Annotated in this window: 107 protein-coding genes and 2 pseudogenes (1 of these 109 running past the window's edge); 41 read left to right on the forward strand and 68 right to left on the reverse strand. The window is 60.8% G+C overall.

Features of this window, described 5'->3' with window-relative positions; translation table 11 throughout:
* Positions 1–119 precede the first annotated feature (119 nt).
* Together FEF26_RS00690 and FEF26_RS00695 are read right to left on the reverse strand one after the other, a co-directional pair.
* On the reverse strand, positions 120–737 hold the full coding sequence (locus FEF26_RS00690; protein ID WP_138251617.1) for a hypothetical protein: 618 nt from the start codon (positions 735–737) through the stop codon (positions 120–122).
* A gap of 78 nt (positions 738–815) precedes the next feature.
* Positions 816–2,033, reverse strand: a complete 1,218-nt coding sequence (locus tag FEF26_RS00695; protein ID WP_138251618.1) for an alpha/beta hydrolase — start codon at positions 2,031–2,033, stop codon at positions 816–818.
* 48 nt (positions 2,034–2,081) lie between these two features.
* Between FEF26_RS00695 and FEF26_RS00700 the strand changes: the two genes are divergently transcribed.
* On the forward strand, positions 2,082–2,852 hold the full coding sequence (locus tag FEF26_RS00700; RefSeq protein ID WP_166432854.1) for a class I SAM-dependent methyltransferase: 771 nt from the start codon (positions 2,082–2,084) through the stop codon (positions 2,850–2,852).
* A 325-nt stretch (positions 2,853–3,177) separates the two neighbouring features.
* Here the strand turns inward: FEF26_RS00700 and FEF26_RS00705 are convergent, their stop codons facing one another.
* The gene (locus tag FEF26_RS00705; protein ID WP_138251620.1) at positions 3,178–3,378 is read right to left on the reverse strand and encodes a hypothetical protein; all 201 of its coding nucleotides are present in this window, start codon (positions 3,376–3,378) and stop codon (positions 3,178–3,180) included.
* A gap of 611 nt (positions 3,379–3,989) precedes the next feature.
* On the opposite strand from FEF26_RS00705, the gene FEF26_RS00710 reads away from it, so the two are divergent.
* The 3 genes from FEF26_RS00710 (at position 3,990) to FEF26_RS00720 (ending at position 6,400) form a co-directional block, all read left to right on the forward strand.
* Complete coding sequence (locus FEF26_RS00710; RefSeq protein WP_208012815.1) at positions 3,990–4,277, forward strand: hypothetical protein; 288 nt, start codon at positions 3,990–3,992, stop codon at positions 4,275–4,277.
* A 23-nt stretch (positions 4,278–4,300) separates the two neighbouring features.
* Positions 4,301–5,389 carry an IS630 family transposase gene (locus FEF26_RS00715; RefSeq protein ID WP_138251621.1) on the forward strand — a complete coding sequence of 363 codons (1,089 nt, stop codon included), beginning with the start codon at positions 4,301–4,303 and terminating at the stop codon, positions 5,387–5,389.
* Between the two features lie 261 nt (positions 5,390–5,650).
* Positions 5,651–6,400, forward strand: a complete 750-nt coding sequence (locus FEF26_RS00720; RefSeq protein WP_138251622.1) for a MerR family transcriptional regulator — start codon at positions 5,651–5,653, stop codon at positions 6,398–6,400.
* A gap of 259 nt (positions 6,401–6,659) precedes the next feature.
* On the opposite strand, the gene FEF26_RS00725 is transcribed toward FEF26_RS00720, so the two are convergent.
* Positions 6,660–7,358, reverse strand: a complete 699-nt coding sequence (locus tag FEF26_RS00725) for a hypothetical protein (RefSeq protein ID WP_138251623.1) — start codon at positions 7,356–7,358, stop codon at positions 6,660–6,662.
* A 106-nt stretch (positions 7,359–7,464) separates the two neighbouring features.
* On the reverse strand, positions 7,465–7,914 hold the full coding sequence (locus FEF26_RS00730; protein WP_138251624.1) for a hypothetical protein: 450 nt from the start codon (positions 7,912–7,914) through the stop codon (positions 7,465–7,467).
* Positions 7,915–8,323: 409 nt separating this feature from the next.
* On the opposite strand from FEF26_RS00730, the gene FEF26_RS00735 reads away from it, so the two are divergent.
* Together FEF26_RS00735 and FEF26_RS00740 are read left to right on the forward strand one after the other, a co-directional pair.
* Complete coding sequence (locus FEF26_RS00735) at positions 8,324–9,958, forward strand: AbgT family transporter (RefSeq protein ID WP_243730331.1); 1,635 nt, start codon at positions 8,324–8,326, stop codon at positions 9,956–9,958.
* A gap of 2 nt (positions 9,959–9,960) precedes the next feature.
* Complete coding sequence (locus tag FEF26_RS00740) at positions 9,961–11,169, forward strand: M20 metallopeptidase family protein (RefSeq protein ID WP_138251626.1); 1,209 nt, start codon at positions 9,961–9,963, stop codon at positions 11,167–11,169.
* A 62-nt stretch (positions 11,170–11,231) separates the two neighbouring features.
* Here FEF26_RS00740 and FEF26_RS16230 read toward each other — a convergent pair.
* Positions 11,232–11,342 (reverse strand): annotated as a pseudogene (locus FEF26_RS16230) (zinc finger domain-containing protein); the annotation flags it as partial.
* Positions 11,343–11,441: 99 nt separating this feature from the next.
* On the opposite strand from FEF26_RS16230, the gene FEF26_RS00750 reads away from it, so the two are divergent.
* The 3 genes from FEF26_RS00750 to FEF26_RS00760 all read left to right on the forward strand — a co-directional run bounded on the left by FEF26_RS00750 (position 11,442) and on the right by FEF26_RS00760 (position 12,827).
* Positions 11,442–12,077 (forward strand): hypothetical protein, encoded by a 636-nt coding sequence (locus FEF26_RS00750; RefSeq protein ID WP_138251627.1) that lies wholly within the window; start codon positions 11,442–11,444, stop codon positions 12,075–12,077.
* A 100-nt stretch (positions 12,078–12,177) separates the two neighbouring features.
* Positions 12,178–12,411, forward strand: a complete 234-nt coding sequence (locus FEF26_RS00755) for a FitA-like ribbon-helix-helix domain-containing protein (protein WP_138251628.1) — start codon at positions 12,178–12,180, stop codon at positions 12,409–12,411.
* Positions 12,408–12,827, forward strand: coding sequence for a type II toxin-antitoxin system VapC family toxin (locus FEF26_RS00760; RefSeq protein ID WP_138251629.1), 420 nt, complete (start codon positions 12,408–12,410; stop codon positions 12,825–12,827). Before FEF26_RS00755 ends, FEF26_RS00760 begins: the two co-directional genes overlap by 4 nt.
* Before the next feature lie 91 nt (positions 12,828–12,918).
* On the opposite strand, the gene mutM is transcribed toward FEF26_RS00760, so the two are convergent.
* Both mutM and FEF26_RS00770 read right to left on the reverse strand, forming a co-directional pair.
* Complete coding sequence (gene mutM / locus FEF26_RS00765; RefSeq protein ID WP_138251630.1) at positions 12,919–13,869, reverse strand: bifunctional DNA-formamidopyrimidine glycosylase/DNA-(apurinic or apyrimidinic site) lyase; 951 nt, start codon at positions 13,867–13,869, stop codon at positions 12,919–12,921.
* A 38-nt stretch (positions 13,870–13,907) separates the two neighbouring features.
* Entirely contained in the window at positions 13,908–14,780 is an 873-nt protein-coding gene (locus FEF26_RS00770) for an oxidoreductase (protein ID WP_138251631.1), read from the reverse strand.
* Between the two features lie 110 nt (positions 14,781–14,890).
* Here FEF26_RS00770 and FEF26_RS00775 point away from each other — a divergent pair, with 110 nt between their 5' ends.
* The gene (locus tag FEF26_RS00775; RefSeq protein ID WP_138251632.1) at positions 14,891–15,313 is read left to right on the forward strand and encodes a winged helix-turn-helix transcriptional regulator; all 423 of its coding nucleotides are present in this window, start codon (positions 14,891–14,893) and stop codon (positions 15,311–15,313) included.
* 9 nt (positions 15,314–15,322) lie between these two features.
* On the opposite strand, the gene FEF26_RS00780 is transcribed toward FEF26_RS00775, so the two are convergent.
* Together FEF26_RS00780 and FEF26_RS00785 are read right to left on the reverse strand one after the other, a co-directional pair.
* A complete protein-coding gene (locus FEF26_RS00780) occupies positions 15,323–15,841 on the reverse strand; it encodes a GNAT family N-acetyltransferase (RefSeq protein WP_138251633.1) in 519 nt (172 codons plus the stop codon).
* A complete protein-coding gene (locus tag FEF26_RS00785) occupies positions 15,838–16,365 on the reverse strand; it encodes a GNAT family N-acetyltransferase (protein ID WP_138251634.1) in 528 nt (175 codons plus the stop codon). Before FEF26_RS00785 ends, FEF26_RS00780 begins: the two co-directional genes overlap by 4 nt.
* Positions 16,366–16,466: 101 nt before the next feature.
* On the opposite strand from FEF26_RS00785, the gene FEF26_RS00790 reads away from it, so the two are divergent.
* Positions 16,467–17,363 (forward strand): hypothetical protein, encoded by an 897-nt coding sequence (locus FEF26_RS00790; RefSeq protein WP_138251635.1) that lies wholly within the window; start codon positions 16,467–16,469, stop codon positions 17,361–17,363.
* Between the two features lie 51 nt (positions 17,364–17,414).
* Here the strand turns inward: FEF26_RS00790 and FEF26_RS00795 are convergent, their stop codons facing one another.
* The 10 genes from FEF26_RS00795 to FEF26_RS00840 all read right to left on the reverse strand — a co-directional run bounded on the left by FEF26_RS00795 (position 17,415) and on the right by FEF26_RS00840 (position 29,764).
* Positions 17,415–19,145 carry a DUF5635 domain-containing protein gene (locus tag FEF26_RS00795; protein ID WP_138251636.1) on the reverse strand — a complete coding sequence of 577 codons (1,731 nt, stop codon included), beginning with the start codon at positions 19,143–19,145 and terminating at the stop codon, positions 17,415–17,417.
* A gap of 291 nt (positions 19,146–19,436) precedes the next feature.
* The gene (locus tag FEF26_RS00800) at positions 19,437–20,540 is read right to left on the reverse strand and encodes an ABC transporter permease (protein WP_166432855.1); all 1,104 of its coding nucleotides are present in this window, start codon (positions 20,538–20,540) and stop codon (positions 19,437–19,439) included.
* Positions 20,541–20,578: 38 nt separating this feature from the next.
* A complete protein-coding gene (locus FEF26_RS00805; RefSeq protein ID WP_138251638.1) occupies positions 20,579–22,120 on the reverse strand; it encodes an ABC transporter permease in 1,542 nt (513 codons plus the stop codon).
* Positions 22,120–22,932, reverse strand: a complete 813-nt coding sequence (locus tag FEF26_RS00810) for an ABC transporter ATP-binding protein (RefSeq protein WP_138251639.1) — start codon at positions 22,930–22,932, stop codon at positions 22,120–22,122. Before FEF26_RS00810 ends, FEF26_RS00805 begins: the two co-directional genes overlap by 1 nt.
* A 230-nt stretch (positions 22,933–23,162) precedes the next feature.
* The gene (locus FEF26_RS00815; RefSeq protein WP_424991713.1) at positions 23,163–23,708 is read right to left on the reverse strand and encodes a YceI family protein; all 546 of its coding nucleotides are present in this window, start codon (positions 23,706–23,708) and stop codon (positions 23,163–23,165) included.
* 347 nt (positions 23,709–24,055) lie between these two features.
* Positions 24,056–25,060, reverse strand: coding sequence for a LacI family DNA-binding transcriptional regulator (locus FEF26_RS00820; protein WP_243730332.1), 1,005 nt, complete (start codon positions 25,058–25,060; stop codon positions 24,056–24,058).
* A gap of 77 nt (positions 25,061–25,137) precedes the next feature.
* Positions 25,138–26,583: a GH1 family beta-glucosidase gene (locus FEF26_RS00825; RefSeq protein ID WP_138251642.1), complete on the reverse strand. Its 1,446-nt coding sequence runs from the start codon at positions 26,581–26,583 to the stop codon at positions 25,138–25,140.
* Positions 26,580–27,488: a carbohydrate ABC transporter permease gene (locus FEF26_RS00830; RefSeq protein ID WP_138251643.1), complete on the reverse strand. Its 909-nt coding sequence runs from the start codon at positions 27,486–27,488 to the stop codon at positions 26,580–26,582. The genes FEF26_RS00825 and FEF26_RS00830 overlap by 4 nt, the downstream gene beginning before the upstream one ends.
* On the reverse strand, positions 27,485–28,450 hold the full coding sequence (locus FEF26_RS00835) for a carbohydrate ABC transporter permease (RefSeq protein WP_138251644.1): 966 nt from the start codon (positions 28,448–28,450) through the stop codon (positions 27,485–27,487). Before FEF26_RS00835 ends, FEF26_RS00830 begins: the two co-directional genes overlap by 4 nt.
* Before the next feature lie 3 nt (positions 28,451–28,453).
* Entirely contained in the window at positions 28,454–29,764 is a 1,311-nt protein-coding gene (locus tag FEF26_RS00840) for an ABC transporter substrate-binding protein (RefSeq protein ID WP_243730333.1), read from the reverse strand.
* A gap of 452 nt (positions 29,765–30,216) precedes the next feature.
* Here FEF26_RS00840 and FEF26_RS00845 point away from each other — a divergent pair, with 452 nt between their 5' ends.
* The 9 genes from FEF26_RS00845 to FEF26_RS00885 are packed head-to-tail and all read left to right on the forward strand — an operon-like array spanning position 30,217 to position 42,102.
* The gene (locus FEF26_RS00845; RefSeq protein ID WP_138251645.1) at positions 30,217–30,996 is read left to right on the forward strand and encodes an FhaA domain-containing protein; all 780 of its coding nucleotides are present in this window, start codon (positions 30,217–30,219) and stop codon (positions 30,994–30,996) included.
* A 15-nt stretch (positions 30,997–31,011) separates the two neighbouring features.
* On the forward strand, positions 31,012–31,512 hold the full coding sequence (locus FEF26_RS00850; protein ID WP_138251646.1) for an FHA domain-containing protein FhaB/FipA: 501 nt from the start codon (positions 31,012–31,014) through the stop codon (positions 31,510–31,512).
* Between the two features lie 7 nt (positions 31,513–31,519).
* Positions 31,520–33,082 (forward strand): PP2C family protein-serine/threonine phosphatase, encoded by a 1,563-nt coding sequence (locus FEF26_RS00855; protein WP_138251647.1) that lies wholly within the window; start codon positions 31,520–31,522, stop codon positions 33,080–33,082.
* A complete protein-coding gene (locus FEF26_RS00860; RefSeq protein ID WP_138251648.1) occupies positions 33,079–34,548 on the forward strand; it encodes an FtsW/RodA/SpoVE family cell cycle protein in 1,470 nt (489 codons plus the stop codon). Before FEF26_RS00855 ends, FEF26_RS00860 begins: the two co-directional genes overlap by 4 nt.
* A complete protein-coding gene (locus FEF26_RS00865) occupies positions 34,549–36,009 on the forward strand; it encodes a peptidoglycan D,D-transpeptidase FtsI family protein (protein ID WP_138251649.1) in 1,461 nt (486 codons plus the stop codon). It abuts the gene before it with no gap.
* Positions 36,006–37,850 carry a protein kinase domain-containing protein gene (locus FEF26_RS00870; protein ID WP_138251650.1) on the forward strand — a complete coding sequence of 615 codons (1,845 nt, stop codon included), beginning with the start codon at positions 36,006–36,008 and terminating at the stop codon, positions 37,848–37,850. The genes FEF26_RS00865 and FEF26_RS00870 overlap by 4 nt, the downstream gene beginning before the upstream one ends.
* Complete coding sequence (locus tag FEF26_RS00875; RefSeq protein ID WP_138251651.1) at positions 37,847–40,024, forward strand: protein kinase domain-containing protein; 2,178 nt, start codon at positions 37,847–37,849, stop codon at positions 40,022–40,024. The genes FEF26_RS00870 and FEF26_RS00875 overlap by 4 nt, the downstream gene beginning before the upstream one ends.
* A 9-nt stretch (positions 40,025–40,033) precedes the next feature.
* On the forward strand, positions 40,034–41,326 hold the full coding sequence (locus FEF26_RS00880; RefSeq protein WP_138251652.1) for a Mur ligase family protein: 1,293 nt from the start codon (positions 40,034–40,036) through the stop codon (positions 41,324–41,326).
* Positions 41,326–42,102 (forward strand): type 1 glutamine amidotransferase, encoded by a 777-nt coding sequence (locus FEF26_RS00885; RefSeq protein ID WP_138251653.1) that lies wholly within the window; start codon positions 41,326–41,328, stop codon positions 42,100–42,102. The genes FEF26_RS00880 and FEF26_RS00885 overlap by 1 nt, the downstream gene beginning before the upstream one ends.
* Position 42,103: 1 nt before the next feature.
* Here FEF26_RS00885 and FEF26_RS00890 read toward each other — a convergent pair whose 3' ends face one another.
* Genes FEF26_RS00890 through FEF26_RS00895 form a run of 3 tightly spaced genes read right to left on the reverse strand, consistent with a single transcriptional unit; the run spans position 42,104 to position 43,779 of the window.
* Complete coding sequence (locus FEF26_RS00890) at positions 42,104–42,733, reverse strand: anthranilate synthase component II (RefSeq protein WP_138251654.1); 630 nt, start codon at positions 42,731–42,733, stop codon at positions 42,104–42,106.
* 9 nt (positions 42,734–42,742) lie between these two features.
* Positions 42,743–42,907 carry a hypothetical protein gene (locus FEF26_RS15630; protein WP_166432856.1) on the reverse strand — a complete coding sequence of 55 codons (165 nt, stop codon included), beginning with the start codon at positions 42,905–42,907 and terminating at the stop codon, positions 42,743–42,745.
* On the reverse strand, positions 42,907–43,779 hold the full coding sequence (locus tag FEF26_RS00895; RefSeq protein WP_166432857.1) for a class E sortase: 873 nt from the start codon (positions 43,777–43,779) through the stop codon (positions 42,907–42,909). The genes FEF26_RS15630 and FEF26_RS00895 overlap by 1 nt, the downstream gene beginning before the upstream one ends.
* Before the next feature lie 81 nt (positions 43,780–43,860).
* Here FEF26_RS00895 and FEF26_RS00900 point away from each other — a divergent pair, with 81 nt between their 5' ends.
* Entirely contained in the window at positions 43,861–44,160 is a 300-nt protein-coding gene (locus tag FEF26_RS00900) for a cell division protein CrgA (protein ID WP_243730334.1), read from the forward strand.
* Positions 44,161–44,163: 3 nt separating this feature from the next.
* On the opposite strand, the gene FEF26_RS00905 is transcribed toward FEF26_RS00900, so the two are convergent.
* From FEF26_RS00905 to FEF26_RS00915, 3 genes are all read right to left on the reverse strand, one after another.
* Positions 44,164–47,433, reverse strand: a complete 3,270-nt coding sequence (locus FEF26_RS00905; RefSeq protein WP_138251657.1) for a S41 family peptidase — start codon at positions 47,431–47,433, stop codon at positions 44,164–44,166.
* A 140-nt stretch (positions 47,434–47,573) separates the two neighbouring features.
* Positions 47,574–48,674: a hypothetical protein gene (locus tag FEF26_RS00910; RefSeq protein ID WP_138251658.1), complete on the reverse strand. Its 1,101-nt coding sequence runs from the start codon at positions 48,672–48,674 to the stop codon at positions 47,574–47,576.
* 261 nt (positions 48,675–48,935) lie between these two features.
* The gene (locus FEF26_RS00915) at positions 48,936–49,709 is read right to left on the reverse strand and encodes a hypothetical protein (RefSeq protein ID WP_138251659.1); all 774 of its coding nucleotides are present in this window, start codon (positions 49,707–49,709) and stop codon (positions 48,936–48,938) included.
* A 59-nt stretch (positions 49,710–49,768) separates the two neighbouring features.
* On the opposite strand from FEF26_RS00915, the gene FEF26_RS00920 reads away from it, so the two are divergent.
* The 3 genes from FEF26_RS00920 to FEF26_RS00930 all read left to right on the forward strand — a co-directional run bounded on the left by FEF26_RS00920 (position 49,769) and on the right by FEF26_RS00930 (position 52,260).
* Positions 49,769–50,314: a peptidylprolyl isomerase gene (locus FEF26_RS00920; protein WP_138251660.1), complete on the forward strand. Its 546-nt coding sequence runs from the start codon at positions 49,769–49,771 to the stop codon at positions 50,312–50,314.
* Positions 50,315–50,391: 77 nt separating this feature from the next.
* The gene (locus FEF26_RS00925; protein WP_138251737.1) at positions 50,392–51,180 is read left to right on the forward strand and encodes a rhomboid family intramembrane serine protease; all 789 of its coding nucleotides are present in this window, start codon (positions 50,392–50,394) and stop codon (positions 51,178–51,180) included.
* Positions 51,181–51,396: 216 nt separating this feature from the next.
* A complete protein-coding gene (locus FEF26_RS00930; RefSeq protein WP_138251661.1) occupies positions 51,397–52,260 on the forward strand; it encodes an NAD(P)H-binding protein in 864 nt (287 codons plus the stop codon).
* Positions 52,261–52,280: 20 nt separating this feature from the next.
* Here the strand turns inward: FEF26_RS00930 and FEF26_RS00935 are convergent, their stop codons facing one another.
* Both FEF26_RS00935 and FEF26_RS00940 read right to left on the reverse strand, forming a co-directional pair.
* On the reverse strand, positions 52,281–53,675 hold the full coding sequence (locus tag FEF26_RS00935) for a cryptochrome/photolyase family protein (protein WP_138251662.1): 1,395 nt from the start codon (positions 53,673–53,675) through the stop codon (positions 52,281–52,283).
* Positions 53,672–55,249 carry an SDR family oxidoreductase gene (locus FEF26_RS00940; protein ID WP_138251663.1) on the reverse strand — a complete coding sequence of 526 codons (1,578 nt, stop codon included), beginning with the start codon at positions 55,247–55,249 and terminating at the stop codon, positions 53,672–53,674. Before FEF26_RS00940 ends, FEF26_RS00935 begins: the two co-directional genes overlap by 4 nt.
* A gap of 237 nt (positions 55,250–55,486) precedes the next feature.
* Here FEF26_RS00940 and FEF26_RS00945 point away from each other — a divergent pair, with 237 nt between their 5' ends.
* Positions 55,487–55,804, forward strand: coding sequence for a hypothetical protein (locus FEF26_RS00945; RefSeq protein ID WP_138251664.1), 318 nt, complete (start codon positions 55,487–55,489; stop codon positions 55,802–55,804).
* Between the two features lie 7 nt (positions 55,805–55,811).
* On the forward strand, positions 55,812–56,753 hold the full coding sequence (locus FEF26_RS00950; RefSeq protein WP_243730335.1) for an amidohydrolase family protein: 942 nt from the start codon (positions 55,812–55,814) through the stop codon (positions 56,751–56,753).
* A gap of 24 nt (positions 56,754–56,777) precedes the next feature.
* Here FEF26_RS00950 and FEF26_RS00955 read toward each other — a convergent pair whose 3' ends face one another.
* Both FEF26_RS00955 and FEF26_RS00960 read right to left on the reverse strand, forming a co-directional pair.
* The gene (locus tag FEF26_RS00955) at positions 56,778–58,178 is read right to left on the reverse strand and encodes an SPFH domain-containing protein (RefSeq protein ID WP_138251666.1); all 1,401 of its coding nucleotides are present in this window, start codon (positions 58,176–58,178) and stop codon (positions 56,778–56,780) included.
* Positions 58,179–58,486: 308 nt separating this feature from the next.
* Positions 58,487–59,032: a flavin reductase family protein gene (locus tag FEF26_RS00960; protein WP_138251667.1), complete on the reverse strand. Its 546-nt coding sequence runs from the start codon at positions 59,030–59,032 to the stop codon at positions 58,487–58,489.
* 222 nt (positions 59,033–59,254) lie between these two features.
* Here FEF26_RS00960 and FEF26_RS00965 point away from each other — a divergent pair, with 222 nt between their 5' ends.
* Positions 59,255–60,046, forward strand: coding sequence for a FadR/GntR family transcriptional regulator (locus FEF26_RS00965; RefSeq protein WP_138251668.1), 792 nt, complete (start codon positions 59,255–59,257; stop codon positions 60,044–60,046).
* 10 nt (positions 60,047–60,056) lie between these two features.
* On the opposite strand, the gene FEF26_RS00970 is transcribed toward FEF26_RS00965, so the two are convergent.
* The 3 genes from FEF26_RS00970 to FEF26_RS00980 are packed head-to-tail and all read right to left on the reverse strand — an operon-like array spanning position 60,057 to position 64,132.
* The gene (locus FEF26_RS00970) at positions 60,057–61,493 is read right to left on the reverse strand and encodes an amidohydrolase family protein (protein ID WP_138251669.1); all 1,437 of its coding nucleotides are present in this window, start codon (positions 61,491–61,493) and stop codon (positions 60,057–60,059) included.
* Between the two features lie 7 nt (positions 61,494–61,500).
* Positions 61,501–62,823 carry an amidase gene (locus FEF26_RS00975; RefSeq protein ID WP_138251670.1) on the reverse strand — a complete coding sequence of 441 codons (1,323 nt, stop codon included), beginning with the start codon at positions 62,821–62,823 and terminating at the stop codon, positions 61,501–61,503.
* Positions 62,810–64,132 (reverse strand): NtaA/DmoA family FMN-dependent monooxygenase, encoded by a 1,323-nt coding sequence (locus tag FEF26_RS00980; protein WP_138251671.1) that lies wholly within the window; start codon positions 64,130–64,132, stop codon positions 62,810–62,812. Before FEF26_RS00980 ends, FEF26_RS00975 begins: the two co-directional genes overlap by 14 nt.
* A gap of 271 nt (positions 64,133–64,403) precedes the next feature.
* On the opposite strand from FEF26_RS00980, the gene FEF26_RS00985 reads away from it, so the two are divergent.
* Entirely contained in the window at positions 64,404–65,843 is a 1,440-nt protein-coding gene (locus tag FEF26_RS00985) for an amidohydrolase family protein (protein ID WP_138251672.1), read from the forward strand.
* 58 nt (positions 65,844–65,901) lie between these two features.
* On the opposite strand, the gene FEF26_RS00990 is transcribed toward FEF26_RS00985, so the two are convergent.
* The 8 genes from FEF26_RS00990 to FEF26_RS01025 form a co-directional block, all read right to left on the reverse strand.
* Positions 65,902–66,708 carry an ABC transporter ATP-binding protein gene (locus tag FEF26_RS00990; protein WP_138251673.1) on the reverse strand — a complete coding sequence of 269 codons (807 nt, stop codon included), beginning with the start codon at positions 66,706–66,708 and terminating at the stop codon, positions 65,902–65,904.
* Positions 66,705–68,438 (reverse strand): dipeptide/oligopeptide/nickel ABC transporter permease/ATP-binding protein, encoded by a 1,734-nt coding sequence (locus tag FEF26_RS00995; RefSeq protein WP_138251674.1) that lies wholly within the window; start codon positions 68,436–68,438, stop codon positions 66,705–66,707. Before FEF26_RS00995 ends, FEF26_RS00990 begins: the two co-directional genes overlap by 4 nt.
* Positions 68,439–68,440: 2 nt before the next feature.
* On the reverse strand, positions 68,441–69,424 hold the full coding sequence (locus FEF26_RS01000; protein WP_243730336.1) for an ABC transporter permease: 984 nt from the start codon (positions 69,422–69,424) through the stop codon (positions 68,441–68,443).
* Between the two features lie 80 nt (positions 69,425–69,504).
* The gene (locus FEF26_RS01005) at positions 69,505–71,097 is read right to left on the reverse strand and encodes an ABC transporter substrate-binding protein (RefSeq protein ID WP_138251675.1); all 1,593 of its coding nucleotides are present in this window, start codon (positions 71,095–71,097) and stop codon (positions 69,505–69,507) included.
* Between the two features lie 355 nt (positions 71,098–71,452).
* Positions 71,453–72,346, reverse strand: a complete 894-nt coding sequence (locus tag FEF26_RS01010; protein ID WP_138251676.1) for an ABC transporter permease — start codon at positions 72,344–72,346, stop codon at positions 71,453–71,455.
* Between the two features lie 49 nt (positions 72,347–72,395).
* Entirely contained in the window at positions 72,396–73,355 is a 960-nt protein-coding gene (locus FEF26_RS01015) for an ABC transporter permease (RefSeq protein WP_138251677.1), read from the reverse strand.
* The gene (locus FEF26_RS01020; protein WP_166432859.1) at positions 73,352–74,179 is read right to left on the reverse strand and encodes an ABC transporter ATP-binding protein; all 828 of its coding nucleotides are present in this window, start codon (positions 74,177–74,179) and stop codon (positions 73,352–73,354) included. Before FEF26_RS01020 ends, FEF26_RS01015 begins: the two co-directional genes overlap by 4 nt.
* A 91-nt stretch (positions 74,180–74,270) precedes the next feature.
* Complete coding sequence (locus FEF26_RS01025) at positions 74,271–75,620, reverse strand: substrate-binding domain-containing protein (protein WP_138251679.1); 1,350 nt, start codon at positions 75,618–75,620, stop codon at positions 74,271–74,273.
* A gap of 165 nt (positions 75,621–75,785) precedes the next feature.
* On the opposite strand from FEF26_RS01025, the gene FEF26_RS01030 reads away from it, so the two are divergent.
* Positions 75,786–76,367, forward strand: coding sequence for an NADPH-dependent FMN reductase (locus FEF26_RS01030; RefSeq protein WP_166432860.1), 582 nt, complete (start codon positions 75,786–75,788; stop codon positions 76,365–76,367).
* A 538-nt stretch (positions 76,368–76,905) separates the two neighbouring features.
* Complete coding sequence (locus FEF26_RS01035) at positions 76,906–77,754, forward strand: polysaccharide deacetylase family protein (RefSeq protein ID WP_138251681.1); 849 nt, start codon at positions 76,906–76,908, stop codon at positions 77,752–77,754.
* Between the two features lie 72 nt (positions 77,755–77,826).
* Here the strand turns inward: FEF26_RS01035 and FEF26_RS01040 are convergent, their stop codons facing one another.
* The 5 genes from FEF26_RS01040 to FEF26_RS01060 all read right to left on the reverse strand — a co-directional run bounded on the left by FEF26_RS01040 (position 77,827) and on the right by FEF26_RS01060 (position 82,845).
* Positions 77,827–78,906 carry an ABC transporter ATP-binding protein gene (locus FEF26_RS01040; RefSeq protein ID WP_138251682.1) on the reverse strand — a complete coding sequence of 360 codons (1,080 nt, stop codon included), beginning with the start codon at positions 78,904–78,906 and terminating at the stop codon, positions 77,827–77,829.
* Positions 78,907–78,909: 3 nt separating this feature from the next.
* On the reverse strand, positions 78,910–79,716 hold the full coding sequence (locus FEF26_RS01045) for an ABC transporter permease (RefSeq protein WP_138251683.1): 807 nt from the start codon (positions 79,714–79,716) through the stop codon (positions 78,910–78,912).
* Positions 79,717–79,720: 4 nt separating this feature from the next.
* A complete protein-coding gene (locus FEF26_RS01050; RefSeq protein ID WP_138251684.1) occupies positions 79,721–80,554 on the reverse strand; it encodes an ABC transporter permease in 834 nt (277 codons plus the stop codon).
* A gap of 54 nt (positions 80,555–80,608) precedes the next feature.
* Positions 80,609–81,604 carry a dimethylarginine dimethylaminohydrolase family protein gene (locus tag FEF26_RS01055; RefSeq protein ID WP_138251685.1) on the reverse strand — a complete coding sequence of 332 codons (996 nt, stop codon included), beginning with the start codon at positions 81,602–81,604 and terminating at the stop codon, positions 80,609–80,611.
* A gap of 113 nt (positions 81,605–81,717) precedes the next feature.
* Entirely contained in the window at positions 81,718–82,845 is a 1,128-nt protein-coding gene (locus FEF26_RS01060; RefSeq protein WP_166432861.1) for an ABC transporter substrate-binding protein, read from the reverse strand.
* Between the two features lie 647 nt (positions 82,846–83,492).
* Here FEF26_RS01060 and FEF26_RS01065 point away from each other — a divergent pair.
* Positions 83,493–84,029, forward strand: a complete 537-nt coding sequence (locus tag FEF26_RS01065; RefSeq protein ID WP_166432862.1) for an IS110 family transposase — start codon at positions 83,493–83,495, stop codon at positions 84,027–84,029.
* 103 nt (positions 84,030–84,132) lie between these two features.
* Positions 84,133–84,258 (forward strand): annotated as a pseudogene (locus FEF26_RS01070) (transposase); the annotation flags it as partial.
* Here the strand turns inward: FEF26_RS01070 and FEF26_RS01075 are convergent.
* The 11 genes from FEF26_RS01075 to FEF26_RS01125 all read right to left on the reverse strand — a co-directional run bounded on the left by FEF26_RS01075 (position 84,257) and on the right by FEF26_RS01125 (position 95,888).
* Complete coding sequence (locus FEF26_RS01075) at positions 84,257–85,240, reverse strand: ornithine cyclodeaminase family protein (protein ID WP_138251688.1); 984 nt, start codon at positions 85,238–85,240, stop codon at positions 84,257–84,259. The pseudogene FEF26_RS01070 and the gene FEF26_RS01075 sit on opposite strands and share 2 nt — an antisense overlap.
* A gap of 155 nt (positions 85,241–85,395) precedes the next feature.
* Positions 85,396–86,142, reverse strand: coding sequence for an SDR family NAD(P)-dependent oxidoreductase (locus tag FEF26_RS01080; RefSeq protein ID WP_138251689.1), 747 nt, complete (start codon positions 86,140–86,142; stop codon positions 85,396–85,398).
* Between the two features lies 1 nt (position 86,143).
* Entirely contained in the window at positions 86,144–86,995 is an 852-nt protein-coding gene (locus FEF26_RS01085) for a fumarylacetoacetate hydrolase family protein (protein ID WP_138251690.1), read from the reverse strand.
* A gap of 63 nt (positions 86,996–87,058) precedes the next feature.
* Positions 87,059–88,396: an enolase C-terminal domain-like protein gene (locus FEF26_RS01090; protein ID WP_138251691.1), complete on the reverse strand. Its 1,338-nt coding sequence runs from the start codon at positions 88,394–88,396 to the stop codon at positions 87,059–87,061.
* A 42-nt stretch (positions 88,397–88,438) separates the two neighbouring features.
* Positions 88,439–89,713, reverse strand: coding sequence for a TRAP transporter large permease (locus FEF26_RS01095; protein WP_138251692.1), 1,275 nt, complete (start codon positions 89,711–89,713; stop codon positions 88,439–88,441).
* 1 nt (position 89,714) lies between these two features.
* Positions 89,715–90,263 (reverse strand): TRAP transporter small permease, encoded by a 549-nt coding sequence (locus FEF26_RS01100; RefSeq protein WP_138251693.1) that lies wholly within the window; start codon positions 90,261–90,263, stop codon positions 89,715–89,717.
* Positions 90,263–91,273 (reverse strand): DctP family TRAP transporter solute-binding subunit, encoded by a 1,011-nt coding sequence (locus tag FEF26_RS01105; protein ID WP_138251694.1) that lies wholly within the window; start codon positions 91,271–91,273, stop codon positions 90,263–90,265. Before FEF26_RS01105 ends, FEF26_RS01100 begins: the two co-directional genes overlap by 1 nt.
* Positions 91,274–91,359: 86 nt before the next feature.
* Positions 91,360–92,415, reverse strand: a complete 1,056-nt coding sequence (locus tag FEF26_RS01110) for an Ldh family oxidoreductase (RefSeq protein ID WP_138251695.1) — start codon at positions 92,413–92,415, stop codon at positions 91,360–91,362.
* A complete protein-coding gene (locus tag FEF26_RS01115; protein WP_138251696.1) occupies positions 92,408–93,262 on the reverse strand; it encodes a GntR family transcriptional regulator in 855 nt (284 codons plus the stop codon). The genes FEF26_RS01110 and FEF26_RS01115 overlap by 8 nt, the downstream gene beginning before the upstream one ends.
* Positions 93,259–94,437, reverse strand: coding sequence for a fumarylacetoacetate hydrolase family protein (locus FEF26_RS01120; RefSeq protein ID WP_341805129.1), 1,179 nt, complete (start codon positions 94,435–94,437; stop codon positions 93,259–93,261). Before FEF26_RS01120 ends, FEF26_RS01115 begins: the two co-directional genes overlap by 4 nt.
* Before the next feature lie 11 nt (positions 94,438–94,448).
* The gene (locus tag FEF26_RS01125; protein ID WP_138251697.1) at positions 94,449–95,888 is read right to left on the reverse strand and encodes an aldehyde dehydrogenase (NADP(+)); all 1,440 of its coding nucleotides are present in this window, start codon (positions 95,886–95,888) and stop codon (positions 94,449–94,451) included.
* 200 nt (positions 95,889–96,088) lie between these two features.
* On the opposite strand from FEF26_RS01125, the gene FEF26_RS16235 reads away from it, so the two are divergent.
* The 3 genes from FEF26_RS16235 (at position 96,089) to FEF26_RS01135 (ending at position 97,551) form a co-directional block, all read left to right on the forward strand.
* Positions 96,089–96,214: a hypothetical protein gene (locus tag FEF26_RS16235; protein WP_279536466.1), complete on the forward strand. Its 126-nt coding sequence runs from the start codon at positions 96,089–96,091 to the stop codon at positions 96,212–96,214.
* Between the two features lie 99 nt (positions 96,215–96,313).
* Complete coding sequence (gene fabG, locus FEF26_RS01130) at positions 96,314–97,075, forward strand: 3-oxoacyl-ACP reductase FabG (protein WP_138251698.1); 762 nt, start codon at positions 96,314–96,316, stop codon at positions 97,073–97,075.
* Positions 97,072–97,551 carry a MaoC family dehydratase gene (locus FEF26_RS01135; RefSeq protein ID WP_138251699.1) on the forward strand — a complete coding sequence of 160 codons (480 nt, stop codon included), beginning with the start codon at positions 97,072–97,074 and terminating at the stop codon, positions 97,549–97,551. Before fabG ends, FEF26_RS01135 begins: the two co-directional genes overlap by 4 nt.
* 70 nt (positions 97,552–97,621) lie before the next feature.
* Here FEF26_RS01135 and FEF26_RS01140 read toward each other — a convergent pair whose 3' ends face one another.
* Positions 97,622–98,839: an acetyl-CoA C-acetyltransferase gene (locus FEF26_RS01140; RefSeq protein ID WP_138251700.1), complete on the reverse strand. Its 1,218-nt coding sequence runs from the start codon at positions 98,837–98,839 to the stop codon at positions 97,622–97,624.
* 8 nt (positions 98,840–98,847) lie between these two features.
* Positions 98,848–100,071 carry an acyl-CoA dehydrogenase family protein gene (locus FEF26_RS01145; protein WP_424991712.1) on the reverse strand — a complete coding sequence of 408 codons (1,224 nt, stop codon included), beginning with the start codon at positions 100,069–100,071 and terminating at the stop codon, positions 98,848–98,850.
* A gap of 87 nt (positions 100,072–100,158) precedes the next feature.
* On the opposite strand from FEF26_RS01145, the gene FEF26_RS01150 reads away from it, so the two are divergent.
* The 5 genes from FEF26_RS01150 (at position 100,159) to FEF26_RS01170 (ending at position 105,214) form a co-directional block, all read left to right on the forward strand.
* Positions 100,159–100,779: a QsdR family transcriptional regulator gene (locus FEF26_RS01150; protein WP_138251701.1), complete on the forward strand. Its 621-nt coding sequence runs from the start codon at positions 100,159–100,161 to the stop codon at positions 100,777–100,779.
* A 25-nt stretch (positions 100,780–100,804) separates the two neighbouring features.
* Positions 100,805–101,206: an acyl-CoA thioesterase gene (locus FEF26_RS01155; RefSeq protein ID WP_243730337.1), complete on the forward strand. Its 402-nt coding sequence runs from the start codon at positions 100,805–100,807 to the stop codon at positions 101,204–101,206.
* A 93-nt stretch (positions 101,207–101,299) separates the two neighbouring features.
* On the forward strand, positions 101,300–102,346 hold the full coding sequence (locus FEF26_RS01160; RefSeq protein ID WP_138251702.1) for a phosphotransferase family protein: 1,047 nt from the start codon (positions 101,300–101,302) through the stop codon (positions 102,344–102,346).
* Positions 102,347–102,349: 3 nt separating this feature from the next.
* Positions 102,350–103,552 (forward strand): acyl-CoA dehydrogenase family protein, encoded by a 1,203-nt coding sequence (locus FEF26_RS01165; RefSeq protein ID WP_138251703.1) that lies wholly within the window; start codon positions 102,350–102,352, stop codon positions 103,550–103,552.
* A 72-nt stretch (positions 103,553–103,624) separates the two neighbouring features.
* On the forward strand, positions 103,625–105,214 hold the full coding sequence (locus FEF26_RS01170; RefSeq protein WP_138251704.1) for a long-chain-fatty-acid--CoA ligase: 1,590 nt from the start codon (positions 103,625–103,627) through the stop codon (positions 105,212–105,214).
* An 82-nt stretch (positions 105,215–105,296) separates the two neighbouring features.
* On the opposite strand, the gene FEF26_RS01175 is transcribed toward FEF26_RS01170, so the two are convergent.
* The 9 genes from FEF26_RS01175 to FEF26_RS01215 form a co-directional block, all read right to left on the reverse strand.
* Complete coding sequence (locus tag FEF26_RS01175) at positions 105,297–106,574, reverse strand: ABC transporter substrate-binding protein (RefSeq protein ID WP_138251705.1); 1,278 nt, start codon at positions 106,572–106,574, stop codon at positions 105,297–105,299.
* 33 nt (positions 106,575–106,607) lie between these two features.
* Positions 106,608–107,654: a branched-chain amino acid ABC transporter permease gene (locus tag FEF26_RS01180; RefSeq protein WP_138251706.1), complete on the reverse strand. Its 1,047-nt coding sequence runs from the start codon at positions 107,652–107,654 to the stop codon at positions 106,608–106,610.
* Complete coding sequence (locus FEF26_RS01185; protein WP_138251707.1) at positions 107,651–108,529, reverse strand: branched-chain amino acid ABC transporter permease; 879 nt, start codon at positions 108,527–108,529, stop codon at positions 107,651–107,653. Before FEF26_RS01185 ends, FEF26_RS01180 begins: the two co-directional genes overlap by 4 nt.
* The gene (locus FEF26_RS01190; protein ID WP_243730338.1) at positions 108,529–109,287 is read right to left on the reverse strand and encodes an ABC transporter ATP-binding protein; all 759 of its coding nucleotides are present in this window, start codon (positions 109,285–109,287) and stop codon (positions 108,529–108,531) included. Before FEF26_RS01190 ends, FEF26_RS01185 begins: the two co-directional genes overlap by 1 nt.
* Positions 109,287–110,015, reverse strand: coding sequence for an ABC transporter ATP-binding protein (locus tag FEF26_RS01195; protein ID WP_138251708.1), 729 nt, complete (start codon positions 110,013–110,015; stop codon positions 109,287–109,289). Before FEF26_RS01195 ends, FEF26_RS01190 begins: the two co-directional genes overlap by 1 nt.
* Before the next feature lie 111 nt (positions 110,016–110,126).
* Positions 110,127–110,876: a glucose 1-dehydrogenase gene (locus FEF26_RS01200; RefSeq protein WP_138251709.1), complete on the reverse strand. Its 750-nt coding sequence runs from the start codon at positions 110,874–110,876 to the stop codon at positions 110,127–110,129.
* Between the two features lie 13 nt (positions 110,877–110,889).
* Entirely contained in the window at positions 110,890–111,903 is a 1,014-nt protein-coding gene (locus tag FEF26_RS01205) for an NADPH:quinone oxidoreductase family protein (protein ID WP_243730339.1), read from the reverse strand.
* Positions 111,900–112,484, reverse strand: a complete 585-nt coding sequence (locus FEF26_RS01210; RefSeq protein WP_138251710.1) for a TetR/AcrR family transcriptional regulator — start codon at positions 112,482–112,484, stop codon at positions 111,900–111,902. Before FEF26_RS01210 ends, FEF26_RS01205 begins: the two co-directional genes overlap by 4 nt.
* A 5-nt stretch (positions 112,485–112,489) precedes the next feature.
* Positions 112,490–113,236, reverse strand: coding sequence for an SDR family oxidoreductase (locus FEF26_RS01215; RefSeq protein ID WP_138251711.1), 747 nt, complete (start codon positions 113,234–113,236; stop codon positions 112,490–112,492).
* A 151-nt stretch (positions 113,237–113,387) separates the two neighbouring features.
* Between FEF26_RS01215 and FEF26_RS01220 the strand changes: the two genes are divergently transcribed.
* Positions 113,388–113,681, forward strand: partial view of an alcohol dehydrogenase catalytic domain-containing protein gene (locus FEF26_RS01220; protein WP_138251712.1) — the start only. The gene runs 843 nt beyond the window's last position; 294 of the gene's 1,137 nt are visible here — the first part of the coding sequence; it begins with the start codon at positions 113,388–113,390; its stop codon lies beyond the right edge, outside the window.

The raw sequence follows: 113,681 nt of genomic DNA on the forward strand, positions 1-113,681 counted from the left end.
CCACCTTCCACGCACCTGCTGTTCAGGATTTCAGCAGCACTTCAGAGGCCGCGTCGGTGGATCGAGGCTAAAGCACGGCTGCAGCTGCCAGGGGCCGACAAAAGAGCGTGAGGGCGGGTTCAGTCCTCCCAGTTCGCCTCGTGAGCCTCATGCATGCTTGGGTGATCAGAATGACGGGTCGAAAAGCTAGCTGCAATTTCCGCATCAGGATTCGACTGCTCAATCCTGAAAATACGCCCGCTGTCGTCCGCCCCACCAGTCACATCGAGAGGAGTACGCCGATCAGGATCATATGTGGTGGGCTGTTCTCCATTCGGTGTCAACCCGATCTCCTCTAACACCGCCAGCGCCTTCTCTTGGGTCTCCTGATTCGCTTCCACACCAGAGAAATCGAAATCGACTTCATAGTAGTAATGACCAGACGCCCGATGACTGGGATACGGATACCCCTTTAAACCCGCGAATCCCTCCAAGGTCCAGTTCTCAGCGCGCATAATATCTTCACCGAAATGCTCCTGCATCACCGAGACCACAAACTCAATTTCAGCCAACTGCTCTTCCTGAGTCAACCCTTCATCCCAGTCCACCACTGCTTCATCGCCACCTTCCTGCTGAGCCTGATCACTCTGTTGTTGTGTCTCACCACCGGAACCTTCATCAGTTACAGACTCCGACCCTGCGTCAGAGCAGGCCGCCAACAACCCAACCGTCAACACCAGAGTCGCCGCCCTGGCCAAGCAGGTATACGACCGAGTGGTAAACTTCTGCGCCTTACTGCCCACTTGAACGCCTATGGGGATTACGCAGCATCTCGCTCATCGATTCAGACCCTCCGCGTACTCTTCTGTGGTCAACACTCTCTCGTAATCGCCGACCCCAATGTGAAGCAAGTTCCTGTAGTGAACCGTCCCCGGGTCCAGGTAGCCAGCTTCATCCGGCTTGTCCCCTTCTCTGTAGTGTCCGGTCACATCAGCCAAGTTGGTGGCATCGCCATCGTGGGGGTGGCCGGAATAGTGTTCATGGGCTCCGAACTCCTCAGCAGTGGGATCTGTCCGGCTGCCGCCCCACACGAAAGCCGTCCTACCCTTCCCTGCTGTGCTGTCCTGGTCGCTTTCCGATGCGAACAGCATCGGCTTACCCTCATCATCGGTAGCAATCTTGTCAAAGTCACCGGCGTGCTCAACCACACTCTCGGGTATACCGGAAGATCCATACCACGCCACAGCATCTATCTCATGCTCCACCCGGGTCAAGGCGTGCGCACTCATGTTCGTCCCATAGGAGTGAGCAAAGACATTGACCGTGAAGTTGCTGCGATTATTTCCTTCTGCCATCCGGGTCTCCTGGAATCCGTCCAACGCGTAGGCGAAATCCCAACCGCCAGTGCTTGCACGATCGTTTCTCAACACTGACGTTGGGTTATCAAAAAGAGACAATTCGGGAGGCGGATCGTAGCCCAACCAGGACACCACAGCATGCGAACCGTCATCCCTGCGTTCAAGGTCGCGGTGTAACCGTTCCGAAGTTCTGACCTCATTTTGCATTTGGTGTGTTCCGCTCGACATACCTGAAACGCCAAACGTGGTGGTATCAGCGGTATCTGGATCACCAACAGAGATCGCTGCCAACGGTTGGCGATCCCAACCACCTGAACTTGACGCTGCTCCCGGCCCGAACCCGCTCGAATCCTCACGCTTGCCGATATCTAAAGATAACAACATCCTCGGAGGCTCATCGGATTCAGCATTGCCACCGTCCATGTCTTCCTCCGACTCGCCTTTCAACGACCTCTCTATCTCGGTGAGGTTTTTATCCCACCCTTGGTACTCGTCGTTATTTTTCAGCCTAGTAAGCGCGTCCCGATTGGCGGCGTCGCGTACGTAATTCGGCAGTCCCGCGACGTTTCCAACCAGCAACGGCAAAGACTCCGCCACGGTGTCTTGGAGACCGCGATCTTCCAGGTCAGACCACCATTTGTGCCCGTCCGTGCCGGAGGGCCACGCCTCGTATTCCTCTTCATTGCGCAGGCCCATGTCCGTCCCACCACATCACGCGGCACGGGGGTAACTAGACTCGAGCGCGTGACGAAGAGCGGATACGACAAGCCACATGTTGCCCAGGTCTATGACGCCGAGAACAGCGGGCGCTGGGACCTCGACTTCTACCTCGCTCTTGCCGAGGAACTGAGCCAGGGGATTGACGACTTCGCAGTGCTCGACATCGGCTGTGGCACCGGGGCGCTCGGGGTCGAACTCGCCCAGGCCGGATATCAAGTGATCGGGGTCGACCCGGCTGAAGCGATGCTTGAGACCGCCCAGACTCGTCCGGGAGGTCACCTGGCAACCTGGATCCACGGATACGCCAACGATGTCCCCGATGCCATCGCCGACCTGGTGATCATGACCGGGCACGTTGCCCAGTACTTCATCACCGATGACGCATGGGATGAAGTTCTACAAAACGCTCACCGGGCACTTCGCCCCGGTGGCCGGATCGCTTTCGAGAGCCGCAACCCGGGCAACCGCGCCTGGGAGCGCTGGACTCACGACAACACCTTAGGCACATACCCCCACCCCGACGGTGGTGAGTTCACCAGCTGGGTCGAGTCGCTTCAGGTCAACGAAGAGGCACCTGAAGGTGTCATCGAGACACACCGTGGCATCACCGTGTACCCCGACGGCACCCGCTCCGGCGACGACACCTCCGAGACACTCATCTTCCGCCCAATCGATCGCCTGACCAGCAGCCTTGAGGGCGCCGGCTTCACGATCGAGCACGCTTACGGCGACTGGTCACGCGGTCCTGTCACTGAGACTGGTGTCGAGCACATCCTCATCGCCCGGCGCGACTAGCCCAAAGGAACAACTCACCTCAGCCCGGATCCGTGCAGATCGAGGCTGAGGATGACTGAGCGTTCACCATGTCGGACCGCTCAGGAGACTTGGTTGACATCAATAACTCCGTGAGAGGGCAGCAGAGAACAATGCGCCGCGCGTAGCCGCTCCAGTGTCATGACGGTAGGTCTGCCACCGCTCCTCATGTTCTGCTCCGTACCCATTTCCGGTGGTGTCACAAGCGGTTCGCGTGACCTCGTGACACGCCCCTGGGTTCGAAACAGGTTTTGACTACGGCCACGTCGGCGTTTTGGCGGCAGTTATTGCGCCAGGCTCAGCTTGTTCAAAAGCGACCGATGATGACGATGGCCAATGTGTAGGAAGAGAAGACTGCGATGAGCATGATCGCTGTCCCTGCTTTGGATATCTGCCACATAGCTGAGAAATCACCTGCAGGTGCTCCTCTTCGTCGGGTAAGGAACACATCGCCGAGCACATACACCAACGTTATGGCCGCACTCGTTCCGACGAGAATCAGCGCCATTATCACTAGACCGAAAGCCACAAGCACCGCAGCGGCAACAACTACCAATAACAATCCCCCTACAGTGCCAGCGGCGACATACGCCCAAGCCCACCCCACTCGCGGCTGGTACCCACAGAAAGTATCGACATAGCGCCTGTGATCAGGGCTCAACCATTCCTGACCGTCATGCAAAGCCACATGAGGCGGATGGGGACGCATCCGCACTCGAATGCACTGCGAAGGCACCCCGGCCAATCGACCCGCTACATAGTGACTCCATTCGTGAGTCACCAACGAATACCAGGAAGAGCCCAAGACAGCCATAACACTTGCGACAACACCCGATATGACCCCCATAACACTCCACACTATTACCCGCCAACGCTGAAGCTGTCCGCACCGCGACTCGGAGCATGGTCGAATAGTCTCAGCTCGCAGCGCCCTCAAGACCTAGATACAGGGAAGGGACGCACGCGGAATGGAACCCACTTTGAAGATGGCATTCGAGAGAAGTCTTCTGACAAAAGTCATTAACCACCGATTTCGGGACTATGTGGATTTCAGTGATCTGCATCTACTGGACGCCACCGCTTGACTCTGCCGTAACGTCAACCGGAATGCTTGAGAACATGACAAAGAAGACAACACCGGCCATTGACCGGTCGATCTACCCAATGCCCATGTTCATCAACCTCGTCGTCAATGACCTTGCCGCTGCGGAGGCGCTCTACGCCAAGGCCGGGTTCGTGACTCTCGCAACGATCCCCGGACCCGACGGTCTTCCCTCGCTGGTCCACCTTCGACGAGAGAAATATCAGGACATATTGATGATGAAAGGAACCCCGGAACGCGGCACAGCCTCGGCGTCATTCGCCGCTGGCGACGTCGATCTAGTGGTGTGTCTCGCAAATAAGTGAGTACTTTGGTTGTAGAATGAGGTATGGCTCGTTCTGCTGCTGAACCATTGTCAATTGATCCTGGGAATTGGGAGGTCTTGGAGAAGATCGCCCGGTCTTCTGCTGCTGCTCATCGTCAGGTCCAGCGGGCCAAAGTGCTCCTGGCTGCTGCTGAGGGAGTAGCGAATACGGTCAATGCCGATCGGCATCAGGTCAGTGTGAACACGGTGCGCGCCTGGCGGGCTGAGTACGAGCACCGGGGCCTGGAGGGTTTCGGGAAGGTCAAACCTGGCCGGGGCCGTAAGCCCTCGATCCCGGAAGAGAAGATCGCGGAGATCATCCACCGGACCAACAACACCAAGCCTGAAGGCAAGACGCACTGGAGCTGCCGGGAGATGGCCCAAGAGATCGGGGTCTCACACTCCACAGTCCAGCGGGTCTGGGACGAGGTGGGGATCAAGCCTCACCGGGTAGAAACGTTCAAGGTCAGCAACGACCCGGACTTTGAGCAGAAGCTCATCGATGTGGTGGGCCTGTATCTGAACCCGCCCCAGAAGGCGATGGTGCTGTGCATGGATGAGAAATCCTCCATCCAGGCACTGGACCGCACTCAGGCTTCACTGCCGATGGTCCCTGGCCGGGGTGAGACGATGACTCATGACTATAAGCGCAACGGCACCACCACGCTATTCGCAGCCCTGGATGTGCTCACCGGCAAGGTCATTGGCCAATGCCTGCCCAAGCACCGGCATACCGAGTTCTTGAAGTTTCTGAAGACCATCGACACCGAGGTGCCCCAGGGTCTGGATGTGCATCTGATCCTGGATAACTACTCCACCCACAAGCACGCTGAGGTGAAGAAATGGCTCAAGCGCAATCCGCGGTTCCATCTGCATTTCACTCCGACCTCAGCCTCCTGGCTCAACCAGGTCGAACGTTGGTTCCGGGACCTGACCGATAAAAACCTGCGCCGCGGAGTCTTCACCAGCGTCGATGAGCTGATCACCAGTATCGAGGACTACCTCGCCGCCCACAACCAGGACCCCAAGCCCTACACCTGGACCGCCACCGCAGAATCCATCCTGGCCAAAACCCGCCGAGCACGAGCGAAACTCAACGAAGTAACAAGCTAAATCAGAGACGCACCACTAGGGCAAGTTGCCGATAACCTCCGGTCGGCGGCTGTTGACGTCATCGGCCCCACCGACACACCCTGGTTCTCGACCGACGTTTCTTTCTCGGACGCGGACGGCAACACAATCACTCTGACCAAACCTCGTAGAGCTGAACAGGCGCAGGCCCGGACCTGGGTGAACGACAACGTTTCTGGAAACTTCGATACTTCGGCTACGACATCGCTCGCCCGAAAACCCCGGTAACAGCAAGGAGCTGCCATGCAGGATTGGCCGATCAAGGAGGTCGCCCGGGCGACTGGCCTCACTAGTCGGACACTCAGACACTACGAGCAGATCGGATTGCTTCACCCGTCAAGAGTGGCGAACAACGGATACCGATTCTACGGAGAAGCAGAGTTGTCGAGGCTCTACAGAATTCTGTCCCTACGGGCATTAGAACTACCACTCTCCACGATCCAAATCGCCCTCAATGATGACAGGTCGCTAGCGGAAGCCATGCAGTCACACCTGGCGCTCCTGGAGGAGCGAAGAGACCAGACTAATCAGCAGATCACCCGCGTGAGGCAAACACTGGACGCGGTAAAGGAAGGACAGAAGTTGAGCATCGAACAGATCTTCGCTGACTTTGATCACGGTCAACACGAAATCGAAGTGCGGCAACGCTGGGGAGACACCGCCTGGGAGCACAGCCTGCAACGCCGCAACCAGATGACTGGTCATGAGCGCGAAGCTGACACCAACCTCGCATTGGACGTCAATGCTGCCCTTCGCCAAGCTGCGGAAGCGAACACGGACCCCACGTCAGAAGAATTCCAGAATCTCATCACGAGCCACTACGAATGGGTTGCGAAGCACTGGAATGAGAAAAAGCCCGATAGGAACGCATACTCGGGCCTTTCACACCTGTACGCTACCGACCCACGCTTCGCTGCAGCATACGGTGGCCAGGCCAACGCCGAAGTTATCCGCAGCGCGATCCAGGTCTGGATCCAAGCGAACCTCCCCTAAAGCATCTTTGGACACTGTGATGAAGCAAGGGGCGCGCTGATGCCAGACCCGGCTCTGATAATGAGACTTTGGAGACGGCTTCTGACTACTGTCTGAAACCACCGTATCCGAGCACGCTTCGTCAAACTGCTTGTCGTGCCCAGATATCCATTACCCAACGTGTGCCACATAGCATCCCGACGGTGGACACGCTGGTCAGAAAAAAGCGGCCTGGTAAAGAGTCGAGGGAATCGCGCGGATCCAACCGTCACTGCGCCACTCAGCGAAGGCAGTCGAGGACCTCGACCAACAGCGCCTCATCATAACGGGACTCGACGATCTCTTTCGGGGCCCCCGCTTCGCGCAACGCCTGCATCAGGGCCGCTGCGATGCGACGTCGACCTTCAAGCGTCTTTAAACCTGCGTAACCGACGTAGCCCATTGCCTTGGCTAGCGAGTACAGCGTTGCCATCCGTGTTTGCTTAGTTCTGGGACCCTGACTGTGGTTCTTAGCCGTCATCTGCTTCTCGAATGTTCCAGCACTGACGTTCGATCGTTTCGGAATTGCCAGCAGACGGACGTGTGATAGTCCACCAAGCACGGCCGGTTCTTTCGGAAATAAATGGTCGACGTGGTGAGGCGCGTCGTCGATGTTGCTTCCTGGCCAATAGCCCTCTATGAACCGTGCGTACACGGAGCGATAGTCGCGACGAGTGGGCGAAATCCACAGTTCGGGTGCCCATGAAGTCTTCTCAGGCTTCCAGACAAACACCTCGTTTTCGGGATCATCCCCCAGAAGAGCGACCTGACCGTCCCGCCGTAGCGTCCGCGTTCCGTTCCGGCCGAGAATGTTGTCCACGCTAGCGACGCCAATCCACGCCGAGTTCGCAGGCTGATCAACCAATTGCTCCATGAAGGTACGGTGTTGGTCTTTCATCCACGTGGGCCAGGAAGAGAACGGCAGTGCATCGTCGGGCATGCACGAACATTAGTTGAAGGAGACAGTCGGTACCGGCAAATGCGCCGTACTCGTCGCGCATGGTTCGTCACGGGCTCTCTGGGCGCCTTCCTCGCCGGAGCCATGGCTAATCTTCCGGATCAGGCACTGTGGCGCTGCACTCCACGCCCTCACCAGGAGCACTTGATTCCGATTCCGCCAACGTCTGGTCATCAACAACAACCACGCAACGCAGCACGGCGTCGGGAACCCCGGCAATAGAGACCGACACTTCATCATCGACTCGACCGAGCGTCTCAAACCGTGCTGGACCAGAGCCGTTCGTCACCGTGGATCCCTCTGTCTCCTGCCCACTCAGTCCGGATTCACGTCCCAGGTACTCAACACGTAAGTTTTCCGCATCGGCACCGTCGGATAATGCCTCGACCTCGTAGGTCACAGCGCGTGATTCCTCAAAAAATCCACACCCACTGAGGCCCAGCCCGAGTGCCAATCCAACCGCGCTGAGCGACATCGCGCGATGGGCTTTCCTGGGGGTTTCCTGACCGCGCTTCCCGTGGACATTTACCTCAGTCATCTCATTCTCCTTAACTCCCGTTCAGGGGCCTTACGAACACTTACCGCATCGAGAATATGAGGCGCACAACTGCGTAGGAACAGTCCTCAGTAGGAGTTTTTTCGGAGATTCTCAGGTGACTGAGTCTTCAGAGGTAGACCTTCTCCTACTGGAGTAGGAGATCGACGCCCGATTCAAGGACGCGCTCTATACGAGAACCCAGACCGCTGGTACCTGGCTGGCCTCATACCTCCCTGACGTGCGTCTTCTTCGGGTTAAGGCTGTTCATCCTCCGGTGGAAATGTCTAAACTTGCTCGAGGCAACAAGTTTGAGGTGGGTTTCAGGCGCGATCGTGACACACACGGTTGCTCGGTAGGCGGACGAGCGGGAGGAACGGGTATCTCACAGGAGAGGGCATCCACGGAGCAGGTGCCAGGCGAAGCTGAGGAGCACAACGGTGTCTTTGTGCGATTTCTCAGAGGGGTTGAGAAGGTAGGGAATCTCCTGCCGCACCCCTTCTGGCTCTTCGTCATCCTGGGGGTCATCATCGTGGGGCTCTCCGCGGTACTCGAACTCTTTGGCGTGGAATCAGAGAATCCGGCCGACGGCGAGCTGGTAGAAGTCCAGAGTCTTATGACGCCGGAGGGCTTCCAGCGGATGGTGACAGATGCCGTTGATAACTTTGTGAACTTTCCCCCATTGGGGCTGATCATCATTGTGATGCTCGGTGTTGCCGTGGCCGAGGGATCCGGCATGATCGGCGCCACGATCCGGATCGTGGTGTCGCGGGTTTCGCGCCGGTGGCTGACTTTCACCATTGCGCTGGCCGGTGTCACCGGCTCAGTGGCCTCCGATGCCATCTACGTCATCTTGATTCCGTTGGCGGCAGCTGCGTTCAAGGCAGCAGGGCGTTCCGCCGTCCTCGGGGCGATCGTGGCTTTCGGTGCGGCTTCCGCGGGCTACAACGCCTCACTGGTCATCACTGCCTCGGACCCGCTGTTCGCCGGCATCTCCACCGCCGCAGCGCAGCTGATAGACGAGGACTATGTGGTGTCCCCGATTGCTAACTACTTCTTCGCCGCAGCCTCGGCAGTGGTGCTCGCATTGATGATCACCCTCGTGACTGAGCTTCTGCTGGTGAAAATGACGGACCCCATGCGGCGCGCTGAGGACAGGGAAGGCGGCGCTGCGGCCGCGGCCCTGTCCGTGGGACGCAACAACGGCAGTTCAGAGCAAACCCACGGAACAGACGACGAGGCCGGGGCCAGTGGGTCTGAGCTGACTGACGGTGACGAATTGCTGAGCTACTCACCTAAAGAGGTGCGTGCGCTGCTATTGAGCCTCGTGTCCTTGGCGGGGTTCCTGGCGATCTACTTCGGTTTGCTGTTCACCCCCGGTTCACCGTTCCAGGGTGAGGACGGCTCTGCTCTGGAGTCTGCGCTGGTCACCGATGTGGCAGTGCCGATCGCGTTGGCATTCATTGTGGTGGGCGTGACATACGGTGTCATCGCGGGAACCATCACCAGCCCGAGCGACCTCCCGGAGATGATGGCGCGCTCCATCAAGGAACTCTCCGGAGTCATTGTCATCTTCTTCGCCGCAGCCCAATTCATCGCGTACTTCGACTGGTCGAACATCGGTACAGTGCTAGCCATCGAAGGGGCTCGAACCCTGGAGCAGTGGGACTTGCCGGTGTTCGTGCTGTTCGGCGGTGTGGTGCTCCTGGTGGCACTGTTCAACTTCTTCATCACCTCCGGATCCGCTCAGTACACTCTCATGGCTCCGGTGCTGGTGCCGATGCTGATGTTGGTGGGCATCAGCCCTGAGGTCACCCAGATGCTCTTCCGGATGGGTGACTCACCGACGAACATCATCTCGCCGATGAGCCCGTACTTTGCGCTGGCATTGGGTTACCTCCAGCGGTACTACCCTCGCGCCGGCGTCGGAACCCTACTGTCCCTGACGCTGCCGATCTCTATCACGCTGCTGATCAGCTGGTTCCTGTTCTTCATGCTCTGGTACCTGATCGGTATTCCGCTAGGCCCCGGAGTTCCGGTGAACTGACCGTGAGTCTGCCAACCATTACCGAGGCTCGAGACCTCCTTCCCCAGCTGCGCGATCTGCGCAGGAGCCTCCACCAGAACCCGGAGACCGGGCTCGATCTCACCTGGACTCAGGCCAGAGTTGAACAAGCCATCGAAGACCTGGATGTTGAGGTCACGCGGGGCGCTGCTCTGCGTTCCCTCGCGGTGGTGCTACGCGGCGGCCGACGCCCCCACGCAGGCGCTCAGGCTGTGCTTCTGCGTGCCGATATGGATGCGCTGCCGGTAGCGGAGGCCACGGGATTCGAGTTTGCTGCCACCAACGGGAAGATGCACGCCTGCGGTCACGATCTCCACACGGCTGGCCTGGTCGGGGCGCTGCGCCTGCTGCACCCGCACCGGGAGCAGCTCGCCGGCGACGTCGTCTTCATGTTCCAGCCGGGTGAGGAACAGGGCAACGGCGCGGAGCTTATGCTCAACGAAGGTGTGCTTGAGATCGCAGGTTCGGAGGTGATCGCCGCCTACGGTGTGCATGTGTCGCCGGATCAGGAGCTGGGCCACCTCTACTCCAAACCGGGGTCCTATATGGCATCCTTCGGCCGAATGTTAATCAGCGTACGCGGCAAGGGCGGCCATGCGTCGCGTCCCCACACGGCGCGGGATCCGATTCAGGTTGGCGCTGCTATGGTCGGCCACCTTCAGGAATACGTGACGCGGCGATTCGACATCTTTGACCCCGTTGTGGTGACGGTGGGCCAGTTCAACGCTGGCACCGCCCCGAACGTGATTCCTGACCGCGCGGAGTTGGCGGTGGGGGTGCGTACCTTCTCCGAGCCCACAGCGGCACGGGTGGAGAAAGAGCTGCCTGAGCTGGTCAGAGGTATCGCAGCAGCGCACGGGCTCACCGCCGAGGTCAGGTATGAGACGCTGCTGCCGCCCACAGTGAACGACGACGCCGAGAATGACTTCTACCGAGAGACCTTCAGTGATCTCTTCGGTGAAGACCGGGTGTCCCTCGTCCTGAATCCAAAGGCTGGATCCGAGGATTTCGCGCATGTGCTGCGTGCGGTGCCCGGGTCGTACGGACATCTCGGTGTCGCGATGCCGGATACCGTGCCGGAGGAGCAGGAGTCGAATCACTCACCCCGCGCTCGGCACAATGACGACGCTCTCGCCGACCATGCGCTGTTCCTGGCGCACCTGGCAGCCAGGCGTCTGGAGAAGGCGCAGTAGTCCGCGATCACTCTGTGAGGCGTCCGCCACCGGGGTGGCTGAGGCGGTGGTGTGTGACCCGTCTACCACCGGCCGTTGCGGGGGCGGGGTTGGCAGACCGGGCACCAGTAGGAGGAACGGCCCATGAACTTCGCCCGCTGGATCACTCCGGCGCTGCGGCCAGCCACCGCACAGGGGCCATTGCGCCAGCTTGTAGGGTGACCAGCAGGTGACCTTCGCGAGGACTTCAACTTCGCAAGACCTCGCGTCTCATGTGATGTAAGGGGAGCAAGGTGCAATTCGGAAAGCGGACGATCGTCGTCATGCTGGCTGCCGGCCTTGGTGTCGGGGCCGCGGCTGGGTGTGCGGAGTCGGAACCCGGCACCGGTGCTGAGCCGACTGCTGATGCCGACCCTTCTGATTCTGAGAGCCCTGCAGCCGATGGGGTACAGCCGTTGGCCAAGGTCGAAGGATGGCGCAGCGACGCCGACATGCAACAGATGCCCTTCGCGGTGGTGGAGGTCGCAGCCGATGCAGACACCGCAGAACAAGCATGGCAGGAAAACGTGCCCGAGGACCTGGGCGAAGGTGACAGCGACGTGGGCGAGCCCGGTGTCTATGGGTCCCCGGACGACGTCGATTTCGACGATCAGGTAGTCGTCGTCTGGCACTCAGGCGAATCAGGCTCCTGCCCAACGTGGTTGGCGGACATCGATACTGTTGACGGCTCAGTCACCATCGAACGCGACCAATACTCACCAGACGATGTCTGCACTGATGACTACAACCCCTACCGGATGGTGCTCGCCGTGGACCAAGACAGGCTGCCTGAGCTGGACCAGTTGCCCACCGAGGACATCAGCATCGACGAGGCGATCATCGACCAGGGGCGCGTGGTCACCTACCCGGATGCGGTCCTAGACGGCTGAGTGGGTGGATTCCTTTCCCAATTACCGACGTGACGATGGGAATAACCAGGCCCCAACGCATTTGATATCATTGGTGATATCAAACTAGGAGGTGGCTTCAATGGCATCGCTCGTCGTACGCGGACTCGAAAAATCCGTCAAGGAGCAACTCGCCGCTCAGGCTAAGGAACACGGGCGTTCCATGGAGGCTGAGGTCCGCCACATCCTCACCCAGGCCACGCACCGCCCGCATGTCGGACTGGCCCTGATGCGCGCAGCACAGGAAGCCGGTGGAGTCGAAGATCTCCCGGTGCCGCAGCGTGCTGATCCTGCCCGATCGGCAGACTTCGGGTGATTGTTCTCGACACGAATGTGGTCTCGGAAGTGTTCCGTCCGCGGCCAAACCCTGGCGTAGTCACCTGGTTGGAGAGCCTTACGGGGCATGTAGCGATCACTGCCGTGACGCTTGCAGAACTGCGCGCTGGCATTGAGCGCCTGGCTGACGGCAAGCGCAAATCCGCACTCACCACTGCACTCAACGCAGTCCTGGAACAGTACCGTGCGACGCAGGCGATCCTGCCGTTCGATGACGCTGCGGCCGAAGAGTACGCAGCAGTCCTTCTCGTCCGTGAGCGTGCAGGGAAGCCCATCCACACCGCCGATGCCCAGATCGCCGCGATCTGCCGAGCCCACCGGGCCACTTGCGCGACACGGAACATCAACGACTTTGTCGACACCGGGATAGAGCTGGTCGACCCCTGGAACGCATGAACACACTCCCAGTTGAGAGAGCAACTCGACTATGCACGTGGGAACGGACGTGCCGAGTAGTCATAACCTCGCGATTTTTGTCCATCTGGTCCTACCACCGGCCGTTGCGGGGGCGGGGTTGGCAGACCGGGCACCAATAGGAGGAACGGCCCATGAACCTCGCCCGCTGGATCACCCCGGCGCTGCGGCCAGCCACAGCGCAGCGGGAACATTCCCTGCCAGCCTGCCCATAGGCCTGCAGAGACCGGTCAAAGTAGCCGGACGCCCCATTGACGTTGACGTAGAGCGCATCGAAGCTCGTACCCCCAGCCTCCAATGCCGCGGCCATCACCTCTTGGAGTGCGGTCAGCAGCCGGGCCGCCTCCGCACGGGTGACAGTCTCCGCCCTGCGCGCGTAATGCATGCGCGCCCGCCACAAAGCCTCATCGGCATAGATATTGCCCACCCCGGAGATCACCGTCTGATCCAACAGCGCGCGCTTAATCCCAGTACGACGACGCCGCAGCGCGGTGAACATCCACTCTCCGGTGACAGCCGGCTCCAGTGGGTCCGGAGCAATATGCGTTGCCGACTGTGGGATCAGCCGCTGGGAGGTGCGGGTCACTACGTCCGGGATCAGCGGAGAAAGGTGCATGCCGCCGAAGATGCGCTGGTCCACAAAGCGCAACTGGTTCGGTGGGGCGTGTCCCTGTTCAGCGGCCTCGGCCTGCGGCTTGTCCCCCAGTGCCAGGGTGATTTTGAGGTGTTTCTCTGCCGGGGCGTCGTCGTTCTCCACGAGTACCTGCCCACTCATGCCCAAGTGAATCACCAACGCGGTGGGCTGCGGCGTGTGTTCGCTGGCGAGCGGGATCCACAGGAACTTCCCGCGCCGCTGCGGAGCCCCTAGTGTCCGGCCGGTCAGCTGGTCACGGAAAGCTGCGGGGCCTTCTGCGTAGCGGCGGAGGCTGCGTTCGTCATGGACGGTGACCTCCTCCACGGTCCGGTGCGCCGCCCACCGGTCCACCCCGCGGCGGACCACCTCAACCTCTGGCAACTCAGGCATAGCACCTCAGTGTGCCAGAACCATCTCAGGCCTGGGTGTCAGCCGGAGATGGCGTTCAACTCCTCCAGGTCAGCATCGGAGAGTTCGAGTCCGGCGCCGGTGATGTTCTCCCGCAGGTGTGCAGCAGAGGACGTGCCCGCGATGAGAAGGATGTTCGGGGATCGGCGCAGCAACCATGCCAAGGCGACTGCCATGGGTGTCGACTTCTGCCGTGCCGCGACCGATGACAACGCGGCGGACTGCAACGGGGGGAACCCGCCGAGGGGGAAGAACGGGATGTAAGCCACCTCCTCAGCTGCGAGTTGGTCGATCAGCTCGTCATCCTGGCGGATGGCGAGGTTGTACATGTTCTGCACCGAGACGATCGGCGCGATCGATTGGGCTTCCCTGACCTGTTCGGCAGTAGCGTTGCTGACGCCGAGGTGCCGAATCACACCCTGTTCCTGCAGATCCACCAGCGTCTGGAAGGCCTCACCGATGCGTTCCGGAACAGGCCCGCTCGCGTCGCCAAGGCGCAGGTGCACCAGGTCCAGGACATCTACTCCGAGGGTTTCCAGGTTGTCGTCAATCTGCTGGCGGAGTTCATCGGAATTCCGGGCACTGGGCCAGCCGCCTTCAGCGTCCCGACGGCCGCCGGCCTTGGTGGCAATGAGGAGCTTCTCCCCATAGGGGTGCAGGGCCTCACGGATTAAGTCATTGACTACCCGAGGCCCATACGTTTCAGCAGTGTCGATATGGTTGATGCCCTGGGCGGCCGCCTCTCTGAGGACTGCGAGCGCAGCGTCACGATCAGCGGGTTCTCCGAGAACCCACGGGCCGGTGAGCTGCATGGCCCCGTACCCGAACCGAGAGACAGTGGCGTCACCGAGTGTCCAGGTGCCGCCCGGAAGAGTGAGTGTTGGGGTTTTCATAGGTACCTTCCGGTGGTTTGAGTGACATGTTGTCCTGCACCACTCTGAATGCTGCGCTACCTTTAAGGAAGTAATTACCCGAAAGTGCGTTGATACCCGAAAGGTGGAAGATGGCGACGATGACCGCGGCCCAGAAGCGGGCTGAAGCGAAGACGCAGTACAACGCGTTCCTGGCGGCATGCCCGAGCCAGCAGCTCCTTGCACGGGTCTCAGGCAAGTGGGTGACCCTTGTGTTGTCGGCACTGGGCAGCGGACCGGACTGCACGGGCGAGCCCCGCCCCATGCGGTACTCCGAGCTCGCCCGAGTCCTGGCAGGCATCAGCCCAAAGATGCTCTCCCAGACCCTAAAATCACTGGAAAGAGACGGTCTCATCTCGCGGACGGCGATGCCCACCGTGCCGGTGACGGTCTCCTACGAGCTCACCGGTCTGGGCCTTTCCCTGCACCAGACCGTGCGTCAGATCAAGCTCTGGTCGGAAGCACACCGGGATGAAGTCACCGAGAACCAGGCCCGGTTCGACGGCGCAGGTTGAGCTCGGAGCTTACTGCGGGCCTCGGACCATGCGGATTTCCACGATTCCTTTGAGCGCGCCGGAGCCTTGATCCTCGCCGAGGTCGATTTCCTCACCGTCTGGTTCGAATCCGTGTTTGCGGTAGAAGGCCTGCGCGCGGGGGTTGTCTTTGAGTACCCACAGGGAAGCAGCTTTGTTGTTGAGGAGCTCCTCCAGCATGGCGGAGGAGGCACCGCTGCCCTGGTGGTCCTCAAGGAGGTAAATCATGTAGAGCTCATGGTCGACGTCAATATCCTCTTCCCGCGGAGGGCCGATCTGCGCGATCCCTACCACCGAGCCGTCAACCTCCGTCACCCGGGTGCGGGCCCGGTGTGCTTGGTCGGCGAGCATCTGCCGCCAGGAGTTCACCCGGCGCTTATAGGACTCCTCATTCCAGAACTGATCCGGCAGGACCCCTGCGTAGGCTTCTTCCCATGAGGCGATGTGCACACTGGCTATACTTTCGGCCTCGTGTAACTGGGGGTGCCGGATGGTGAAGTCCGCGCTCATATTGTGCTCACTTTCGGGGTCCAGACCATGCGGATTTTGGGGAGGTTAGCGATGTCGGTCAGGTGCTGTACGGCGCCGTCGGGTTGGTACCCGCGTTTGCGGTAGTAGGCGATCGCCCGGGTGTTCTCCTCCATCACCCAGAGGTAGTGGTCGGTATTTTCCGGGATTAGCTCGGCCAGCAGCCGGTCGGAAAGCCCAGTGCCATAGGCAGCAGAAAGCACATACAGCCGGTGCAGTTCCAGCGGCAGCGGGGCGTCGTGGTCCCGGGCAGTACCGAAGATCCCGAAACCAACCACCTGCTCACCGACTTCAGCAATCAGCATCCCGCGCTGATGACCCTCAGGGAGGGGTTCGGCGAGCAGTTCGGTCCACTGTTCGGTGCGCCGGGCAGGAGTGTTGCGCTGAAGCATCCAATCGTGCGGAAAGTAGTGCCCGTAGGCCTCATCTGCGGCGATGGAGTGGGCTAACCCAATCCTGGCGGCGTCGCGCAGCTCCGGCTCCCTGATCAGAATCTGTTCCAACACTCACTTAGGATAAGTGGTCCCGCGTAGTGGTGTCTCAGGCCTGTCGCCGAGGGAACATCCAGGTTAGCGGCGGCGCAGCGGCCCCCGTATAGTCGGCGACTGTGAACGCGTTTCATGAAGATGCCGGAGGTGGCGAGAAGGAACCTCGCCGCCACGCCCCCGAACCTGCTCCGGAGAAGCCTCCACGCCCTTCGGTGCCGCAGACCCTGGCGGGGATGCTGACGGCGATCACCGTGACCTACCTGATGTCCTTCCTTGGGGTCGCTGGCACGGTGATAGGCGTGGGACTGGTGAGTGTCCTCACCGTGTTGGGCAACTTCATGTACTCCTCTGCGATCTTCAGCGCTAAGGAAAAGGTGAAGAAGGTTCAGCCAATGAAGCGGGGCCGACCCAAGGCGAAGACCCGATCACAACGTTCGGAGTCGCTGGATGAGAATGTGACCGAATTCGGCTACTCCGCTGCGGCTCACACCGGGCCCGGCGCAGATACCTCTGAGTCCTTTGGCTCTGAGTTCCTGGGCTCAGATTCGCGTGAGCAAGAGACAGTTGATGCAGGGCGGGATGAACAGACCCTTGCCACTGCCGAAAGCGAGGCCGAGTCATCCCCAGGCCGGTTGCGCCAGGCCTGGAAAGTGACCATGGAACGCTACGGGCCCAAGAGAATCTTCGGATCGATCGCGCTGGTGTTTGTGCTTCTGGCAGGAACAGTGACGGTGATTGAGCTCTCCGCAGGTCAGCCTCTGTCTGGCATTGTGCGCAATGAGGACAGCAGCGGCACCTCCTTCTTTGGGGGTTCACGAGGCACCAGCGGTCCGGGCGACGAAGGGGAGGACACGGAGATCGAAGAAGACGACACCGGTGAGCTTCCCCCGCCTGAACAGGAGGACATCCAGGAGGAGCCCCCGGCACCCGAGGCTCCCCAGGAAGAAGAAGCCCCAGTTGAGGAACCCCAGCAGGAACAGCAGCCAGCGCCTAAGGAAGGCGCTCCCGAGGAGTAACCACCGGGCTTGATTCTGCCGCTCGGGGAAAATGTTCCGGGGTAGGGACCCTCAGAGTTCCCCAGTGATCTTCTTGTAGGCGGTCGATCGTCCTGAGCCGACTCGTTCCACTGAGAGGCCCTCGAGCTCATTCAGTACCTTTTGGGCAGTATTGCGGGAAACTCCGCCCAATTCGGCGAGGTCTTTGGTGCTCATGCTCGAATGAGAGGCCAACCATTCGTCCACAGTCTTTCGCAGATCTTGCGGATCCGTGGAGCCGTACCGAAAGAACTTTCGTATCGGGTCGACCATTTTGAGATGAGCGACTAACTCACGCGCAGTAGGACTGAGCACCCAGACATCGTCGTAGGGAACCAGAAGAGAAGCCCCATTGACACTTGTCTGAGTTGCTACACGCAAGGCTACCTCGGCACCTTGAGGATCTCTGTGCAGAATTCGGCCAGCCCTAGGCACGTCTATGAAAGCGTGGTGAAAAAGATGGTCCAGGATCCACGCAAGTCTGGGGTCCCGCTGCCGTTCTGTGGGCCGGATAGCATCAACGAATTCCACGACGCTGCGGACCGGTTCGCCACCAACCAAAGTGGTCTCCACGTGTGGTCCGGCGGTCTCCACGATGTGAGGAATTCGGTGACCCAGGACAATCATGGCCTGGTACATGCGGTCTACCCCTAGCCCCTCTTTTTCCACCAAGCCCAACGCGCGGAAGGCGTCAGCCAGAGCGGGATAGCGTGCGTGGCGTTCGGCCAAGATGTTCTCTGACGTCACTCCCCCCGTAAAGGCACCTGGGCTTCGCACCTCGAGCATGCTGTCCAGATCGAACCATCGAACCTCGGTGGGCTCTTGACTGTCCCAATCACGGTGGATCAAGCCATTGAGGATGGCTTCTCTAGCGGCGCTGCGCGGGACCCTGCGGATACTGCGATGCGTGAAGCCTTGCTCCAAAGTCATGTGATCGTTAGCGATATCCAAGGCGGTTTGTATGGTCTCCAGCTGATCCAGCAGACTCTGGTCGGCGTCCGGCAGCAGCCGGTTAGTGACCTGTCCGCCTGGAAGGTCGAAAGTGGTCAGCTCCACCAATGTTCTTCCTGCCGGAGTCAGCAGCAGCTCTCCGGCGATAGAGAGGTACTCTCCACGCAATACTCCGAGGCGTTGCAGCGCCTGACGCTCGTCAAGAGGTTCACCGTCTTTGGCGAACTGGTCCTTAAGAATCTTCCACGAGCCGGAGGTAATCGCCGATGGCATAGTTGAAGACTCGGCTGCCATGACATCCACGTTGAGTGCTTCCTGCCGATGAATCCACCATTCTGAGCGGTCTACCGGAACGCAGCGATCGGCTACTCGCCATCGAATCCGATCGCTGGTGTCTTCAACGACAGTAGGAGACTCAGCCACATAGATCGCCAGCACTCGTTGACCACCGACAGTGTGTGCGGCAATAGAAGGTGCGACGTCCACCGCCTTATGAACAGCCTGTCTAAGCCATTCCTCATCAAGTGCTGTTCCCAATATGCGGCCCGTTTTGTCCTCCACTCCGAGAATCAGCACTCCTCCGCCCTTGGTGTTGGCGAAACAAGCGACTTCATCAGCAAGCTTCGTAGCTGCTACTTGATTCTGCGACTGCCCGGGTTCCAGTTGTCCACGGATCCGACGACCTGCTTCTTCCTTGAAATCGAGGCCCTCCTTCTCTTGGATCTGAGGTAGGTAGCCGTCTTGTTCCGCTGCGAGCAGTCCCCTCACCATGTCTTGCAATTCGCGTCGACGTTGCAGTCCGCTGGCTGGCATAGTGCATCTCGTTTCTCTCACAGAACTCACCCAAAGTGGAGGCCTTGCGAGAAAGGGTACCCCTTTTCTCGCAAGAATGGCGCCTTTTGAGAGAAACGTGAGAGAGAACGGTGTGCTTTTCTCTCACTGAAGCCTCAGTTGGGCGCGAACGTGAGAGAAAAAGTCCACATGTGCCCTACTGGGGCTTCACGCACACAGAGAACCCCCAGTGGATATCTCATACACCAGGGGTTCTCTTCATACCTGCCTACTCAAGGTGAGCAGGCGGCGTCGTACTCCTCTTGAATGTTCCTACTGGGCGGAGAGCCCCGCCGCAGGTGGGGTGCGGGACAAGGCGCGTGCCGGGAGGAACGAGGCCAGGGCAGCAGCCACAAGAGTCGCTGCCCAGATCAAGCCCATGCGGTCCCACGGGACACTCAGCGTCATAGTGATGCCCTCCGCAGCCACCAGGGAACTGACACCGCCCCAGGCAAAGAACGCCCCCAGACCACTGCCCAGCACCAGCGCAACGCCCGCCATCAGCAGCGCCTCCAGAGTGACCAGTGCGCCGACGGATCCGCGCGTCATCCCCATGGCACGCAGCAGGGCGGCCTCACGGCGACGTTCCAGAACGGACAGGGCCAGGGTGTTGCTCACACCCACCACCGACACCAGGACTGAGGCGGCAAGCAGCACCAGCACGATCACCAAGACAGTGTCGATGACCTGGGCGTACACCGCTCGCTCCGTGGCAGCGTCCAGAGAGACCTCCCCGGCGAACGCTTCCGCCTCACTGCCCAACCGGTTGATGTCGCCCATGCTGGCCGACTCGGCGGTACGCATCACTGTGATGCCCGCACTGTCTTCGAAGGCCCAGGATTCACCGGCTTCAACCATGGCCTCAGGCAGCACCACGGTATCCGCCGGAACCCACGACGCCGGGACAGCCCGCACCGTGGTGCCCGCCTCCGATGATCCGTTCGCAGCATTGCCACCGGGTGTGAGCGTGACCTCCGCGGACTCCACCATCCGGTCCTGGATCAGGTCAGTGGCGATCAGTGCGAAAGTTTCTCCGCTGTTTTGGTCCTGGAACACCGACTCGCTCCGGGCGACCTCACTGATCACCGAATCTTCCGCGAAGACGACCCGACCCTCCACAGAATTTCCATCCAGCTCTGCCGCGTCAATGCTCGCTTCCGCACCGGGAAGCACCTGGTGCCTCTCCACGATGGATGAGTCCTCCGCCATCTGCTCCACCGATTCAGATGCGACGTCCAGACTCGCGTCGATAGGGTTCCGCTCCGCCAGTTCCTCGCTCAGTGAATGCTGAGCGGTCATCGCGCCCATGGTCATCGTGGACACCAGAGTGACCCCGATCAACAATGCGGAGGTGGTGACCGCGGTACGGCCTGGCATGGCGCGCGCATTCTGACCGGCCAAGCGGCCCGGTACCTTCAGACCCGGCACTCGGGAAGCGAGCTGCCCCAGGAGGGCAACGGCACGTGGAACCAGGAACCGGCCCATGAGCAGAACCCCAGTGAATCCGATGAGGGCACCTGCGGCACCCAACAACGGCTATGGATGAGCGCCGAAAGTAGCACCCCACCGAGACCACCCGCGGCAAGAAGCACACCCAAAACGGTGCGCACCCAGGGGATCCGTTTGGGACCAGCGGAGATCTCAACCGGTCGTAGAGCCTCCATGGGGGATGTCCGCCCGGCCTTCAGCGCCGGCATTACCGCCGCCAGCACGGTCACCGCAACACCCAGTAGCAGTCCGGTGACGACGGCGAGCACACTGAGTTGCGCTGAGGAGAAGCTCTCCAGCCAGAATCGCTGCGCGACAGTGGCGATGCCCACCGCGGCCGACCATCCCAGCAGGACGCCGAGCACGCCACCGCCCACACCAAGCAGCGCACCTTCGGCCACAGTGGCTCGGCGGAGCTGACCCGCCGTGGCCCCCACAGCCCTCAGCAGCGCCATCGTCCGGGAGCGAGAAGCGACCAGCACCTGGAACGTATTGGAGATGACGAGACTGGCGACGAACACTGCGATCGCGCCGAAACCCAGTCCAATACTCAGCAGCGCCGTCGACTGTCCTGTCAGATCAGCGACCCAGGCGTCAATGATCTGCTGCTGGGTGCGGATGTCAACCCCAGCGACGACGAGGCTGCCGTCGGGCTGTGTGAAAATCTGGGCGGCGTCGTCATCACTGCCGGTATCAGTGGGGAGTTCCCCGTTGTCGATCATGGCTGCGACGACGTCAGCGATCTGCTGCTGCAGCTCCTCCTGTGCTTGCGTATCGCCGTGATCCTCCCCTGTCATCGCGACCCGGAGGGAGGTCGGGGTCTGGTCGGCATCCAGAGACTCAAGACCTTCGGAGCTCACGTAGCCACTGACTGTCCGGTGGTAGCCGGACGCGAGGCCCGAGACCGTGAGCTCTGCGGAGCCCTCTTCCACATTGCCTGATTCTGCGTTGAAACGCTCAGTGGCGACCTGCATGGTGTCACCGACGCCGAGATTGTTCGCCTCGGCGAAGTCTGTGACCAGGAGGATCTGGTCATCCTGCTCGGGTAGGGACCCTTCGGCGACGTCCATAGTGCGCGTTTCCGGCAGATCCCCCGCGAGCAGCATGCTGTCCACGCCTGAGCTTTCGCCCTGGAGGAACACAAAGCTGAGCGCCTCCGCCTCAGCGACGGCATCAAGCTCGCTGATGGCATCAGCCAGCTGCTGGTCAGGACGGTCACCAGATGAGGTCTCTGATGTTCCCGCTTCCTCGGCCGCGTTCTGCGCCCAGGTGAGCGCCTCAGCGTTGACCACCAGGTCCGCACCCTCGGCATCGGCCACAGCCTGAGCCTCCATAGTGCGGTTAAAGGAGCCGAGCAGAATCAAGGCCGTGACGACGAACGCCACGGAGATCACGACGGCGGCACCGGCGGCCCACAGCCGCTTCCCGCCTGAGCGCAGATTGGTGCGCAGTACTGGGCTGCCGATCATCAGGAGACACCCCCGTCGGTGGCCTGCCCTGCAGCTGGTGCGCCAACAACAGATCCGGCGTGGAGCATAGCCGCGGCGAGCTCTTCAGCTGAGGGTTCTTCCCGTGTCTGCACTACGCGACCATCGGCCAGCAGCACGGTGCTGTCGGCAACTGCGGCCGCGGCGGCGTCGTGCGTGACCATAATGACTGTCTGCCCGAACTCATCCACCGCAGTGCGCAGCAGATCCAACACCTCCGCCCCGGAGGCCTGGTCCAAGTTTCCGGTGGGCTCATCTGCAAAGACCACGCTGGGCCGGGCGACCAGCGCCCGCGCCACAGCAACCCGCTGCTGCTGACCCCCTGAGAGTTCAAAGGGCCGGTGGTGCAACCGATCTGTGAGCCCCAAACGGTCCACCACGTGGCGGAAGAACGTCTTGTCGACTTGGGCACGGCCACCCAGGGAGGACGGAAGAACAATATTCTCCTCAGCCGTCATGGCGGGGATGAGGTTATAGGCCTGGAAGATGAACCCGATGCTGTCGCGCCGGACCCTGGTGAGTTGTTTTTCCGTCAGGCCAGTCAAGCTGATGGGCCCACGGTCAGTGGCCAGGGTGATATCCCCGCCATCCGGTGTGTCCAACCCCGCCAACACGTGCATCAGTGTGGACTTACCTGACCCGGAAGGCCCCATGACCGCTGTGAAACGGCCAGCGGGGAAGCTGACGGTGAGGTTCTGCAGGGGCCGGACCGCGGCATTGCCTGCCCCGTAAGTCTTGGTGAGAGCCTCGGCGCGCACTGCTGCCTGGACTGTTGTTTTCGCTAGTGTGGTCATGGTCTCCACGCTACGAACGCGGGCCGTGCCAGACATCGGATCAGAGGATGGTTCTCATCTCATCCTGAGGTAGGAGCTCATGGACGTGGGCAGCCTGGACTCTCGAGTACCGCGAGTAGCCTAGGCCCTCTGAGCAGCAGAAGACCCCGGCGCGAAACCTGCTGCACCGGGGTCTTCTTGGAAGCCGCCAGCCAAGGGGAAAGCTGGCGGCGGCGTCGTGCTCTAGGGAATTACTCGCCCTGGTGGACGAAGGCAACATCAAGGTCGAGCTTGACCTTGTCACTGACCAGGACACCGCCGGCCTCGAGGGCTGCGTTCCAGGTCAGGCCGAACTCCTTGCGGGAGATGGTGGTGGTGGCGGAGAAACCGGCGCGCGTCATGCCGAAGGGGTCCACAGCCTGGCCGCCGAACTCGACCTCAAAGGTCACGGTCTTGGACACGCCGCGGATGGTCAGCTCGCCGGTGAGGTCGAATACCTCGCCGGAAGGCTTCACGCTGGTGGCCACGAACGTCAGCTCGGGGTACTTCTCGGCGTGCAGGAAGTCCTCACCCTTGACGTGGCCGTCGCGGTTTTCGTCCTTGGAGTTGAAGGAGTCAGCGCGGACCACGGCGTTGACGTCGGCTGAGCCGTCTTCGCTGACCTGCAGAGTGCCGGTGGACTCTTCGAAAATGGCGCGCACACGGGAGATGCCGGCGTGGCGGACGCTGAGGCCGATCTCAGAGTGGGAACCGTCCAGGGTCCAGGTGCCAGGGGTCAGAGTGATTGCCATGGTGATGATCTCCTTCTTTTGGGTTTTGGGGTGACTACTGCTCGCGCGGAGCTGCCCGCAGGTGTTCCGCGGTTCGTTGGGTGACAACTCACCCCAAGCCGATTTTATTTCAAAATTGAAAAAGTTTACGTGGAGTTCACGATCTGGTTGCCATGCGGGGTCGGGCTCTTGCGGCGCCCCTGGCGCGGAATAGCGTCTCTAGATATGGGAAACTAGGCGCGTTTTCGGCGTCGTTTCCCACATCCCGAGACATTCTGTGGGGTGGCGGCCCCAGGCGGCGGGCCGAGCGGCCAGCGCGGTGCCGGGCCGGGCCGGGCCGGGCCGGGCCGGGCCGGGCCGGGCCGGGCGGGAGGTTACGCGGAGTCGCGCGGGATGAGTTCCGTGGGGAGGATGACGTGCTCCACCTGCTGGCCCTTCAGCAGCGTCAGCAGCATCTCCACCGCCGTGCTGGCCATGCCGGAAGTGGTGCTGAGCACCGTAGTCAGCGGAGGTCTGGTCAGTTTGGCCATCTGGGAATCGTCGAAACCCACCACCGCCACATCTTCCGGCACCGAAATGCCGCGCCCTTGCAGTTCCTGAATGACGGAGACCGCCATGAGGTCACTGGCGGCGAAGACACCATCGAGGTTGGGTTCGCGCTCTAACAACCGCAGCATCTTCTCACCACCGCTGGCGGCCGTGAAGTCTCCGTACTCCACCAGATCATCTGCAAGACCGGCGTGGGTCATCGCGCGGCGCCACCCGGTGAGTCGGTCATAACCGGAAGCCATGTCCTGCGGGCCAGCTACGGTGCCGATCCGGCGCCGGCCACCGTCGATCAACCGCTGGGCGGCGAGCATCCCTCCAGTCACATTGTCCACATCCACATAGGGCAGGCCCACGTCCCCGGCGTGGGGCCGGCCGATGTAGACCGCCGGAAGCTGGATCTCACGTAGGACATCAGTGATGCCGTCATCACGGTGGTGCGAAACCACAATGGCCCCATCGGTGTACCCACCGCGGAGGTACCGGTCAATCTTGTCTCGCTTGCCTGGCGGCGCCACGGCCAGCAGCACCTGGACGGGAGAATCAGCCAGCTTGGTGTAGATCGCACCCAAAATGGCTGAGAAGAACGGATCGGAGAACACCCTCTCCTCCGCCTCCGGGACGACGACGGCAATGGAGTCAGCATCCGGGCGCACCAATGACCGGGCCGCACGGTTGGGCCGGTAGCCAAGGTCCCGGATGGAGGCCTGGACTGCCTCGCGGGCGGCCTGCCCCACACGGGGGTCCGCATTGACGACCCGGGACGCCGTGGCGCGTGAGACTCCGGCGCGGGCGGCAACATCCTCCAAAGTGGGCAGGCGCTTAGCGGGCACAGTTTCCTTTCCGGCAGCGCGCACGTGCCGCGCTCGCCTCTGAGGCCGGCTAGCGCCGACCTTCACACCTTAGGGCCCTAGTCCACCACACCGGTTCGCGCTATGTGCGCATACCAATGAGCGGAGGCTTTGGGTGTCCGCTCCAGGGTTTGGTAGTCCACCCGCACAATGCCGAACCGCTTCGCGTAACCGAAGGCCCACTCAAAGTTGTCTAAGAGGGACCACACAAAGTATCCGCGCACATCGGCCCCGGAATCCATAGCCTCATGCACCGCGTGCAGGTGCTGGCGGATGTAGTCCTGGCGCTCGGTGTCCCGGATCGACCCGTCAGGTTCGACGACGTCGTCATAGGCTGCGCCGTTTTCTGTCACGTAGAGCGCCACCTGAGCTTCAGAGGTGTAGTCGGTGTGCAGCCGGAGCAGGAGGTCGCGCAGCGCCTGCGGGTAGACCTCCCAGCCCATTGCCGTCTGCGGAAGGCCGCGGCGGACTGAGGAGACGTGTTCTGAGCCCACGTTCGGGTTCGGCTCTCCCTCGGCCCGGGCGGTGGCCGCGGCGTCAGAAGCCTCAGCTGGATCCGCCCCGGTGAGCAGCTCGCCGGTGTAGAAGTTCACCCCGAGGACATTAATGGGAGTGGAAATGGCCTCCAAGTCACCGTCACGCACCAGATCCTCAGGCCAGAGCCCGGCCTGATCCTCCAGCACATCCTGAGGGTAGGCCCCGCGGAAGATCGGGTCTGCGAAGAACCGGTTGAAGGACCCGTCCAGACGGCGTGCGGCGTCCACATCCCCGGGAGAGGACGGATCTGCTGGCCGGTAGTCGGTGAAGTTCAGGGTCAGGCCCAGCTCCAGCTCCGGGTCACGTTCGCGCAGACTACGCACCGCGAGCCCATGGCCCAGCAACAAGTGGTGAGCGGCGGCCAATGCGGCGGAGGGCTCGGTGCGTCCGGGGGCGTGGTGACCGTTGGCGTAGCCCAGAAACGCTGAGCACCACGGCTCGTTCAGCGTGGTCCACTGCCGAACCTTGCCACCGAGTGCCTCATGGAGCACCACCGCGTAGTTTTCAAACGCATAGGCCGTTTCCCGATTGGCCCAACCGCCGGCATCTTCCAGCACCTGGGGCAGGTCCCAGTGGTACTGCGTCAGCCAAGGGATGATCCCGGCGGCCAGGAGTTCATCCACCAGTTCGGTGTAGAACCGCAGTCCCTCAGGGTTCACATTGACGCCATCGGGCATGACCCGTGACCAGCTCACCGAGAACCGGTAGACCTTCAGGTTGAGCCGTTTCATCAGCGCAACGTCTTCGCGGAAGCGGTGATAGTGATCGCAGGCCACATCCCCGGTGTCCCCGGCGTGGACCTTGCCGGGGGTCTTGGAAAAGGTGTCCCAGATGCTGGGAGTCCTTCCGGCGGAATCGAATCCGCCCTCCACCTGGTAGGCCGCAGTGGCGGAGCCCCAGAGGAAAGACGAGGGAAAAGTTACCGAAGTGCCGGTGGAGACAGCTTCGGACGGCGTCACGATGGTCATGCTTTAACAGCTCCTTGCATAATTCCGGACACCAGTTGGCGTCCGGCGAAGACGAAGAGGATCAACAGCGGCACAGTGGCCAGGGTGGCCCCGGTGAGCACCAGCGAGTAGTCCACGAAGTGGGCAGCTTGGAGCTGCTGCAGAGCCACTGGAAGTGTGGGGTTCTGCGGACCGAGCACAATGAACGGCCAGAAGAAGTTCGTCCAATTCAGAACGAACGTGAACAGGAACAGCATGGCCGCCGCGGGGCGCGCCGCTGGCAGGCACACGTGATAGAAGGTGCGGATCATGGAGCATCCGTCCATGGTGGCCGCCTCGATCAGCTCATCCGGAATGGCCTGGCGCAGGTATTGGGTCATCCAGAACACGCCGAAGGCCGTCACCAGGGCAGGGACGATGACCGCAGTCAGCTCACCGGTCCAGCCCAGGGCAGCCATGACTTGGTAGAGCGGCACGACGCCGAGCTGAGTGGGCACTGCCATGGTGGCAATGACGAACACCAGCAGTGGACCTGAGCCCTTAAACCGCAGCTTGGCGAAGGCATAGCCGGCCAACGTGGAGAAGAAGACCACAGAGACCGCCGTGGTGGTGGAGACGATGATGGAGTTCATCGTCGCCCGCCAGAACGGCACCGTATCCATGACTGTGGCGGCATTGGCGAGGAAGTTCCCACCTGGCCACCACGGGAAACTGGTCCGGGAAAGAATCGTCGAGTCGTGGGATCCGATCAGGAAGCTCCACCACAGGGGGAACATCCCGCCCACCACGACCGCAACCAGGCAGCCGTACACAATGAACCCCGGTCTGCGGTTCTGGCCTCCCGGTGCGGAACGACGACGCCGGCCCAGAGTCCGGCCCGATTTGGCTTCCGGATCAACAGGTGCCAATGGTGCGCTGGTTGTCATGACCTGGCTCCCTTCTTAAGGCGACGCTGCTGTGTGGTGCTCTTGCGCCCCTCACCGTTGGCTATGCGCCGAGTGATGGTGAAGTTGATGATGCCGATCGCCACGATCAGCAGGAACAGCAGCACTGCCACTGCTGAGGCCAAACCGAAGTCCGAGCGTGTCCAGCCGAGTTCGTAGAGGTAGATGGTCATGGTCTGCCACTGACCATCTGTGCCGCCGCGGCCGTACTGGTCGTAGAGCCGGGGCTCATCGAAAATCTGCAGGCCACCGATAGTGGAGGTGATGACCACGAAGATGATGGTGGGCCGCAGCATGGGCACGGTGACTGAGATGAATTGGCGGACTTTGCCAGCGCCGTCGATCTCAGCCTGTTCATAGAGGTCCCGCGGCACCGCTTGCATGGCTGCCAGGAAGATCAGGGCGTTGTAGCCGGTCCAGCGGAAGTTGACCATGGAGGCGATAGCCAGGTGGCTGGGTAGGACGTCAGACTGCCAGCCGATGGCGTCGATACCGATGGTGTCCAGCACCGAGTTCACCAGGCCGAAGCGCTGGGAGAAGAAGTTGGAGAAGATCAGCGCCACGGCCACTGGGGTGACCACATAGGGCAGCAGCACACCCATTCGCCAGAAGGTTCTGGCGCGCAGGTGGCTGTCGAGCATGTAGGCGATGATGATCGCGGCGACCACCTGAGGTCCTGTGGAGAGGATGAAAATGCTCAGCGTGTTCCGCAGAGCGATCCAGAAGGCCCTCTGGCCCACCACATGAGCGAAGTTGTCGAGTCCAACGAACTCTCCCTGCCCCATGATGAGGTCCCAGTCGTGGGCGGCCACCCAGATGGTGTAGACCAGCGGGAAGAGCCCCACGATGGCGAAGAGAATGAAGAACGGGCTGATGTAAAGGTAGGGCGAATACTTCCGGTCCCAGGCCGAAGCCCGGGACCGGAGGTGTTTGCGTGGAGCCATGGGTTACTTCATAGCCTCTACGTCATTGACGAACTTGTCCCAGGACTCATCGGCGTCGTCGATACCGTCGACATCAACACGGTTGAGTGCGTCTTGGATGGCGACGTTGATCAGCAGGTAGTTCGGGCCCTTGAAGGGCTGAACCTCGATAGCTTCGGCGCGGTTGGCGAGGATTTCACCGACTGGAGCGTCGTTGAAGAACTCGTCGGTGGCCGACTGGATCTCCTCTGACTCCAGAGCCTCCACAGTGGAGGGGAAAGCACCGATGGCCTCGAACGCCTTGATCTGCTGTTCGGGAGCGGTCAGCCAGGCTGCCAAATCCTTGGCAGCTTCGACGTTCTCACCCTGGGTGGGAACCGTCAGGTAGGAACCGCCCCAGTTGCCGCCGCCCCCTGGGAAGACGTCAGCGACGTCCCAGCCGTCCACGCCGTCAGCGTTGCCTTCAACGACTCCCAGCATCCACCCTGGGCAGAGCATGGTGGCGAAGCCATCCCGCTGGAAGGCGTCGGACCAGTCACCGGACCACTGGGAGAGGCCTGCGGAGAGTTCATCCTCCACGCTGGCCTCGAGCAGCTCATCGTAGAGATCCTTCACATCGGGGTTGGTGTCGGCAATGATCTCGCCGTCTTCGGATTCGAAGGGCACCTCAACCTGGTTGATCATTCCCTGCCAGACGTTGTCTGAACCTGAGTACCAGGCGGACTCCGACTCGGCCACGAACTCGCGTCCGGTGTCGAAGTAGTTGCCCCAGTCGCCGTCCAGGAGTTCAGCGACCTCCTCGCGGTCAGTAGGCAGACCGGCTTCTTCGAACAGATCAGCCCGGTAGCACAAGGCTTGAGGGCCGATGTCGGTTCCGTAGCCGATCTGGCGTCCTTCTTCGTCGACGGCGTCCTCATACTTCCAGTCGAGCCAGCGGCCTTCGACCTCCGGGTCCGCGAGGTCCTCAAAACGGTCGGAGTACTGCATGAACTCCACAAGCCAGTCCAGCTCCACGGCTTCAATGTCTGAAGCACCGGAGCCGGCTCCGAGGCTGTTGCGCAGCGAGTCGCGAGCGTTTTCTGCGGTGTCGACCTTGTTGTGCTCGATGCTGATGCCGGTCTGCTCTTCATATTCTTCGAAGAGCTCCTCGTAACCGAACTCGTTGAAGGTGGTCACGCTGAGGCTATCGGGTGCTTCGGCTTCGCTGTCGCCATTTTCGGAGTCAGCGCCAGCGTCTCCTCCACAGGCGGAGAGAGCCAGGGTCGCTGCAGCGCCCAGGGCTACGGCCTGGGACAGTCGGCGACGCCGGGGGTGTGTGAAATCTGTAGTGCTCACAATTCCTCCTCAAGGTGTCTGATGCGAGCAGTGGAGTTGTGGTTCCACTACATGTCGCAGATGCTCTCTCGTCTGTGAGAGCGCTCTCACGATGTGATGACAGTAACACCATGCCGCCCAATGTGACAAGACTCACGGTCCAATTGCTTTCGCGGATACCCCTGTCAGCCCCATCTGGTCTTGACAACAGGCCCTTGCGAGCGCTGACCACTCGATAACGTCCACAGAAACTGGACATCATGCGGAACGCATCACAGCGCGGAATTCACCGCGTTGAAGCTGAACAGTACAGCAGCAAATATGACAAGGATCACCCACTTTCTCTATGGGCTTGAGGGTTTGGGTGCGATTCCTCAAGGGTGAGACAGTAGACTCTGCGCCAGACTGCCCACCGTGTGTCCGCCTGCCAAACAGAGGACACACCCAAGACCAAAACCCTGTAGGAGGTGCCCATGGGACTGCTCGACACCTTAGAACGCAGTATCGAGAAAGTCGTCCGTGGCGCCTTCTCCGGACGCGGAGGGAGCGTCGGCCCCGTGGAGATTGCTACAGCAGTACGCCGCCACATGGATCGCGAGACGTCCACGCCCCAACGTGGGGTCGCGCTGGTACCCAACCTCTACAAGATCCGGCTCTCAGAGCACGACTTCACTGAGGCCAAGAAATACGGCACCGCCCTGGCTGAGGAACTGTGCGAGGAGATCATCCGGCACGCAGACTCCCAGGGCTACACGCTTCAGGGCCCGGTGAAGGCCACCTTCGTGAAGAACACAGAACTCCGGCGCGGACAGATGAGCATTGAGACTCAGACTGACCCGACTGTGAGCTCATCCCCGGCGGCCGCTCAGTCAGGAGTCCCGCGCCCACCACATGCTCCAGCCGCCGGGCCAGCAGCCACCGCCGCGCTTCCAGCACGAATGCACCGCAACACCGCCGCACCGGCTCGCAAAACTGTGGGAACGCTGGAGCACGACGGCCGGTCCTACCAGCTGGAAGACCGTTCCACCGTGATCGGGCGGTCCTCCTCAGCGGATATCACCATCTCCGACACCGGAGTCTCCCGCAAGCACTTAGAAGTGGCGCAGTCAGGTTCCCGCTGGATCGCTCGCGATCTGGGATCCACCAACGGTGCTTATGTGGACGGTCAGGAGCTGCGCAGCACCGAGGCCGAACTCTATGACGGCGCCGTCATCACCCTGGGCAATGCGCGAATGCGCTTCCGGCTCGGCTAAAGGCGGCTCCTACATATGAGCGAACTCGCGATCACAGTCCTCCAATTCGGCCTGCTGCTGCTGCTGTGGATCCTGATTCTCTCCATCATTGCCGCCCAGGGGCGCGACATGATGGTCTCCAAGCGGGCCCGCACCCGCGCCCCCCGGAATGATGCCCCCGCTTCCGCCCCCGAGGCTGAGAGCACACCGGCTACGGTTCACCATTCCGGTAAGACCCCCCGCCCCCGCCCCAGGCGTCTGGTGATCTCGGAAGGCCCCCTGGTGGGCACTGAGATCGAACTGGGGTCCATCCCGATCATGCTGGGCCGGGCCCAGGAGTGCACTGTGGTGCTCGATGACGACTACTCCTCCGGAAAGCACGCCCGGCTCTTCCCCCAGGGGTCGCGCTGGTTCCTGGAGGATCTCGGGTCCACCAACGGAACGTGGTTGGGCGATGAACAGCTCACCCGCGCCTCCACCGTGGAGCCCGGAGACCGTATCCGCATCGGCAAGACCGTCCTGGAACTGAGGACCTGAGACTGCGATGAGCCTGGTCTTCCGCTTCGCAGCCCGCTCCGACGCCGGCACCGTTCGCAGTAAGAACGATGACTCCGGTTACGCCGGGCGGTACTTTGCCGTGGTCGCTGACGGTATGGGCGGTCACGCCGGCGGCGATGTGGCCTCGGCCTCCACTGTTCTGGACCTGGCACACCTGGACACCCGGGGCTTCGCCGAGCCGGACACTGTGCTGCCTGATGAGATTCAGACGGCGAATGCCTTCCTCAACAAGCTGGTGAAGACCAATCCCAAGCTTGCGGGAATGGGCACCACGATCACCGCCTGCCTGGTCACCGAGGACAAGCTGCAGTTCGCCCATATTGGCGACTCCCGCGCATACCGGTTGAAGAAGCGCCGATTCCGTCAGGTCAGCCACGATCACACCTTCGTTCAACGTCTGGTCGATGAGGGCCGGTTGGACCCCGCGGCCGCCGAGTACCACCCCCACAAGAACGTCCTGATGCGCGTGCTCGGTGATGTGGACGCCTCCCCAGAGCTCGACATCACAAGCTTCCCCCTGGAGGCCGGCGAGCGCTGGCTCCTCTGCTCCGACGGACTCAACGCCGTGGTCTCGGACCGCCTCATCGAACAGAAGATGCGCAGCTCTGACTCTTTGGAGAAGATCGTTGACGATCTCGTCAACCTCACCCTGGAGGGTGGGGCCCCGGATAATGTCACCGTCATCGCCCTCGATGTGGTCAAGGCCGAGGAAGAGCACCTGGCCAGTTCCGACTCCGTTCCCCTGAGCGCGCAGGCGGTGGCCTCCGCCGGGCAGTTCGGCGACGACGGCCACCACACTATGGAGCTCGACGTCATCCCCGTGGTCAACCGTGACGCCCTGGAGGGTCTCTCCCCCAAGGAGGGCGAACTCTCACCACTCTCTGCGGCCATGGTGGAACGCACCCTGGGGGTCCGACCGCACACGCTGGTCGGGGCTGCAGTTGCGGCTGCTGAGACCGGCACGATCCCTGTGGTGCCGCGCAATGTCGATGAACACCCCATGGCCGCACTCCTGACGGGTCAGCCGCTGAAGCCAGTGCGCCACACGTATTCGGAGATGCTGGGCGAAGCCCCCGCAGAGCAGCCGCCTGAGAACGACGCCGCCGCGGCAGAGATCACCGAACCAGCCACTGAGCCATCCACCGATCACAGCCCAGAGATCGACGAGGAGGATGAGGACGAATACGTCCTCGACGACGAGGAGATTGCCGCCGTCCAGGCGACCCGACGGCGTCGTCGTTGGTTCCTGCCCACCTTTGTGGCGCTTCTGGTGGTGCTTATCGGAATTGTCACGTTCCTCGGATACGTCTGGACTCAGACCCAGTACTTTGTGGGTGAGGATGATGGTGAGGTGGCCATCTTCACGGGAGTCTCACAGTCCCTGGGGCCGATCACGCTCGCCGAAGTGGATGAGCACATGGGGATCAGCGTGGAGAATCTGCCGCGTTATGACCGCAACCGGGTGGAATCGGGAATCTTCGCCGAAAACCGCACCCATGCCGAACAGATTGTGGAGAACCTGGAGCAGAGCACCGGGGGTGAGCAGTGAAGTCGCAAGATCACGAGGCGCATCCTAAGCCGCGGCGCAATGTTGAGCTGCTGCTGCTGCTGATCGCGCTCACCATAGGGATCGGTGCTCAGGTCCTGGTGGGCCTGAACCTCGAGGACACGATCGACCAGCGCTACTGGACAGAGGGCGGCGTGCAGGTTGGATTGGCGCTGGCGTTCCACATTGCGCTGCGCCTCAGAGCAAAATACGCCGACCCCTTCATCCTTCCGATTGTGGTGACCCTCAACGGGCTGGGCATCGCCATGATCCACCGCCTTGACTTCACGAACCAGTACGACGGCGTCGCCGACCGTCAGCTGATGTGGACCGCTGTGTCTATGGTGGCGGCAATCGCTCTGCTGGTCCTGCTGCGGGACCACCGCCGCCTGCGCCAGTTCTCATACATCTCACTGGCGGTCAGCGTTCTGTTGCTATTCCTGCCGATCGTTCCGGGGCTGGGGCAGGACATCCAAGGTGCCCAGGTATGGGTCAGCATCGGCGGCATGAGCTTCCAGCCGGGCGAACTGGCCAAGATCACCCTGGCCATATTCTTCGCAGGTTTCCTGGCCAACAACCGTGACCTCATCCTTCTTGCCGGCAGGAAAGTGGGGCCCCTGACTTTCCCCCGACTTCAGGATCTGGGGCCGCTCTTCTTGGCCTGGCTGATAGCTCTGGGTGTGCTCATCGTCCAGAACGACCTCGGCAACGCGCTGATGTTCTTCGGTCTGTTCGTCGCCGTGATCTACGTGGCGACCTCCCGCATCTCCTGGGTCGCCATCGGTGTCGCGTTCGTCGCCGTCGGCGCTGTCCTGGCGTACCAGTTCGTCTGGCACGCCAGAAACCGCTTTGATATCTGGCTCAACCCTTTCGACCCCGAAATCTATGACCAGGCCTTCGGCTCCCACCAGTTGGTTCAAGGGCTCTTCGGCCTCGCCCACGGCGGACTCACCGGAACAGGACTCGGCTCGGGCTCACCCCAGGTCGTGGCACTGGCCAATTCGGACATGATCATTGTGGCCTTCGGTGAGGAACTCGGATTCCTGGGTCTCTCAGCCATGCTTGTGCTATACCTGATCCTTTTCTCACGCTATATGCGTGCCGGCCTCGGCACACGGGACCACTTCGGCAAGCTGCTGGCAGTAGGCCTGGCCATGGTGCTTGTCCTGCAGGTGTTCGTAGTCGTCGGCGGCATCACCCGAGTGATCCCCATGTCCGGCCTGGTCAGCCCGTTCCTGGCTGCTGGAGGCTCCGCACTGCTGGCCAATTGGCTGATCGTCGCCATTGTGCTGCTGATCAGTCACGCCGCTCGCCGGCCCATCGTGGTCGGTCCCATGCTCAACACCACTGGCAAAGGGGCCTCCGGCACCGAGGACCCGCTGCGTGGTCGCAACACCGGCGAGCAGCAGCCCGTGAGCGAGTCCCAGGGCTCGGCGACGGCACCGGCGCTGAAGGAAGGAGACTCCTAGGTGAACAACGCCATCCGTCACACCTGGGTCGTCTCCGTGGCCCTGTTCGTCTCACTCTTCGCCGCCCTGTCTCTGATCCAGGTGGTCTTCTCCGACGACCTTAACTCCGACTCACGGAATTCACGCCAGACCATCGCTGACGCTGGTGCCCCCCGCGGGCCCATCACAGTTGACGGAACGCCCATTGCAGAATCGGTGCCCAGCGACACGACCCAGTATGACTATCAGCGGGTCTACAACGAACCGGAACTCTACAGCCACCTCACCGGCTACTTCTCCGTGGTTCAAGGCCGCGCTTCCGAGGCGGGAATTGAGGGGGCTCTCAATGAGGAGATCTCCGGGCACTCCGACTCCCAATTCTTTGACCGGATCACTGCCCTCTTCACCGGAGAAACGGTCATGGGGGCGCAGGTGGAACTGACCATCGACCCTGAGCTGCAGCGGCTTGCCTATGACCAGATTCCCAATGATCAGCGCGGGACCATCATTGTCACCGACCTCCGCAATGGGGAGATCAAGGCCATGATGTCCAAGCCCAGCTATGACACCAATGAGCTCGCCGTTCATTCCAGTACCGAGTACCAGGAGAACATGGAGCGGCTCGATGAGCAGGAAGGCCTCCACGTAAACTACAACGTGGCCGTAGGGCGCCCCATCTTCCCCGGGTCGTCGTTCAAGCTGATCACTGCCCTGGCCATGCTGGAATCCGGTGACTATGAGCTGGACACGGAACTGGACAACCCCTCCAGCATCGATCTGCCGCAGTCTGACCGAACACTTCCGAACTTCGCTGGCGGCAACTGTGCCCAACGCAGTCAGGCCGAACTGAACTGGATCTTCGCTCAGTCCTGCAACACGCCCTTCGCTGAGGCCGCAATGGAACTTGGTGAGGAATCCATCCAGGAGGCGGCGGAGGCCTATGGCTGGAATGAGGCGATGCGCATTCCTGTCTACGTCCAGCCGTCCCGCTTCCCCGAAACAACATCCGACGCCGAACTGGCGCTTTCCTCGATCGGTCAAGCGAGCGTGACAGCCACCCCGCTGCAGATGAATATGGCAGCAGCAGCAATCGGCAACGGCGGCACCCTGATGAAACCTCAGCTAGTGGACACTGTTCGGGGCTCTGACCTTCAGATCCTCTCCAACCCTGAACCAGAAGTGCTCAATGATGTGATGGATGAGTCCACCGCCGGTGAGCTCAACGAGATGATGGTCGGCGTCGTCGAAGAGGGAACCGGCTGGCGCGCCGACTCCGGGCGTTTCCAGGTCGCTGCCAAGACCGGAACAGCCGAGCGCGGCGACGATACCGGGACCTACAACTCATGGATCACTGGCTTCGCACCGGCTGATGACCCCCAGTACGCCGTGACCGTCGTCTACGAGGGCATCGACCTCGGCACGGGTACTGATCTCACCGGACGCCAGATGCTTACTATGCTGGAGGCGGTGATTGACGAATGAGACCCGCGGTCGGACTCACGATGGGTGACCGCTATAAACTCACCGAACGTATCGCCATCGGCGGTATGGGTGAGGTGTGGAAGGCCGACGACATAGTCCTCGGCCGCACAGTCGCGATCAAAATCCTCAAAGAGGAGTACACCGGCGATGAGGCATTCCTCCGCCGTTTCCGAGCCGAGGCCCGCCACACCGCCCTGCTGAACCACCCAGGCATCGCCGACATCTACGACTACGGCGAACAGGCCGGTTCCGGCTACCTGGTGATGGAGCTGGTACCAGGCAGGCCACTGAGCGTGATCTTGGAACGAGACAAGACGCTCCCGTGGGAGAAAGTGCTCTCCATCATGGCTCAGACCGGACGGGCTCTCCAGGTCGCCCATGATCAGGGTCTGGTGCACCGTGATGTGAAGCCGGGAAACCTGCTGGTCACACCCACCCGCCGGGTGAAGATCACGGACTTCGGCATCGCGCGGCTCGCCGATCAGGTGCCGCTGACAGCGACCGGTCAGGTGATGGGCACTGTCCAGTACCTCTCCCCTGAACAGGCCACCGGCCAGCACGCCACTGGCTCTTCGGATATCTACGCCCTCGGGGTCATCGGCTACGAGGCGCTGGTGGGCCACCGGCCCTTCACGGGTGAGTCGCAGATCGCGATTGCGCTGAAGCAGGTCAATGATCCACCTCCGCCGCTGCCCGATGACGTCCCGGCCCAGGTCCGTGCGCTCATCATGTGCATGCTGGCCAAGGACTCAGATCAGCGCCCACCCAACGCCAGCAAAATGGCAGACGCCGCAGAGGCTCTTCTGCGTCACGACACCGCTGCAGCCTTGGCGGCAGTTCCTGCGATGAGGAACCACCTGCGTGGCACCGGGGACGACGACGATACCCAGCTGCTGCCCACCGCGGACGCCGCTGGCAGTGGTCAGCCTGTTGGGGAGGATGTCACGGCCGCACTCTCCGCCACGACCCCTGAACAGCCCGTGCCAGCACAGACCTCCCTGCCGGCCACCGCGCAGGCCCAGGCTGCCGGGCTGCCGAGCCCGGACACTCAGCAGAGCCCGGCGGCGGAACAGAAGGAGTCCACCATCGGGTCCCGGTGGCGCTGGCCCACCATCACGCTGATCGTTCTGGTGCTCCTTGCCGTCTTCGGCGCCTGGGTTCTGCCTTTGATGGCGGCCAACGATCACTCTGAGGACGATTCCGACGCAGCCCCGACGCAGTATGTGACTGAATACGCCACTGAAACCGCGACGGCGGAGCCCGAGCTGGTCGCAGTCGATGAGGACGAGTTGCTCGGCCGCAATGTCGACGAGGTCCAGGTTCTTCTCGAGGAAGAAGGCCTCCAGGTGGAAGCCGAAGAGGTGACCTCCACTCAGGAAGCCAGAACCGTCACTGGGGTCACTCCCGCAGGCAGCCTTCCGCTCGGTGCGACCGTCACACTGTTCTACTCGGCCGGTCCTCCCCCACCACCGGCGACTACCCAGGAACCACCACCACCGCCACCGGCAACCACGGAGGCACCGCCTCCACCGCCGCCGAGCCCCACTCCGACTGAGGCTGAAACCACCGAACCGGAACCGGAACCTGAGCCAGAACCGGAACCCGAACCCACGCCGAGTCCTGAGCCGGAACCGGAGCCAGAACCGGAGCCAGAACCCACAGACACTGAGACCGATGCGGCCGGGACGCCGGGCACCCCCAGCAGTATTCCCACATCGACCAGTACCGAATCCAGCTCAACCAGCATCACGCTGGTCGGGAACTCCCCGGCCACTACCCCGCAGTCCAGCGCGGGCGGGCCGTCGCAATACAACTACTTCGCCTCAGGAGGTGACCGATGACCGAGCGAGTGCTCAACGGCCGCTACCGGATCGAGGCGCTAATCGGCCGCGGTGGCATGGCAGATGTCTACCGCAGCTACGATTTGTCCCTGGAGCGAGACGTCGCAGTGAAGATGCTGCGGCCCGACTTGGCCCGTGACCCCATGTTCCAGACCCGGTTCAAACGGGAGGCGCAGTCCTCGGCCTCGTTAAACCATCCCAATGTTGTGGGGGTCTACGACACTGGTTCCACCCAGGTCAGCGAAAACGGTGGGGACACCAAGACGCCCTACATCGTCATGGAGTTCGTCCGGGGGGTCACCCTGCGGCACATCTTGCACGGCAGCCGCGGGGAAGCATCACAGGAGGGCACTGACTCCCCTCCGCTGCCACCTCAGCCGGCAGAATCCACGGGAGGAGCCGCCCGCACCGACTCTGATGTCCTCGGTGTCACCGACCCTGACGCCACACAGGTCGTCTCACAGGTGACCCAGCCGCTGGACAAGAAGATTGACACTGCTCTGAACAGGCCCCTGAGCGATCAGGAGGCCGCCCGGTACATGTCCGGGATCCTGGCCGCGTTGAGCTACTCCCACACCCGTGGCATCGTGCACCGGGACATCAAGCCCTCCAATGTGATGGTGTCCCAAAGCGGGGATGTGAAGGTCATGGACTTCGGCATTGCCCGAGCTCTGGCCGACTCCGCGCAGACCATGACCCAGACCTCTGCTGTGGTCGGCACCGCCCAGTATCTTTCCCCGGAGCAGGCCCGCGGCGAGGTGGTCGATCACCGCAGCGATCTCTACTCCGCAGGCTGTGTGCTGTTCGAGCTGCTGACCAATCGTCCGCCGTTCACTGGGGAGTCCCCGGTGTCGGTGGCCTATCAGCATGTGCGTGAGCAGCCCCCGGCCGTCTCAGACTTCAACCCTCATGTCTCCCCTGCCATGGAATCAGTGGTGACGAAGGCGCTGATCAAGGATCCGGCTCTGCGCTTCCAGACGGCAGACGAGTTTGAGGCCGCTTTGGCAGACGCCCTGCACGGCATCCCTGTGGACGAGGGCGCCACCACGCAGCTCGCCGCGGTGGGCGCCACCGGTTTCGACGACGTGGTCTCACCTGCTGGGGCCGTCCCTATGTCAGCCCGCACCCCTGAAGATCCGGACTACAACGACTACCAGGAGTACGGCCAGCCCAGACGCCGACCCAACCGCACCGGGCTCTATATCCTGCTGGTGATTTTGGCGCTGGCTCTGCTGGCCGGCACCACTTTTGTGCTCTCGCAGATGCTCGGTGACTCAGACGGCGTCGAGGCAGAGATGGTCGAGGTTCCTGCTGTGGCCGGCATGCCGGAGGACGAGGCCGTCCAGGAACTCACCGACGCCGGACTCAGCCCTGAGACCGTCACCGAGACCAGCTCGGAGGTGGAGGCTGATTTTGCGATCCGCACTGACCCTGACTCAGGGACTGAGGTGGAAAGCGGAAGCGATATCACTCTCTACATCTCCGAAGGCGATGGCGAGGTCGAAATCCCTGAGGGCCTAGTGGGTCAGCCGGAGGACACGGTCCGCGGGATCTTGGAAGAAGCTGGGCTCGAGGTCGGAACGGTCACCGAAGAGGACGATCCGGATGCCCCCGAGGGTGAGGTCATCAGCACCGACCCTGAATCCGGTACCTCTGTAGAATCCGGCTCAGAGGTCAACCTGGTCATTTCTACCGGAGAAGTCCAGCTGCCATCCGGTCTCGAAGGATACGTCGGCCAGCACCGCAGCTTCGGTGAGGAGTTCCTGGTCTCAGAAGGGTTCCAACTGACACCTCAGCCGCGGTGGGTGGAGACATCCGATATCGACGGCAGCGGGGAACTTCTCGGCTACGAGGTCAACGGCCAGGCGGTATCCAGTGGCGACTCCGTTCCGAACGACGCCGTCATCCAGATCGTCGCGGGAACCCTCCCTCAAACCCAGGAGGACGACTCTCCGTCTGAGGATGAGGACGACGATGAGGAGGAAGAGGACTCCCCCGGCAATAACGAAGATGAAGACGACAATGGGGACGAGGAGGACTCCGGCAACGACGAGGAAGAAGAGGAAGAGGGCGACTCCCCCGGGAACGGCAACAACGGCAATGGCAATGGCAACGGAAACAACGGCAACGGGAATGGCAACCAGGACGAGAACGAGGAAGAGGACGAGGAGTAGTCTTTGGCGATGATCCGTCTGCGCCCACCCCGACCGGCGACCATTGTTCTGGGCAAGGCAGCCCGTGCGCTGACCAGACTGCGCGGCGGTTCAGGTTCAGCATTCCCCGGGCTTGTTGTTGAGCGACTCGACCCCAGTTTTCTTGCTGGGGTGCTCGCCCAGTTGCCCCGCGGCGTCGTCGTAGTTTCAGGGACCAATGGCAAGACCACCACCACCAAGATGGTGGTGGAGCTGTTGCGCGGCCAAGGACTCCGGGTTTTCACGAACCGTTCGGGCTCCAACTTCACCCGCGGAGTGGTCGCGTCCATGCTCGGCGAGATTGGCCCCACCGGCAGACTCAACGCAGATATTGCTGTTCTGGAGCTCGATGAGGCTCATGCGGTGCACTTTGTGCGGGCCGTGAATCCGCAGTACTCCCTGTTGTTGAACGTGATGCGCGATCAGCTCGACCGGTTCGGCGAAATCGACACCACCGCCGGACTGCTGCGGACCATCGCCGAACACACCACTGAGGGTGTGGTGCTCAACCGCGAAGACTCCCGGGTCGCTGCGATCGCCGACTCGCTCAGCACGCAGCAGGTCAAGTACTTTGGGCTGGCCCCGGAGCTGCGTTCCCATTTTCCTTCCGACGATGAGCTCCACGGGGCAGGTTCCGGGGTAGTGAGTCAGCAGCCTGAGGCTGATGTGCTGCTGACCGGGCTGGGCACCCAACAGGGAACCTTCCGGATGGGTGCCGAAGAGATCAGCAGCGAGCTGACCGTCAACGGGGCGTACAACATTTACAACGCTGCCGCCGCGCTGGCTCTGGTCCGGCTGGTGCTCGGCGATGACACTGACCGTGGTGCACTCCTGGCGTCACTGCGCAGAGCGTCACCGGCCTTTGGGCGTGGAGAGTCCCTCACCGTGGGGGGCCAGCCCGTAGACCTGGTGCTGGTGAAGAACCCGTCAGGTTTCCGGCTGGGGCTTTCGAGCTTCCCAGCTGAGGGGGTGGCGACCATGATCGCCATCAATGACAACTACGCCGACGGGCGCGATATGAGCTGGCTATGGGATGTCGGCTTCGAATCCTTGGCCCACAAAGGTGTCGCGATGGTCTCCGGGGTCCGCACCTATGACATGGCGCTGCGGCTGAGCTATGACGGAGTGAGCATCGCTGCCCACGAACCCGATCTTGGGAAGGCCCTGGACGATTTTTTGGCAGCTCACCCGGACGTCCCCAAGCGCATCTTCTGCACCTACACCGCAATGCTTGCCCTGCGTAAACGCCTGGGCACCTACACCGAGGTGGAGGCCTTCAACTGATGACTGTGCCCGTTCCCTCTGAGCCCACAGCTTCCGATCAGCAGATTCGTGTCCTTCAGCTGTATCCGCGGGATATGAATATTTACGGTGACTACGGCAACGCCCTGGTGCTGATGCGGCGTATCCAGTGGTACGGCTTCACTCCGGTGATGCTCTCCTACAACCCAGGGGACGAGTTCCCTGAGGATGTGGACATGCTCATCGGAGGAGGGGGCCAGGACTCCGGGCAGGACCGGATACAGCAGGACCTTCTGGGCATCGGCGACCGGCTGCGCGGCTTGGCCGAACAGGACACTCCGATGCTCATGATCTGTGGGCTCTACCAACTGTTCGGGCACTTCTTCGAAACACGCGACGGTTCACGCATCTCAGGGGTCGGTGTCCTGGATGTCGAGACCTACGGCACGGACAATCGGCTGATCGGCAACGTGGTTTCAGAATCCGCGGATTTCGGTCAGATCATCGGTTATGAGAACCACTCCGGGCAGACATACTTGGGGCCCACAGCTGAACCGTTGGCGCAGGTCGTTGTCGGCGAAGGAAACAACCAGCGGGACCCCCACGAGGGCGCCAGGTACCGCAATGTGCTCGGCAGCTACCTCCACGGGGCCCTTCTGCCCAAGAACCCTGCGATCGCGGACTTCCTGATCGGCACCGCCGTGCGGCAGAAGTTTGAGCAGGAACTTCCTGCGTTTGAGGCACCACAGTCAGCTCCGGTGAGCTTACAAACTCTTACCGAACACGCCAGGGAAGCTGCTGCCGCCAGACCCCGCTGATTCAGCGGATGGGGTTGAGGTCGGCAGCCTTCACAGCTGCCCCTTCCATCCCGAGGGACTCCAACCAGTTGCCCAGCATCCGGTAACCTCCCTCAGTCAGCACGGACTCTGGGTGGTACTGCAACCCCCACAGGGGGGCGCTGCGATGCGCCAGCGCCATGATCACTCCATCGGCGGTGGTGGCGGTGACCTCAAGGACATCCGGGACCGTGTTCGGCTGCACAGCAAGCGAGTGGTAGCGCGTAGCCTCGAATGTCTCTGGAAGTCCAGCGAAGGACTCGTGCCCGGTGTGCGTCACCGGTGATGTCTTGCCGTGCATCAGCTGGTCAGCGTGCGTCACGGTGGCACCGAATGCCTCACCGAGGCCCTGATGGCCCAAACAGACTCCCAGCATCGGGGACCGAGCTTCTGCGCACCAGCGGATCAAGTCCACGGAGATTCCTGCGTTCGCGGGAGTTCCTGGGCCCGGGGAGATCAGCACACCATCGTGTTCCGCGGCGAGCTCGGTGACTTCTTCCAGGCTCAGGTCATCATTGCGGATCACTGTGGTCTCAGCGCCGAGCTCACGCAGGTACCCCACCAGCGTGTAGACAAAACTGTCATAGTTGTCGACGACGAGAATACGAGTCATAGCGGTCAATTATCCGTCATCAAGGGTCACATCACCCAATGGGCTGTATTCGCTCAGCCAGGGGAAGACAAATTCCATGAGGCCGTAGACCGCTGCCGCCAGCAAAACCAGTGTGGTGAGGATCCGAATCCACAGCGGACCAGGTAGGACATCGTTGAAGAACCAGGCGTACATCAGTCGGCACCTCTGGCGTAAAACATCTCAGAGATCGGCTCATGGTGCACCAGCTCTTCCGGCGCCTCACCACCCAGCGGCACAAAGTCCACAATCTCAGCGTGGTGGATCAGCCGTTCCCGGTTGGAGTACAACGGGTGGCAGGTGGTGAAGGTCAACACGCCGAACTCGGCCTCTGCCTCCGGGTCACTCGGCACTGCTGAGAGCACTTCGGCCTGGCTGGGAAGAACAACCTGACGCTCTTGGACCTCGTAGATGTAGATCCCGTCATAGGAGACCACATAGATCGGGTCGCCTATCTGCAGGTTGTCCTGATTGCCGAGCATGGACGCATTGGTGTTGCGGTGACCGGCCAGGGCAAAGTTTCCCGGCTCATCCGGCCACTGTGTCTCTGTGTAGTGCCCCACGCCTCCGCGGTCGATCTGCGCCGCGCTGGTGCCGTGTCTGATCGGTGCCGCCCACTGATCACCCAGTCGCGGGGCGTAGACCGTACCCATGATGTCCTCCGACCCGGTCTGACTGCGCATGTGGTCCGCGCACCCGATCTCAGTGCCGTCCTCCAGGGTGTAGCAGACGTCGAAATCGACCGGGGACGGTCCCCCGTCGTCGCCGTCTCCGGCCGGCTCAGCCCGGTCCGGCATTCCGGCGTAGAACTCATTGAGCGAGTCCTGCCTATCCGACTCAGCCTCAATTCCGGTCCACCACAGTTCCCAAACCACAAAAAGCAGCCCCAGCACACCGAGCGTGATGAGGATTTCTCCGAACCAGCCGACCATCCGAGAACCGAACGAACGGCGACGCCGCCGTGGTGGTGAAGTTACTCGAGCCGCCCGCTGTGCCGGGTCTGCGTGTCGAGGTGGTGCTAGCGTCATCGTAGTCAGTGGCTCGCTTTGCGTAGAATGGCGCGGAAGAAGTCCGACGACCATAGAATACCCAATATTCAGGAGTCACCCGTGCCAGAATCCCGACGCCGGAAGAACCGCAATGCCGGCGATCAGCAGCAGAATGATCCGAAATCCCCGCTGAGCGGCGCTGAACAGTTCAGCATGGACGGCCTGGACGGGGAGGACGAGTCGCTGCCCACGTGGTACCGGGTGACCATGTTCGGGCTGATGATCATCGGTCTGCTCTGGCTGATCACCTGGTATGTCACCTCCGGGGCACTACCGATCAGCACCCTCGGAGGCTGGAACATCATTGTCGGGTTCTCCATCGCGATGGTCGGCTTCTTTATGACCATGCGCTGGAAATAGGGTTCAGAGCTTCACTTTCGGATCGGGAAGGCCCGGAGGTGAAGCCGCTGGAGTCTCCTCCAACCGCGCGTAGGCCTCATCGATAGCCCGATCCAGTTGAGGATCATCTGACCGGAACAGCTGGCCCGGCTGATGCACTACCTCAATGTCTGGGTCCACTCCGTAGTTCTCTACTCCCCAGTCTTTGCCTTCAATCCAGAAGGCGTACTTGGGTTGAGTGACGGTGGTGCCGTCGATCAGATCGAACCGACCGTCGATGCCGATGACCCCTCCCCAGGTGCGAGTACCAATCACAGGACCGACTTTTAGGGCCTGCGCCACGGCGTTGACGATATCGCCGTCGGAACCGGAGTTTTCGTTGGCCACGAGCACCACGGGACCGCGCGGGGCACCGTCAGGGTACGGCATAGGTTCCACCTCATGCCGGGCTGTCGCCCAGGCGACCACCCGCTGAGCCAGTCGAGCGATCACCAGCTGAGAGGTGTGCCCACCGCCGTTGTAACGCACATCTGCGATGAGCCCTTCGGCCTGTGTTGCCAACCGGAGGTCTCGGTGCAGCTGAGCCCACCCCGTGGCGACCATATCCGGCACGTGCAGGTAACCGAGCTTTCCTTGAGTCTTCTCCGCGACGTACTCGCGGCGGGAGCGCACCCAGTCCTGATACCGCAGCTCTGCCTCATCTGCGAGGGGAAGCACGACCACTCGCCGGCTGCTGTCACCGCGTGTCAGGGTCAGCTCCACGGGCTTATTCGCCGATCCGGTGAGGTGTTTGGCCGGGCCGATGATGGGGTCCACCGGCTGGCCGTCGACTGCTGTGATGAGGTCACCGGGTTGGGCGTCGACACCAGCGGCATGAAGCGGCGAGCGCGCCTGGGGCTCAGAGGATTCGTTCGGCAGGATCCGGTCGATCCGCCAGCCATGCTCAGCCGGGGAAAGGTCGGCACCCAGCAGACCAAGCTTTTGGTCTTGTCCTGGGGCTGATCCCTGATCCATCACATAGGCATGCGAGGTGTTGAGCTCACCGACGGTCTCCCAGAGGATGTCGATCACATCGTCTTTGCTGCGTGCTGTTTGCACCAGGGGGCGGTAGCGTTCGACCACCGCATCCCAGTGGACACCATCCATATCCGAGCGCCAGAACTGCTGGGACATCAGACGGCAGGTCTCGTCGAACATCTGTGTCCATTCGGCCTGCTGGTCGACCTGGAAGCGGAGGCGAGTGAGGTCAACGGTGACTTTATCGGCGTCGTCGTCTTCAACCTTCTTGGTGGAGGGCTGAACCGTGACCGTGTCCTGGTGACGGACCACAATCCGTTCACCGTCTCCGGAGACCGCATAGTCGGTGAGCTTATCCACAATGACTGTGGTCTTCCGCTGCTGGAAGTCCCAGCGGACCAACTGTTCGGCCGGCTTGTCCCCGGGAACTCCTGCGCGGCGGGCGCCGAGCTCGCCGGTGTCCTGGGGGACGGTGACCCATAGCAGGGCACCCTTGGCCGCGTGCAGCCTGCGGTACTCGGCGGAGGGGACGGGGAACGCCACAATCCGCTCTTCGGCGCGTGCGATGTCCACATCTGGGCTGTCGGGGGCCTTCTTGGCCGCCGAGGCCTCGGAAGCCTCACCATTGGAGTCGTTTTCAGCTGGTGAGAGCCTCCACCCTTCTGCGCTTGGCCCGAACGGCGGCGGTTCCGACGCGGAGAGCGGGATCAGCCATGGCCGGGTTGCTCCGGAGAAAGACAGGGCGAATTCGTAGGTGTCGTAGTGCGGGTCAAACGTCCGGTTCGATAAGAAAGCAATGTACTTGCCGTCGCTTGTGAACGTGGGGGAGAAATCGTGGAACCTGTTGTCGGTCAGCGCCTCAGGCTCATGGTCTCCGTGGGTGTCCAGCAGCATCAGCTGGTGGATCTGGCTCTCTCCGGTGGTCGGGTGCGACCAGAGCATGTAGCGTCCGTCTGGGGAGAAGGAAGGCGATTTCGGCTCCCCGCAGGTCGACCGCATGATGTCGCGCACTTTCGGTGCCGGTGCACGCAGCTTCCGCTTGGAGTCAAGGGTGATCAGGCGGATCCACCCATCGTGGGAGAGAACGGCGAGCCGTTCCCCGGCAGGGTCTGCGGCCACGTGCAGAATCCGGCCCAGCTCGCCGGTCAGGAGTCGCTCCGGAGCCGCTGATCCGTCGAGGGTGTGGATTTCGAGGCTGTCTTCGCCCTCAGCGTCAGTGACCAGCGCGGCTCGGCCTGTGGTGCCCAGCAAGACCGGTTCGCGGGTGCGGACACCTGACTCTGCCGCGAGCGCCCGGCTTGGGCCCTCTCGGTGCGTGAGCCAGAACGTTTTGCCCCGCCAGGAGACCAGGCTGGCATCTGCACCCTGATCGGGGACCATGAGGTCCAGGTTGTCGGTGGGCTTCAGCGTCAACGGCGCCGGAGTCGTCCCGGGCAGCGTGACTTCGAGTCTCCGGGCCGCGGAACTCACACTGTCCTTGATCCAAATGGTGCCGCGGCTGTGCCAGGTGATTCGGGCGCCGTCGCTGGTGGCATCACGGACGTATCCGGTGGTCTCATCCTGGAAGGTGAGCTGCTTGAGACTCTTGTGCTTATTGGCGGCAGGTTTCTCCCAGATCCACAGGTTGGCCTGCTCGTTTGCCTTCTTGGGGAAGCTGGCTGAGCGGTCGGAGACGAAGAGCAGGGCGTCATCGATCCACATGGGGTCCACGATTGCCGCGGTCTCGTCGGCGAGAAGCTGGGTCCAGCTGCCCTTGCCCTTGGCGTCCAACCACAGTTTGGGGGCTGTACCGCCGCGATACCGCTTCCAGTGCGCAGGGGTGCGGTACTCCGGTGTGGTCAGAGCTGCAGCGCCGGAGGCTGAGACGGCCAGGCCGGTGGCCGATCCGTAGTGCAGACGCTCCCACTGTCCGTCGAGCGACAGTGCCCGGACCACCTGGTCGCGGTGCACTTCCTGCGCGTTGGTGGACACCAGGAGGCGGCCATCCTGGGCCCACCCCAGGATGGTGGTGCGCCGATTGCCCCACCAGGTGAGGCGACGCACCTCGCCGGAATCGATGCCCACCGCGTAGACCTCATGGTCGCCATCATGTGTGGAGATAAACGCCACCTCGGTGCCGTCTGGGGATATGCGCGGGTGCTTGACGCCGGCAGCGTCGCGAGTCAGCCGCCATGCCCTGCCCCCAGCGGCAGGTGCGAGCCAGACCTCGTCAGCGGCAGTGAATGTGATGTGGTCACCATGCAGATGTGGGTATCGCAGATACGCTCCGGAGCTCATCCACTCACCCTACACAGCGTCAGCTCGGAGAATCCTGGGCACTGCCGTGCACCTCGCCCTACACCCGGAAATCAGGCTCCTGTTGGGTTGTCAGATGCCTATAGGACACTGACAACCCAACATGCGCCTGAAGCTCCAGTTCAGAGTAGCCCTACGTGGCTGAGCCTTGCGCGGAGCATCCGGGGGTCCCGGAACTCGTCCTTCCCCCAGCGGACAACGCGCCAACCCTGTCCTTCCAGGGCTTCACGGCGTTGCTTCTCCCGGTAATGCAGCTCCGCGGGGTCTATTCCATGGGTGTACTGCTGGTGGAAGTACTTCACCTTTCCATCCACCTCTCCCACCACTCGCTCACGTTCCCAACAGAAGTCTGTCCGGAAGGCCCCCGCTGGGGTTCTGATGACTTTCTGCAGTGTCGGGGCGGGGCACTTGATCTGGTCGATCAGCACTCGCGATTCTGACTCCAGGGCTGACTCAGCTCGCCCATCCGCGAAGTCCCAGGCCCGCTGCCAGCGTTCTCGCTGGCGTTGGGATCGTAGATACTGCAACCACTTGTCCACATCGACGTCGTTCCTGGCTTTGACCGCGTCCAAAACCACCACCGCCTCAGTGAAGGACATACGGCTGACAGTATCGATCACCGCCAGGCTCAGCGGTTCACTGCGATACCCGGCTTTGGGTCCTACAACTGCCTGGAGAGCGCCGGCATCACGTCGGACCTCAGGGGACCGATACGTGCCGGCACGGACACACTGACGCAGCTCAGAGCGTGAGGTCCCGGCTGGGCATGCGGCTTCCAAGAGCTTGACGGAGATACCGCTCAGCCTCGCCTGATGCAGCGCCCCGTCAGCGTAGGTGGCGTCATAGCGGCGCCGGAACTGTTGCGGCGGCACTTTGCCGGTCAAGGGAGGGGGCGCGAACTGCTTGGCCGATCCTGGGTCGGAGGTTCGCCCATACACAGCAGGTGGAGTCTTCAGCAACGGAAGGCCATGCAGCAGGAGAGTCGTCTCCCGGCAGAACAGGGGCGCCCTGCTGATGGCTACAGCGGCGACGGTGATCTCATACTGCGTCCAGGGCGGGGCCTCGACCCATGCTTGGGCTGGGACATAGATCCCGCGGCGGACACGGAGCACCTCGCCTCGACGGAGCATTTCGGTCAGTCTTTCGCTGGTGTGAGAACCATCTGCTTGGCGTTCCGCTTTCAGCAGCTCAACAGGCGTGGTGCCCTCTAGTGTGCTCCGCATGCCAATAGCCTGGCGTAGGAGTCTAACGCCCCGCTAGGCGCAGCGCTCACCTGTGGAAAAGCGGCGTGTCACCGCCTCCCGCCTGCTCCCCCACCCCCATATCAGGGAGTTGTTGAGAGTTCAGGCTCCTACAGGATGCTGAACTCTCAACAACTGCCTGAAATCCCGGGCCAGACTGGGACAAGCACCCCCACACACACGAAAGAGGGTCCCACACCGTTCGGTGCAGGACCCTCCAACAGAGGTGAACTCTGTAAAGCCTTAGGCGGCGGGCTTAGGTGATGGAACCTCAGCGCCTGCGGGCTTCGCATCCGTGTTGGTCTCCGCCTGAGCCGCCGGCTTGGGCGAATCAGCTGGAACCTTGGATGAGGAGACCGGCTCTGGCTTCTTCCAGGGGTCTTCCACCGGCTTGGACGCCCTCCAGGCGGCCACCCCGGCAGTCACGCCTGCGGCGACCACACCGAAGACGAGGAGGCCCTTCTTCCGGGACTTCGCCTTCTGCTGCTTCTTCAACTCTTTGGCCGCAGCTTTGGCGGCCTTCTCAGAGTTCTTCCGCAGCTTCTTGACGATCTTCTTATCCCCGGTGGCCTTGATCAGCGCCGATTCCACCCGTGGGTCGAGCTCAGCCTTGTGGATCAGCTTGGCGGTCTGATCCGCATAGCCTCCCAGTTTGGCTGAAGCCGCGGGCAGGGTGTTCTTGGTGAAGTCAGTCTTGGCGTCGTCGTACTTGGCGACGACCCTTTGGATCTCTTTCTTGGCCTTTGGCGGCAGCTTGTCATACTGAGCAGCTATGCCGTCACCAGCCTGGGATGAAAATTCCTTAATTTTGGAACCAGCCACAGCCGCACCGTCATTCACCGCGTGAAGAGCTTTTGCCGAGGCATCCTGTACCTTCGGAGCACTCTTGCGGTAGGTGTCTTCTGCCCAGTCAGCAGCCGTACCAACTTTTGGTGCGGCCCATTCCTGAGCAGTTTCGAGTCCGGCGAGCACAGTGTGCCCCCAGGTGTGGCTCGGTTTCTTTTTCTTACCGAACATGCATGTCCTCCGAATCAGGATCGGTTGCTCTACTTAGCCTACATGGAACAATAGCCCTTATGACTGCAATAGCTACCCATAAAGCGACCATCAAGACCAACGCCGGCAACATTGTTGTCGAACTCTTCGGTCACCACGCTCCGGTGACTGTGGAGAACTTCGTGGGGCTGGCCACCGGTGATAAGCCGTGGAAGCACCCAGAGACCGGTGAAGACAAGACGGGCACCCCGCTCTACGACGGTACGGTATTCCACCGGATCATCAAAGACTTTATGATCCAGGGCGGCGACCCGCTGGGCCTGGGTGTGGGCGGACCGGGTTACCAGTTCGACGACGAGATCCACCCAGAGCTGGACTTCACCGAGCCGTACAAACTGGCTATGGCTAACGCCGGTACCCAGAACGGCAAAGGCACCAACGGCTCCCAGTTCTTCATCACCTCAGTGGCCACCACCTGGCTGCAGGGCAAGCACAGCATCTTTGGCGAAGTCCGTGACGCGGAAAGCCGGAAGATTGTGGATGACCTCAACGCCGTGTCCACCGATATGCGCGACCGTCCCAAAGAGGACGTCGTGATCGAGTCCATCGAAGTAGACAAACTCTGAACACCTGTTTTCAGCATCAGGGCAAAGAGGCCTATGTGGCGTGCCAGCGCTGCGATAGGCCTCTTTGTTCTGCGTGCATGGTGGAGGCCCCGGTGGGTTTTCAGTGCCCAGTCTGTATTGATGAGGCACGACGCCGCCTGCCCACCCAGAGAACCGCGTTCGGGGCTCGTGCCGGGTCGGGGAGACCAACTGTCACCTACTCGGTGATCGCCATCTGTGTGGTGGTCTACATCATCCAGATCCTGCCGGTCTCTGCCGGTCAGCTGCTCAGTCCGCTCCCCGATCTGACCGAGCTGTGGGCCTACGCGCCAGCGTACACCTCAGCCTGGTACCCGGTGTTCGAGCCCTGGCGGATGCTGACCTCCGCGGTTTTGCATCATCCCGGCAACGCCATGCATATCGCGTTCAATATGCTCGCCCTGTGGTTCGTGGGCCGATCGATGGAACCTGAGATTGGCCGGTCACGTTTCATTGCGCTGCTGGTGCTCTCCGCCTGGGGTGGTTCCCTGGCGATCCTGCTCAGCTCCGTCGTCGGGCTGTCCAGTCCCTTCGGTCCAACAGTAGGAGCCTCAGGGGCAGTATTCGGTCTGTTTGGTGCGCTGTTCATCCTGATGCGATCCTCGGGTTCCGAGACCGGAGGAATCGTCGCGTTGGTAGTGATCAACATGGCGGTCAGCTTCCTGGTGCCGAACATCTCGTGGCAGGGCCACCTGGGTGGACTCATCACCGGTGTGCTGGTGGCACTGATTATTGCTAAGTCACCGCGCCGCAATAGGGTGCTTTGGACCTCAGTGGGCTTCTCGGGACTCATCCTGGGGCTTTTGGGACTCACCCTTGCCGGTATCCAGCTGGTGCCTCTGCCCTAACCCGGCCTCACTCTGTCCGGCGGCGGGCGGTCTCATTCCCCAGATTCCACAAGATCCTGTGGATAACCTCTGTTAAATGCTGCTCAAGACCGCTGTGTCCTGTCGTAGGGCGAATGTTTGGGTGCGCAACGCAAGGAGTTACACGTGTGTAGTTTATCCACACTGTGGATAACTGCTGTGGATAACTCGTTCAGCGTGACGGTCTAGTCTTGATCCATGTCTTCGGCTCCTTCTCCGCACCGTTCCTCATCCACCTCAGGCCCCCACCACGTGCTGCTGGCAGGGTGTGGTGATTTAGGCTCCCATGTGGGACAACTGCTGCATCGCTCCGGCCATCAAGTCACCGGAGTCCGCCGGAACGCTGAGGCCGCTGAGGTTCCGTTCCCGGTGGTCAGCATGGATTTAGCAGACCCTGGAACAGTGCAGTTACCTGAGGCGGACGCAGTGGTCATCGCGCTGACTGCCGATAGCTATGATGCTGCCGGTTATGAGCGGGCCTACCGCAGCACACTTCGCGGGCTGGCCAAAGCTCTACCCACGGTGCCGCAGCGCGTAGTACTGGTGTCCTCCACCGGCGCGCTTGGCGATCATGAGGGTGAGGTCATCACGGAGGACTCCGAACCACTCCCAGACAGGGAGACCGGCAAGGTGCTTCTCGCCTCGGAGCAGGATGCGCAGGAGCTCTTCGACTCAGTGACGATTCTGCGGGCGGCTGGGATCTATGGACCAGGCCGGACTCGGACGATCGACCAGGTGCTGCGCGGCAATCCAATGGACCATGGACGCATCACCAACCGTATTCACCGCGATGACTTATCCGCTGCCATCGCGCGGCTGGTTGCCGTTAACAACCCTCCCGCGCTGCTCCATGGGGTGGACAGAGAACCGGCGCCACTTGGCCGGGTGGTGGAGTTCGTTGCTGGTCTGCTGAATGTGCCCGTACCGGAGGATTCTGGTTCCGGCCGACCGCACGGCAAGACCCTGGACGGCACCGCTCTGCACCGGTTCATGGGTGAGTCCGGACTGCAATATCCAACATTCCGTGAGGGGTACAGCGCCTTAGTGGAAGCTCGCGCTTAAACCATCCACTGCTGGTGGCCTCAGGTGTTCTTCCCAGTAATAGTGTCGTAATCAGCGAGCGCATTGCGCCGAGTTTCTTTCAGGTCAACTAGAGGATCAGGGTATTTCTCGGTGCCGTATTCGGGGACCCAGGTTCTGACGTATCTCATGTCGGGATCGAACCGGTCCTGCTGGCGCTCGGGGTTGAATATTCTGAAATAGGGTGCGGCGTCTGCTCCGGAGCCGGCAACCCACTGCCAGTTCACAGGGTTAGACGCGGCGTCGGCGTCGACTAGTGTGTCCCAAAACCAGGCTTCCCCCTCACGCCAGTCAATGCCCAGGTTCTTGACCAGCAGACTTGCGGTGACCATACGGACCCGGTTGTGCATATGCCCGGTGCCCCAGAGTTCGCGCATCCCGGCATCCACCAAGCCGAACCCAGTGAGTCCGGCTGTCCATGCCTGGAAGGTGTCTGGGTCTTCTTGCGCTGACTTCCATGGGTAGTTGTCGAATTCGGAGCGCATGTTCACGTCGGGAATCTGCGGGAAGTGGTAGAGCAGGTGCCAGGCAAAATCGCGCCACCCAAGTTCGGTGCGGAACCGAGTCTTGCTTTGGCTATCTTTGATGCTTCCGGCGGCTTCCCAGACCTGGTGGGGACTGATTTGGCCGAAACGGAGAAACGGAGAGAGGCGCGACGTCGCCTCGGCGGCGGGCTCTTGCCCATGGGAGTGATAGCGGTCGGCGTCGTCGTCAATAAATGTTCTCAGCTGCTGGTGACCACCGGATTCCGTCGGATCCCAGATCTCATGCCATCCTTTGGCCCAGTTCGGCGATCGTGGCAGAAGGTCGAGGCCCTCAAGGCTCCCGAGCTCGATTCCTGATCCGGTGAGACGTGCGGTGGCGTTGCTGATATCCCCTAGGGGCGCCGGTGCCGGTTCTGGCATGGCGATGTCCCGGGCACTGAGCGCTTTCCAGAATGGGGTGAAGACCTTGTATGGCCCGCCAGTGGTGGTTTGTAGTTTCCAGGGTTCTTCCAGCATGGTGGCTGCGAAGCTTTCTACCGTGACGCCTTTATCCGGCAAATCAGCTTTGATCGCGGCGTCGAGCTCCCTTTCTGGGCCGCCATAGCGGCGCGACCAGTGCACCCTGTCAGCACCGCTCGCCTCGGCAAGTTCGAGGAGTATCCGTTGGGGGTCTCCGGCTCGGATCAGCAGGGGGATGCCGAGCTGTTGAAGGTCTTTATGCAGGGATTCCAGCGCGTGATGTAACCACCATTTGGCCGCGCCACCGAGAGGACGGATACCGGGGGTGTGCTCATCGAGAACGTAGAGCCCGACGACGTCGCCAGGCGCTTCGGCATGTTCGCACGCGGCTATCAGGCCGGGGTTGTCCTCTACCCGGAGGTCATCTCGGTACCAGTGGATCGTCCTGCTCATCGAGCTCCCTCTGCCTCTGCGGAGGTTTCGCGGTGTTCGTTGAGGCGGGCCGTTTCGATGATGTTCTCCAGCATGGTGGGGAAGATGGATCGGTGGAAGGGTGCCATGGACATCCAGTAAAGGGTTCCACGGATGCTCTTTGCATAGAACAGCGCCCGCTGCTTGAGTTGGACGGTCCCGCCTTCAAGTTCGTCGATGCTGAACTCCAGCCAGGCATAGCCGGAGACTTTCATCTCAGCTCGGAGCAGCAGCCGGTGTCCGGGTTCCATTCTCTCCACTCGCCACCAGTCCACGGGGTCTCCGACCCTGAGGCTGTCTGGCAGACGGCGCCCACGGTTCAAACCGGCGCCGCCGACGAGTTTGTCCCAGAGGCCGCGAACTTTCCAGGCCAGCGGCCAGGAGTGCCATCCGTTGCTTCCCCCGATGCCTTCAATGACTTTCCATACGGCATCGCTGCTGACATTATCGGCTTCTATAGTGCGCACATCTTCGTAGCGGCGCAGACCAGCCCAGTCTGGGTCGGAGGGCAGCGCACCAGCTGAGTGTTCCAGGGGACCGATATCAGCATCCCAGGTGGTGTCGATCGAACCTTCTTCTTCGCGCCGTAGGGCCAGGGAGACGGCTTCGCTGTAGTTCAGCAGTCCTGCTGCCGGTGGTGGGAAGTAATCATCTACGTCTCTGTTGTTGGTCACGGCGTCGTTCTGCAAAGACCTAACCAGAGGAATGGTGAGTGTCATGGGCAACGGTGTCACCATGCCCACCCAGATTCCGGACAGGGTGGCGGCTGGCAGGGGCAGTGGGAGCACTTTGCGGGGCTTGAGTCCCGCCATGGAGGAGAACTCCTCCATGACTTTGGAGTAGGACTTGACCTCCCCTGAGCCGATGTCGAGGATGCGGTTGATCTGTCCGGAGTACTCTGTGGCCGCCAGCAGGTAATGCAGCACGTCGCGGATGGCGATCGGTTCGACGTTGTTCTTCACCCAGTCTGGTGCTGGCATGAGACGAAGTTTGAGGGCCAGGTGGCGAATCATCTCGAAGGATGCTGAGCCTGAGCCAATGATGATTCCTGCTTGGAACGCGACAGTGTTCACCGGGCTTTCCAGGAGGATTCGGGCGACCTCTGCGCGGGAGCGCATATGAGGGGAAAGCTTCACACCTTCGGGGTGGAGTCCACCGAGGTAGACGATGCGTGAGACGCCTTCACGTTCAGCGGTGGCCGCGATCCGGCGGGCGGATTCGGCTTCGCGTTCTTCGAAGTCACCCCCGCCACCCATGGCGTGGACGAGGAGGTAGACCACGTCGACGCCGCGCATGGCTTCATCCAGGCCCTCGTGGTCCTCGAGGTCCACGTGGTGAATCTCCACCTGGTCTCGCCAGGGCGCGTTCTCCAGTTTCGTCACCGAACGTGCTGCGGCGCGAACTTCGTGCCCAGCTTGCAGAAGGCGCGGAACCAGCCGTCCGCCGATGTATCCGGTCGCTCCCAGGACTAGGACCTTCTGTGGGTGTTCGCTGGGTGTGATCTTCTCTCTGCCCAGTCGATCCTCAGATGTGTGGTCTTGTGATGAATCGTCCACTGCGAGCCTCCAACACGTTTGTGCCCGTAGGCGCAAGCGCCACCAGATGAGTGTTGCTGTGAGTCAGTTCAGAGAACATTTTCAGCCTACGGAACGGTCTGCTTATGGTCTCATAGCAGGCTGAACAGTCAGCGGCTGCGGATAGCACTGTGGAATTAATGCCCGCTGCCCGCCCTGCGGTCGGAAGTCAGGCCAGGAGATGTTCCGGTGTGGTGCGGAGTTTGGCAGACTGAAGCGATGAAACCACTTCATGCCCAGCTCACGCCGGATCTGGCTCGGGCGGCTCGCGCGCTCACCCAAGTGTCGGTTGATGTGATCGGCGAGGCAGCTGCTATTGAACCTGCGCGGGTGCGCGACTTCGAGCATCGCGGCATCGCCTTGGACCGTGCGGACAACAACACGCTTCGTGCCGCATTGGAAGAGTACGGCGCGGCGTTCTTCGCCGAAGATGACGAAGGGGGTTACGGAGTGCGGCGCAAGCACAATGCGTCGAAAATTCGCCAGCTCACCCGCTGGGAGGGCGAGGGCGGCCCCACCTACGAGGACGACCTCTGAGGAGGCAGTGGAGAACCTGAGCAGCAGAACCGGCGACGACGCCGCGCCTAAGTTCAGTAGAGAAGCTGAAGCGGTCCGTGCCCGTTGGCAAGAGCTGGGGTTGCCGGGCCTGGTGGATATCCATACTCACTTCATGCCGGACAGGGTCCTCCGTAAGGTCTGGGCACACTTTGATGAAGTAGGCCCGCAGTTGGGGCAGGAATGGCCCATCACCTACCGCCGCTCAGAGAACGAGCGGATCGCCATCCTGCGGGCCTTTGGACTGCAGACCTTCACGACGCTGAATTACGCCCATCGCCCAGATATGGCGGCCTGGCTCAACGACTACTCACAGCGCTTGGCAGCCCGGGTGCCCGAGGCGGCGCTGAGCGCCACGTTCTACCCGGAGCCGTCAGCACCGGATTATGTGGCTGAGGCGGTCGCTGCCGGTGTCCGGGTGTTCAAAGTCCACGTGCAGGTGGGTGGTTTCGATCCCGCTGACGAACGTCTCGGCCCAGTGTGGGAGCTGCTGTCGGCGGCGGGGATCCCAGTGGTGATCCACTGCGGGTCCGGGCCGAATCCAGGTGAGTTCACCGGCCCTTGCCGGATCGAGCGGCTGTTGGGGCAGTTCCCGGGTCTGCGTCTGGTGATCGCTCACTTGGGCATGCCCGAGTATGCGGAGTTCATGGATCTGGCTGAGCGCTTCGACGGCGTGCATCTGGACACGACTATGGCGTTTACGGACTTTATCGAGCGTCTGCACCCGTTCCCCCGGGAGCGGCTGGGCCAGCTCAGCGATTTGCAGGACCGCATTGTTCTGGGCACCGACTTCCCCAACATTCCCTACCATTACACTCATTCGCTGGACGCGTTGATCGACCTGGACATGGGCGACGCATGGCTACGGGCGGTGCTCTATGAAAACGGGGCTCGACTTCTCGGGTCCGCTGAGCCTGCACCGCGCGACTAGCTCCCGACGTCCTGGGTGTTCTGGTTAGCCGCTCTCGGTCTTCTCGCCGCCCTTCGCCGTGTCTTTGGTGCCCGACTCGGACATCGCTTCACCGATGGCAGAGCCTTGAACCTTCGCTTGAAGAATCGACCCCAGATCGATGCCGGTGGCGGCCTCAACCCGCTTGAACACCCCGGCCAGGGCCACCGAGGACTCGCCGTCAAAGTGCTGGGATGCTCCTGATTCGCCGGTTCCGCCGATCAGCGTCATCGATCCGATGTTGGAGTAGCCGGCAGCGAAGGAGTCCATCAGCTGCGGCAGGACTGCAAGTGCTTCGCGGGCCAGCACGGCCTCTTGGTTCTCGCGCAGTGCTTCGGCCTCTGCGCGGATGGCGGCGGCCTTGGCCTCACCTTGTTCGCGAATGGCCGTGGCCTCAGCCTCAGAGCGCTGCAGGCGGGCGCGAGCCTCGGACTCGGCGACCAGTGCCTCGGCTTCGGCGGCCTTGGTGCGTTCGTAGGCCTCCGCGTCGGCGCGCTTCTGCTGCTTGTAGAGATCAGCATCGGCAACGCGTTTGACCTCGGCGTCGAGTTCAGCCTGTCGGTTCTCGGCTCGCTGGCCGAGCACTTCCTGGCGTGCCTTTTCGCCGGCGAGCGCTTCAGCCTGTTCAGCTTCGGCTCGTGCTTGGCCGACTCGAGAGGTCGCTGCGGCCTGGTTCGAGTCGTACTCAGTCTCCTCGATCAGGTTCTGCTCGCTGTTGGAGATGCGCTCTTTGGCGATCGCGCGCTCGGCATTGGTGGCGGCGATCTCGGCGGCTTGGCGTTTGGCCTCGATCTCCGGAGCACCCAAGGAGGCGATGTATCCCGAGTCGTCGGTGATTTCGCGGATCTGGAAGGAGTCCAGCAGCAGGCCCTGGGTCAGCAGTTCTGGAGAGATCGATTCGGAGATTTCATCGGAGAACTTCTGCCGGTCCCGCATCAGCTGGATGACTGTCTGCTGGGCCATCAGACCGCGCAGTGCGCCCTCCAGCTGGTCTTGGGTGTACTCGACCACGGCGTCGTCCTGGGAGGCGAAGCGCTCGGAGGCCGCTTTGACGTCCTCGACCGTACTGCCGATTTTCACCAGTGCGACTGCCTCGGCGTTGATGGTCACATTGTCGTGGCTCTGCGCGGTGACCGTCATCAAGACTTGCCGGGAGCGCAGAGAGATGATCTCATGCCGCTGCCGAATCGGGTTGACGATCGCGCGTCCATTGACGATGACCTGTTTGGGTCGTGAACCGGGGGTGTCGGAACGCGCGGACTTACCGGTGACCACCAGCGCCTCATCCGCGCGGGCCACCTTGGTCCAGGCACGCATGATGATCAGCCCGATGACACCGGCCAGCAGTGCCACAACGATCAGGACGACCACGATGGCCAACGTGCCGCCTGTTGTCAGAATGTCCATGTGGTCCTGCCTCCAGTCGCTTTAGCGCTTACGTAGAACTGCTAGATCCTCAGCTCTCTCCTGTTGTCACCCTACCTACGACCCAGGAGGCTTGTCCGCAGATTGCGCAAGGAGACTTTCGGTGAAGCGACCTGTCTATAGCAGCAAGAAGTTGACTGCTGAGCACGAAGCTTAGAAGTTGCCCAACAGATCCACTGGTGCCCCACGAGGAATTTCTCAGAGCCGAGGGACTCCACGGCCGTGGAAGCGACAATACGAGGCAGTCGAGAATTGTCTGATGAGACGGGTGGTTAGAGGGCGGCGGGAGATCAGGCCGCTACCGGAGTCTCCAATTCACGGAATCCGGAAGCTTGGAAGACCAGAGGCTCGATCCCGTCCTGTGCGCTCACACTCTTGACCTCCATGACGACCACAGTGTGGTCCCCGGCCATATGCTCACCAACCACCTCACAGTCCAACCACACTGGAGAACCGTCAATGAGCACGGCTCCAGTCTCGGCAGTCGTGGTGGACAGCCCAGCGAATCGATCGCCTCCTTTTGAAGCAAGTTGCATGCAGGCAGCCGCGTGGTTATTGCTCAGGATGGAAATCCCTATATTTGGGGCATCCTTCAGGACAGGCCACGTCGTAGAGCTGTTCTGTACAGCAAACATGACCATCGGTGGATAGAAGGAGACTCCCACAGTGAAAGAAGACGCTGCGATACCGATCAGCTCACCGTCTATCTGCGCACAAAGTGCGGCAACCCCGGAGGGGAAGGCGGCGAATGCTTCTTTGACGATCTGCCCACCCTCACCCACAGACTCCAGAGTGCGCTCGCCAGTATCGGTGATCTCGTTTTCTAAGAAGTTCATCGGTTCTCTCCCACAAGTCGTGAATATCCAATGCATCTACGTAGATCAGAAATGAGGAACGTATGCATGTTTCAAGAATATACGCCAGGCATGAGTCGCGAAATTGACGAGCCTGTTACTGTAGTGTTTCTTTTACTGCACTTTCGAATGCCGTGGTGCTATCTTGGAGAATGCGTGCAGAATGATGTTGGCCTGTCATAACAGCAGATACAAGGAGAACCGATGACCGCGGTGGCGCCAGAGAGTCGGAAGGCTGACTACACGCATCTCACTCCTGAGGAATTCCGGCTCATTCGAATCCTCAGCGAATTTGAGACCCCCACCGGTGCACGAGTCGTCACCCGGCAAGCTTTGGACGAGGGCGTTGAGCTCAGCGAAGCCACTGTTTCCCGTATTCTCCTTCGGTTAGACCGGATGGGACTGACTACGCGCGTTGAGCGTAAGGGGCGTCTGGTCACCGAGGAAGGTCGCCAGCTTGTTGACGACACTCAGCAGAGCCGACTGATCCACGATGAGCTCCGCCACGCGCTGAACATCACGGACGTGAGTCAGCTGGTAGATCTGTTGCGTGCACGCCGCGGCTTGGAGCAAGAGGCGGCTCTCCTGGCGGCCCAGCACGCGACCGCTGAAGATCTGGAAGAGCTCAGGGCCAACGTGGAGCTCTACCGGCGAACAGTCGGAACGCCTGACGGCATCCGCCCTGGCATGGAGTTCCACCGGTTACTCATCCGGGCGGCTCGCAGCCCCCTGCTGGAGGCGATCGCGCGCACCATCTTGTACGACCCGGTAGAGAAATTTGAGCCTGCGCTCTCAGCCATAGTCGGCGAACACGGAGATCTCGACCAGGCGGTGGCTCAGCACGTCGAGATCGTTGACGCCGTGGAGGCCGGCGACGCCGATCGCGCACGCCGCCTAGTCCACGCTCACCTCAGCGATTTCTTAGAAGAGGCTGATCTTTTTACCAAGCACGCTAATCCATCTGTGGTACGTCGGCTGCTCGCACTCATCCTCTGAGGCTTCCGCTCTAGAAGCGGGGGTAGGAGAGCGGGAAATGCTCCTCCACCCCACGCCCAGCCCAATCATGCTGGGGCCAACGCTCCCAGATCCGTTCGGAAGCGTCCTGGACCGCTGCAGCAGATTTCTTCACGTCAATAGTGGGCACCGCGCCATCGTCGACCACGACCTTCCCGTCCACCAGGACAGTCTCTACGTCGGTGGGCTGAGCGTAGTAGACGATATTGCGGATCGGATCGCGCAACGGCTGCATGGAGAGGGTGTCTGTCCGCCAGAATACAAGGTCCGCCTTGGCCTGCTCGCAGATGCGCCCAAGGTCGGTCCGCCCCAGGGCTTCAGCCCCTTCTATGGTAGCGGCGGCGAAGACCTCGCCAGCGGTCACAGCGTGTGAATGCTTCTCGATGATCTTCCCGATAACGGAGGTCCACCGACAGGATTCGATCATCGACTGAGCCACCGTGTCGGTGCCCAATGAGATTCGGACTCCCCGGTCTCGATACTTCTTGAAGGACTCCAAGGCTATCCCGTTGCGAGCGAAGACCCAGGCGTTGTAGGCCACCGTAGCTCCGGTCTCGGCCAACAAGCCCAAGTCGTCACCGGGGAAGTTCACCCAAGAGTTCCCTGTCGTGAATATCACGTGACCTAGGACTGGCTTATGTGCCAGGAACCCGATGTCATACAGCCACTCCACGGGGGTGCGGCCATGTCTTTGGGTCATTTCCTGGAATTCAAAGACGCTTTGCGCGGCATGGGTGGTCACCGGCAATCCACGCTCCGTAGCCGCCTCAGCACTAGCCATCAGCAAGTCCTCAGTACAGGTGTCTACCTGGGCCGGGTAGAAAGCGCCCTGAATCCGGCCATTGTCTAGATTCACCGAGTCAGCCAGATCCACCGCGTGCTGAAAGCCCTCCCAGCCGGCTCGCTCATCCCACTCGTACTCAACTCTTTTGCCATCACGCGTCAACCAACGCCCGGAGCGGTAGCTGTGTCCCACGTAAGCCCGAATCCCGTGACGCTCGGCTTGCTCAGCGAAGAACTCCGCCTCGCTTCCCATTTGCAGCACAGTTGTACAGCCAGACAGCAGCAATTCTGCAATGGAGAACGTCACCGACGCGTGCTGGCCCTGGACATCCAAGGCCATTGCCTTTGGGGGGAGTATGTCCGCCAAAGTGCTGGAGTAGAACTGCCGGCGCTCGGAATCTTCCGCCAAGGACTTGTCCACTGGAGATTCCTGCAGATGCGCGTGAGTGGAGACAAACCCCGGGGCAATCACCGACTCGGTGTTGACCGTAGCGTCCACGTGACCGTTGAATTCTTGGCCCACATAGAGAATTCGGTCATCTTGTACGACCACACAGCCGTCCCGAAGGAGACGGTGGCCGCCATCTTGTCCGTCAACTGCAGATTTGTAGGCAATGATCCATGGGGCGTTGTAACGAGTAATCATGTTTTCCCTACACCGGATACAGAGAGAGTAGTTTTTCGGCCAGGCGGAAAAGTGTGCGCTCCTGGCCGGGCCGGGCCACCAGCTGGACGCCAAAGTGCCGACCATCGGGGTAGCGACGCACCGGCACGGATAGGGCGGGATATCCCATAAGATTCACCCACGCCATGAAGGCACTGATAGCGCCAGGCACTGCAGGCTGACCCGCCACCGTGGCAGGTGACCCAGCATCAGCGGCCCATGCTGCGGTCGGAATCACCGGCATCATGTAGACATCGGCATCCCCCCAGGCCGCGGAAATGCTACGTCGAACTGCAGAGACCTGATTCACCGCGTTGCCGTAGTCAGCTGAGGAGATCTCTTCAGCGCCACCAGAGAGGATTCTGACCCCCTCGCTGAGCTCAGCATTCTGGTCATGGGCATGACGCAGGGCCGAGGCGGAGCCTACTGCTGTCAGAATTCCCCACAGCCGTCGAATCTCATCGATCTCGTAAGGCGCATGTCCAGGAGCGAGAACAACATCCTCTGCTTGGGAAAGTTGCTCGGATGCCTCATCCAAGCGCTCCAGAGCCTCGGGATCAACCGGCTCTCCATTCACACCTCGCACCAGGGCAACCTTCACCTGCGAACGCGGAATATACCCGGGAACCAGAAGCGAAGCAGGGTCGCGGACGTCGGGGCCGGCCACCAACTCAAAGTACTGCTTAAGCTTGGCCAGTGTCTTGGCCAATAGGCCTATGACCTGAAAGTCCAGGGCCATAGGAGGGAAGCCGTAGGCACGTGGAACTGCTCCGTTGGTGGGGCGCAACCCATAGATACCGGTCAGCGACGCTGGAGCGCGGATCGAGCCGCCGGAATCGGTACCTACCGCGAATTCTGTAATTCCTGCTGCCACAGAAGCCGATGCGCCGCCGCTGGAACCTCCTGGTGTCAATCCCATGTCCTGAGGGTTACGAGTGACACCGAAGATCAAGTTGTCAGTGTTCGCGCTCATCGCGAACTCCGGAGTGTTTGTTTTTCCCAGGATCACCGCCCCAGCAGCGCGGAGACGTTCCACTACTATGTCGTCCGCCTGCGGAACGAATCCCACCCACTTCTTGGAGCCCCAGGTCGCGGGCATCCCACCCACAAAGAGGTTGTCCTTAATAGAGATAGGCGTGCCGTCGATGGCAGAGAACGGCACCCCGGCGGCCCATCGTTTGTCCGACGCCGCCGCGGCCCGATGTGCGCCTTCGGGGTCGACGTGGCAGAAAGTGTTGAGCTCGGCATAGGTCTCCAGAGCCGCGAGCGCCTGATCAACTTGCTGCGCCGAGGTCGGCTTAGCCCCAGTCATTGAGATTCTCCCGGAACGTACCCTTCTTGTACGTGTCGCGAATGTAACCCTTCTTCTTCAGCGAGCCGCACAACCCGTCCGTGACCTCGGCAAGATTCTTCCGTGTGAGCTCGTCTTCAGTTCCATATATAAGGAACCCGTCGGGCCCGTCGGTGGACTCGATGGCGTCGTTCATCTTGTCAGCCACGGTGTCGGGTGACCCAACGAACTCCAGGCCCTGCATCTGGCCCTTCTCCGTGATGACCTCCCGCAAAGTCTTCTCCTCAGCGCCCTCAGCGACGTGCTTCATGGTGGAGACCTGGCCATTTCCCAGTTCCTTGGGAAACGGAGCGTCGAGGTCATACTTGCCGTAGTCGATCTCACCACCGGAGAAATAGGAGAGCATCCACAGCTGCGTGTCGATCCACGCCTTGCTGTGCTTGGCAGCTTCGGCAGCTTCTTTTCGTCCCTGAGCTTCACGGTCGTCGAAGCCCAATATCGGCTTGCACATGAAGAAGATGTGAAAGTCTTCCGGGTTGCGGCCATAGGACTTCAGTCGTTTGTTCATATCGGTCCGAAGCTCAGCCATTTGTTCAGGGGACTTAGCTATGGACAGCATTGAGTCGGCATGCTCAGCCGCTAGCTCGCGTCCCGCAGGAGAGCTGCCTGCCTGAGTGATGACCGGGCGACGCTGCGGGCCCGGAGGATTGTTGAGCGGTCCCCGGGTCTTGTAGTGCTGACCATCGAAATTCACAGGATGGACTTTGGTGTGGTCTGCGAACCGGGGTTCCTCCATGTCAAGGAGCAGTGCGCCGTCTTCCCAGGAATTCCACAGCGCGGTGCACGCATCCATCCACTCGTGAGCCATGGCGTAGCGCTCTTCGTGGTCAAGCATTTTTTCCATCCCAAAGTTTTGGGCAACCCGGTGGCTTACCGAGGTCACTACGTTAAAGCCGATTCGGCCTTCCGTGAGATGGTCCAAGGTTGTACCCAGTCGGGCCGCTAGGTAGGGGTGGTACTGAAGGGTAGAGATTGTGGACACCACACCAATATGGTTGGTGGCTTGAGCCAGCAATGGCATCAGTGGCATGGGGTCGTTCTTGGGAGCCTCCAGGCCGTACTTCAGTGGAGCTTCCATCGTGCCGTTGTAGGTGTCGTCGATCATGGAAGTGTCCTCCATGAACAGCATGTCGAAGCCTCCCCGCTCGAGTGACCGGGCAATATCGACCCAGAACGATGGGCCCATCCACTCCTTGCGGTGATCTCCCGCCCACGAACCCCGCCATGTCTGGGGACGATAACCGTCTACGAACCAACCGAGCTTGAACATGCAATTGTCCTTTCTCAATCGACTTGCGTCGATCATTATTGAGGTAGCCGCGTGATATACAAGGAAACTACATGGATGGTGATTCACGAACAAGACAAGCTTGTTTCCGCCGCGTTACGCCTTCTAGCGGCAGGCCAAGGCGCAACTTTCACTTCGTATGTGGAGTGCGAAGGCATTACTTGAATGCAACACATAGGTCATGAATGAGAGACTTTTCCATGTGAAGATGGACTGTCTGCAGAGCACTTGAGAACTGAGAGGGATTCCACGAATGAATCAGATTGCCTACCGTGCACCTTGGATCATCGCCTACCAGAACGGCACACACACACTGCTAAAGAACGGCTGCGTGGTGGTTGAAGGAGACACCATCACACACGTCGGCCACGGGGTGCCCGAAGACGTCGATGACGTCGTTGAAACCAATTCAGTCATCAGCCCTGGGTTGATCAGTACCCACGCCCACATCAACGAATCACCGGTGGACAAGACCATCGTGGAGGACGCAAACAAGCGACAGTTCTGGAACACCAGCCTGATTGAGATCCTCCCGATCCGCGGAGCCGCAATGACCGACTCCCACCGAGAGTCCTGCACCAACCTGTCACTGGCCGAGCATCTGCGGACCGGCACCACGACAGTCATGCATATGGGCGCACCTCAGGACTATCTGCTTGAAGCCATCGATCGCTCCGGTATCCGCGCGTACACCACCGGGTCCTTCCGGTCTGGACGGTGGCTCACCAACGACGGCAAACAGGTCAGTTATGAATGGGCCGACGACGAGGGCTTCAGCGGTCTCCAGCGCGCGCTGGATGAGGTGGAGACGATCCGTTCGATGAAACACCCACGCATCCGACCGTGGCTGAATCCCTCACAGGTCGACACCTGCAGCGAAAACTTGCTGCGTGAGGCTAAGAAGGCCGCTGACGACTCGGATGTGCCGATCACCATCCACGCTGCACAGAGCTTCACCGAGTTCAACGAGATGACCCGTCGCTATGGGCGCACCCCCATAGAGTGGCTTGCTGATATCGGGTTCCTCGATGAACGCGTGATGATCGGCCACGGCATCTTCTTGGGCGGCACTCCCGCAGTCAATTTCCATGGGGACGACCTGGGACTGCTGGCTGACAGCGGGGCCTCAGTGTCCTATAACGCTTGGACATTCGCCCGCGGCGGCCAGAACATGTTCACATACCGCAAATACTTGGAAGCAGGAGTCCGGGTCTGTCTCGGCACGGACAGCGCAACTCAGTCGATGATCGAGTCGCTGCGCTGGACTGCTGTTCTGGGCAAGGTCGCCGAACAGCGCGCCGACGGAGCCAATTCGGACGAAGTGTTCAATTCCGCTACCGTCGACGCAGCCAACTACCTGGGCCGGGAAGACCTGGGGCGGATCGCCCCCGGAGCCAAAGCAGACCTCCTGTTCTTCCGCACTGATTCCGCCACAATGGCTCCCACCAGAGATCCCGTCAAGAGCATCGTCTACTATGCCCAGCCGGAAGACCTCACCGATGTCATGGTGGATGGGAACTTCGCCGTCGAAAATGGAACAGTCAGGGGTATCGACGTAGCCCGCGCTGCGGCGGAAGTTCAAGCCGCTGGCGAGCACATCTGGGAAAGCTGGCCCCAGGGCGACTGGGGAGGCCGCACCATAGACGAGCACATTCCGGTCAGCTATCCGGCCTTCAAAGAATCCGGCTCCTGATTAGATCATCTGCAGGCCAAAAGACCGAGCTCCCTAAGGAGGTCCGAGTCTTCTGGATCTAGGCAGCAGCTCGGTCTGGCCGGAGGTTGAAGCCAGGCCGGCCAGGGACCGAGTTGAGAAGCTGCCGGGTGTACTCGGCCTGCGGATTGCGGAAGACAGCTTCAGCATCACCCTCTTCCATGAGCTCACCATGGAAAAGCACTGCGACCCGGTCAGAGACATGCCGAACGACCGCTAAATTGTGGGAAATGAAGATCATGGTCAGTTCCAGCTCCCGACGCAGCTGTCCGAGCAGGTCAAGCACCTCGGCCTGCACAGAAAGGTCCAGGGCGGATGTGATTTCGTCGGCGATGATGATCTTTGGATTGATGCACAAAGCACGGGCGATCGCGATCCGCTGACGCTGGCCCCCGGAGAACTCGTATGGGTATTTGTCCGCCGACTCTGGAGGCAGCTCCACCCGCTCCAGCCACTCAATGACGGTTGCACGATGCTTCTTCGTATCAGCACCCTTCGGGTCCAGCGCCTCGGCGATGGTCTGCCCTGCAGTGCGCCGAGGACTCAGGGAGGAATAGGGATCCTGCGGAATCATCTGCAGCGCCCTTCTGTCTTTCAGAGGCTTCCGCCGGCCCGGGGTTAGTTCATGGCCAGCAACGACCGCGCGGCCCGAATCGAAACCGTAGATTCCGGTGAGCACCTTCGCCAGCGTTGACTTACCCGACCCTGACTCACCCACCAGTCCGAGAGATTCGCCATGATGCAGGCTCAGGGAGAGCTTCTTCAATGCGTGCGTGGCGGTCGATCCCGAGCCGAACGTCACGTCGAGGTCCTCTACGAACAACTGGAGTGGGGATTGCTGCTTCATAGTGCCTCCACATATTCGGCCGCATCAAGTAGCTTACGGGTGTAAGGATGCTCCACTCGTCGCGACCCCAGCTGTTCAGCGGTGAGCTCTTCGACGATCTCACCGCGGTACATCACAAGGACACGGTCACAGAGCGCTTCCACTACGCCTAAGTCATGGGAGATGAACAGCACGGAGGCGTCCAATTCCTGGGTGGCGGAGACGAACTGCCTAAGCACCTCCGCTTGCACCGTCACATCCAGAGCGGTTGTGGGTTCGTCGGCCACAATCAGCTTGGCCTCGGCCAGCAGCGATGAGGCGATCATGGCACGCTGCAGCATCCCGCCGGAGAGCTCGTGCGGGTGCTGTCCGATACGGTGCTCCGGGCTGGTGATCTTGAGCTGTTCGAAGCGTTCGATGAGTTTCCTTCGGGCGCGGCTGGGCCGCATTCCGAGATGAGTCCGCGCGACTTCTGTCAGCTGTGTGTTCAGTTTCAGAGCCGGGTTGAAGGTCGACATCGGATCCTGGTACACCAAGGCAATGTCCTGAGCCAACTCGCGGGAAGAGACGGGTTCGAGCATGTTGTGCCCGGCGGCAACAAGAGTACCTGCAGTCGCAGTGACGCCTTCAGGGGTCAGACCGCATAGGGTCATCGCAGTCAGAGACTTACCAGAACCGGATTCGCCGACAAGGCCGACGATCTCGCGACGCCTGACGTCAAAGTCGATGCCTTTTACCAGTTCGGTGCCGTTGGCAGCCGTAACCCGTAGGTCACGAACACGCACGTCTATCTCGTCTTCAGGGTCCTCAGCAGCCTCCCGAGCTGCCTCCTGCTCTTTTGCCTGCTCGTTCGCAGCTGCCGGTGCCGGGCGCAGTGTTCCGGTGCGCATGGCCCGGCGCTGCCCGCGCGTTCGGGGGTTGGAGCTGGCGGCCAGACCGTCACCGATCAGCATTGCTCCCAGGCCGGCCAACACGATCATGACCGCAGGGCCAATCACCTGCGTGGGCTGTGCGTAGATCATGGTGAGCGCGTCGCTGAGCAGCAGTCCGTAGTCGTAGTCCGGGGACTGTACGCCCAGGCCGATGAAGGACAGGCCGGAGAGCTCCACAAGCGTGACAGCAAAATTGCTGGCGGTCAGGATTAATAGCGGTTCGGCCATATTGGGCAGCACATGTCGGCCGATAAGCTTGTACTTGGACACTCGCAGCAAGTGCGCGGTAGTGACATAGTCCCGGGCCATGATGGGCGAGGACATATTCACCGTCAGACGGACGAAGGCAGGCACGCTGGCTATACCGACTGCGAATGCAGCCGTCCAAGCGCCAGGGCCGAGGATCGCTGCAATGATCAGTGCGATCACCAAGTTGGGAAAGGCCACGGCGACAGAATTGGCTCCGACGATGAGCTGGCGGACCCTAGGTGGCATGAACCAGACCAGTGTCCCAATCGTCACGCCGATCACGACGGAGATAGCGCTAGCAGCGACAGTGAGCAGCAAAGTCAGACGGGTGGCGACCAGAGCACGGGAAAAGAGGTCACGTCCAAACTCATCTGTTCCCAGCGGATGATCCGCTGAGATCGGCATCCGCCTGTCATTGCTCTGCACGTTGGCCGATTCGCTGAACCACATCGGCGCAAAAATCCCGATAAGCACCACTACCGTCATGATGATGAGCCCCGCCAAGAGAATCGGGTGCAGACGGCGTTTCTGCTTCTTCTGGGTAGGAGCAGCTTGAGCTTCGTTGGCCATGGTCATGAGAATGCCTTTCCGGCCGTCAGAGTCCGGGGGTCAAATGCCGCAAGTACGATGTCAATCATGGTGTTGGTCATAATGGCGAAGACACCGATGGTGAGGATGATGCCGCGGATCACCGGATAATCACGGTCCAGGATCGCCCCCACGACGCCGTTGCCGAGACCTGGCCAGGCGAAGACCGATTCTATGACCACAGCACCGCCGATCATGTTGGCGAAGATCAGGCCTGAGAGCGTCAGCGTCGATGCCATCAGGTTAGGCAACGCGTACTTCACATACTGCTTGAGGCGACTGATGCGCCAACCGCGGGCAGTACGCATGTAGTCCATCTCCAGGACATTGGCGGTCTCTCGGCGAACAATGCGCGCCACGGAGAAGACAGCTCCGAAGGATAGTGCGGCGATCGGGAGGATGTAGGACTGCACATTGCTGGCCCCTCCTGCCGGTAACCACCCTAGCGCCACTGCAAAGATCGCCACGAGGATGGCGCCATAGACATAGGTGGGAAATGCCTGCAGGGTCGCACTTGCCCAGCTGAAGGTCACGTCCAGCCAACGGTTGCGATTACCTCGGGTCAGTCCAGCCACTGTCATACCCAGGATTATGGCGCCGATGAACGCCACAACGATGGCACCAAGGGCGATAGTCACTGTGAAGGGCAGCCGAATAGCAACGATATTCCACACTTCTTCATTTGTTCGGAAGGACTGTCCCAGATCACCGGTGAATATTCCGCTCAGATAGTTCCAGAACTGCTGCCACACAGGGAGGTCAAGGTCCAGGCGCTGCCGAGTGAACTCGATGTGTTCTTGGCTGGCGTCGGGACCGGCGATCACACGGGCAGGATCGCCGGGTATCAGCAGGACGATCAGGAATGTGATCGCAACCAGGACGACGAACGCCACGATCAGTTCAAGCAGCTTCTGACTCAGGAAATAGAGCCAGGGGGACCCCTTCAGGCCCTGCAGTTTTTCAACCACGGCAGTGTCTCTCCTCGTCGAAGAGGTGCCCGGGGCATGGAACGGCCCCGGACACCTCGGGTTATTTCAGCGGGGTTCCATCAGTCGTGCAGACGCAGGGTGGAGAGATCCTCACGGCCAGCGATGTGCTCGACTGTCACCCCTTCACGGCTGACGACGACGTTGGGGTCGTCGGTCAGCGGAACGATGAAGATGTCCTCGAGCGCCAACTGTTCGGCTTCTTGGAAGTATCCGCAGGCCTCGTCGATGTCCTCCGCCTGAAGTGCCTGGTTATAGGCGTCAGTGGCGTCGGTATTCTCCTCATAAGTGAAGCTGGTGCCGCCCTCATCGAGTGCAGGACCGACCACACGGTTGAGACCGTTGACCGTTAGGCCGGCTACGTTGACCGTGGACCAGATTGTCATGTCCCAATTATTGGCTTCCTCGGGGGACATCACGACGTCCAACCAGGTGCCGACATCGGCATTATTGAGGTCTACTTCGGTGCCTGCTGAGGCCAAGACGTCTTGCATGTACTCCCCACCTGAGCCGTTGGCACCGATCACATTGGTGGAGACGATGTTGACGGCCTCACCCTCCAACAGTTCAGCCGCAGCGTCCGGATCCTGGTCGATGAGGAAGGATTCATCCGTGTTGGCGCACTGCACACCGGCATCTGCTGTGGCAGCGATCAGTTCCGAGGTTGGGTCGACCACCTGTTGGAAGGCTTCACGGTCAATGACCTGAGCCGCGGCTTCGCGCATCTCCACATCGGAGAATACGCCACTGGTGTTGAAGATGACGTAGTAAGCGCCCACAGCACCCTGGCTGTAGTTCCACTCCTCTTCAGGGAAGCGGTCCACGTCAAAGTGTTCGACGGGGGTCCAATCCATCTCACCGGTCAGTACTTGGTTCGGTGAGGTGTCCAGGACTCCGGGGACAAAGGTCAACGTTTCGGCGGGATGGCCTTCAAGCTCCTGGCTCCACTGCGGCCACCGATCATAATCCTCGTTGAACGTGAACTCGTACTCCACGCCGGACGTGGACTCGGTCATGCTGTAGGGTCCGCTGAATGCCGCGGGGACTTGCCCCTGGTCCACACCCTCTGGATCGTCTAAGCCTTCGGGACAGATGATGCCCGAGGCAGGATGGGTAAGACCCTGGGTGATCTCTGAGTAAGGTTCCGAAAGCTCAACCATGACGGTGCCAGCGTCGTCGTCAACGGTGACAGTGACGTCACCGGAACCAAATATTTGGGCATATTGAGGTGCGCCGGTGTCTGGGTCCGAAAGGTATGAGAGAGAGTCGGCGACGACGCTGGGGGTGATCTCGGTGCCGTCGGCGCAGTATGCGTCGTCGCGAATGGTGAGTTCGACGCCGTCTTCGCTCTGTTCGAAGTCAGAGGCGAGCCCGCCAATCACACCTTCTTCTTCGTCAGCGCGGAGCACGGTGTCAAAGCCGAGACGAGCGAGTTGGTAGTCGCTGAGCGAAGATGCGAGCGCGGGGTTGAACGTTGTTGGGTCGTCATTCAGTGGACCGTTGATGGCTCCTGATGCACCAGGGTTTTCCTGAGAGGCTTCATTGCCGTTGGCGTCATCCCCCGCCCCACCATCATCTGTCGTACAAGCGCTGGCAATGAGTGCCACTGCGGCGCCACATCCCAGCAAAGGGGTCCAACGGCTGCGGTGAGTCATACCTCGTCCTTTCGTGAAAGTGCTGCGTACGTCAAGAAGGCCTGGAGACACAAGCTGTTCAGCAGGACGACCCGTGGGGTTCTTGGAAACCCCAACGCTTTACTTCCTCATAATTGATGAATGTACATCGACAATATACGACACGTAGCAAGGCAACAAGAAATAGTTGACTTCGCGGAGAAGATTTACACGAAATTTACATTCATATCTCCAGCAGACCAGGTCTATAGCAGAGCATCGCTTACGAAAGAGCTGAGACATGATTGCCAAGCCGAATCGCATATACATTTGGTCCTCTTAGAATGTTTAAATAAAATATAATTTTCTAAGATGACTCAAAATTAATCGGAATAGCCTATTTATTGACAGATCCCCAGCGGTTAGCAAACATAAACACTGCTTTCAGAGTGATATCAGTCAATGTGGCAACGATAGCGAGGATCAAGATCGTGGCGAAGATGCCAGTGATGTTGGTGTTTGCCGCGAAGGTCGAAATCAGTCGACCCATCCCCTGCGGTGCCCCCATCAACTCCGCGATGGCCGCAATGCTCCAGCTACCAGCCAGCGCGATGCGCACCCCTCCCAAAATCTCCGGCAAAGTACCGCGCAGATACACATCTTTTATCAGCCGGACCCTTCCTACACCGAGCACCAAAGCAGACTGGGCATACACCGGGTCCAGGTTCGTCACGGCTCGTTGGGCATAGACATAGATGATGGGCACTGCCACTAATACAAGCAGCAGCAGCTGGCCATTGCGGCTTACCCCGAACCATACGAGGAAGAACGGCATGAGGATCAGCACAGGCACCGCGCCGAGAGTCAGCAGGGAAGGGTCAGAGAACATGCGAAGGAACTGAACGCGCGCACTGGCCAAGCCGATCGGCACAGCCACGATAATGGCTAGGAGGACCGCTAACCATACCGAAGTGGTGGTGTAGATGAGGTTTTCGAGAATACCGCCATCACCGAGATTCTGAGTTTGAACCAGTCGAGACTCGAGGAAGTGCGCCTCAGCGAAACGAAATACCTGTTCCGGAGCAGGGAGGAACACCGGACGAACCCATCCCTGTTCAGTGACCACGTACCAGGCAGCAAGAATGATGATCATGCCTGCCAGAGCTAATGGGTCGCTTGCCTTGACAACGCGTAGTACCGGGTTCTGCCGCCCGGGGGATTTTGGAGCCGCCCCGTGTGTGGCCTTCTCGGAGGCAGCCGTCGTGCTTTCACCGGCTTTTACAGCAGCCATTGTGCTCCCTCACGTTGGTTGGACGAGCTACAACACATGATCACAATCCTCATCCCTGCGCATCCGGCATCCATACGACGAGGCGCTTGGTGACCCGACTAACAAGGTAGTAGGTCAGTGAAGCCATGATGACCACAACGATGCCGATCAGAAACATGCGGTCCACAAAGCCGAAGTATCGAGCGTGGGTGACGATGTAGCCCAATCCGGACTGCGCTCCGACGAACTCAGAAGCAATGGCAGCGGTCCAAGCCATGGCCAACGAAAGTTGAATCGTTGACCGCATTTCCGGAAGGATCGAAGGTAGCACCACAGTGACATACGTACGAATGGGACGAGCACCGAGGGTCTTCGCGTTCTGGACGTATATGGCGTCCACATTTGCCACCGCGTTGACGACACCAGTAAAGAAGATCACCCCGACCGCGACGGCGATGAAAGTCACCGCTCCGGCGAATGCCGTGCCGAACCAGAGTTGAAACATCGGGATGAGGCCCAGCAGGGGGAAGGTCCGCAGGAACGCGGTCGGCATAGCGAAGAGGCGGCGGCCCCATACGGAGCCGGACACGACAAGGGCTACCAAGCTGCCGATCACTGCGCCGATGAGAAGGCCGGCGATGATCCGCATCATCGTATCCCACCCATGGCTAACGATCGCCAGCAGACCACCGATGTAGGTCCGCTCACCCCCTGCCGAGACTGATTCGACGCCTAGCCCGCCCCTCCAGTAGTCAGCCAGACCGGTGACGGTGTCTGTCAGCACGATCTGCCACCCCGGGAAGAAGGGTTGACCAGGACGCACTTCTCGAGTGTCAATGATGCCGACCAGCTGCCATAGTCCGGCCAGAACCACCACCACCAGGACGCTGCCCAAGGTGTAGAGCCGGGAGTTGAGCTTTGGCCTATTGGCCTTGGGTTTGACAAGCTTCTCCGCCTTGGAGGCACCCGCAACCGGAGCAGGGTCAGAGCTAAGCTTTTCCTTAGCGCGTTCAGCTACAGGCGCGGTCATGCTCCCCCCTCGGTGGGGAGGCCCAAGTGCTGAAGCATCGATGCCTTGTGCTCAAGCATCGTCGGCGTCGACAACGCTTCCAGGCGCCGAGGGCGCTCTGCGGCGACCCGACGATCATCCACTACACGACCGTTCGTCATCACGATAATCCGATCCGCCAGCGTGAGGGCTTCATCGACGTCGTGCGTCACAAACATGACAGTCAGTCGGTGCTCCGCCCAGAGGTCCAGCACGGTCTTTTGCAGTTGCAAACGAGTCACGTAGTCCACGGAGGCGAAAGGCTCATCCATGAGCAGCAGCTTGGGCGCGTTGGAGAAGGCAGTAGCGATGGCAACCCGCTTGAGCATGCCTCCAGATAGTTCCTTGGGCCAAGACTTCTCCACGTGAGTAAGATTCACTTCCGCAAGGAACTTCCGCGCGATCGACATCCGCTCCTCTTTCGGGACCCCTCGGCACTTCAATCCGTAGGTCACATTGTCGATGACCTTCATCCAGGGAAAAACACTGTCCTTTTGAAAAACCAGGCCGCGATCCGGCGAAGGGCCTCTGATCGGTTCACCGTCCAGAGCCAGTTCCCCGTCAGTGGGCTCCAGCAGACCGGTAGCCATGTTCATCATGGTGGACTTCCCGCAACCGGAGGGACCTACGATGCAGACAAACTCGCCAGGTTTGATAGTGACAGAGACGTCTTCAACTGCATGGAACTTCTGACCGGCCCGCGAGTAGACCTTGTTGACGTTCGTGGCCACCAGCTCGGCACCGTGTACCGGACCGCTGTTCTCCACCTGCTCGGTTGTCTTGTGGTTCTCCGTGACTGCAGTCATTTCGTTTCTCTCTTCCGAAGCCTGGGGCTGTCGAGCTCGGGAGGTCATGGGGATGACCGCCCGAGCCTTCGCTCAATGGTTCAGCGGTCTATCAGCCTTCCGTAGCCGCGGTGGCCAAACGCCATGCGTCCAGGAAGTTGTAATTGTCATAGTGCATCTGGGCCTCATCCATGAGCTCCTGCCGCTCAGCGTCGAGGTCCCCGGCGCCGTCCATCATCTCTTGAGTCTCAGCCTCAAACCGGAGCAGATCCTCATAGATGCCTGCGGCCCATATGAAGCCGTCCGGCGTGACCTGTCCGGGTGTGATGAGTCCCCGCTCCTCCAGTTCGTCGATCTGAGACTGACCCGAATGCGCGTAGTACTCGGAGTTCTGGTCATCAACGTAGTAACGTTCAGCATCCTCAAAAGTGGTGATTTCGTGGAAGAGCTCGAAGGAGTCGTAAAGCTCTTCATAACCTTCGAACGAGGTTCCGGAAACGCTATTGAGGTAGGGAACTTGAAGTTCAAAGAGCGACGGATCCTCCGCTGTCTCTGCGGCGATCCGATAGAGCACAGACACCATGCGCAGAATCGTCTCCTGGTTCTCCGGGTCCTCCATGTAGGTCGCCGAGGAGGCCATGCCGTTATTGGAAATAAACGGAGCGAACGGTGACTCTGCATCTACTAGCGTGTTTTCCGTGATCTGCCGAGTGTCGTAGACCGGCGTCCACCCGAGTTCCAGCAGCTCATAGGCAATGGGAGCCCCAGCAGGGCGAAGGAACTCTATCTCTCCAGACTGTGCCAGAAGAAACATTTCAGAGTCTTCCATGGTCACGTAGTTCGGAGAACCGACGTCAGCGACTTCGAATGGGATCTCGTTGAACGCGATATCACCACTGGTCGGGTTCACGTACACATCTTCGTCCACCAGGGGCTCAAGGGCGCTGGCCAACGCAGTGTCGAAGTCCTCACCCTCGTCGATGTAGTCCTGCAGAGTGCTGAGCTCCAGATCCGGATGGGCAAACATCACGGACCCATAGAAGGTGACCGCATGGGCGATGTTCTTCAGCTCGTCATCAGTCTCATAAGTAGGGACCAACATGCTTGATGTAGCAGTGCTTATGTCTACTTCGTGATTCAGTAAGAGATTTAGGTATTGGCTTTCCTCGACATTGAGACCAGTAGGTTCAGGCGTGATGTTGATTCCAACGTCGTCATACCAGCCTTCTTCCATTCCAATCACATAAAACGTGTTGTCTGCGTAAGGTCGCATTGCGAACTCGACGTCAACGTCTGGGATGTCTGTTCCTTCCGAGGGATCAACAGGCTGCCAGCTGTCCCCATCTGCCTCATCACCATCCGTGGCATCGGCAGCGTCACCGCCCCCACAAGCGGTAAGACCAAACAAAACCATCACTGAGAGGATTGAGAATGCTCCAGTTTCACGTGACTTAAATTTCATCGTTAAACCTCCAGTCATGAAGTGATTTTCAATTGTGCGAGCGCTGGGACTATGACGTCCCGGACCGAGCGACCAGAGCAGGCGGTAGACAGAATCCAAACTCTTAGCGTGTCGACAGCTACACTACGGAGCATCTATTTCAGCTGTGTTGCATATTCATTACTAGTGAGGAACGTCGATCACATCGGCATTTTGGGCGGTATGCTGACCACCATGGCGAAAATCGGATACATTCTCGGAAGCGCGGCAGATGATTCCATCAACCAGAAGTTGGCCCTAGTCCTAGAGGAACAGGCCCCGGATAGGGCGGAGTTGAACTATATAGACATTCACCAACTTCCGATTTATAACCGAAATATGGATCAGGACTTCCCGCGTCCTATGACTGAGTTCAAGGACCTCGTATGGTCGAATGACGGACTTCTTGTGGTGACTCCCGAGCACAACCAAAGCTTCCCCGCGGTCGTCAAGAATGCGCTGGATATCATGACCCGCCCATGGGGCTCTAGCGTGGAAGGCCTCAAGATGGGCATCACCGGAGCTTCACCGGGACGCTTCGGCACCATCAACAGTCAGGCTCAGTTGCGACAGTTTCTCCCGCCACTAGGGGTCAAAATTATGGGATCGCCGTTGCTGGCAGTTCACGCCACAAAAGACACCTTCAACACGGACGGCACTGCCGACGCGACGACGACCCAGCGGGCTAAGGCTTACATGGAGGCCTTTACCCAGTTTGTTGAGCAGTAAAGTCACTGCAGTTAGCCGCCAGGCTGAAACATGGGCTGGGGGTCAGCCCGTCTCCACTAGACACTCGGCTTGGTCGTCATGGAGCTGTGGAACTTTCCAAGTCAAGTGAGACGTCTGCTGGTTAGCGCCACAGGGGGCTGCCGCGGCCCCGTAATCGAGAGATTCAGGGTTGTTGCCTTTTGCCATCATCCTTACCCTCTTCGGCGAAAACAAACGGGTGACAATGCCAGTCCGGCTATTCAACTGTGTCGCGCCATTCGAACCCGCTCTCTCCCAAGGATCGCCACTGCTATCCGTGGCACGGTTCACTCTCCTGCAAACCAAAAATCCAAAGCCGTTCACTGCTGCACACAGGCAGCGAGTCCCGCTTGACACAGCAGTGGCCTCAACGGCCAAGAACGGACGGCCAATACTCGTTCGCTGTGTTACAACCTGGTAATACGTTCCTCATAAGTGCGCAATAGTCATCTGCAAACCTGAACAGGTTATTTACCTGTGACAAGGGGCATGCTTTGTGTGCTCAGCGAGGAGGAGATTCATGGCGCTGCCCGCCGGAAAAACTGTGGGATTGGCCATCAGCCCGGACTTCGACGCTCACTCTGCGTGGATGTCTTGGTACGGCGGAGGGAAGCTAGATCCTGTGGCGATGTCCCGCGGCGAGTTTGCCGCCCGTGCCGGAACTCCCCGGCTGCTGGAGCTTTTCGACAATCTGAACATCAAAACCACCTGGGGCATCCCTGGGCACACGATGCTCACCTGGCCGGAGCTAACCCGCGAAGTAGCCAGCAACGGCCATGAGATCTGCGCTCATGGCGTTTATCACGAGAATCTCAACGGGATGCACGAACCCATCGAGCGGCAGCTCATGACCCGGCAACTGGAGCAGTACGCTGAGATTATCGGTGGAAAACCCCGTGGGTACCGGGCACCATCGGGCACCATGACATACAACACGCTGCCGTTAATCGAGGAGTTCGGTTTCGACTGGGTCAGCAGCCTGAAGGGCGATGACCTGACCCCTTATAAGCCGCGCGAAATCACTAGGATCAGCTACGACCAGGGCAATGCCTTCGGCCGCGAGTACCCCTTCGCCAATTATCCGACCTCCTGGTTCCTCGAAGACTGGGTAGCATTCGAATATGTAAGCGGACACGCCCCAGGACTTTCTGACACTGATACCGTACTCAAACGGTGGAAAGATACGCTCGACTACGCACGGACCCGTATGCCGCAAGCAGTGATGACCATCGTTCTTCACCCTGAATCGATTGGCCGGGCGCATCACATGTTGATGCTGGAAAGCTTCCTCAATTATGCAGTAGCTCAGAAGGAAGTCTGGATTACTACCATCAGTGACATCCACGACGCCTGGGACTTCGAGAACTAATTCGGACGAAGACAGCAGTAGGGTGGGCCAGTGGCACTACACTAGTCCACCCTACTGCTTTCTGAAATTATTCTATTTCGCGATCAGCCTCACGTGCTCGACATCTGCCCACGAGACGCCGACGCTATCGCCGGATTTCAGAAGCGCATTCCTCCCTGCTGACACGCTGAGCTCCACCTCCTCGTGGTTCTCAAGCTTGACGATGTACTTTACCGAGTTGCCCATGTAGACCTTGGTGGAGATTCTGCCGCGCAATTTGCCCGCCGCCGCGGCGTGATCATCATCGATGCTCAGCTCCTCAGGCCTGATCGAAATGTGCACCTGGCACCCTTCCTCAAGGAGAGTCTCTCCCCTGAGCGGTACTGAGAGCTCACGTCCCTGCACTGTCTGTACGGTCACGTCGTCCTGACTGAGACTCGTCACTGTGCCGGGAATGAAGTTGTTCTCCCCGATGAAGTCGGCTACAAAATAGCTGTTCGGCGCCTCATAGAGCTCCCTGGGACTGCCGTACTGGATTAGCTTGGATTCGTTGAGCACAGCAATCCGGTCCGACATGACCAGTGCCTCTTCCTGGTCGTGGGTGACGAAAATGATGGTGACGTTGGTGATCTCCTGGATGCGCTTGATCTCCAGTTGCACGTGGCCACGCAGGTTTTTGTCGAGCGCACCGAGCGGCTCATCCATGAGGATTAGCTCAGGCTGGAAGACCAGAGAACGAGCCAGCGCCACCCGCTGCTGCTGACCGCCGGAGAGCTCATGCGGCTTTCGGTGGGCGAACTTCTCCAGCTGAACCAGCGCAATCGTCTCCTCCACCGACTTTTTGATCTGTTTGCGAGGACGTTTACGGATCTTCAGTGGATAGGCGATGTTCTGGAATACCGTCATATGCGGGAAGAGTGCATAGTCCTGGAAGACAAACCCCATGTTTCGTTTATGCGTGGGCATGCTAGAGATGTCCTGTCCGCGCAGTTGGATAGAGCCCTCGCTGGGGATGTGGAAGCCGGCTATCATCTGCAGGATCGTTGTCTTTCCGGAACCGGAAGGGCCCAGCAGGGTCACGAACTCGCCGGCCTCAACAGCCAGATCCACCGAATCGACGGCGGTGAAATCGCCGTATTTCTTGGTCAGTCCTTGAAGCTCGAGCACTGGCACGGGTTACTTTCCTCCCCTTTTCTTCGCCGCTCCCCTGTTCACCGTCTGAGCGATGATCAGCAGGAACGCCATGATGACGATGATGACGGTCGATACCGCCGAGATTGTCTGGTCGTAGTTGAAATGCAGCGTGCTCCATATCTGCGTGGGTAGGGTCACGATACCGACGCCGCCCAGGAAAAGCGGAATGAGCAACTCATCGAAGGAGAGCAGGAAGCTGAACAGCGCTCCGCTAACCATGCCCGGCACCATTAGAGGCAGCACGATGCGGAAAAAAGTCATCAGCCGGGAGGCACCCAGGCTCCTCGAGGCCAACTCCAGGTTCTCACTGACTCCCTGCAGGCTTGCTGAGATCGTCACTAGCACGATGGGGAAGGTGATGATCGTATGACCCAAAACCACAGCGAAGATGTTCCCTGTCATCTGCAAACTGGAATAAAAGAAATAGAACGCAATGGCAAGCACCATCGTGGGCACAACGAGCGGAGTGATGAGTAGGATATAGGCGATATCCTTCCCCTGGAAAGTGCCACGGCTCAGCGCATAGGCGGCCAGCGTGGCGAGTGCGGTGGTGAACAGAGCAGTCAACGATCCAATCTGCAGGCTGGTGAACGTGGCCTCCATCCAGCGGCCAGAGCTGAAGTAGCGCTCATACCAGTCCAGGGTGATCCCGCTGGGAGGGAACCGCATCGACGCCGCGGTATTCACCGACATGACCATTACAGTCAGGATCGGTATCGCAATAAAACCGATAACGCCCCACATGGCGAGATGGAAGAGGAATTTGAGGAATCGATTCTCGATAAGCATCAGATCAGCGCCCTCCCCACAACAGTTTCAGCGGGACAAACCGGGAGCAGATCAGCAACGAAACCGCGGTGATCACAAGCAGCGTGGCAGCTAGTGCCGAGGCGAAAGGCCAGTTCAGAAGGTCCCGGACCTGCAGCTCAATGAGCTGGGCGATCATGACCTCGCTGCGCCCTCCGATCAACGCCGGAGTCACATAGAAACCTATCGACTGGATGAAAACAAGCAAGCAGCCTGCCAGGATACCTGGCATGCTCAGCGGCACATAGATCTTCAGGAAGGTGTAGAAGTTCCTCGCGCCCAAGCTCTTGGACGCCATAAGCACGTTGTCTGGGATGGAGCGCATCACGGCGAATAGAGGCAGCACCATATAGGGCATCAGGATATGAACCATACCGATGACCACGGCGGAGCGGTTGTAGAGCCAGGTAGAGGTGTCCTCAGTGAGGAAGCCGATGAAATAGTTCAGTACGCCGCCGTCTCCTAGGACTCCCATCCAGCCGTAGCTGCGGATGATAATTCCCAGCCACATGGACATGGCCACCACGCCGAAGAGTAACAGCGTGTACTTTGAGTAAACTGCGAAGTAGGCAAAGGGGTAGCTGATGAGCAAACTGATCAACGTCACCCAGAACGAGATCTCCAAGCTGCGCAGAAAAACCCGGAGATACAAATCGGAGTCGAATATCGCTCTATATTCGGCTAGTGTGAAGCCCCCCTCGTCGCCTTCAAAGCTGCCAGCCAACATGTTCAAGAGTGGATAGGCGTAGAAGACCGCCATAAACATGAAGACCGGCATGATGAGCCAGAGTTCAGGAGAGCGGCGCAGGAACTGCTTCACGGCGCAGACTCCTCTCTCCCCCGACGGCGTAAACTGTACTCACGGGAGTGCAGGTCAATGCACCGAATCCCGGACCAGCGGGTTGGTGGTGCAGTGAAGACCGCCACCGTTCTTCTGGACCTCGTCGTATTCCAACGGGACTACCTCGAGCCCTGCTTTGACCATCCGTTCGATGGAAACCTCAGCTTCGGCCGGAACGATGACTTTACCCGGGCTTACCGTGAGACTGTTGACGGCCCAACGTTCCTTGGGGTCGACTTCGATGCCCTGGATGCCCAAGTCCTCCATCTTCTCCAAGAACCACCAAGGGAGTCGGCCGGGGATGTACAGTGCCTTGTCGACGTCAGCCATGGTGAAGGCGCTGTCGGTATGCAGGGAATGGCCAACCAGCGGGATGATGACCAGTTCAATGCCTAAAGACTGCAGTGTGGACTCGATCTGGCGCAGGGCTTCCCAGTTGCCACGTTTGGAATGGCCCGCGTAGGCGACCGTGGGGCTGAGAAAGCCGAAACTGCCACCTTCAAAGACGCCTTCGCCGATGATGGTGCCGGCGATAGGCATGTTGAGTTCTGCCAATTTTTTCTGGACCCACTGCTCTTCGCCAAAGCGGAAAGCGGGGGCCATGCGGCAGATCACTGCGCCCCCGGGCACGGAAAACATCACGTCGCGCACGTTGGTCATGCCCCGGAAGTCATGGTCAATGTCGAGGCCCTCATCGACGTAGATGACCTCTGCCCCCTCTTCGCGGAGAATCTGGGCGAAGCTGTCGTGTTGCGCCTGCATTTTGTCCATGTCCGGCATGGCCCTATCCGGGGAGATCCAGTAACCCCTAAGATCCTTATTGACCCAGGCACCGTATTCATCTTCGAACTTGCAGACGTCAGTGTTGATGAGGTTTGTCACCTCCTGGCCGGGGCGCTTCATGAGTACGGTCCGTATCTGACCGACGTCGTTGTTCAGCCCCCAGGTACGCCCGCGCCATTGGCGCAGATAGTCAGGATCGTCGCTTCTGACCGGTTTGACCGGGAACAGCTCGTGGATGTTTTTCATGCATTGCCTCCGGCAGGGGGTCAGGATGGGCACAGGCCGTGTTCGCTCGCGAAAACATTCGCGGTCGAACACGATTCAGGAATGCGAGATGTCACAGCGTCGGCTAGGCAGACTTACTCCATCCCCAGCTTCCACTCCTCCCACTGGACGTCCATATCATCCCGGTTTTCGCCCCACCAGTCGCCGTAGTCATACTCGACCGCGTTTTCAATATTGTCCGGGTGGGTGACCATGTACTGGACCATGTCGTCGTCAACGAAATCCAAGGAATCCTCATGGACCGGACCTGCGGATACAGCGTTGGAGTAGTTCGCCTGCTGCTCCGGGGCGGAGATGAACTCGAGGAACTCGATGACCTCGTCGCTCATCTGGCCCGCCGGCACCGAGAAGAAGTCCATCGAGTAGATGGCCTCGTCCCAGACGATATCCAGCGGTGCACCGTCGAGTATGTGCGGCACCACCTGGTTGATAAAGACCTGGCCGATCACAGCTTCCTCATCCACCATCAGCTGGGCTCCCTCGGCACCTGCGCTCCAATAGGTAGCAATATCGGGGTCGATCTCACCAAGCCGGTCGAAGGATGCGTCGATGTCTGGCGGGTAAAGGGAGTCTGGTGAGATACCCATTGACATCTGGGCAGCCTCAAAGGTGCTGCGCGGCTGGTCCGGCATGGTCCGCGCCCCTGGGAAGGCTTCGGTGTCGTAGAAGTCTTCCCAGTCCTGGGGTGCTTCATCGAAGACCTCGGTGTTGTACACCTGGGCCCAACCCCAATAGTAGGCACCAACACCGTACTCGTGTTGTGCCTCCTCGGGGATACCGGAGATCAGGTCCTGATCGAAGTCATCCCACGGGATGGGATCCAGATAGTCGCCGCCCTGCATAAGGAGCTGGTCGATCTGGGTACCGTCAAAGAGGGCCACATCCCATTCCACATTGTTAGTGTCGACTTGAGAGATCAGCTGGGATCCTTCGGGCGGACTCACATCCACTACTTCAATGCCGGTGGCTTCCGTGAACGGGTCATACCAGACGTCCCGCTGGGCTTCACCTGTGGTGCCACCCCAGTTGACGACTACCAATTCTCCCTCGCCGCCGACCACCTCGGCAGATTCGTCGTTACCTGAACCCCCGTTATCAGCATCACCCCCATTGCCATTTTCGACTGCGTCTTCAGCATCGTCACATGCGGCAATCAGCAGCAGAACCGCTACCGCAGGGATGGCCGCGTACGTCTTCTTCATGTGGCCCCTTAGTGTCTGCCCAATTGTCGAGTGCGTCATTAATTGCTTTACCGGCGCGAGCGGCAGAAGCATGGGACTTATCAAACATGGTGAGTGTTTCGGAAACGTAAACAGAAAGTAAGGCACCCTTTACATCTTCTAGGTACAACTATCATTAATGAGGGACGATCTTTCATTACCACCCCGTCCTGATCAATCAGATGCAACGGCTGCTCTCAAGAGAGGATGTCAAAGAGATTCTGCAGTCCGTTCGATAGCATGATGTAGCCAATCCACGCGATGTTGGACGCTTGGTACCGAGGACGATCCCAGCAGCTAATTCCCAAATCGTGGAAGGGAGCCGAAATCATGGTTCTGCGGCACGCAGTCTCGTGCCCCACACCCGTCTTAGCGCTCTGGACCAGAATCATCATTGTCCAAAGCCATGCCAGTAAGAAATTGGCAATAGAAGAATCTTTGTCAAGTCCTTCAACTATGTGTTCTAGTTCCCCATCTCCACTCAGCGGACGAATGACGAATACCGGCGAAGATTCGTCGCGGGTGCTGAGATAGACGCACACTTATTGCGCCGCGCGGAGAACGCGGTCTGCCAGATAGCTTTCAAATGTCCGCCTCTTCCAGTGCGGCCCGAAAAGCTAGATGGGCGTGTGCAGCCAACTATCATTGGGCCTCTCGTCGCACCGGGGGCAGACCTGGAGGCTCTCTGGGTAGCTGAAGGCGCGGGAAGCTATGGTGCCCAGCTGGCCCGAGCCGCCTCAGCAACGGGATATCAAGTCGTCGAGGCTTCTCCTATGCTGCGCCGCGGCAGAGGCGCCGAAGGAAAGTCTGACGCGATTGATGCTCGTCATATCGCCACCGCCACACTGACTCTGACCACAGATCAGTTACGACATCGACACCGAGAAGACGGCACCAGGGCAGCGGTGCAGGTGCTGCTGACTTCCCGGGACCATCTCACCAACGAACGCACCAGGCCAGTGAATGCTCTGACTGCGCTGCGGCGGATCAACGCCCTCGGCATCGATGCTCGTAAGCCGCTTGGAGCTGCGAAAATCACTGAAGTCGTACGTTGGAGGACCCGGGGCGAGAAACCTTCAGCGGCCGTAGCTCGCGCGGAGGCGGTCCGTCTGGCCAAGCGAATCCACGCCACCGATACCGAACTCAAGAAAACCATGCTCATCTGACTGAGTTCGTGGCCGCAAGTCCCGCTGCGGCCTCTTCGACTGGACCGGGGTCGGCCCAGTGACTGCGGCCAAAGCACTGGTGGTCTAGTCCCACCCCGGACGCATTAAGAACGAGGCCGCCTTCGCAGCGATCGCCGGAGTCAACCCGATCCCTGCGGCCTCCGGCAACACGGTTCGGTACCGCCTTAACCGTCGCGGGGACCGGCAGCTCAATCGTGCGCTCAACGTCATCTGATGCCACCGCTATTGCGTACGTCCTCCCCGTGCACATCTGCCGGCAGGTTGATGGCTCGTACGACGGCCAGATCCTGCCAAGACATACCTGTGCCTTTGAAGACATTCGGCTTATCTTCCCGTCGTCGAACTGTGCCTCGCACCAGCGCACTGAGGTCATGGAAGTTACGTCCCTCAGGGACGATGAAGCCTTCTTCTGCGGCGAGGATGATGTCGCCCGCTTCCCGGAAAGCCGTATCCCGGTCCTCAACGAAGACCTCTGAACGGCCCAATAGTTCTCCCGGCAGCTCCCGACGTGTGGGCTCATGAGACCCAATGGCGGCAACACAGGCACCATTCCCGACGAGGTCATGGGCAAACAACGGCGAGGCAGCGGAAGTAGCGCACACGACGATGTCCGCCTTCTCGACATCCTGGATGCGCCCCGGAGCAGCGTCATGGCCGCGGGCAGCCAAGTCATTCAAAGCCCCCCGAGTTTTTTCCGGGGTCCGGCCGACCAGTCGAATGTCGGAAAGTGGACGGATTAGGGTCATCGCAACAATGTGCTCCACGGCCTGGGGGCCAGTACCGAAGACCACCATACGCTCAGCATCTTCGGCAGCAAGCTGGTCACACGCCACCGCTGTGACCGCTGGTGTGCGCAGGGCGGTCAGCACACCTCCATCTAGCACGGCCCGGGGCGTTAGTGTCTCCGAATCCAACAGCAGATACAGAGCCTGAATGCGAGGCGCACCGCGCGCGGGGTTGCCCGGTGTCACAGTCGCAATCTTCACTCCCACCGCGTCCCCCAGAATCGAGGGCATCAGCAACAAGTGTCCTTCTCCCGCCGGGACATGTGAGCGAGCGGGATCCTCGGCAGGGTCGAAGTCTGACAGCAGAGCACTCTCGATCAACCGACGCGCTTGGTCTGGACCAATCTGGCGCCGAACCTCCGCAGCAGAGAGGAAGGGCAGGGCAGGTGTATCAGCTTTACTCAATGGGCTTTTCCTCTTCTGTCGCTGAAGATGATCGCACACACGACTCCGATGCTAGGTACATTTGGTCTCTTCAAATGAACCGTACATAGCGGGTCTTGCTGATTCGGCAGTAACTTCCACCAATACTCTCACTACCCCGCATGGTGGGTCAGGGCTTAGTCAGGACGCAGCCTGAGGGCCTCCATGCCGCCGTCTACAGGCAGACAGACGCCGACTGTGGAACGGTTTTCTGGGTCTGCCAGGTACGCCACGGCTCTGGCCACCTCCGCGGCACTGACCAACCTGCGGTGCGGCTGGCGCGATTCAAGAGCGGCACGTTCCTCTTCAGGCGCGTCAGACTGTTCAAGCAACCTTTGAATCCATGGAGTGTCCGCCGTGCCAGGGGCTACGCAGTTGACCCGAATCCCTTCGCGCACATGATCAGCGGCCATGGCTTTGGTCATGGCCATAACCGCCCCCTTAGTCGCTGAGTAGAGCACGCGCTGAGGTAATCCCGCCAGCGAAGCGACAGAGGCAGTATTCGTGATGGATGCGGCTGAAGATTCTCGTAGGTGGGGCAGAGCGGCTCGGGAAACCCGCGCCATGCCCACCACATTCACCTCCCACGCACGACTCCACTCGGCATCGGAATTTGCTGAAACATCACCTTGTGCGCCGATACCAGCATTATTGACGACTACATCTAGTCGGCCGAAGCGCGCTGCAGCAGCGGCCACGGCAGCCTCCACCGAGTCAGTGTCAGCAAGATCGCATTCCTGCCAGTAGTGATCGGGGTGTGATTGGACAACGTCTAAGACAGTGACATCTGCACCCTCTCGGGAGAGCAGCTCGGCGACAGCCGCACCGATACCTGAAGCCCCGCCGGTGACGAGCGCCGCGAGACCTTCGAAACGTGCTGACATACTATTTCCTCCATGCTCGATAGGTCTGGCGCTGCCGGCCGAGGCCGTCGATCTCAACCTCCACCACATCTCCGGGTTTGAGATAGCTAAACCGGCCGGAGACCGCTACGCCCTCGGGTGTTCCCGTCGATAGGACATCGCCGGGTTCCAGCTGCATGTACTGGGACAGATCGTAGACGATCTCGGCGCAGCTAAATATCATGTCTGAGGTCCGCGAATTCTGGCGCGGCTCACCGTTCACCCAAGACCGAAGGCCCAAATCAGCGGGGTCCAACTCATCACCGGTGACGATCCATGGCCCCAACGGCATATAGCCTGGGCTGCACTTACCTTTGCTCCACTGGCCGCCAGAGACCTCGAGCTGAAAGTGCCGCTCGGAGAGATCGTTGGCCAACACGTAGCCTCCGATGTGCTGGGCAGCAGCATCCACTGACTCGCAGTATGCGGTGGTCTTGCCAATAACTATTCCCAGCTCTACCTCCCAGTCGGTCTTCTCTGAGCCGCGGGCTATAGTCACATCATCGTTGGGGCCGGCGATAGTATTCGGCGTCTTCAGAAAGACAATCGGATTTTCCGGGGGCTCAGCGCCGGATTCAGCGGCATGGGCGGCATAGTTCTGACCGATGCAGATCACCGCTGAGGACGACGCAACCGGAGATCCGTAACGCACCTGCTCAGCCAGCTCAATGGGAGTCAAACGGCCCTCTTCAGCAAGCTTCTGGAGCTTCTGCACTCCACCTGCCGCCCAAAAACTCGGTCCAAAATCTCCTACGGTAGAGGCGTCATAGAGGACGCCGTCAATCTCAGCGACCGGAATTTCTTGACCGGTTTCACCGCGACGGGTTAACTTCATATCAGCTCCTTGGGCTATGGGGTCCGCAATGCATGTTGGCACTCAGTGAGGTGCCAGTCTCGCTCAGTGATGCTTGTGCTCGGCACCGGAGACCGCCGCCCGGCCGCCGACTTCCTGCCAACCTTCACCTTCGGGAAATGTCCATTGCGCACGCGAGTTGGCATGCATCTCTGCGCCGATCCCTGGCTTCTTGGGCGCCTGGTATCGGGCGTTGCGGATCACCACCGGCTCGGCGAAGTGCTCGTGAAGGTGATCCACATACTCGATGTATCTGTTCTCGAAGCTTCCTGAGACTGCGGCGTAATCAAAGAAGGAGAAATGCTGAACCAGTTCACACAACCCCACGCCGCCAGCGTGCGGGCACACCGGGATATCGAATTTTTTCGCCAACAACAGATTCGCCAAGTTCTCGTTGACACCGGCGACCCGAGTCGAATCGATCTGCAGCACATCGATTGCTTGAGCTTGCAAAAGCTGCTTAACAATAATCCGGTTGTGGACCGCCTCGCCTGTGGCAACTTTCATCGGTGAGATCGCCTTGCGGATAGTGGCATGACCGAGCACGTCATCGGTGCTCGTCGCTTCCTCGATCCACCACGGGTTGAATTCGGAGAGCTGCTGCAGCCATTCGATTGCGTCGGGCACATCCCAGCGTTGATTCGCGTCGATCGCGACCTTGATGTCTTCACCGACAGCTTCTCTAACGATCCTCATTCGACGCCGATCACTCTCGACCTCGCCCCCGACTTTGAGCTTGATGAGGTCGAAGCCGTTGTCCACAGCCTCTTTGCTGAGCCGGACCATTTTCTCATCGCTGTAACCCAACCAGCCTGGTGACGTGGTGTACGCCGGAAATCCGTCCTGCTCCAGTTCACGCAGCCGCTCTTCCTTACCCCGTTGGCCTGCCTGAAGGATCTCCAGGGCTTCCTGCGGTGAGAGCGCATCGGAAATATGGGTGAAGTCGATAGCTCTGACGATCTCCTCAGGGGAAAGCTCCGCGAGATACCTCCACAGCGGCTTGCCCTCCCGGCGGGCGGCTATATCCCACAGCGCATTGATCACAGCTCCAGCCGCCATGTGGCTCACGCCCTTTTCTGGGCCCAACCAGCGCATTTGGGAGTCGTGGACCAAAAGTCGCGATGCCGCGCCCAAGTCGGCGACTAGGTCATCCAACTCACGTCCTACGAGAAGTTCTCCATACGATTCGATGGCGCTGACAATCACCTCATTGCCTCGTCCGCAGGAGAAGACGAAGCCGTGGCCCACTTCACCGTTATCGGCTGTCACCATCACATAGGCAGCCGAGTAATCGGGGTCCACGTTGACCGCATCGGATCCATCAAGCTCCAACGAAGTGGGGAAACGGACATCCTGTACCGTCACGTTACTGATAATAGGCATATAGTGTTCCTTTCGAGAAGTAAAGGTATTTATTGTTCTTTTTTAGCTTATTATGCTCGGGAGCCAGGTGCTGAAGAACGGGAAGAACGTGATCAGGACCAGGACCAGCAGAAGGATCCCGTAGAAGGGCGCGACGCCGCGGATCACCTTGGTCACCGAGTAGTTCGTCACCGACGACAGCACATAGAGCACCAGTCCTACAGGTGGTGTGAGGAGCCCAAGCATGAGATTGAAGATGACGATCACAGCCACATGTAGCGGCTCGAGACCGAACATGGTCGCGACCGGGGATAGAACGGGCACCAGGATGAGAATCGCAGCTGTCGGCTCCAGAACGGCGCCCACAATGAGCAGGGCGATGTTCAGCAGGATCAGAAACGCGATCGGGTTAGTGGTGATTTCGAAGATCAGGTCGGCGACTACTTGGGGGGCCTGCTCTCGGGAGAGCACCCAACCGAACAGTGCCGCTGCGCATACGATCAGCAGCACCGAACCGCCAGTCTCAACGGAATTGGTCAATGCCCGTTTGAGCTGGTGCCACTTGATGGAGCGGTAGCAGAGCGCCAACAGCAGCATATATAGGACGGCCACCCCGGCTGCCTCCGTCGGAGTGAAGAAACCGCCGAGGATGCCGCCCAACACAATCACTGCAGTACCGAAGCTCGGCAGAGCCGTCAGCACCGGCATCCACCGTTCGCGACCGCTCACCCGCTCCAAACGCAGATCATCCCGCTTACGCAGCTTCAAAAACACGACCACGCAGAGCGCAAACATCAGCAGCAGCGCCGGGATGATTCCCGCTACGAAGAGCGCGCCGACCGAGATCCCGGCAGTGACCGCGTAAATAATGGCTGGAATCGACGGCGGCAGAATGGGCGCGATCAGCGACGACGACGCGGTGAGACCCAGGGTGAAGCCCTCCGGATATCCACGCTTGACCATCGCCGGGACCTGGACTCGGCCCATAGCGGCTGCATCGGAGATTGCCGCCCCCGACATCCAGGCAAAACCGAAGCTCGTGGCCACGTTGACATATCCGAGGCTTCCGCGGAGGCGTCCGAAAATCGCCGTTGCGGCATCAAAGAGCCTGTCCGAGATGCCGGAGACATTGGCGATGTTGCCCATCAGGATGAACAGGGGCACCGCCAACAGGGGAAAGGTATTGACCCCCGACATGGTCTGCTGGGCCGCCGTTCCCAGACCGACAGTGGCATCAATCAAGATATAGACCAGCGACGGCACCAACAAGGCGATCGCAGCCGGTACACGCAGGAGCAGCAGCACCAACAGAGCCATGACCATCAGAAGTAGCGTCATATCACAAACCTGCCGTTTCGATTTCTTTTTCCCCGGCAAATTGGCGGGGGTGACGCAACGCCAGAGCAAGGTTCAGCGAGGAGTGGATGGCAATCAGTGCAAACCCGATCGGCAGAGCGGAGTACACAAACCGAAGGGGAAGTCCCGTCCCGGGGGACGAGACATTCCACGTGCTTTGGACCATGAGAATCCCCCCGATGACCATCGCCACGCTGACCGCGATCATCACCAAGTAGGCAAAGGCCTCGATCCCTGCGACGAGCTTTCCGGTGCTCCCTCCGCTGTAGAGCTGCACGATAATGTGCTTACGCCTCGCGGAGACGAAAGCCGCAGCCGCAAAGGTGAACCAGATGAAGGTGAATCGTGCCAGTTCTTCGGTTCCACTGATTGGTGCGCTGAAGCCGTGCCGCGCGGTGACCTGAATAATGATGAGCAGGAACAGCGTCACCAGCAGCAGCATCGCCAGGATCTGCTCAACCCGGACCAAGCCCCGGTAGATCACAGATTTCGATTCTAGGAACTGTTCGTCCTGAGGCCCCACCGTCGTCATTAGTCTTCCTGGATCTCGAGGTAGATATCGCCCCACTCGAACTCATTCGGAATGAGCTCAGCAGCGCGCTCTCGGAAGTGGTCGGTATCGACACCATCGTTGATCTCGATCTCGCCGCTTTCTTCCCATTCCTCCAGGTAAGATTCCTCTTCGTCTTCGATGCATTCGCGCACCTCGTCTGCGGCCTCCTGCGAGGCATCGCGCAGTGCCTGCTGCTGGTCATCCGGCAGACCGGAGAGTGCCTCTTCATTGCCTACCACCATGACCCCTTGGATCACATGGTCAGTCAGGTTGATGTAGTCCTGAACCTCTTCGAAGCTGTTGCTGGCGATCGTTGGTATGGGATTCTCTTGACCGTCGATCGTTCCCTGCTGGAGGCCGAGGTACACCTCGCCCAACGCCATGGAGGTCGGGGATCCGCCCAGGATCTCAGCCATCGTCTGGTACAACGGTGCCTCTGGGACTCGGAGAGTTTGGCCAGAAAGGTCATCAGATGTCGTCACCTCGACATCAGAAGTGACCTGACGGGTGCCGTAGTACCAGGACGAGATGACATCCAGGCCTGAGGATTCACGCAGATCGCCCCAGATGTCCTCAGCAATTTCGCCGTTCAGGGTCTCCTCGAAATGATCGACGTCGGAGAACAGGTAGGTGGCATCAAACAGCTCTGCGTTTTCCTCCCACACACCCAGGAAGGAGGGGCCAGCCACCGCAAGGTCCAATGCGCCAGACTGGACCTGCTCGAGAAGCTCCTCCTCATTTCCGAGTTGCCCCGCGGCGTAGGAATTAATCTGAAGTCCGGAGTCCTCCATCGCGTCATTGATGGCTGGGACACCACAGGTCTCCACCGGGTGGTCCGGATCATAGACGTGAGCGAAGCGCAGTTCGTCACTGTCTGCGGCCTCGGCCTCACCATCGTCGACCTCTGCCTCATCACCGACGCAGGCAGTCAGGCCCAAAGCAATGGCTGCACCGGCAGCCAGGAATGTCGTGGCTCGTGAGTTTTTCATGGTGTTCTCCTTTGAACTAGTGGTTGCAATATTCGATTTTTCAAAGCCGTGAGTATTGCGAAATCGCTTTAAACCTGAAGAGACGATCAGGAGAGCGTGGGTGCGGCGACTTTCCAGCGTGCTGCGGCGCTGCGCAGCAGCTCCGCTGTGCTGGGACTGAGATCTATGTACGCGGAGTACTTGTCTCGGTTGCGTGCCTCGAGGTCTCCAGGCGCGAAGACTTTCTCCCCAGAGGTGCGGACCCTGTCACGCAGCTGCGTGAAGCGATCACGGGTGTGTTCCACCCCACCGAAGAACTCTGGGTTGATAGCAAAGAGTGTGTGTCCTACATTCATTCTTGAACGCGGATCAACCCAGATATCGACTGTCTCGTAGGCGTACGACGCCTGGCTGAGCGCGGCCGAGAGCCCCTCGAGGGCGATCGAGAGTCCGGAGCCTTTATGGCCGCCAAATGCAGTCAATGCGCCGTCGAGAGCCTTCTGCGGATCAGTGGTGGAGGCTCCCTGAGAATCGACCGCCCATCCCTCAGGAAGCGCGGTGTTCGAGTTTCGCGCGGCAATGACCTTTCCGTAGGCGCCGGTGCTGGTTGCCATGTCCACCGTCATACTGTGTCCATCTGCTGTGGGCATACCGATCGACAGCGGGTTGGTCCCCAATACCTTGCCTGATCCTCCGAATGCCGCAACTGCAGGTCCTGTAGTGGAACTGGCCATTCCGATGTAGCCGTGTTCAGCAAGCTTGTCCACCCAAAAGGCGCCCGCACCAAAGTGCACACTGTTCTGCACCGACACCACAGTGCACGCGGTCCGACCGAGCTCCTCGACGCTGAAACGCACCGCCTCCTGCATAGCGACTTGGCCGAATGCGCCGTCCGCATCAAGCAGGCCCCCTCCCGGCGACTGGCGAATCCAACTCATCTGCGGGGAGGTGTTGATACCTCCGGCTGCGGCCGCCTCCGCGTAGAGCGGCAGACGAAGAAGGCCATGGGAGGCGATTCCACTCCTGTCTGCGAAGACGAGGTTCTCTGCCGTGATGGCAGCATCCTCGGCGCGAGCTCCGACCTCGGTAAGGACTCGGCGAGCAAAGTCTTCTGCCTCTGCAACAGAGATCTGCCGGGTTTCTTCGACCGAATTCTCAGTCATGACGCCTCCCTAAGGTGCCGTCCGAACCTGTTGACTGGCTCGGAGCTGGCACGTGATTGGTCTGGCCGGAACCTGGTGCGCCCAAAACGTGAGAACGCACAGCTCCGAGGCTGGTCAACGTGTCTTTTCCCCGCACACCGAGGGAGAATCTGTCCATGGCGGCGAAGAGGTGTGCTCGCATGGCCTCTTCGGCTGCGTGCGGATCAGCCCGGCTGATAGCTTCGGCAATCACCTTGTGCTCCTCAATCGTGTGTGTGCCGTCCAAATCCGCCGGGTAGAGACGGAAGAGATGGAGGTGAGCATGCAGCTGGCGAAAAGCATTGTGGAGGAACGAATTCCCGACGGCGTAGAAGATCATGTCGTGGAAGGCGACATCGTGGGAAGCTAACGCGTACCCTTCGTTCTTTCGCTCATTTAGCGCAACGAATCGGTCAATTTCAGCGAGCATCTCCCGGCCAGGGTTCGACGCTCGGTCATTTGCAGCAGCGCTGGCGGACCACGGTTCCAGAAGCAGCCGCACTTCGATCAGCTCTCGAAGCTGACCCTCGTCCAGAAGAGGGCTTGTCCAGAGGCCTCGCGGTTTCTTACCGACCACCAACTTGTCACCCTCAAGGCGCTGCAGCGCTTCACGCACCGGAGTTTGAGAAACACCAAGTTCACGAGCCAACTTGTCAATGTTGAGCTTCGTGTCCGGTGGTATGGCCTTGGAGAGGATCATTGCTTTGATCCGGTCATAGGGCGGCTGGGTCTCCCGCTGGACCCTGCTCGTCTCACCCTCGGCCTGTCCAGGTTCGACGAACGGAATCTGATGTCCATCGCTTTCCCCGACTTGGGAACCACCGGTCATGGCTTCTCTCGCGACTGTTCGAGCCGGGCGATGTCACGGCAGAGGCTGCGGATCCCGTATGTCCACGGGGGCAGTTCCTCTGTCTTTCCGACCTGATTGACCAATGATCCGAGCTTGTCGGTGGCGATGGTGACGATGTCGCCGACCTTGTGAGTGAATCCTTCCCCCGGAACGTCTCGGTCCTGCTTGGGAGCGAACAGTGTTCCCGTGAAGAGGACGAATCCGTCTGGGTACTGGTGGTGATCTCCTCGGGTTGCTTCGACAAGATCATCAAAGGTTCGGCTCAGCGCTGAGACCACGTTCATTCCGTTGAGCGTGTACCCCTCGGGACCATCCACGGTGAGCGATATCTCCAGCTGGTGAGCGTCCTGAAGACTGAAGGCATCATCGATGAGCCGGATGAATGGCCCAATAGCTGTTGACCGATTGTTGTCCTTAGCCATCCCCAATAGGAGGGCGCTTCTGCCCTCTACATCGCGCAGATTCACATCATTGCCGAGAGTGACACCTACCGTGCGACCCTGCGAGTCAACGACCAGAACCAGCTCCGGTTCGGGGTTGTTCCACGAGGAGAACGCTGGGATGCCAATTGAGCTTCCGCTGCCCACGGCTGCCAGCACCGGGGCTTTGGTGAACACCTCGGGATCTGGCCCGAGGCCGACTTCTAGGTATTGTGACCACCAATTGCGTTCCAGAAGTGCCTGCTTGACGGCTTCGGCCTCTTTACCGCCCGGTACGACAGTGGCGAGGTCGACGCCGAGCTCACTCTGCATTTGTTCTCGGACCTTCGCTGCAGCGCTGGGATCTCCACCACTGCGTTCCTCTATGACGCGTTCAATCATGGAACCGACGAAAGTGACCCCACAGGCCTTGATGACTTGGGCGTCCAAGGGAGCCAGGAGCATCGGCACATTTGAGTTCCCCTGACTCTCCAGATAGATATCTTCGACGTTCCACGTGGGGCGGTCCTGCCGCAACTGTGAAAGGTGCCCATTGAGATCTTGGAGCTCCAGGAGATCTGCGGTGGTCGAAGCAAGGGAGGATGCGTCCCAGACCTTGCCGTCCGCGTAGAGCACGGGCACAGGCAGTTCGCGGGACGGATCCCATACCCGGCCAATGTAGATACCAGAGGTATCAGCTGGAAGAACGTCGGAGATCGTGTGATTCATCGTCATTGGGGGTTGCCTCAGTTCTTCCAGTTGCCATCGACCCGGCGACGCAGACCCAGCGGATTATTGTCTTGGAGAGCCTCCGGCAGGTCCGCTTCGGCGAAGTCTTGGTAGGCCACGGCCCGCAGGAATCGGGAGACGGCCGCAGTGCCGACTGAGGTGCCCAGTGTTGTTGTCGCCGGGTATGGACCGCCGTGGTGCTGTGCGTAGGAGACAGTCACCCCGGTAGGCCAGCCGTTCTTCAGCAGGCGGCCGCACCGCTGGGCGAGGGCAGCCATGAGCTGATCAATGTTCTCTTCAGACTCGGCGTGAATTGTTCCCGTCAGTTGGCCTGGCAGATGGTCAAGCACGCCCAGCAGCTCCTCCGAGCTTTCATAGCTGATCACGACGGCCGCGGGACCGAACATTTCGGTGTGCAGGACTTCGGCGTCCGGGGCAAGCTCCCCAGCCCGAGCGTGGAAGACTGTCGGCTCCGGCGGGTCCGCACTAGCGCTGTCATTGCCGGAGATCCGCTCGACGCCCGCGATCTCGGCAACGTGCCGCCGGGACTCTGTAAAGCCTTCGGCGATGCGGTCATTAAGCATCTTTCCAGGCAGTTCAACGCCTTGGAGAGATTCGGCGACTGCGTCCTTTACCTGCTCTGCCACCACAGTCGGCACAAATACCAGCCCAGGCTTGGTGCAGAACTGTCCGATTCCCATGGTCATTGAACCGACGAAGCCCTCGGCTATTTCACCACCCCTGGCCTGCCATGCCTGCTCGGTGATCACCACCGGGTTGATGGATCCAAGCTCACCGTAGAACGGAATCGGCTCCGGACGGGATGCTGCCCGGTCGAACAGCGCACGCCCTCCCGGAACAGAACCCGTGAATCCGATGGCTTTCACTTTCGGGTGCTCCACCATCTGGATACCGGCTTCACGGCCAGTGATCGCTGAGAACATTCCCTCCGGGGCGCCAGCCTTCTGCAGGCCCTCGATGATGATCTGGGCCGTCAGTTCGCCAAGTTCAACGTGGCCCCCATGAATCTTGTGCACTACCGGGCAGCCCGCAGCCCACGCGGAAGCTGTGTCGCCGCCAGCAACGGAGAACGCAAATGGGAAGTTCGAAGCCCCGAATACCCCTACGACGCCGATCGGCACGTTGAGGCGGCGGATATCTGGCCGAGGACCCATACCCCAATCAGGGTCATGATGGTCAACAGTGGCATCCAGGAATTCACCTCGCCGCACCTCGTCTGCAAGCAGCTTCAGCTGGAAGACGGTTCGAGTCAGCTCGTTATTGAGGCGAGCCGCGGGCAGGTTGGTGTCCTTCTGACCAACCTCCACGAGTCGCTCACGATGGTCTTCGAGGGCATCAGCTGCCGCATCAAGCCAACCAGCACGCTCCTCGAGTCCATGGTCCTGGATCGCAAGAAACGCCTCATGGGCTTTCGTCACTTTCGAATCGACTGACATGTGTTTTCACCTTTCGCTGGAGACCACCGGGACGTGAGCATTCTTCACTGACGACTGTCCAAGCCGTGTGACTCAAGCAACAGAGACAAGGTCTTGGACTTCAATTTCCTATAGCTTCTAGAAAAAACCTATACCAATTAACACTGTGTTGCAACTCACATCTGCTTGTTCTCCCTAGTCAGCTGCTTTCGCCCCAAAGCATGAACGGTGACAGAGAGGCAGTGGGAACGCTGAGCCTGACTCTCGAGCAGCCACTGATGCAGCACACATCCTCGAAAGCAGCTTTGACGACGACGCCGACTGTGGCCTTGGTGACGACCAGCTGACCCCCATTGGGGGACCTGCTCAATCAGGCGCACCCTTGCAACATACCGCGCAGTCGGTATGCTTCTAGGAACTGAACAGATCGACGAGAGGACACCCGTATGAAACCCACAACCCCACGCGTTGCGATGGTGACCGGAGGTGCGCGCGGAATCGGCGCAGCCACCGCCCGTCGCCTTGCCGAGGAAGGGCACGCTGTGGCGGTGCTTGACCTCCTTGAAGAGCAGGCAATCGCCACTGCCGAGGAGATTCGAACCGCGGGCGGTTCGGCCCTGGCCTTAGGAGTCGACGTCGCCGATGAACTGGCCGTGGAGAAGGCGACTGAGCGCGTCGCCCAGGAGCTCGGAGGTCCCACTATCCTGATCAACAACGCCGGGATACTGCGCGACAACTTGCTGTTCAAAATGAGCACCGAAGACTGGGATCAGGTACTTTCGGTACATCTGCGTGGTGCGTTTCTCATGTCCCGGGCTGTGCAGAAACACATGGTCGACGCCGGTTGGGGCCGCATCGTCAACATGTCCAGCACCTCGGCTCTGGGCAACCGAGGTCAGGCAAACTACTCTGCGGCCAAGGCAGGAATACAAGGGCTGACAAAGACTTTGGCCACCGAGCTGGGCAGGTTCGGCATCACTTCTAACGCGGTAGCTCCCGGATTTGTCCAGACAGACATGACGCGCACCACGGCGGAGCGGGTGGGGATGGAATTCGATGAGTTCGTCGCCGCCGCCACCGCCCAGATTCCGGTTGGCCGACCCGGAGTTCCGGAGGACATCGCCGCTGCTGCAGCCTTCTTCTGCTCGGAGGAGGCGGGGTTCACCTCGGGACAGGTGCTCTACGTGGCGGGAGGGCCGGCGGCATGAGCGCAGCAAAGAACTCACGCGTCATCTCCGCAGCGTCCCCGGCCGAACTCGCCGATTGCGTTGGCCTGACGGCAACCGGGCAGTGGTTCACCATCGACCAGGAACGTATCCAACTCTTCGCCGACGCAACCATGGACCATCAGTGGATCCACCTGGACGCTGAGCGTGCAGCATCCGGACCCTTCGGAGCGACGGTGGCGCACGGCTATCTGACACTTTCACTGCTGCCCCATTTGGCCGCGTCACTGATTGAGGTGGGGAATGTGTCCTTGGCGATGAACTACGGACTGGACAAGGTGCGCTTCATTGCGCCGGTGACTGCCGGCTCACGGGTGCGTGCCAGCACCGAATTGACCGCAACGGAGCAAACAACCTTGGGAGTGCGCGCAAACTCGACGGTGACGATCGAGCTGGAGGGTTCCTCCAAGCCGGCGGTAGTGGCGGAGACCATCTCGATCTACGTGCCTGAGCGCTAAGGGGCCTCCTCCCCTTGTGGGACGGGGAGGAGGCCAGCCGCTGAGTACACGCTCTCGCGGTCTGGAGTCCTCAGACCCGCTCGAGCACCATCGCCATGCCCTGTCCCCCGCCGACGCACATCGTCTCCAGTCCATAGCGTCCCCCGGTCTTTGCCAGACCGCCGATAAGCGTCGAGGTGATGCGTGCCCCAGTCATTCCGAAGGGGTGGCCGACCGCGATCGCGCCGCCATGGACGTTGAGCTTGTCCTCCTCAACGCCGAGCTCACGCGCCGAGGGAATGACCTGTGCGGCGAATGCCTCGTTGATCTCAACAAGATCCATGTCTGCGATCGTCAGATTCGCCCGGGCCAGCGCAGACCGACTCGCATCGACAGGCCCCAGGCCCATAATTTCAGGCGAGAGCCCGCTGACACCTGTGGAGACAATTCGGGCAAGGGGCTGGAGCCCGAGCTCGGCTACGACGCGGTCGGAGACGACGACCAGAGCCGCCGCACCGTCGTTCAGCGGGCAGGAGTTGCCCGCGGTCACAGTACCGTCGGGACGGAAGACAGGCTCCAGGGTGGCCAGCTTCTCGACAGTGGTCCCCGCACGTGGGCTGTCATCACCAGAGACGATGGTGCCGTCTGGAAGCGTGACGGGTCGGATGTCCTGCTGCCAGAAGTCAGCCGCCTGCTCAGTGCGCTGTTGGCTGCGCGCAGCAAACGCATCCTGTTCGTCCCGAGTGATCCCAAAGAGTTCAGCGACGTTCTCAGCCGTCTGCCCCATGGAGATGTAGGCGTCTGGCAGCGTCCCCTCCTGCCTGGGATCTGTCCACCGCGCTGAGCCGGACTGGGAACGTTCCAATGTCCGAGCCGTCGCCTCAGCGAAGACCGGATTGGTGAGGTCGTGGCCGGGAATGTAATCGCTGGAACCGATCGCCATTCCGCTGACTGACTCGACTCCTGCGGAGATGAAAATATCTCCTTCCCCAGCCTTGATGGCGTGGAACGCCATACGAGTGGACTGCAGACTGGAGGCACAGTATCGGGTCACCGTGGTGCCGGGGACATTGTCCAAACCCAGCAGCACAGTGATGATGCGGGCCAGGTTGTGCCCTTGGTAGCCACCGGGGAGGCCGCAGCCGAGGATGAGGTCCTCGACCCGGGCGGGATCCAAGCCGGGCACACTATCCAGGGCGGCCTGGACGGTACCTGCTGCTAGGTCGTCAGAACGGAGGTCTTTCAGAGACCCTTTATAGGCGCGTCCGATGGGGGATCGGACGGCGGAAACAATATATGCCTCGGGCATTTTTCTCCTTAGACGAACGCCGAGTGGCCGGTCACCGACCGTGCGACGATGAGTTGATTCATGTCCTTCGTGCCTTCGAACGTGTAGACAGCCTCTGCGTCGGCAAAGAATCGGGCCACTCCGTAATCGAGGGTAATGCCGTTGCCGCCAACGACTTCGCGGCACAGCGCCACCGTTTCGCGCATCCGTGTAGTGACGAATGATTTGGCCATCGCCGCGTGCTCATCGCGCTGAGTGCCCTCGTCTCCCATCTGGGAGACACGGACGCACAGGCCGAAACTGGCGGTGATGTTTGCGATTGCTGTGGCCATCTTGTCCTGCACCAGCTGAAATGATGCGATCGGCCGGCCGAACTGCTCCCGCTGCCCCACATACTTCAGTGCCGCTTCGTAGGCGCCGATCATGGTTCCCAGCGCCTGCCAGGCCACTCCGTCACGGGTGATGCGCAGCACCTTGGCCAGGTCGCGGAAACTGTCGATCTTCTGCAGCCGGTCGGTCTCTGCGACTTCGACGTTCTCGAGGGTGATGTCGGCATTCTGCACGATCCGCAGCGACTGCTTACGTTCGATCTTCGTGGCGCTGAACCCGGGGGTGCCTTGGCGCACGATGAAGCCCTTGACCCGGTCATCAGCGGTGTCCTTGGCCCAGATGACGACGACGTCGGCGAACGTGGCGTTGCCGATCCAGCGTTTGGCACCGTTGAGGACCCAGGTATCACCCTTCCGCGTTGCAGTGGTGCGCATACCGCGGGCCGTGTCCGAACCTGCCAGTGGTTCAGTCAGCCCGAAGGCGCCGATCATCGATCCGTCCGCGAGCTGCGGCAGCCATTGGGCCCGCTGCTGGTCGGAACCGCCGAGGGCAATGGAGGTCATCGCCAGGCCACTGGAGACTCCGATAAAGGTGCAGAATGAGGAGTCAACACGCGCCAGCTCCATACCGATCCATCCGCGGTGAACTGCAGAGGACTCCAGCGTGGAGGTTTCTTTCCATCCAGCGCCCATCGTGCCGATTTCCGCAAAGGGGCGGAAGAGGTGCACCGGACATTCAGCCCGTTCCCAGTAGTCGTCGGCGATCGGCCGCACCTCGCGCTCCATGAACTCGCGCACGGCGTGGACGGACTCCTGTTGGCGCGGTGTGAGCAGCTTCTGGAATCCGTAGAAGTCGGACTCGAGCAGCGGCATCGGCTCGCTGAGCTCTTCGGCGGTCGGGGTCTTCTCAACAGTGGACATCATTGTTCCTCCATTCGATGGGATGCCACCAGTGTGCATCATTTTTCAAAATGTTGCACCCCTGTCTCGTCGAGCGGTTACGCTACGGCTATGTCAGAAATCGGATCAGTCGGGTTGGCGGCAGCCCCCACGCCGCTTTCGAAGAAGCTCGCCGCGGAGCACATCGACGCGCAGCGGGCCTTCGTGGCCGCGCGTGAGACCTTCGTCCGCGGTGAGCGCATCGATATGGGGCGCCTGGCCATGTCCCTCGGCGTCGACCGGACATCGTTGTTTCGGTGGGTCGGAAACCGGGATGCTCTGCTGACAGAAGTCCTGTGGTCACTGGCGGTCCCCACGCTCGTGCAGGCTCAGCAGGCCGTCGCTGCGCTGCCGGGGCGCGCCTCGTTGGCCGCGCTGCTGACTCACTTCGCGCAGGACCTCATCGAAGCGCCCTATTTCCGCGCATTTCTCCGCCGCGAACCTGCCCGTGCACTGCGACTGCTGACGACTGCGGCAAGTCCCATTCAGCAGCGCTACGTGGCCACCGTCGAGTGGCTGCTCCTGGTCCGGCTCAACAACGAGGACGGGATCGGCGCGCTGACTCACCATGCCTTGGCCTATCTGCTGGTGAGGGTTTCCGAATCTTTCACCTACGCCGACCTGATCGCCGGAGAGACTCCGAGCATTGATCAGGCGCGGGCCGCGTTCAACCATCTGCTGCGCGTCGACTGACGCCCCCGACCTCGAAGGAGACGCTGTGCCACCAGCTCGCCAACGGTTCCCGCTGCGCTGGAACGACAATGACCAGTATGGCCATATGAACAACACCACCTACTACGAGGCCATGGACACCGCGATCAACACGTGGCTGATTCGATCAGCGGGCCTCGACCCCGCCGGCGAGACGATCGGACTGTGCGTGGCCTCCAGCTGCGAGTTCCATGCGCCGGCTTCGTACCCGGAGGAACTGGTGGTCGAAGTGGGCACAGAGCGGGTGGGCCGGACCAGCATCGCCTGGCGGCTGCGTATCCTGCGCTCCGGCGGCGCAGAAGTGATTGCGGTGGGATCGTTCACCCACGTCTTCGTCGACTCAACTACTCGCCGGCCGACTCCCATCCCGGAGAGTATCCGGCAGGCCGTCGCTGAACTGCACGCCTGACCCGCACAGATCAGGACAGGGGGCGACCAGCACCCCAACAAACCGACCACGCGGTATGCTAATGTGAGTGGCATCACGAAAGGTAGGTTACTCATGACTGAGGTGCCGGGATTAGACAGGGCCGGACTGACCCACTGGCTCGAAGCGACTCACCCGGAACTCGCCGGGGACGTGTTGACTGCCAGTGTGATAGCCGGCGGTCGGAGCAACCTCACCTACCGCATAGACGGTGCTACACGCCCCCTGGTGCTGCGCCGACCGCCATTGGGGCACGTGCTCTCCAGCGCCCACGATATGCATCGAGAGCACAAGGTGATTCACGCACTGTACGACTCGGCTGTCCCGGTGCCGGCAACTATCGACGTGGTTGATGACACGGAGACCAAACAGGTGACCGGCACCCCCTTCTTTCTCATGGAGCGCGTCGAGGGCGTCGTCCTATCCTCGCCGGAGCAGAACCGCCGGTTCACCCCGGAGGCACTGTACGGTCTGGGCATTCAGCTCGCCGAGACTCTGGCGGACCTGCACGGCGTCGTTCCTGCTGACGTGGGGCTGGAGACGTTCGGCCGTCCCGAGGGGTACCTCGAGCGGCAACTGGCCACCTGGCGGCGGCAGCTCAATGCCTCCCAGTCCAGACCTCAGCCGGAGCTGCACGCTCTGCAGGACCGGCTGAGCGCCGGACGCCCCGCGAGCCCTGCGCCTGCTGTGGTCCACGGCGACTTCCGGCTCGACAACGTGCTGGTCACTGAGGACGCGAAGCAGCCGAAGATCGCGGCCGTGCTCGACTGGGAAATGGCGACGCTCGGGGATCCGCTGGTGGACCTCGGAATTCTCGGTCTGTACTGGCAGATCGGCTCCCTGATCGACGGGCCCCCGGCGCAGAGCTCGATCGTGCCCGGCGCCGGATATCCGGAGTTTGCGGAGATCGTCGACGCCTACGCCGCGCGCCGAGGCGTACTGATCGGTGACCTCTCGTGGTACCGGGCCTTCGCCGCCTATAAGCTCGCCGTCATTCTCGAGGGAGTCCATTTTCGCTACCGCTCAGGAGAGACCGTCGGCACGGGATTCGACCACATCGGCGAACTAGTCGCACCGCTGGCCGAGGACGGCCTGGCCCACATCAACGCCCTCAGGAGCTGAACGATGGACTTCTCACACGAACCGCACGTGGTGGACCTTGCGGAACGAGTTCGGACATTCGTGGATGATCACGTGCTGCCGGCAGAACCCATTCTCGACGAACAGCTCGCCGCCACCCCCGAGGAATGGTCCTTCCGCCCGATCGTGACTGAGCTGCGCGCACGGGCGCGGGCTGCCGGACTGTGGAACCTGTTTCTCCCAGGTGCGCAGGGCGCCGGACTGACCAATCTGCAGTACGCACCGCTGGCGGAGATCACCGGCTGGAGTCCACGACTGGGACCGGTCGCCTTCAACTGTGCGGCGCCTGATACCGGCAATATGGAGCTGCTTTCCGACTTCGGCACGCCAGAGCAGAAAAGCCAATGGCTCGAACCGCTGCTGGAGGCGCAGATGCGTTCGGCCTTCTGTATGACCGAACCTGATTCGCCGTCCTCTGATGCCTCACAGATCTCCACCCGGATCCGCCGGGAGGGCTCCGAGCTCGTCATCAACGGCCGCAAATGGTGGTCCACAGGTGCCATGAACCCCGAGGCGAAGCTGCTGATCGTGATGGGCAAGACCGATCCCGAAGCAGCCCGCCATCAGCAGCAGTCGATGGTGATCGTTCCCCGGGAGACTCCTGGGGTGCGGATCGTCCGGCCACTGACAGTCTTCGGGTACGACGATCGCGACCATGGTGGACATGCCGAGATCGTCTTCGACGAGGTCAGGGTTCCTGCCGGAAACCTTATCGGCGGGGAGGGTGCCGGATTCGCGATCGCCCAGGCTCGGCTCGGCCCCGGCCGAATCCACCACTGCATGCGCACCCTGGGGATGGCTGAGCGGGCATTGGCGCTGGCCGGCAGCCGCGCTCGGGAGCGCAGCCCATTCGGCCGGCCGTTGGCTGAGCAGCCGGTGATCCGGGAGTGGATCGCTGAGTCCCGCATTGAGCTTGAGTCGCTCCGGCTGTTGGTGCTCAAGACAGCCTGGCTGATGGACACCGTCGGAAATCGGCAGGCAATGACTGAAATCCAGTCAATCAAGATCGCCGTGCCCCGTGCGGCCCAGCGAATCCTCGATCGGGTGATCCAGCTCTTCGGCGGTGCGGGACTCTCAGGCGACCACCCCGTGGCCGAGATGTTCGCCGGCGCCCGGGCGCTGCGCCTGGCTGACGGACCCGACGAGGTGCATCTGTCGTCACTTGGAAAAGCTGAACTTCGACCATGAACACGCTCCCACGGGCCACTTCGTCCCAGCCGGGAGAAAGATCTACTCGATGAGGAGAGAAGAGGACACACCATGACGAAAAGACCAGACGAAGCCATTGACGGCGCAGGGTTCGCCACCCTGTCTATGGCCAACATTCTGTCCGAGACCGCCCGCCGCTTTCCAGAGCGTCCCGCACTGCATTTTGCAGGAGCGACGGTGAGCTACGGCGACCTGTGGGAAGAGACCCGCGCTTACGCCGGAGCACTGCGGGACCGCGGTATCGGTCGAGGATCCCGCGTGGCCATGATTGTGCCCAACGTGCCCGACTTTCCCCGCGTCTATTTCGCAGTGCTGAGCCTCGGTGCTGTGGTGGTGCCGATCCACCTGCTGTTCAAGGCACGTGAGATTGAGTACGTGCTCCAAGACAGTGAGGCTGACCTGGTGGTCGCCGCCGCGCCGATGCTCGGCGAAGCTGTGCCGGCGACCCAGGCAGCAGGCCTTCCGCTGCTCACGGTGCTCCAGCCCTCCCCGGAGGAGACAGACCTGCCGTATCAGCGCCTGGAGGAGGAAGCTGCAGCTGCAGAGCCGCTCGATCGGAACGTGCAGGTGCACCCCACGGATGCCGCGACGATTCTTTACACCAGCGGCACCACTGGTCAGCCCAAGGGCGCGGTAGTCTCCCACGTCTCTGGCGTGGAGCAGGTGCACTGTTCGCTCATTGACGCATTCGACTTGGGTCCGGACGACGTCGTGTTCGGGGGCCTTCCGCTCTTCCACGCTTTTGGGCAGATGGCGGTGATGAACATGTCTTTCCGCTGCGGAGCCTCCATTATCCTGCTGCCGGTTTTCGACCCCGACGAGGTCCTGGCGCAGTTGGACTCCTACCGGGCGACGGTATTCACCGCAGTGCCGACTATGTACGTCGGAATGCTGGAAGCTGCCAAGCGCAGCGGCGCACGACCACCCCTGCGTTACGCAGTCTCCGGTGGGGCCGCGCTTCCCGAGCCGGTGCTGGAAGAGTTCAGCTCTGTCTACGGAGCACAGGTGCATGAAGGGTACGGACTGACCGAGACCGCACCCACGGTCTCATTCAACTCCATCTACCAACCGATCCGGCCCGGCACCGCTGGCCGGCCGATTTGGGGGGTCGACGTCGCGGTCGCTGACCCTCACCAGGAAGATGAGATCCGGCTGTTGGCCCCTGGGGATCTCGGCGAGCTCGTAGTCCGCGGGCACAATCTGATGAAGGGCTACCTCGGGCGGCCGGAAGCCTCTCAGGCGGCGGTGCAGGACGGGTGGTTCCGCACCGGTGACTTGGGCACCGTGGGTGAGCATGACGTCGTCACTATTGTGGATCGCAAGAAAGACATGATCATTCGCAATGGGTACAACGTTTACCCAACAGAGGTCGAGGCCGTGCTTGCTGGCCATCCGGACGTCGCGATGGGTTCCGTATTCGGTGTCAGCCATCCCGCCCACGGCCAAGAGGTTCACGCCGCAGTGGTTCTTGAGGAGTCCAGTCGTGTGGACCCGGACAGTATTGTCGCGTACGTGAAGGAACGTGTCGCCGCGTACAAGTACCCCCGTGTGGTCCACATCGTCGACGAGCTGCCGATGGGACCCAGCGGAAAGATCCGCAAGCGAGAGCTCCCAGAGATGTTCGCCCCGGCGCAGAGATAGCAGCTCAGCTAAGCCGTTGGAGACGGTAAAGGGGCGGGCACCGAGTGAGTCTCGATGCCCGCCCCTCTTATGTCTGTTCGGTTCAGTGGGAGGGTATACCTTCATTCTCCAGCGGGACTGGATCAGGCTCGACTGCTTCCGGCTCGCCGTCTGTGACCTGGTAGGCGTAGTCGATGAAGTCCTGGACCTCATCCTCAACGACAGCGATCTGCACCGTGCGATTGCCGAAGTGGTCGTCCTCGGCGTAGGTGAGCGGCACAATGCCGTTGCCGACCACCTCTCCTGAGGCGAGCGTCTCCACGATGGCCTCGCGGGTGGGCTCCTCACCTGTGCGGGCCAGGGTTTCCGCGAACACGTAGGCCACGCTCATGCCGTAGGTGGTATTACCGGTGAACGCGGCTCCGCCGTTGTATTCCTCGTTGACGTCTTCGAACAGCTCGTACCAGTCGCTTTCCGGGGTGTTCTGCAGATAGTTGACCGAAATCAGCCCCTCAAGCAGCGGCGCGGCGTCACCCAGATGGTCGACCAGCGTCGGGTAGTCGCCGCCGGAGCTTGAGGCGTACCAGTTCGGCTCATACTGCAGTTGCGCGGCGGTCCCCAGGGCGAGCGCAGTGAAGCCGTTGATCGTTGCAAGGATGTTGGCGTCACACCCTGCCGACTGCATCGCGCCTATTTGGGCCGTGACGTCCTCGTTCGCTGTTGAGTACCACTGGACTTCCGCGACACCATCGTCCCCGACGGCGCCTTCCACGCCCTCGAGCATGCTTTCGCCGAAATCGTCGTCCTGGCCCAGCAGGCAAATGGTGGGGTCGTCTTCGCTGTCGAGGATGTACTGTCCCAGGGCCGCGCCCTCGGTCACGTAGTCAGCGTTGTACCCGAACGTGTTGGGAAACTCGTCAGGCTGGTTCCACACCAGCGACCCGGAGGAGACGAACAGGTCGGGGACGTCATTCTGATCGAGGTATTCCAGCACCGAAGAGTGGGTCGGTGTGCCGAGGCCGTTGACCAGGGCGAAGATGTCCTCCTGCTGAACCAGCTCGCGCACCACCGACTGCGTGTTCGAGGGGCTGTAGGCATCGTCCCGCACGATGTATTCGATGTCCCGACCGTGGATGCCGCCATTGTCATTGATGTACTCGAAGTAGGCGCTGGTCGCCGCTGAGATCGAGGCGAAACCGCCTGCGGCGGGACCCGTCAGTGGATGGTGTGTGCCGATCGTCACGGTGTCATCCGTGACTCCTGGCGTGTTCTCGGTCTCCGCCGCGCCGCACGCAGCAGTCGCCGAACCGAGCAGCACCGCTGCAGTGAGCGCCGTGACGCGCCGCCCGCGCGGCGCTGCTGCTTTCTGGGTGTTTCCCATTGTTGTCACCTCTCTGTGATGGAGTGTCGCGAATTATGAAGTAGTGGCATGCTCGGGTTTATCCGCAGTGCGGGTGCGCCGTCGGCGACGGCGAACAAACCGGCTCTGAACGGCCCCGGCGAGGCCGCCGGGCCACATGATCGTGACGACGATCACGAGGATGCCGAATATCAGCAGGGTGAGATTGCCGGACAGGCGGTGCTGCAGAGCAGAGGAGATGTCGGCTGCGGAGATGGCGGTGTCGATCAGCCACGGCAGCAGCACGATCAGGGCTGATCCGACGGCGGCGCCAGAGATGCTCCCGAGCCCACCGACCACCGCGGCGACCAGCAGCAGCAGCGAAAATGCCAGGTCATATCCGCCGGGGGTGACCGACTGGGTGATGATGCACAAGGCCGCACCTCCCATACCGGCCGCCAGCGAGCTGGCGATGAAGGCTCCGACTTTGACCCGACCAGGAACCACACCGCTGAGCCGTGCGGCCGTCTCATCACCGTGGACTGCGCGCATTCGCAGGCCTGCCCGGCCTGCGCGCATCACGGCAAGGGGGGTCACCGTCAGGGCAGCGATCAGAACAGCGATCCAAGCATGCCACTGCTCGGGTGCGATGAATGACTGCAGAAGCTCAGGAACTGCCACATAGGGCGCGGAGAGGCCCTGCTCACCTCCGAGGATTCTGAGCTGACTGGCGAACGCGGGCAGTGCAATGACAAGCGCCAACGTCAGGCCTGCCAAATACGGTCCCCTTAGCCGTGCGCTGGCCAATCCCAGCAAGGTGCCCACTGCACCCGAGAGCATGATCGCACCAAGTATCCCGATCAGCACCAGGGCTGACCCGTCGACTCCCGCATCAGCTGCTGGGCCGGCGGACAACGCGTAGCCGTAGCCCCCGGATGCCATCAGCACAGCGTGCCCCAGCGAGAGCTGCCCGGTCAGTCCGATGAGCAGGCTCAGGCCTGCGACGGTGCAGAAGGTCGCGGCAATCACCGCAAGCTGATAGTTCCGGAATGAATCGAACAAAAACGTCAGTGCCAGAAGCAGCACCGTGATCAGCGCCGCCCGGAGGAAGATGTTCTTCATGCTGTTCTCGCTTCCTTAAGGGCGAAGATTCCGCCCGGACGTATGAGCAGAACTGCGGTGAGCAGCGCGAGTACTGCCAGGGGTGCGTATCCCGCGCCCAGGTAGCCGGTCACCATAGTGATGAGCACGCCGACGATGAGTCCTCCCAGAAGCGCGCCGATCGGCGAATCCAGGCCGCCGAGCACGGCCACAGTGAAGGCTTGGACGAACAGGATGTCGGCGGAGTGAGCGCTCAGTCCGAGTTCTGTCGGTACCAGCAGCAGGGCTGCCAGGGCAGCGACCGATGCCGAGAGCATCCATCCAATGGTCACCATTCGCGGTACACGCACGCCCAGAAGTCGCGAGACTTCCGGTGCTACGGCCGAAGCGCGCAGCTGCAGTCCGAGTGTGGACCGGTTGAACAGCAGTCCCAATCCGACCAATACAGCCAGGGCAACGACCAGGACAAACAGATCGTAGGGCGAGAGCACCGGGATGCCGGCCACCACGAAGGGAGATTCCGAGAACGGCGCCTGCACTGGTCGATGCTCCGGTCCGAACAGGATCCCGAGGCCAGCCTGCAGGACCATCACGAGTCCGATCGCGACGATCATCCCGGGCAGGGGCGTCACGTGGGGCACTCGGCGGATGAGGCCGCGCTCGATGATCGCTCCGAGCAGAGCGCCGGTGGCCAGCGCGGCGATCAGCCCCGCCCAGTAGGAGCCCGTCAGCCCCACCACGGTGAAGGCGACGAACACTGCCACGATCGCCATGGCGGCTTGGGCGAAGTTGATGATCCTCGCGGCGCGCCAGATGATGACCAGAGACAGCGCGAAGAGCGCAATGACCAGACCCCGGGAGACCCCGGTGGCGAAGAGAAAGACAAAAGTTTCCATCAGAACCCCAAATACGCTTGTCGTAGTGCCGGATCGGCAGCGAGGTCGGCTGCGGGTGCGTCGACGACGATCTCGCCCAGGCCCAGCACCACGCCCCGATCAGCGATGGACAGCGCGCTGGTGACGTTCTGTTCCGCCAGCAGCACCGTCAGCCCGGTGCGGTCTGCGGTCTCCCGCAGCAGCGTCATCAGCTGGGCCACCACGCGCGGGGCCAGTCCGAGGGAAGGCTCGTCCAGGAGCAGGACCCGCGGTTCAGAGATGAGTGCGCGCGCCAGGGAAAGCATCTGCCGCTCGCCGCCGGAGAGTTCGTGTCCCAGACTCATGCGCCGTCGCCAGAGTGGTTCGAACATCTCATACATCTGGTCAACCGCCGCGTTGCGATCACTGCGGTCCCGGTATCGCCACAGCCCTCCCAAGTGCAGATTCTCATCAACGCTGAGTTCGGTGACGACGCTGCGCCCTTCCGGAACTTGGGCAAGTCCCAGCCGCACCCGGTTCTCCACTGCGACGGAGGTGAGATCCTGTCCGTCCAGCTGCACACGTCCGGCACGGGGAGCCAGCAGGCCGGAGGCGGTTCGCAGCAGCGTTGACTTACCTGCTCCATTGGCACCGAGAAGGGCTACGACTGCCCCGTCTTGAATGTCGAGGTTGAGCTCATCGATCACGGGGGAGCCGGTGTAGGCGACAGTCAGCGACTGGAAGGAGAGCATCGGTGGACTGGTACGCCGGGGCTGGTTCTCGGTGACCACCTCAGTCATTACGCGGCCTCCAATCCCAGATAGGCAGCTTCAACGGCAGGGTCTGATCGGACCTCATCGGGCGTGCCTATGGCGACAACCTCCCCGAAGTCCAGGACCACGACTCGGTCTGCGACCTCCATCACGAAGTCCACGTGGTGCTCCACCAACAGGACGGCATTTCCCTGGGTTCTGAGCGAGCGGACGAGATCGGCCAAATCGCTGATGTCTTCCCGACTGAGTCCACCTGCTGGCTCGTCGAGCAGGAGCAGGCTCGGGTTGGTCACCAAAGCTCGTGCCAGAGCCACGCGCTTGCGCATCGCGTAGGGCAGGGAATCCACCGGCGCCTGCGCATAGCTTCCCAGACTTAAGCGTTCCAGCATCGCCGCGGCGGTCTGAGCGGCTGCAGTGCGCTGTCGCAGGCTGGTCAGCGGGACGAGGACGTTCTCCAGGACAGTCAGACCGGAGAACAGTCCCAGCCCCTGCAGGGTGCGGGAGACGCCCTGCTCCAGCAGGGCGCTTGTGGAATCGGGAGCCGGCCGGCCGTTGATGCTGATGCTCCCAGACTTCGGCCGCACCAAAGAGCACACGGCGTTGAATACCGTGGTCTTGCCTGCGCCATTCGGCCCGATCAGGGCCACAGTTTCATCGGCTTCTACGGTGAAGCTCACGTTCTTGAGCGCAGTCAGTCCGCCGAAGGCCACGGTGAGCGCAGAGACGGTGAGTCTTGGAGATGCGTTGCCGGACATCGCCACCCTCCTTGTGATGTAGGTTACTTCCACCGTAGCGTATAAACCGACTGGACGGTATGTTTTGGTCAAAAGTCGCCCAACTTCTTGAAGGGTTGATGCTCGGACGCCTCAGCGGCGACCGATACCGACAGTCATTCCGCCGTCGATGACCAGCTCCGCCCCCGTGATGTACCGCGAGGCATCACTTGCCAGGAAAACTACAGCCTCCGCGACGTCGTCCGGAACGCCTCCGCGGCCCAGCGGGATCGGAAGGACCGCTGGATCGATGCGGGGGGTCATCTCAGTGTGGATGAAGCCAGGATGAACCGAGTTGACGCGAATGCCGGCTGCTCCGAGTTCCACCGCCAGCGACTTGGTCAGACCGCTCACGCCAAACTTCGCTGCAGTGTAGCCGTGCAGCCGCGCGCTTCCGCGCAGGCCTTCGACTGAGGAGATATTGATGATCGCTCCGTGGCCGGCTTGCTTCATGGCAGGCACGACTGCCCGGCCACCCAGAAAGGTTCCGGTGAGATTGACGCCGAGGACTGCGTCCCATTTTGCGCGGGTGAAGTGTTCAATCGGAGCCGCGTTGGCGATCCCGGCGTTGTTCACCAGCACATCAAGCCTGCCCCACTCGGCGATCGTGTCTTCGACCAGTTGGTCCCAGGCTTGCTCATCAGTGACATCCAGGTAGGCGAACTGTGCACGCTCGCCCAGCTCCTGCGCCAGCGAGCCCCCGAGGTCTTCCAAGATGTCAGCGATCACTACCTTGGCTCCTGTCGCGTGCAGGGCGCGCGCGTAGGCCTCGCCGAGTCCGCGCGCTGCGCCGGTGACGATCGCCACAGACCCGGCGAGGCTGGAAACTTCGCTCTGCGTCATTGCACAGTCCGCCTCAGTCGCTGACTGCGATCACGACTCGTCCGACAGTGTCACCGGTGGCTAACCGCGCGATGGCGCTCGGCGCCTCAGCGAAGGCGACGATGTCGTCGATCACCGGGTTGATGGATCCGGCCTCGGCCAGAGCTACCAGGTCCTCGTGGGCGGCGTCGACGAGCTCGGGCAGTCGCTGCTGATAGAGCGCCCAATGCAGCCCAAGCACCCCGTAGTTCTTCACCAGCGCGTGGTTCGCCCGGGCTGCGGGTATCTCACCGCTGGCGAAGCCGACTACGACGATCCGCCCCTCGAAGGCGACACACTTGGTTGACTGCTCGAACGCGGTGCCGCCCACCGGATCAAAGACAACATCTGCGCCGGCGCCTTTGGTGAGCTCCTTGACCCGCTTGGCCAGGCCGTCGCCGATCTCGGCGCGCACGATCACCTCTGAAGCACCGGCGGCTCGTGCCGTGTCGGCTTTGGCAGCGGAGCCGACGACCCCGATGACGCGTGCCCCTGCTGCCGCGCCGAGCTGCACTGCGGCGGTGCCTACTCCACCGGCAGCCGCATGGACCAGGAGCGTCTCTGCCTGCTGAAGCTGGGCGCGGCGGTGGAGTCCGAACCAGGCGGTCTGGTAGGCGATTGTCAGGGCAGCCGACTGTGCATCATCCAGCGAAGCCGGTGCGGAACGCACACCGGAGGCGGGCACTGCGGCGTATTCGGACAGGACCCCGATCTCGGAGGCAACTACGCGATCCCCCAGTGCCACGCGGGTCACTCCCCCACCGACGGCGACCACATCGCCGCACAGCTCGATTCCGGGGGTGAACGGCAGCTCCGGCTGCACCTGGTACTGCCCACGGGCGAGCAGCACGTCGGGGAAGTTCACAGCTACCGCCCGCACGCGCAGAAGCACCTGATCGGGACCTGGGGAGGGCACCGGGACGTCATCCAGGCGCATCACCTCCTGCGGTTCGCCATGTTCGGTGACTCGCCATGTGCGCATGGTCCCTGGGATGGACGAATCGGTCATGATGCTTCCTTCCGTATGCCGCTCAGGAACAGATCAGTGAGGTGCTGAGCCACCTCTTGCTTAGTCTCCGGGCCTTCGGGGGAGTACCAGTGCGAGAGGTAGTGCAGGTCGCTGAAGAAGTGCGCGATGAGCACTGATCGTGGGATGTCGGTCCGGAAGGAACCCTCGTCCTGACCGCGCTCGATCAGAGCTGCGATGCGGTCGTGATACTCACGACGACGCCGGGTCACCTCAGCGCGCCGGGGTTCGCTGAGCAGGTGCATGCTTCGGAAAAACACGGTACCTTCGGGCAGGAAATCGATCGAGGTCTCGATCACATCCACGCAGACCTCCCGCAGCACCTCTTCAGCGCTGCCGCCTTTGCTCAGCGCCGCTTCCAGATGGGAGCGCTGCAGCGAGAGCAGGCGCTCATAGATGCCGAAGAGCAGGTCGTCCTTCGACTGAAAATAGTGGTACATCGCCCCCTTGGTCACACCTGCGGCCGCGACGATCTGCTGCACGCTGGTGTTGGCGAATCCTTGGCTGGCGAACAGATCTACGGCCACGCGGGTGACTCGGTCAGCAACATTTGAGTTCTTCATGGTGTCTAGTCTGACTCCCCGGAGGTGATGCTTGCACCGCCGTCGATCTTTATGGTCTGGCCGGTGATCCAGGAGGCGTCGTCGGAGAGCAGGAATGCCACTGGGCCGGCCACGTCCTCGGGCTCGCCGAGACGTCCCAGTGGGTAGGCGCTCCCAGCCTGGTCTTCTCGACCTTCGTAGAGCGCTCGAGCCAATTGGGTCTTCACCACTGCAGGTGCGACGGCGTTGACCCGCACCGCAGGTGCCAATTCGTGGGAGAGCTGTTGCGTGAGGTTGATCAGCGCTGCTTTGGAGACGCCGTAGAAAGCGATGTTGGGGCTAGCTGTTGTGCCGGCGAACGAGGCGATGTTGACCACCGAGCGTTCAAGTCCCGCCGCCACGGCGTCACGGGTCCACTCGAATGCCGCCAGCACGTTGACCTCGAAGATCTTCCGCACCACGTCCGGATCAACATCGAACGCTGGCCCATAGGCGGGGTTGATGCCGGCGTTGTTGACCAGATGGTCCAGGCGGCCGAAACGCTCGAATGCATGCAAGATTGCTGCGGCGCGGTGATCAGGGTCATCGGCCTTGCCCGCCACTGCTGAGGCCCGCTCTGCCCCGAGATCCGCCACGGCCTCATCCAACGCGGTCTGACCGCGTCCGGTGAGCACCACAGCGCCTCCTTCAGCAACGAGCCGACGCGCCGTCGCCAAACCGATACCTCTGCTGGCACCGGTGATCAGTGCCACCTTGCCGTCGAATGTCTGCAAAATATCTCCATACCGTCTGGTCGGTTTAATAGGTGTAGACTAGCACTTGCTTGGCGACCTTGGCCAGCAGTTCGGGACGGCGAACCTCAGCGAAGGCTTCTGTCACCAGCCCCCGCGCGAGCACTGTCCGCAATACCTATGGAGCGAAACGATGACGACACGGAGAATTCGCGGAGCTGTCCTGACCGCTTCAGGAGCTGAAGCCCCCTATCAGGACAGCCTGCCGCTGCAGGTCCGTGATGATCTCGCACTGTCCGAACCGGGTCATGACGAGCTGCTTATCCGCATAGAAGCGGCAAGTGTGTGCCACTCTGATCTCTCGGTGATCAATGGCGATAGGCCCAGACCAATACCTATGCTGCTGGGACACGAATCGGCCGGAATTGTTGAGCAGGTAGGTCCAGGCAGCGAGGATATCTCGGTCGGGCAGCGCGTGGTGATGACG

The sequence above is a fragment of the Nesterenkonia salmonea genome (assembly GCF_005771525.1).
Taxonomy (GTDB): domain Bacteria; phylum Actinomycetota; class Actinomycetes; order Actinomycetales; family Micrococcaceae; genus Nesterenkonia; species Nesterenkonia salmonea.

Excerpts from the sequence above, each read along its gene's own strand:
- FEF26_RS00695 (WP_138251618.1), bottom strand. The coding sequence starts at position 2,033 with ATGGGCCTGCGCAATGAAGAGGAATACGAGGCGTGGCCCTCCGGCACG.
- FEF26_RS00705 (WP_138251620.1), bottom strand. The coding sequence starts at position 3,378 with ATGGCGCTGATTCTCGTCGGAACGAGTGCGGCCATAACGTTGGTGTAT.
- FEF26_RS00710 (WP_208012815.1), top strand. The coding sequence starts at position 3,990 with ATGACAAAGAAGACAACACCGGCCATTGACCGGTCGATCTACCCAATG.
- FEF26_RS00715 (WP_138251621.1), top strand. The coding sequence starts at position 4,301 with ATGGCTCGTTCTGCTGCTGAACCATTGTCAATTGATCCTGGGAATTGG.
- FEF26_RS00720 (WP_138251622.1), top strand. The coding sequence starts at position 5,651 with ATGCAGGATTGGCCGATCAAGGAGGTCGCCCGGGCGACTGGCCTCACT.
- FEF26_RS00725 (WP_138251623.1), bottom strand. The coding sequence starts at position 7,358 with ATGCCCGACGATGCACTGCCGTTCTCTTCCTGGCCCACGTGGATGAAA.
- FEF26_RS00730 (WP_138251624.1), bottom strand. The coding sequence starts at position 7,914 with ATGACTGAGGTAAATGTCCACGGGAAGCGCGGTCAGGAAACCCCCAGG.
- FEF26_RS00755 (WP_138251628.1), top strand. The coding sequence starts at position 12,178 with ATGGCATCGCTCGTCGTACGCGGACTCGAAAAATCCGTCAAGGAGCAA.
- mutM (WP_138251630.1), bottom strand. The coding sequence starts at position 13,869 with ATGCCTGAGTTGCCAGAGGTTGAGGTGGTCCGCCGCGGGGTGGACCGG.
- FEF26_RS00770 (WP_138251631.1), bottom strand. The coding sequence starts at position 14,780 with ATGAAAACCCCAACACTCACTCTTCCGGGCGGCACCTGGACACTCGGT.
- FEF26_RS00775 (WP_138251632.1), top strand. The coding sequence starts at position 14,891 with ATGGCGACGATGACCGCGGCCCAGAAGCGGGCTGAAGCGAAGACGCAG.
- FEF26_RS00780 (WP_138251633.1), bottom strand. The coding sequence starts at position 15,841 with ATGAGCGCGGACTTCACCATCCGGCACCCCCAGTTACACGAGGCCGAA.
- FEF26_RS00795 (WP_138251636.1), bottom strand. The coding sequence starts at position 19,145 with ATGCCAGCCAGCGGACTGCAACGTCGACGCGAATTGCAAGACATGGTG.
- FEF26_RS00800 (WP_166432855.1), bottom strand. The coding sequence starts at position 20,540 with ATGCCAGGCCGTACCGCGGTCACCACCTCCGCATTGTTGATCGGGGTC.
- FEF26_RS00805 (WP_138251638.1), bottom strand. The coding sequence starts at position 22,120 with ATGATCGGCAGCCCAGTACTGCGCACCAATCTGCGCTCAGGCGGGAAG.
- FEF26_RS00810 (WP_138251639.1), bottom strand. The coding sequence starts at position 22,932 with ATGACCACACTAGCGAAAACAACAGTCCAGGCAGCAGTGCGCGCCGAG.
- FEF26_RS00825 (WP_138251642.1), bottom strand. The coding sequence starts at position 26,583 with ATGACCATCGTGACGCCGTCCGAAGCTGTCTCCACCGGCACTTCGGTA.
- FEF26_RS00830 (WP_138251643.1), bottom strand. The coding sequence starts at position 27,488 with ATGACAACCAGCGCACCATTGGCACCTGTTGATCCGGAAGCCAAATCG.
- FEF26_RS00835 (WP_138251644.1), bottom strand. The coding sequence starts at position 28,450 with ATGGCTCCACGCAAACACCTCCGGTCCCGGGCTTCGGCCTGGGACCGG.
- FEF26_RS00845 (WP_138251645.1), top strand. The coding sequence starts at position 30,217 with ATGGGACTGCTCGACACCTTAGAACGCAGTATCGAGAAAGTCGTCCGT.
- FEF26_RS00850 (WP_138251646.1), top strand. The coding sequence starts at position 31,012 with ATGAGCGAACTCGCGATCACAGTCCTCCAATTCGGCCTGCTGCTGCTG.
- FEF26_RS00855 (WP_138251647.1), top strand. The coding sequence starts at position 31,520 with ATGAGCCTGGTCTTCCGCTTCGCAGCCCGCTCCGACGCCGGCACCGTT.
- FEF26_RS00870 (WP_138251650.1), top strand. The coding sequence starts at position 36,006 with ATGAGACCCGCGGTCGGACTCACGATGGGTGACCGCTATAAACTCACC.
- FEF26_RS00875 (WP_138251651.1), top strand. The coding sequence starts at position 37,847 with ATGACCGAGCGAGTGCTCAACGGCCGCTACCGGATCGAGGCGCTAATC.
- FEF26_RS00880 (WP_138251652.1), top strand. The coding sequence starts at position 40,034 with ATGATCCGTCTGCGCCCACCCCGACCGGCGACCATTGTTCTGGGCAAG.
- FEF26_RS00885 (WP_138251653.1), top strand. The coding sequence starts at position 41,326 with ATGACTGTGCCCGTTCCCTCTGAGCCCACAGCTTCCGATCAGCAGATT.
- FEF26_RS00890 (WP_138251654.1), bottom strand. The coding sequence starts at position 42,733 with ATGACTCGTATTCTCGTCGTCGACAACTATGACAGTTTTGTCTACACG.
- FEF26_RS15630 (WP_166432856.1), bottom strand. The coding sequence starts at position 42,907 with ATGTACGCCTGGTTCTTCAACGATGTCCTACCTGGTCCGCTGTGGATT.
- FEF26_RS00895 (WP_166432857.1), bottom strand. The coding sequence starts at position 43,779 with ATGACGCTAGCACCACCTCGACACGCAGACCCGGCACAGCGGGCGGCT.
- FEF26_RS00905 (WP_138251657.1), bottom strand. The coding sequence starts at position 47,433 with ATGAGCTCCGGAGCGTATCTGCGATACCCACATCTGCATGGTGACCAC.
- FEF26_RS00910 (WP_138251658.1), bottom strand. The coding sequence starts at position 48,674 with ATGCGGAGCACACTAGAGGGCACCACGCCTGTTGAGCTGCTGAAAGCG.
- FEF26_RS00915 (WP_138251659.1), bottom strand. The coding sequence starts at position 49,709 with ATGTTCGGTAAGAAAAAGAAACCGAGCCACACCTGGGGGCACACTGTG.
- FEF26_RS00920 (WP_138251660.1), top strand. The coding sequence starts at position 49,769 with ATGACTGCAATAGCTACCCATAAAGCGACCATCAAGACCAACGCCGGC.
- FEF26_RS00925 (WP_138251737.1), top strand. The coding sequence starts at position 50,392 with ATGGTGGAGGCCCCGGTGGGTTTTCAGTGCCCAGTCTGTATTGATGAG.
- FEF26_RS00930 (WP_138251661.1), top strand. The coding sequence starts at position 51,397 with ATGTCTTCGGCTCCTTCTCCGCACCGTTCCTCATCCACCTCAGGCCCC.
- FEF26_RS00935 (WP_138251662.1), bottom strand. The coding sequence starts at position 53,675 with ATGAGCAGGACGATCCACTGGTACCGAGATGACCTCCGGGTAGAGGAC.
- FEF26_RS00945 (WP_138251664.1), top strand. The coding sequence starts at position 55,487 with ATGAAACCACTTCATGCCCAGCTCACGCCGGATCTGGCTCGGGCGGCT.
- FEF26_RS00955 (WP_138251666.1), bottom strand. The coding sequence starts at position 58,178 with ATGGACATTCTGACAACAGGCGGCACGTTGGCCATCGTGGTCGTCCTG.
- FEF26_RS00960 (WP_138251667.1), bottom strand. The coding sequence starts at position 59,032 with ATGAACTTCTTAGAAAACGAGATCACCGATACTGGCGAGCGCACTCTG.
- FEF26_RS00965 (WP_138251668.1), top strand. The coding sequence starts at position 59,255 with ATGACCGCGGTGGCGCCAGAGAGTCGGAAGGCTGACTACACGCATCTC.
- FEF26_RS00970 (WP_138251669.1), bottom strand. The coding sequence starts at position 61,493 with ATGATTACTCGTTACAACGCCCCATGGATCATTGCCTACAAATCTGCA.
- FEF26_RS00975 (WP_138251670.1), bottom strand. The coding sequence starts at position 62,823 with ATGACTGGGGCTAAGCCGACCTCGGCGCAGCAAGTTGATCAGGCGCTC.
- FEF26_RS00980 (WP_138251671.1), bottom strand. The coding sequence starts at position 64,132 with ATGTTCAAGCTCGGTTGGTTCGTAGACGGTTATCGTCCCCAGACATGG.
- FEF26_RS00985 (WP_138251672.1), top strand. The coding sequence starts at position 64,404 with ATGAATCAGATTGCCTACCGTGCACCTTGGATCATCGCCTACCAGAAC.
- FEF26_RS00990 (WP_138251673.1), bottom strand. The coding sequence starts at position 66,708 with ATGAAGCAGCAATCCCCACTCCAGTTGTTCGTAGAGGACCTCGACGTG.
- FEF26_RS00995 (WP_138251674.1), bottom strand. The coding sequence starts at position 68,438 with ATGGCCAACGAAGCTCAAGCTGCTCCTACCCAGAAGAAGCAGAAACGC.
- FEF26_RS01005 (WP_138251675.1), bottom strand. The coding sequence starts at position 71,097 with ATGACTCACCGCAGCCGTTGGACCCCTTTGCTGGGATGTGGCGCCGCA.
- FEF26_RS01010 (WP_138251676.1), bottom strand. The coding sequence starts at position 72,346 with ATGGCTGCTGTAAAAGCCGGTGAAAGCACGACGGCTGCCTCCGAGAAG.
- FEF26_RS01015 (WP_138251677.1), bottom strand. The coding sequence starts at position 73,355 with ATGACCGCGCCTGTAGCTGAACGCGCTAAGGAAAAGCTTAGCTCTGAC.
- FEF26_RS01020 (WP_166432859.1), bottom strand. The coding sequence starts at position 74,179 with ATGACTGCAGTCACGGAGAACCACAAGACAACCGAGCAGGTGGAGAAC.
- FEF26_RS01025 (WP_138251679.1), bottom strand. The coding sequence starts at position 75,620 with ATGAAATTTAAGTCACGTGAAACTGGAGCATTCTCAATCCTCTCAGTG.
- FEF26_RS01035 (WP_138251681.1), top strand. The coding sequence starts at position 76,906 with ATGGCGCTGCCCGCCGGAAAAACTGTGGGATTGGCCATCAGCCCGGAC.
- FEF26_RS01045 (WP_138251683.1), bottom strand. The coding sequence starts at position 79,716 with ATGCTTATCGAGAATCGATTCCTCAAATTCCTCTTCCATCTCGCCATG.
- FEF26_RS01055 (WP_138251685.1), bottom strand. The coding sequence starts at position 81,604 with ATGAAAAACATCCACGAGCTGTTCCCGGTCAAACCGGTCAGAAGCGAC.
- FEF26_RS01060 (WP_166432861.1), bottom strand. The coding sequence starts at position 82,845 with ATGAAGAAGACGTACGCGGCCATCCCTGCGGTAGCGGTTCTGCTGCTG.
- FEF26_RS01080 (WP_138251689.1), bottom strand. The coding sequence starts at position 86,142 with ATGTCAGCACGTTTCGAAGGTCTCGCGGCGCTCGTCACCGGCGGGGCT.
- FEF26_RS01085 (WP_138251690.1), bottom strand. The coding sequence starts at position 86,995 with ATGAAGTTAACCCGTCGCGGTGAAACCGGTCAAGAAATTCCGGTCGCT.
- FEF26_RS01090 (WP_138251691.1), bottom strand. The coding sequence starts at position 88,396 with ATGCCTATTATCAGTAACGTGACGGTACAGGATGTCCGTTTCCCCACT.
- FEF26_RS01095 (WP_138251692.1), bottom strand. The coding sequence starts at position 89,713 with ATGACGCTACTTCTGATGGTCATGGCTCTGTTGGTGCTGCTGCTCCTG.
- FEF26_RS01100 (WP_138251693.1), bottom strand. The coding sequence starts at position 90,263 with ATGACGACGGTGGGGCCTCAGGACGAACAGTTCCTAGAATCGAAATCT.
- FEF26_RS01105 (WP_138251694.1), bottom strand. The coding sequence starts at position 91,273 with ATGAAAAACTCACGAGCCACGACATTCCTGGCTGCCGGTGCAGCCATT.
- FEF26_RS01110 (WP_138251695.1), bottom strand. The coding sequence starts at position 92,415 with ATGACTGAGAATTCGGTCGAAGAAACCCGGCAGATCTCTGTTGCAGAG.
- FEF26_RS01115 (WP_138251696.1), bottom strand. The coding sequence starts at position 93,262 with ATGACCGGTGGTTCCCAAGTCGGGGAAAGCGATGGACATCAGATTCCG.
- FEF26_RS01120 (WP_341805129.1), bottom strand. The coding sequence starts at position 94,437 with ATGACGATGAATCACACGATCTCCGACGTTCTTCCAGCTGATACCTCT.
- FEF26_RS01125 (WP_138251697.1), bottom strand. The coding sequence starts at position 95,888 with ATGTCAGTCGATTCGAAAGTGACGAAAGCCCATGAGGCGTTTCTTGCG.
- FEF26_RS16235 (WP_279536466.1), top strand. The coding sequence starts at position 96,089 with ATGAACGGTGACAGAGAGGCAGTGGGAACGCTGAGCCTGACTCTCGAG.
- fabG (WP_138251698.1), top strand. The coding sequence starts at position 96,314 with ATGAAACCCACAACCCCACGCGTTGCGATGGTGACCGGAGGTGCGCGC.
- FEF26_RS01135 (WP_138251699.1), top strand. The coding sequence starts at position 97,072 with ATGAGCGCAGCAAAGAACTCACGCGTCATCTCCGCAGCGTCCCCGGCC.
- FEF26_RS01140 (WP_138251700.1), bottom strand. The coding sequence starts at position 98,839 with ATGCCCGAGGCATATATTGTTTCCGCCGTCCGATCCCCCATCGGACGC.
- FEF26_RS01145 (WP_424991712.1), bottom strand. The coding sequence starts at position 100,071 with ATGATGTCCACTGTTGAGAAGACCCCGACCGCCGAAGAGCTCAGCGAG.
- FEF26_RS01150 (WP_138251701.1), top strand. The coding sequence starts at position 100,159 with ATGTCAGAAATCGGATCAGTCGGGTTGGCGGCAGCCCCCACGCCGCTT.
- FEF26_RS01160 (WP_138251702.1), top strand. The coding sequence starts at position 101,300 with ATGACTGAGGTGCCGGGATTAGACAGGGCCGGACTGACCCACTGGCTC.
- FEF26_RS01165 (WP_138251703.1), top strand. The coding sequence starts at position 102,350 with ATGGACTTCTCACACGAACCGCACGTGGTGGACCTTGCGGAACGAGTT.
- FEF26_RS01170 (WP_138251704.1), top strand. The coding sequence starts at position 103,625 with ATGACGAAAAGACCAGACGAAGCCATTGACGGCGCAGGGTTCGCCACC.
- FEF26_RS01175 (WP_138251705.1), bottom strand. The coding sequence starts at position 106,574 with ATGGGAAACACCCAGAAAGCAGCAGCGCCGCGCGGGCGGCGCGTCACG.
- FEF26_RS01180 (WP_138251706.1), bottom strand. The coding sequence starts at position 107,654 with ATGAAGAACATCTTCCTCCGGGCGGCGCTGATCACGGTGCTGCTTCTG.
- FEF26_RS01185 (WP_138251707.1), bottom strand. The coding sequence starts at position 108,529 with ATGGAAACTTTTGTCTTTCTCTTCGCCACCGGGGTCTCCCGGGGTCTG.
- FEF26_RS01190 (WP_243730338.1), bottom strand. The coding sequence starts at position 109,287 with ATGACTGAGGTGGTCACCGAGAACCAGCCCCGGCGTACCAGTCCACCG.
- FEF26_RS01195 (WP_138251708.1), bottom strand. The coding sequence starts at position 110,015 with ATGTCCGGCAACGCATCTCCAAGACTCACCGTCTCTGCGCTCACCGTG.
- FEF26_RS01200 (WP_138251709.1), bottom strand. The coding sequence starts at position 110,876 with ATGACGCAGAGCGAAGTTTCCAGCCTCGCCGGGTCTGTGGCGATCGTC.
- FEF26_RS01205 (WP_243730339.1), bottom strand. The coding sequence starts at position 111,903 with ATGACCGATTCGTCCATCCCAGGGACCATGCGCACATGGCGAGTCACC.
- FEF26_RS01210 (WP_138251710.1), bottom strand. The coding sequence starts at position 112,484 with ATGAAGAACTCAAATGTTGCTGACCGAGTCACCCGCGTGGCCGTAGAT.